This is a genomic window from Enterobacter sp. HK-058-C-ECC (assembly GCF_047531125.1).
Lineage (GTDB): Bacteria > Pseudomonadota > Gammaproteobacteria > Enterobacterales > Enterobacteriaceae > Enterobacter > Enterobacter quasiroggenkampii.
Map to the genome: position 1 here is coordinate 501,105 of NZ_JBLKCH010000001.1, position 114,169 is coordinate 615,273.

The 114,169-nt window shown below is 56.9% G+C and carries 108 protein-coding genes and 1 pseudogene (2 of these 109 only partly in view); 40 read left to right on the plus strand and 69 right to left on the minus strand.

All coding sequences use genetic code 11. The features are described from left to right. Positions 1–653, minus strand: the 5' portion of a protein-coding gene (gene punC, locus ACMWJS_RS02470) for a purine nucleoside transporter PunC (RefSeq protein WP_045910322.1). The gene continues 547 nt to the left of window position 1, outside the view; 653 of the gene's 1,200 nt are visible here — the first part of the coding sequence; it begins with the start codon at positions 651–653; its stop codon lies off the left edge, out of view. A gap of 114 nt (positions 654–767) precedes the next feature. Here punC and punR point away from each other — a divergent pair, with 114 nt between their 5' ends. Beyond that, on the plus strand, positions 768–1,679 hold the full coding sequence (gene punR, locus ACMWJS_RS02475; protein WP_045910323.1) for a DNA-binding transcriptional activator PunR: 912 nt from the start codon (positions 768–770) through the stop codon (positions 1,677–1,679). 17 nt (positions 1,680–1,696) lie between these two features. On the opposite strand, the gene purR is transcribed toward punR, so the two are convergent. Then, positions 1,697–2,722, minus strand: a complete 1,026-nt coding sequence (gene purR, locus ACMWJS_RS02480; protein ID WP_008500597.1) for an HTH-type transcriptional repressor PurR — start codon at positions 2,720–2,722, stop codon at positions 1,697–1,699. A gap of 297 nt (positions 2,723–3,019) precedes the next feature. Here purR and ACMWJS_RS02485 point away from each other — a divergent pair, with 297 nt between their 5' ends. Both ACMWJS_RS02485 and ACMWJS_RS02490 read left to right on the plus strand, forming a co-directional pair. After that, positions 3,020–3,109, plus strand: a complete 90-nt coding sequence (locus ACMWJS_RS02485) for a YnhF family membrane protein (RefSeq protein ID WP_008500596.1) — start codon at positions 3,020–3,022, stop codon at positions 3,107–3,109. 163 nt (positions 3,110–3,272) lie between these two features. Next, the gene (locus tag ACMWJS_RS02490) at positions 3,273–4,439 is read left to right on the plus strand and encodes an MFS transporter (RefSeq protein WP_048030744.1); all 1,167 of its coding nucleotides are present in this window, start codon (positions 3,273–3,275) and stop codon (positions 4,437–4,439) included. Between the two features lie 38 nt (positions 4,440–4,477). Here the strand turns inward: ACMWJS_RS02490 and sodB are convergent, their stop codons facing one another. Then, positions 4,478–5,059: a superoxide dismutase [Fe] gene (sodB, locus tag ACMWJS_RS02495; RefSeq protein WP_334754763.1), complete on the minus strand. Its 582-nt coding sequence runs from the start codon at positions 5,057–5,059 to the stop codon at positions 4,478–4,480. Between the two features lie 122 nt (positions 5,060–5,181). Then, positions 5,182–5,955, minus strand: coding sequence for a C40 family peptidase (locus tag ACMWJS_RS02500; RefSeq protein ID WP_023327204.1), 774 nt, complete (start codon positions 5,953–5,955; stop codon positions 5,182–5,184). 338 nt (positions 5,956–6,293) lie between these two features. Here ACMWJS_RS02500 and grxD point away from each other — a divergent pair, with 338 nt between their 5' ends. Beyond that, positions 6,294–6,641 carry a monothiol glutaredoxin 4 gene (grxD, locus tag ACMWJS_RS02505; RefSeq protein WP_003832760.1) on the plus strand — a complete coding sequence of 116 codons (348 nt, stop codon included), beginning with the start codon at positions 6,294–6,296 and terminating at the stop codon, positions 6,639–6,641. A 77-nt stretch (positions 6,642–6,718) separates the two neighbouring features. Here grxD and rnt read toward each other — a convergent pair whose 3' ends face one another. The 5 genes from rnt to eptA all read right to left on the minus strand — a co-directional run bounded on the left by rnt (position 6,719) and on the right by eptA (position 11,400). Beyond that, entirely contained in the window at positions 6,719–7,378 is a 660-nt protein-coding gene (gene rnt, locus ACMWJS_RS02510) for a ribonuclease T (protein WP_048030742.1), read from the minus strand. A 95-nt stretch (positions 7,379–7,473) separates the two neighbouring features. Further along, entirely contained in the window at positions 7,474–7,881 is a 408-nt protein-coding gene (gloA, locus tag ACMWJS_RS02515; RefSeq protein ID WP_008500591.1) for a lactoylglutathione lyase, read from the minus strand. A 100-nt stretch (positions 7,882–7,981) separates the two neighbouring features. Further along, the gene (locus ACMWJS_RS02520) at positions 7,982–9,079 is read right to left on the minus strand and encodes an alkene reductase (protein ID WP_039023853.1); all 1,098 of its coding nucleotides are present in this window, start codon (positions 9,077–9,079) and stop codon (positions 7,982–7,984) included. A 54-nt stretch (positions 9,080–9,133) separates the two neighbouring features. Then, a complete protein-coding gene (locus tag ACMWJS_RS02525; protein WP_334754764.1) occupies positions 9,134–9,733 on the minus strand; it encodes a TetR/AcrR family transcriptional regulator in 600 nt (199 codons plus the stop codon). Between the two features lie 41 nt (positions 9,734–9,774). Continuing rightward, a complete protein-coding gene (eptA, locus tag ACMWJS_RS02530) occupies positions 9,775–11,400 on the minus strand; it encodes a phosphoethanolamine transferase EptA (RefSeq protein ID WP_334754765.1) in 1,626 nt (541 codons plus the stop codon). A 149-nt stretch (positions 11,401–11,549) separates the two neighbouring features. Here eptA and ACMWJS_RS02535 point away from each other — a divergent pair, with 149 nt between their 5' ends. From ACMWJS_RS02535 to sodC, 3 genes are all read left to right on the plus strand, one after another. Further along, a complete protein-coding gene (locus ACMWJS_RS02535) occupies positions 11,550–11,789 on the plus strand; it encodes a DUF1289 domain-containing protein (RefSeq protein WP_008500587.1) in 240 nt (79 codons plus the stop codon). Positions 11,790–11,837: 48 nt separating this feature from the next. After that, positions 11,838–12,734, plus strand: coding sequence for an aldo/keto reductase (locus ACMWJS_RS02540; protein WP_167212917.1), 897 nt, complete (start codon positions 11,838–11,840; stop codon positions 12,732–12,734). Positions 12,735–12,814: 80 nt separating this feature from the next. Continuing rightward, positions 12,815–13,333, plus strand: coding sequence for a superoxide dismutase [Cu-Zn] SodC (gene sodC / locus ACMWJS_RS02545; RefSeq protein ID WP_262821964.1), 519 nt, complete (start codon positions 12,815–12,817; stop codon positions 13,331–13,333). Here the strand turns inward: sodC and ACMWJS_RS02550 are convergent. Genes ACMWJS_RS02550 through ACMWJS_RS02560 form a run of 3 tightly spaced genes read right to left on the minus strand, consistent with a single transcriptional unit; the run spans position 13,312 to position 16,444 of the window. Beyond that, positions 13,312–15,345 carry an FUSC family protein gene (locus ACMWJS_RS02550; protein WP_334754766.1) on the minus strand — a complete coding sequence of 678 codons (2,034 nt, stop codon included), beginning with the start codon at positions 15,343–15,345 and terminating at the stop codon, positions 13,312–13,314. The genes sodC and ACMWJS_RS02550 overlap by 22 nt on opposite strands. Further along, on the minus strand, positions 15,345–16,205 hold the full coding sequence (locus ACMWJS_RS02555; protein WP_334754767.1) for an HlyD family secretion protein: 861 nt from the start codon (positions 16,203–16,205) through the stop codon (positions 15,345–15,347). Before ACMWJS_RS02555 ends, ACMWJS_RS02550 begins: the two co-directional genes overlap by 1 nt. A 2-nt stretch (positions 16,206–16,207) precedes the next feature. Continuing rightward, positions 16,208–16,444 (minus strand): DUF1656 domain-containing protein, encoded by a 237-nt coding sequence (locus tag ACMWJS_RS02560; RefSeq protein WP_024909360.1) that lies wholly within the window; start codon positions 16,442–16,444, stop codon positions 16,208–16,210. A 186-nt stretch (positions 16,445–16,630) separates the two neighbouring features. Here ACMWJS_RS02560 and slyA point away from each other — a divergent pair, with 186 nt between their 5' ends. Next, positions 16,631–17,071, plus strand: a complete 441-nt coding sequence (gene slyA / locus ACMWJS_RS02565) for a transcriptional regulator SlyA (RefSeq protein WP_021241135.1) — start codon at positions 16,631–16,633, stop codon at positions 17,069–17,071. A gap of 35 nt (positions 17,072–17,106) precedes the next feature. Here slyA and ACMWJS_RS02570 read toward each other — a convergent pair whose 3' ends face one another. Together ACMWJS_RS02570 and slyB are read right to left on the minus strand one after the other, a co-directional pair. Continuing rightward, on the minus strand, positions 17,107–18,468 hold the full coding sequence (locus ACMWJS_RS02570) for an MASE4 domain-containing protein (RefSeq protein WP_414746536.1): 1,362 nt from the start codon (positions 18,466–18,468) through the stop codon (positions 17,107–17,109). A 194-nt stretch (positions 18,469–18,662) separates the two neighbouring features. Continuing rightward, on the minus strand, positions 18,663–19,130 hold the full coding sequence (gene slyB, locus ACMWJS_RS02575) for an outer membrane lipoprotein SlyB (protein ID WP_008500578.1): 468 nt from the start codon (positions 19,128–19,130) through the stop codon (positions 18,663–18,665). Positions 19,131–19,385: 255 nt separating this feature from the next. Between slyB and anmK the strand changes: the two genes are divergently transcribed. The 5 genes from anmK (at position 19,386) to pdxY (ending at position 23,968) form a co-directional block, all read left to right on the plus strand. Then, complete coding sequence (anmK, locus tag ACMWJS_RS02580; RefSeq protein WP_045910332.1) at positions 19,386–20,510, plus strand: anhydro-N-acetylmuramic acid kinase; 1,125 nt, start codon at positions 19,386–19,388, stop codon at positions 20,508–20,510. Positions 20,511–20,603: 93 nt separating this feature from the next. Further along, on the plus strand, positions 20,604–20,927 hold the full coding sequence (gene mliC / locus ACMWJS_RS02585; RefSeq protein WP_025758348.1) for a C-type lysozyme inhibitor: 324 nt from the start codon (positions 20,604–20,606) through the stop codon (positions 20,925–20,927). 57 nt (positions 20,928–20,984) lie between these two features. Continuing rightward, positions 20,985–21,641 (plus strand): pyridoxamine 5'-phosphate oxidase, encoded by a 657-nt coding sequence (gene pdxH / locus ACMWJS_RS02590; RefSeq protein WP_024909355.1) that lies wholly within the window; start codon positions 20,985–20,987, stop codon positions 21,639–21,641. A 125-nt stretch (positions 21,642–21,766) separates the two neighbouring features. Next, positions 21,767–23,041, plus strand: a complete 1,275-nt coding sequence (tyrS, locus tag ACMWJS_RS02595) for a tyrosine--tRNA ligase (protein WP_008500574.1) — start codon at positions 21,767–21,769, stop codon at positions 23,039–23,041. A 66-nt stretch (positions 23,042–23,107) separates the two neighbouring features. Beyond that, positions 23,108–23,968, plus strand: a complete 861-nt coding sequence (gene pdxY, locus ACMWJS_RS02600; RefSeq protein ID WP_414746537.1) for a pyridoxal kinase PdxY — start codon at positions 23,108–23,110, stop codon at positions 23,966–23,968. A 77-nt stretch (positions 23,969–24,045) separates the two neighbouring features. Here pdxY and gstA read toward each other — a convergent pair whose 3' ends face one another. The 12 genes from gstA to blr form a co-directional block, all read right to left on the minus strand. Beyond that, positions 24,046–24,651, minus strand: a complete 606-nt coding sequence (gstA, locus tag ACMWJS_RS02605) for a glutathione transferase GstA (protein ID WP_252073464.1) — start codon at positions 24,649–24,651, stop codon at positions 24,046–24,048. Positions 24,652–24,756: 105 nt separating this feature from the next. Beyond that, positions 24,757–26,265: a dipeptide/tripeptide permease DtpA gene (gene dtpA, locus ACMWJS_RS02610; protein ID WP_045910333.1), complete on the minus strand. Its 1,509-nt coding sequence runs from the start codon at positions 26,263–26,265 to the stop codon at positions 24,757–24,759. A gap of 590 nt (positions 26,266–26,855) precedes the next feature. After that, on the minus strand, positions 26,856–27,491 hold the full coding sequence (nth, locus tag ACMWJS_RS02615; protein WP_008500570.1) for an endonuclease III: 636 nt from the start codon (positions 27,489–27,491) through the stop codon (positions 26,856–26,858). Beyond that, complete coding sequence (locus ACMWJS_RS02620; protein ID WP_008500569.1) at positions 27,488–28,174, minus strand: electron transport complex subunit E; 687 nt, start codon at positions 28,172–28,174, stop codon at positions 27,488–27,490. The genes nth and ACMWJS_RS02620 overlap by 4 nt, the downstream gene beginning before the upstream one ends. Positions 28,175–28,176: 2 nt before the next feature. Next, entirely contained in the window at positions 28,177–28,797 is a 621-nt protein-coding gene (gene rsxG, locus ACMWJS_RS02625) for an electron transport complex subunit RsxG (protein ID WP_414746538.1), read from the minus strand. 10 nt (positions 28,798–28,807) lie between these two features. Then, positions 28,808–29,860, minus strand: a complete 1,053-nt coding sequence (rsxD, locus tag ACMWJS_RS02630) for an electron transport complex subunit RsxD (RefSeq protein ID WP_024909350.1) — start codon at positions 29,858–29,860, stop codon at positions 28,808–28,810. After that, complete coding sequence (gene rsxC / locus ACMWJS_RS02635; RefSeq protein ID WP_414746539.1) at positions 29,861–31,882, minus strand: electron transport complex subunit RsxC; 2,022 nt, start codon at positions 31,880–31,882, stop codon at positions 29,861–29,863. After that, positions 31,875–32,453: an electron transport complex subunit RsxB gene (rsxB, locus tag ACMWJS_RS02640; RefSeq protein ID WP_032651615.1), complete on the minus strand. Its 579-nt coding sequence runs from the start codon at positions 32,451–32,453 to the stop codon at positions 31,875–31,877. The genes rsxC and rsxB overlap by 8 nt, the downstream gene beginning before the upstream one ends. Beyond that, a complete protein-coding gene (rsxA, locus tag ACMWJS_RS02645; RefSeq protein ID WP_008500564.1) occupies positions 32,453–33,034 on the minus strand; it encodes an electron transport complex subunit RsxA in 582 nt (193 codons plus the stop codon). The genes rsxB and rsxA overlap by 1 nt, the downstream gene beginning before the upstream one ends. A 76-nt stretch (positions 33,035–33,110) precedes the next feature. Then, positions 33,111–33,551 (minus strand): DUF2569 domain-containing protein, encoded by a 441-nt coding sequence (locus ACMWJS_RS02650; RefSeq protein WP_045910336.1) that lies wholly within the window; start codon positions 33,549–33,551, stop codon positions 33,111–33,113. A gap of 86 nt (positions 33,552–33,637) precedes the next feature. Beyond that, positions 33,638–33,853 carry a transcription modulator YdgT gene (gene ydgT / locus ACMWJS_RS02655; protein WP_013096896.1) on the minus strand — a complete coding sequence of 72 codons (216 nt, stop codon included), beginning with the start codon at positions 33,851–33,853 and terminating at the stop codon, positions 33,638–33,640. A 231-nt stretch (positions 33,854–34,084) separates the two neighbouring features. Continuing rightward, complete coding sequence (gene blr / locus ACMWJS_RS02660) at positions 34,085–34,210, minus strand: division septum protein Blr (protein ID WP_168112406.1); 126 nt, start codon at positions 34,208–34,210, stop codon at positions 34,085–34,087. Positions 34,211–34,453: 243 nt separating this feature from the next. On the opposite strand from blr, the gene ACMWJS_RS02665 reads away from it, so the two are divergent. After that, positions 34,454–35,494 carry an oxidoreductase gene (locus ACMWJS_RS02665; RefSeq protein WP_414746540.1) on the plus strand — a complete coding sequence of 347 codons (1,041 nt, stop codon included), beginning with the start codon at positions 34,454–34,456 and terminating at the stop codon, positions 35,492–35,494. Between the two features lie 55 nt (positions 35,495–35,549). Here ACMWJS_RS02665 and add read toward each other — a convergent pair whose 3' ends face one another. From add to malX, 3 genes are all read right to left on the minus strand, one after another. Next, a complete protein-coding gene (gene add, locus ACMWJS_RS02670; protein ID WP_414746541.1) occupies positions 35,550–36,551 on the minus strand; it encodes an adenosine deaminase in 1,002 nt (333 codons plus the stop codon). A gap of 96 nt (positions 36,552–36,647) precedes the next feature. Then, a complete protein-coding gene (locus tag ACMWJS_RS02675) occupies positions 36,648–37,820 on the minus strand; it encodes a MalY/PatB family protein (RefSeq protein ID WP_414746542.1) in 1,173 nt (390 codons plus the stop codon). Positions 37,821–37,868: 48 nt separating this feature from the next. Next, positions 37,869–39,461 (minus strand): maltose/glucose-specific PTS transporter subunit IIBC, encoded by a 1,593-nt coding sequence (gene malX / locus ACMWJS_RS02680; RefSeq protein WP_063621468.1) that lies wholly within the window; start codon positions 39,459–39,461, stop codon positions 37,869–37,871. Between the two features lie 179 nt (positions 39,462–39,640). Here malX and ACMWJS_RS02685 point away from each other — a divergent pair, with 179 nt between their 5' ends. Then, the gene (locus ACMWJS_RS02685) at positions 39,641–40,669 is read left to right on the plus strand and encodes a Mal regulon transcriptional regulator MalI (RefSeq protein ID WP_252073457.1); all 1,029 of its coding nucleotides are present in this window, start codon (positions 39,641–39,643) and stop codon (positions 40,667–40,669) included. 114 nt (positions 40,670–40,783) lie between these two features. On the opposite strand, the gene ACMWJS_RS02690 is transcribed toward ACMWJS_RS02685, so the two are convergent. Beyond that, positions 40,784–42,316, minus strand: coding sequence for a YdgA family protein (locus tag ACMWJS_RS02690; RefSeq protein WP_414746543.1), 1,533 nt, complete (start codon positions 42,314–42,316; stop codon positions 40,784–40,786). A gap of 214 nt (positions 42,317–42,530) precedes the next feature. Beyond that, complete coding sequence (gene manA, locus ACMWJS_RS02695; RefSeq protein WP_063621470.1) at positions 42,531–43,715, minus strand: mannose-6-phosphate isomerase; 1,185 nt, start codon at positions 43,713–43,715, stop codon at positions 42,531–42,533. Between the two features lie 199 nt (positions 43,716–43,914). Here manA and fumA point away from each other — a divergent pair, with 199 nt between their 5' ends. Both fumA and fumC read left to right on the plus strand, forming a co-directional pair. Continuing rightward, entirely contained in the window at positions 43,915–45,561 is a 1,647-nt protein-coding gene (fumA, locus tag ACMWJS_RS02700; protein WP_028012930.1) for a class I fumarate hydratase FumA, read from the plus strand. Between the two features lie 189 nt (positions 45,562–45,750). Beyond that, positions 45,751–47,145, plus strand: a complete 1,395-nt coding sequence (fumC, locus tag ACMWJS_RS02705; RefSeq protein ID WP_025911542.1) for a class II fumarate hydratase — start codon at positions 45,751–45,753, stop codon at positions 47,143–47,145. Here the strand turns inward: fumC and tus are convergent, their stop codons facing one another. The 4 genes from tus to rstA form a co-directional block, all read right to left on the minus strand. Then, on the minus strand, positions 47,146–48,075 hold the full coding sequence (gene tus / locus ACMWJS_RS02710; RefSeq protein WP_414746544.1) for a DNA replication terminus site-binding protein: 930 nt from the start codon (positions 48,073–48,075) through the stop codon (positions 47,146–47,148). It abuts the gene before it with no gap. 73 nt (positions 48,076–48,148) lie between these two features. Next, positions 48,149–49,447 (minus strand): two-component system sensor histidine kinase RstB, encoded by a 1,299-nt coding sequence (gene rstB, locus ACMWJS_RS02715; RefSeq protein ID WP_045910344.1) that lies wholly within the window; start codon positions 49,445–49,447, stop codon positions 48,149–48,151. Positions 49,448–49,522: 75 nt separating this feature from the next. Beyond that, entirely contained in the window at positions 49,523–49,783 is a 261-nt protein-coding gene (locus tag ACMWJS_RS02720; protein ID WP_414746545.1) for a hypothetical protein, read from the minus strand. A 244-nt stretch (positions 49,784–50,027) separates the two neighbouring features. Then, entirely contained in the window at positions 50,028–50,744 is a 717-nt protein-coding gene (gene rstA / locus ACMWJS_RS02725) for a two-component system response regulator RstA (protein ID WP_021241154.1), read from the minus strand. 128 nt (positions 50,745–50,872) lie between these two features. On the opposite strand from rstA, the gene ACMWJS_RS02730 reads away from it, so the two are divergent. Next, the gene (locus ACMWJS_RS02730) at positions 50,873–51,208 is read left to right on the plus strand and encodes a GlpM family protein (RefSeq protein WP_045910346.1); all 336 of its coding nucleotides are present in this window, start codon (positions 50,873–50,875) and stop codon (positions 51,206–51,208) included. Here ACMWJS_RS02730 and folM read toward each other — a convergent pair. The 3 genes from folM to ydgH form a co-directional block, all read right to left on the minus strand. Next, entirely contained in the window at positions 51,205–51,927 is a 723-nt protein-coding gene (folM, locus tag ACMWJS_RS02735) for a dihydromonapterin reductase (protein ID WP_045910347.1), read from the minus strand. The genes ACMWJS_RS02730 and folM overlap by 4 nt on opposite strands. Positions 51,928–51,966: 39 nt before the next feature. Further along, positions 51,967–53,349, minus strand: a complete 1,383-nt coding sequence (locus ACMWJS_RS02740; protein WP_045910348.1) for an amino acid permease — start codon at positions 53,347–53,349, stop codon at positions 51,967–51,969. Between the two features lie 184 nt (positions 53,350–53,533). Then, positions 53,534–54,478: a DUF1471 family protein YdgH gene (gene ydgH, locus ACMWJS_RS02745; protein WP_045910349.1), complete on the minus strand. Its 945-nt coding sequence runs from the start codon at positions 54,476–54,478 to the stop codon at positions 53,534–53,536. A gap of 535 nt (positions 54,479–55,013) precedes the next feature. Between ydgH and pntA the strand changes: the two genes are divergently transcribed. Continuing rightward, positions 55,014–56,543, plus strand: a complete 1,530-nt coding sequence (gene pntA / locus ACMWJS_RS02750; RefSeq protein ID WP_229225750.1) for a Re/Si-specific NAD(P)(+) transhydrogenase subunit alpha — start codon at positions 55,014–55,016, stop codon at positions 56,541–56,543. 10 nt (positions 56,544–56,553) lie between these two features. Further along, positions 56,554–57,942 carry a Re/Si-specific NAD(P)(+) transhydrogenase subunit beta gene (gene pntB, locus ACMWJS_RS02755; RefSeq protein ID WP_021241158.1) on the plus strand — a complete coding sequence of 463 codons (1,389 nt, stop codon included), beginning with the start codon at positions 56,554–56,556 and terminating at the stop codon, positions 57,940–57,942. A 119-nt stretch (positions 57,943–58,061) separates the two neighbouring features. Here the strand turns inward: pntB and uspE are convergent, their stop codons facing one another. From uspE to ACMWJS_RS02790, 7 genes are all read right to left on the minus strand, one after another. Next, positions 58,062–59,012 (minus strand): universal stress protein UspE, encoded by a 951-nt coding sequence (gene uspE / locus ACMWJS_RS02760; RefSeq protein ID WP_032640084.1) that lies wholly within the window; start codon positions 59,010–59,012, stop codon positions 58,062–58,064. 109 nt (positions 59,013–59,121) lie between these two features. Continuing rightward, complete coding sequence (locus tag ACMWJS_RS02765) at positions 59,122–59,316, minus strand: hypothetical protein (protein WP_044596726.1); 195 nt, start codon at positions 59,314–59,316, stop codon at positions 59,122–59,124. A gap of 135 nt (positions 59,317–59,451) precedes the next feature. Then, positions 59,452–60,204, minus strand: a complete 753-nt coding sequence (fnr, locus tag ACMWJS_RS02770; RefSeq protein ID WP_006174991.1) for a fumarate/nitrate reduction transcriptional regulator Fnr — start codon at positions 60,202–60,204, stop codon at positions 59,452–59,454. A 183-nt stretch (positions 60,205–60,387) separates the two neighbouring features. After that, positions 60,388–60,903 carry a methylated-DNA--[protein]-cysteine S-methyltransferase gene (gene ogt / locus ACMWJS_RS02775; RefSeq protein WP_048222832.1) on the minus strand — a complete coding sequence of 172 codons (516 nt, stop codon included), beginning with the start codon at positions 60,901–60,903 and terminating at the stop codon, positions 60,388–60,390. A gap of 10 nt (positions 60,904–60,913) precedes the next feature. Continuing rightward, positions 60,914–62,440, minus strand: coding sequence for a p-aminobenzoyl-glutamate transporter (gene abgT, locus ACMWJS_RS02780; RefSeq protein WP_414746546.1), 1,527 nt, complete (start codon positions 62,438–62,440; stop codon positions 60,914–60,916). Between the two features lie 41 nt (positions 62,441–62,481). Then, the gene (locus ACMWJS_RS02785; protein ID WP_414746547.1) at positions 62,482–63,927 is read right to left on the minus strand and encodes a M20 family metallopeptidase; all 1,446 of its coding nucleotides are present in this window, start codon (positions 63,925–63,927) and stop codon (positions 62,482–62,484) included. Beyond that, positions 63,927–65,237, minus strand: a complete 1,311-nt coding sequence (locus ACMWJS_RS02790) for a M20 family metallo-hydrolase (protein ID WP_229225753.1) — start codon at positions 65,235–65,237, stop codon at positions 63,927–63,929. Before ACMWJS_RS02790 ends, ACMWJS_RS02785 begins: the two co-directional genes overlap by 1 nt. A 175-nt stretch (positions 65,238–65,412) precedes the next feature. On the opposite strand from ACMWJS_RS02790, the gene ACMWJS_RS02795 reads away from it, so the two are divergent. Both ACMWJS_RS02795 and smrA read left to right on the plus strand, forming a co-directional pair. Next, positions 65,413–66,324 carry a LysR family transcriptional regulator gene (locus ACMWJS_RS02795; protein ID WP_023292606.1) on the plus strand — a complete coding sequence of 304 codons (912 nt, stop codon included), beginning with the start codon at positions 65,413–65,415 and terminating at the stop codon, positions 66,322–66,324. Between the two features lie 357 nt (positions 66,325–66,681). Next, positions 66,682–67,245 (plus strand): DNA endonuclease SmrA, encoded by a 564-nt coding sequence (smrA, locus tag ACMWJS_RS02800; RefSeq protein ID WP_414746548.1) that lies wholly within the window; start codon positions 66,682–66,684, stop codon positions 67,243–67,245. A gap of 27 nt (positions 67,246–67,272) precedes the next feature. Here smrA and tcp read toward each other — a convergent pair. Continuing rightward, positions 67,273–68,934, minus strand: a pseudogene (gene tcp / locus ACMWJS_RS02805) (methyl-accepting chemotaxis citrate transducer). 143 nt (positions 68,935–69,077) lie between these two features. On the opposite strand from tcp, the gene ACMWJS_RS02810 reads away from it, so the two are divergent. From ACMWJS_RS02810 to umuC, 3 genes are all read left to right on the plus strand, one after another. Next, positions 69,078–69,944, plus strand: coding sequence for an aldo/keto reductase family oxidoreductase (locus ACMWJS_RS02810; RefSeq protein ID WP_196346210.1), 867 nt, complete (start codon positions 69,078–69,080; stop codon positions 69,942–69,944). A gap of 159 nt (positions 69,945–70,103) precedes the next feature. After that, the gene (umuD, locus tag ACMWJS_RS02815; protein WP_196346211.1) at positions 70,104–70,538 is read left to right on the plus strand and encodes a translesion error-prone DNA polymerase V autoproteolytic subunit; all 435 of its coding nucleotides are present in this window, start codon (positions 70,104–70,106) and stop codon (positions 70,536–70,538) included. Continuing rightward, positions 70,522–71,784, plus strand: coding sequence for a translesion error-prone DNA polymerase V subunit UmuC (gene umuC / locus ACMWJS_RS02820; protein WP_414746549.1), 1,263 nt, complete (start codon positions 70,522–70,524; stop codon positions 71,782–71,784). The genes umuD and umuC overlap by 17 nt, the downstream gene beginning before the upstream one ends. A gap of 7 nt (positions 71,785–71,791) precedes the next feature. On the opposite strand, the gene ACMWJS_RS02825 is transcribed toward umuC, so the two are convergent. After that, positions 71,792–72,688, minus strand: a complete 897-nt coding sequence (locus tag ACMWJS_RS02825) for a LysR family transcriptional regulator (protein ID WP_045910359.1) — start codon at positions 72,686–72,688, stop codon at positions 71,792–71,794. A gap of 97 nt (positions 72,689–72,785) precedes the next feature. On the opposite strand from ACMWJS_RS02825, the gene ACMWJS_RS02830 reads away from it, so the two are divergent. Further along, positions 72,786–73,841 (plus strand): SDR family oxidoreductase, encoded by a 1,056-nt coding sequence (locus ACMWJS_RS02830; RefSeq protein WP_232928812.1) that lies wholly within the window; start codon positions 72,786–72,788, stop codon positions 73,839–73,841. A gap of 75 nt (positions 73,842–73,916) precedes the next feature. Beyond that, complete coding sequence (locus ACMWJS_RS02835; RefSeq protein ID WP_414746550.1) at positions 73,917–74,363, plus strand: hypothetical protein; 447 nt, start codon at positions 73,917–73,919, stop codon at positions 74,361–74,363. A 66-nt stretch (positions 74,364–74,429) separates the two neighbouring features. On the opposite strand, the gene ACMWJS_RS02840 is transcribed toward ACMWJS_RS02835, so the two are convergent. Further along, a complete protein-coding gene (locus ACMWJS_RS02840; RefSeq protein WP_248221253.1) occupies positions 74,430–75,410 on the minus strand; it encodes an NAD(P)H-dependent flavin oxidoreductase in 981 nt (326 codons plus the stop codon). A gap of 134 nt (positions 75,411–75,544) precedes the next feature. Between ACMWJS_RS02840 and ACMWJS_RS02845 the strand changes: the two genes are divergently transcribed. Next, the gene (locus ACMWJS_RS02845) at positions 75,545–76,429 is read left to right on the plus strand and encodes a LysR family transcriptional regulator (protein WP_252077261.1); all 885 of its coding nucleotides are present in this window, start codon (positions 75,545–75,547) and stop codon (positions 76,427–76,429) included. On the opposite strand, the gene ACMWJS_RS02850 is transcribed toward ACMWJS_RS02845, so the two are convergent. Then, positions 76,401–77,855 carry a PLP-dependent aminotransferase family protein gene (locus ACMWJS_RS02850; RefSeq protein WP_414746551.1) on the minus strand — a complete coding sequence of 485 codons (1,455 nt, stop codon included), beginning with the start codon at positions 77,853–77,855 and terminating at the stop codon, positions 76,401–76,403. The genes ACMWJS_RS02845 and ACMWJS_RS02850 overlap by 29 nt on opposite strands. A gap of 96 nt (positions 77,856–77,951) precedes the next feature. Here ACMWJS_RS02850 and ACMWJS_RS02855 point away from each other — a divergent pair, with 96 nt between their 5' ends. Then, entirely contained in the window at positions 77,952–78,719 is a 768-nt protein-coding gene (locus tag ACMWJS_RS02855) for an arylamine N-acetyltransferase family protein (protein WP_196352371.1), read from the plus strand. A gap of 18 nt (positions 78,720–78,737) precedes the next feature. Here the strand turns inward: ACMWJS_RS02855 and ACMWJS_RS02860 are convergent, their stop codons facing one another. The 4 genes from ACMWJS_RS02860 to ACMWJS_RS02875 form a co-directional block, all read right to left on the minus strand. After that, positions 78,738–81,815, minus strand: a complete 3,078-nt coding sequence (locus tag ACMWJS_RS02860) for an efflux RND transporter permease subunit (protein WP_414746552.1) — start codon at positions 81,813–81,815, stop codon at positions 78,738–78,740. Further along, a complete protein-coding gene (locus tag ACMWJS_RS02865; RefSeq protein WP_414746553.1) occupies positions 81,812–82,960 on the minus strand; it encodes an efflux RND transporter periplasmic adaptor subunit in 1,149 nt (382 codons plus the stop codon). The genes ACMWJS_RS02860 and ACMWJS_RS02865 overlap by 4 nt, the downstream gene beginning before the upstream one ends. Before the next feature lie 78 nt (positions 82,961–83,038). Continuing rightward, entirely contained in the window at positions 83,039–84,235 is a 1,197-nt protein-coding gene (locus ACMWJS_RS02870; RefSeq protein WP_045910367.1) for a sensor histidine kinase, read from the minus strand. Continuing rightward, complete coding sequence (locus ACMWJS_RS02875) at positions 84,232–84,927, minus strand: response regulator (RefSeq protein WP_045910368.1); 696 nt, start codon at positions 84,925–84,927, stop codon at positions 84,232–84,234. Before ACMWJS_RS02875 ends, ACMWJS_RS02870 begins: the two co-directional genes overlap by 4 nt. A 124-nt stretch (positions 84,928–85,051) precedes the next feature. Here ACMWJS_RS02875 and ACMWJS_RS02880 point away from each other — a divergent pair, with 124 nt between their 5' ends. After that, on the plus strand, positions 85,052–85,837 hold the full coding sequence (locus tag ACMWJS_RS02880) for a MipA/OmpV family protein (protein WP_414746554.1): 786 nt from the start codon (positions 85,052–85,054) through the stop codon (positions 85,835–85,837). A gap of 37 nt (positions 85,838–85,874) precedes the next feature. Here ACMWJS_RS02880 and yajD read toward each other — a convergent pair whose 3' ends face one another. Beyond that, positions 85,875–86,222 (minus strand): HNH nuclease YajD, encoded by a 348-nt coding sequence (gene yajD / locus ACMWJS_RS02885; RefSeq protein WP_003857471.1) that lies wholly within the window; start codon positions 86,220–86,222, stop codon positions 85,875–85,877. Between the two features lie 77 nt (positions 86,223–86,299). Next, positions 86,300–87,193 carry a PhzF family phenazine biosynthesis protein gene (locus ACMWJS_RS02890; RefSeq protein WP_167213002.1) on the minus strand — a complete coding sequence of 298 codons (894 nt, stop codon included), beginning with the start codon at positions 87,191–87,193 and terminating at the stop codon, positions 86,300–86,302. A gap of 196 nt (positions 87,194–87,389) precedes the next feature. Here ACMWJS_RS02890 and ACMWJS_RS02895 point away from each other — a divergent pair, with 196 nt between their 5' ends. Together ACMWJS_RS02895 and ACMWJS_RS02900 are read left to right on the plus strand one after the other, a co-directional pair. Beyond that, positions 87,390–88,415 carry an LLM class flavin-dependent oxidoreductase gene (locus ACMWJS_RS02895; protein WP_032651088.1) on the plus strand — a complete coding sequence of 342 codons (1,026 nt, stop codon included), beginning with the start codon at positions 87,390–87,392 and terminating at the stop codon, positions 88,413–88,415. A 25-nt stretch (positions 88,416–88,440) separates the two neighbouring features. Next, positions 88,441–89,388, plus strand: coding sequence for a zinc-dependent alcohol dehydrogenase family protein (locus ACMWJS_RS02900; RefSeq protein ID WP_414746555.1), 948 nt, complete (start codon positions 88,441–88,443; stop codon positions 89,386–89,388). Positions 89,389–89,391: 3 nt separating this feature from the next. On the opposite strand, the gene ACMWJS_RS02905 is transcribed toward ACMWJS_RS02900, so the two are convergent. Then, complete coding sequence (locus ACMWJS_RS02905) at positions 89,392–90,426, minus strand: AI-2E family transporter (RefSeq protein ID WP_032651092.1); 1,035 nt, start codon at positions 90,424–90,426, stop codon at positions 89,392–89,394. Positions 90,427–90,847: 421 nt separating this feature from the next. On the opposite strand from ACMWJS_RS02905, the gene mdtJ reads away from it, so the two are divergent. The 3 genes from mdtJ to ACMWJS_RS02920 all read left to right on the plus strand — a co-directional run bounded on the left by mdtJ (position 90,848) and on the right by ACMWJS_RS02920 (position 93,773). Beyond that, complete coding sequence (gene mdtJ / locus ACMWJS_RS02910; protein WP_008502463.1) at positions 90,848–91,210, plus strand: multidrug/spermidine efflux SMR transporter subunit MdtJ; 363 nt, start codon at positions 90,848–90,850, stop codon at positions 91,208–91,210. Beyond that, on the plus strand, positions 91,197–91,526 hold the full coding sequence (gene mdtI, locus ACMWJS_RS02915; RefSeq protein ID WP_045910373.1) for a multidrug/spermidine efflux SMR transporter subunit MdtI: 330 nt from the start codon (positions 91,197–91,199) through the stop codon (positions 91,524–91,526). The genes mdtJ and mdtI overlap by 14 nt, the downstream gene beginning before the upstream one ends. An 84-nt stretch (positions 91,527–91,610) precedes the next feature. Further along, positions 91,611–93,773, plus strand: coding sequence for a bifunctional diguanylate cyclase/phosphodiesterase (locus ACMWJS_RS02920; RefSeq protein ID WP_167213008.1), 2,163 nt, complete (start codon positions 91,611–91,613; stop codon positions 93,771–93,773). Between the two features lies 1 nt (position 93,774). Here ACMWJS_RS02920 and ACMWJS_RS02925 read toward each other — a convergent pair whose 3' ends face one another. From ACMWJS_RS02925 to puuD, 8 genes are all read right to left on the minus strand, one after another. Further along, the gene (locus tag ACMWJS_RS02925) at positions 93,775–94,596 is read right to left on the minus strand and encodes a trypsin-like serine peptidase (RefSeq protein ID WP_045910375.1); all 822 of its coding nucleotides are present in this window, start codon (positions 94,594–94,596) and stop codon (positions 93,775–93,777) included. A gap of 279 nt (positions 94,597–94,875) precedes the next feature. Then, positions 94,876–95,346 carry an acid resistance repetitive basic protein Asr gene (asr, locus tag ACMWJS_RS02930; protein WP_348959294.1) on the minus strand — a complete coding sequence of 157 codons (471 nt, stop codon included), beginning with the start codon at positions 95,344–95,346 and terminating at the stop codon, positions 94,876–94,878. A 229-nt stretch (positions 95,347–95,575) separates the two neighbouring features. After that, positions 95,576–97,063, minus strand: a complete 1,488-nt coding sequence (locus ACMWJS_RS02935; protein WP_414746556.1) for a carboxypeptidase M32 — start codon at positions 97,061–97,063, stop codon at positions 95,576–95,578. Between the two features lie 150 nt (positions 97,064–97,213). Then, positions 97,214–98,485, minus strand: a complete 1,272-nt coding sequence (gene puuE, locus ACMWJS_RS02940; protein ID WP_196346224.1) for a 4-aminobutyrate transaminase — start codon at positions 98,483–98,485, stop codon at positions 97,214–97,216. Positions 98,486–98,511: 26 nt separating this feature from the next. Next, positions 98,512–99,792, minus strand: coding sequence for an NAD(P)/FAD-dependent oxidoreductase (locus ACMWJS_RS02945; protein WP_414746557.1), 1,281 nt, complete (start codon positions 99,790–99,792; stop codon positions 98,512–98,514). Further along, positions 99,789–101,282: an aldehyde dehydrogenase PuuC gene (puuC, locus tag ACMWJS_RS02950; protein WP_414746558.1), complete on the minus strand. Its 1,494-nt coding sequence runs from the start codon at positions 101,280–101,282 to the stop codon at positions 99,789–99,791. Before puuC ends, ACMWJS_RS02945 begins: the two co-directional genes overlap by 4 nt. A gap of 157 nt (positions 101,283–101,439) precedes the next feature. Further along, complete coding sequence (puuR, locus tag ACMWJS_RS02955; RefSeq protein ID WP_008502454.1) at positions 101,440–101,997, minus strand: HTH-type transcriptional regulator PuuR; 558 nt, start codon at positions 101,995–101,997, stop codon at positions 101,440–101,442. A 25-nt stretch (positions 101,998–102,022) separates the two neighbouring features. After that, the gene (gene puuD, locus ACMWJS_RS02960; RefSeq protein WP_196364669.1) at positions 102,023–102,787 is read right to left on the minus strand and encodes a gamma-glutamyl-gamma-aminobutyrate hydrolase; all 765 of its coding nucleotides are present in this window, start codon (positions 102,785–102,787) and stop codon (positions 102,023–102,025) included. A 213-nt stretch (positions 102,788–103,000) separates the two neighbouring features. Between puuD and ACMWJS_RS02965 the strand changes: the two genes are divergently transcribed. Then, positions 103,001–104,419: a glutamine synthetase family protein gene (locus ACMWJS_RS02965; RefSeq protein ID WP_008502452.1), complete on the plus strand. Its 1,419-nt coding sequence runs from the start codon at positions 103,001–103,003 to the stop codon at positions 104,417–104,419. 356 nt (positions 104,420–104,775) lie between these two features. Beyond that, positions 104,776–106,167, plus strand: coding sequence for an APC family permease (locus tag ACMWJS_RS02970; protein WP_414746559.1), 1,392 nt, complete (start codon positions 104,776–104,778; stop codon positions 106,165–106,167). Positions 106,168–106,231: 64 nt separating this feature from the next. On the opposite strand, the gene ACMWJS_RS02975 is transcribed toward ACMWJS_RS02970, so the two are convergent. Then, positions 106,232–107,485: an MFS transporter gene (locus tag ACMWJS_RS02975; RefSeq protein ID WP_414746560.1), complete on the minus strand. Its 1,254-nt coding sequence runs from the start codon at positions 107,483–107,485 to the stop codon at positions 106,232–106,234. Between the two features lie 121 nt (positions 107,486–107,606). Between ACMWJS_RS02975 and ACMWJS_RS02980 the strand changes: the two genes are divergently transcribed. From ACMWJS_RS02980 to bioD, 3 genes are all read left to right on the plus strand, one after another. Next, on the plus strand, positions 107,607–108,539 hold the full coding sequence (locus tag ACMWJS_RS02980; RefSeq protein ID WP_045910383.1) for a LysR family transcriptional regulator: 933 nt from the start codon (positions 107,607–107,609) through the stop codon (positions 108,537–108,539). A gap of 94 nt (positions 108,540–108,633) precedes the next feature. After that, the gene (gene mlc / locus ACMWJS_RS02985; RefSeq protein WP_069719339.1) at positions 108,634–109,854 is read left to right on the plus strand and encodes a sugar metabolism global transcriptional regulator Mlc; all 1,221 of its coding nucleotides are present in this window, start codon (positions 108,634–108,636) and stop codon (positions 109,852–109,854) included. A gap of 130 nt (positions 109,855–109,984) precedes the next feature. Next, complete coding sequence (gene bioD / locus ACMWJS_RS02990; protein WP_045910385.1) at positions 109,985–110,680, plus strand: dethiobiotin synthase; 696 nt, start codon at positions 109,985–109,987, stop codon at positions 110,678–110,680. Here bioD and clcB read toward each other — a convergent pair. The 4 genes from clcB to osmX form a co-directional block, all read right to left on the minus strand. Next, positions 110,615–111,925 (minus strand): voltage-gated ClC-type chloride channel ClcB, encoded by a 1,311-nt coding sequence (clcB, locus tag ACMWJS_RS02995; RefSeq protein WP_414746561.1) that lies wholly within the window; start codon positions 111,923–111,925, stop codon positions 110,615–110,617. The two genes, bioD and clcB, sit on opposite strands and share 66 nt — an antisense overlap. Positions 111,926–112,027: 102 nt before the next feature. Continuing rightward, positions 112,028–113,176 carry an osmoprotectant ABC transporter ATP-binding protein OsmV gene (osmV, locus tag ACMWJS_RS03000; protein ID WP_045353850.1) on the minus strand — a complete coding sequence of 383 codons (1,149 nt, stop codon included), beginning with the start codon at positions 113,174–113,176 and terminating at the stop codon, positions 112,028–112,030. Continuing rightward, the gene (osmW, locus tag ACMWJS_RS03005) at positions 113,176–113,823 is read right to left on the minus strand and encodes an osmoprotectant ABC transporter permease OsmW (protein WP_414746562.1); all 648 of its coding nucleotides are present in this window, start codon (positions 113,821–113,823) and stop codon (positions 113,176–113,178) included. The genes osmV and osmW overlap by 1 nt, the downstream gene beginning before the upstream one ends. Before the next feature lie 8 nt (positions 113,824–113,831). Further along, on the minus strand, positions 113,832–114,169 hold the 3' portion of the coding sequence (gene osmX / locus ACMWJS_RS03010) for an osmoprotectant ABC transporter substrate-binding protein OsmX (protein ID WP_414746563.1). It continues 562 nt past the right edge of the window; the window shows 338 of its 900 coding nt (coding positions 563–900); its start codon lies beyond the right edge, outside the window; its stop codon occupies positions 113,832–113,834.

The window sequence follows — 114,169 nt, forward strand, 5'->3', positions numbered from 1 at the left end:
GCCGAACAGGCGGCATAAATCAGGACATTCCCGCGATACGCCTTGGCGCTCAGCAGGGAGGTGAAGGTAATCGGCTTCGCGTCGGCATGCGCCTCTTTTTTATGCGCGGGTTTAAGGGCAAACGCCGGCAGCATCAGCACCAGCGTGATGGCAAACAGCGTGGCAAAAATGGCCTGCCAGTCAAAGTGCGCGAGGATCCAGCTGCCCAGCAGCGGAGCCAGGGCAGGGGAAAGACCCACCAGCGGCATAATGGTGGCGAAAATACGGTTTGTGCGGTTAGCCGGATAGTAGTCGGTGACCAGCGCCTGCCAGGTCACCGCCGCAGCACAGACGCCCACGGCCTGAATAAAGCGCAGCACCAGCAGCCAGGTAGCATCGCGCACCCACAGCATCCCCAGACAGCCCACGGCAAAAATGGCCAGACCCAGCAGCAGTACCGGTTTACGGCCAAAGCGATCCGAGAGCGGTCCCCACAGGAGCTGCGCGAAAGCAAAACCGGCAAGGAACAGGCTCAGGCTGGCGCTGATGGCCGCCGCAGGGGTTTGCAGGTCTTCCTGCATCGCGGCAAACGCGGGCAGGTACATGTCGGTGGCCAAAAAGCCCAGCACGCTTAAGCCGCCGAGCCAGACTAAAAATCCTTTCCTGGGTTGCATTCTCTTATTCTCCTGAGGAGGCAGGTGTACGTTGGCGCAGAGTGTAGGGAGTGCAAAGCGGCTTGTGAAACGCTAATATTTGGCGGGTGCATTCAAATTTTTTGCAGGCAGAAAATGTGGTCAGATTATTCTCTTGAAGTGGTCGATGCTGTTGCGCGTAACGGCAGCTTTAGCGGTGCAGCGCAGGAGTTGCACCGCGTCCCTTCGGCCATCAGCTACACGGTGCGTCAGCTTGAGGAGTGGCTGGCGGTTCCGCTGTTTGAACGGCGGCATCGCGACGTGGAATTAACGCCCGCAGGCGCGTGGTTTTTGAAGGAAGGGCGTTCTGTTATCAAAAAAATGCAGATCACCCGCGAACAGTGTCAGCAGATCGCCAACGGCTGGCGGGGACATCTCTCCATCGCGGTGGATAACATCGTGAAGCCGGAACGCACCCGGCAGATGATCGTGGATTTCTATCGTCATTTCTCTGACGTTGAGCTGCGGGTCTCGCAGGAGGTGTTCAACGGGGTGTGGGATGCGTTGGCGGACGGCAGGGCGGAGATGGCGATTGGCGCGACGCAGGCGATCCCGGTTGGGGGACGTTACGCCTTTCGCGACATGGGGATGCTGAGCTGGAAATGCGTGGTGGCACGCGATCATCCTCTGGCGGCGATGGACGGGCCGCTGAGCGACGATACGCTGCGTAACTGGCCCTCGCTGGTGCTGGAGGATACGTCCCGCTCATTGCCCAAGCGTATCACCTGGCTTCTGGACAATCAGCGGCGGGTGGTGGCCCCTGACTGGGAATCGTCGGCAACGTGCCTCAGCGCCGGGCTGTGCGTCGCGATGGTGCCCGTTCATTTTGCGCGTCCGCGCATCGATACCGGAGAATGGGTTGAACTGACGCTGGAGAATCCATTCCCGGACGCGGCCTGCTGCCTGACCTGGCAACAAAATGATGTCTCGCCCGCCATGGCCTGGCTGCTGGATTATCTGGGAGACAGCGAAACGCTAAACCGGGAATGGTTACGGGAGCCAGCGTAGCTGGCCCCGTCAAGGGATTAACGACGGTAGTCGCGGAACGGACCATCCGCAACGGAACGGCGTTCAATCAGGCGCGGGTGAACTTCAATGGACTGCGACTCTTCGCGTTTGTTGACGATTCTGTCCAACAGCATATTGAAGGCCGTTTCGCCCAGCGAATCTTTTGGCTGGTGAATGGTTGTCAGCGCCGGGGTGAAGAAGCGCGCGTTACGCACGTTGTCATACCCGATCACGGAAATATCCTGCGGTACGCGCAGACCCAGCTCATCGGCGGCGCAGAGCGCACCCATGGCCATGATGTCACCCCCGCAGAAAACGGCGGTCGGGCGGTGCGGCTGGGAAACGATCTGCTGCATTGCGCGATAGCCTGATTCCGGCTCAAAGTCGCCCTGCACGATCCAGTTTTCCGGCACGGTGATCAGCGCTTCTTCCATCGCTTTCATAAAACCGGCCAGACGGCCCGCGCCGGTGTTACGCTCCAGCGGACCCGGGATCACGCCAATTTCGCGGTGACCGCGTTCGATCAGGTAACGACCCGCCATGTAACCGCCTTCAAAGGCGTTGTCGATAACGGAGTCGGTGAAGTCCGCGCGCGCTTCACCCCAGTCCATGACCACCATGGGGATATGGCGATACTCTTCGAGCATCGACAGCACGGATTCCGGGTACTCGGAACACATCACCAGCAGGCCATCCACGCGCTTCTGCGCCATCATCGACAGGTAGGCACGCTGTTTTTCTATGCTGTTCCATGCGTTGCCCAGAATCAGGGTATAGCCTTTCTGGAAGCAGTTCTTCTCTACCGCTTCAATGATCTCGGCAAAATAGGCCGCTTCACTGCTGGTGGCCAGCAATCCAATGGATTTGGTGTGATTAACCTTGAGGCTGCGCGCAACCGCACTTGGCGAATAGTGCAGCTCTTTGATCGCTGCCCAGACGGCGTTGCGCGTCTCTTCCGCCACGAAGCGGGTTTTGTTAATTACATGTGATACGGTTGTAGTGGAAACGTTTGCGCGTTTTGCTACGTCTTTAATTGTTGCCATTAAATGTCACTCCAGACCATATCCTAAACTCCTGAAAAACTTGAAGGTAAACGTTTGCCTTCTCTCACCCTTATCACGCAATCTTGAATTGCGGCACGCCGGGAAAACGACACGGGACGTCAGGAGGGGGTCAATGGCCGGTACGCTAATAAATTTAGCGTGGAATTTTGTCCTATCTTGATGAAAAGGGGAAGAGGTAAAGTGTTTATCAGCCTAAATCCAGGAAGATTTTTGACGTAAATTATGCAAAAATGAGCAGGCTCACTTTTCGTGGGGGGATTAAAAGGAGAAAAATTGATGAGTTCCGATCTGAAGTTTTCGCTGTTCACCACCGTTGTTGTGCTGGCTCTGATTGTCGCGGCGGGTCTGACGGCCGCGCTGCACTGATTTACGCGGAGGGAGAGCCTTCTCCCTCCCGCTCACCCCGATTGTTACTCCTAAGGCAAAAATCTTTTGCCATTTTGTTAACTTCTCATTTTTTGTGATTGATGTCATGCTTTCCGCTTCTTTGTTCTGTGTCACCACATGACACGGCATCCGGAGTTGACGCATGAAAATCAATTTTCCCCTGCTGGCCCTGGCGATTGGCGCTTTTGGGATTGGCACCACTGAATTCTCCCCGATGGGGTTACTGCCCGTCATCGCCCGCGGCGTGGACGTCTCGATCCCTGCGGCAGGCATGTTAATCAGCGCCTATGCTATCGGCGTGATGGTGGGGGCGCCGCTGATGACGCTTCTCCTTTCGCACCGCGCGCGCCGCAATGCGCTCATTTTCCTGATGGCGATTTTCACCCTCGGTAACGTGCTTTCGGCCATTTCGCCGGACTACACCACGCTGATGCTGTCGCGTATTCTGACCAGCCTCAACCACGGCGCGTTCTTTGGGCTGGGGTCGGTTGTGGCGGCAAGCGTGGTGCCAAAACATAAGCAGGCCAGCGCAGTGGCCACCATGTTTATGGGCCTGACCATTGCTAACATCGGCGGCGTTCCTGCGGCAACCTGGCTGGGCGAGGTCATTGGCTGGCGGATGTCCTTCCTGGCGACGGCCGGACTGGGCGTAGTCGCGATGGTGGCGTTGTTCTTCTCCCTGCCAAAAGGCAGCGCGGGTGAACGCCCTGACGTACGCAGAGAGCTGTCGGTGCTGGTGCGCCCGCAGGTGCTCTCTGCGCTGCTTACCACCGTGCTGGGGGCAGGGGCGATGTTTACCCTCTACACCTATATTTCACCTGTGCTGCATGACATCACCCACGCAACGCCTCTCTTTGTGACCGCGATGCTGGTGCTAATTGGCGTGGGCTTCTCGATTGGCAACTATCTCGGCGGGAAATTTGCCGACCGTTCGGTGAGCGGAACGCTGAAGGGCTTCTTAACCCTGCTGATTGTTATCATGATCGCCATTCCGTGGCTGGCGCGTAACGAGTTTGGCGCCGCGGTGGCGATGGTCGTCTGGGGGGCTGCAACGTTCGCTGTGGTGCCACCACTGCAGATGCGCGTGATGCGCGTCGCGCATGAAGCGCCGGGCCTCTCATCCTCGGTCAATATTGGTGCCTTCAACCTGGGCAATGCGCTCGGTGCGGCGGCCGGTGGGGCCGTGATTTCAGGGGGGCTGGGGTACAGTTTTGTGCCGGTGATGGGGGCGATTATTGCCGCGCTCGGCCTGCTGCTGGTGATGATGTCGGGTCGTAAACAGCCAGAAGCAGCCTGCGCTGCGGAATAAACCAAAAACGCAGAAGGGCGAACCCTTCTGCGTGTCTCTTACGCGGCGAAGTTCTTCGCCACAAAGTCCCAGTTAACCAGTGCCCAGAAGTGCTCCAGGTAGTTAGGGCGCGCGTTACGGTAATCGATGTAGTAAGCGTGTTCCCATACGTCCACGGTCATCAGCGGCTTAGCGCTGGTGGTCAGCGGGGTGCCCGCGTTAGAGGTGGACACGATAGCCAGTTTGCCATCCGCCTCTTTGACCAGCCACGTCCAGCCCGAACCGAAGTTCTTGATGGCGGCATCGGTGAACTTCGCATTGAAATCCGCGAAGCTGCCAAAGGCGGCATTGATGGCGGTAGCCAGTTCACCGGCAGGTTCGCCACCGGCGTTTGGCGCCAGGCAGTGCCAGTAGAAGGTGTGGTTCCACACCTGAGCGGCGTTGTTGAATACGCCACCCTCAGAACTGCGCACGATCTCTTCCAGCGTTTTGCCTTCAAAATCGGTGCCCTTGATCAGGTTGTTCAGGTTGGTGACGTACGTCTGGTGATGCTTGCCGTAGTGATATTCCAGGGTTTCCGCAGAAATGTGCGGGGCCAGGGCGTCTTTTGCATACGGTAGTGCAGGTAATTCGAACGACATTGCTTCTCTCCTTATTGTATTTTGTGTTGTCAATAACCACACAGACAACAAGGACAGGATAGCAAATTGAAAGGGTATGCAAAAGAGGAACTTACCCTGCCACGGGTGTGGCAGGGCAGGGGTTAGCGAATGGTTTTCGGCGTCATCACGCGGCGTGCGCCGACGTAATGGCGTACCCAGTAGTCTTCACTGAGAGAGGTGATCTGAATATCCTGGCCGCTACGCGGTGACTGGATGAATTTTCCGTTGCCGACATAGACGCCAACGTGGTCAGCTGTCCCGCGGCCTTGCGTGCGGAAGAAGACCAGATCGCCGTTCTCCAGCTCTCCACGGTTGACCGGGGACGCGTCGCGCAGGTGGTACATTTCGTTGGCGGTGCGCGGAATGCGGAACTTGACCAGATCTTTATAGGCGTAATAGACGAGGCCGCTGCAGTCAAAACCGGTACGCGGCGAAGTCCCGCCCCAGTGATAAGGTTTGCCAATCTGCCCCATCAGCTTGTTCATTGCGGTTTTTTGCGCTTTCTGGACGCGTACTTTATGCACTTCCGCTATTTTGGTGACCTTGGTGCATTTCGCCTTATGGCCTTTACGCGCGATGCATTTTTCAGTCACGAGGTTAGCGGCGGTTTGCGAAGCTTTACTTTTGGCGGTGTGGGCAGTGCGGGAAGAAGTGGTTTTCGTCTTGCTGGAAGCGGTTTTTTTAGTCTGTGTGTTTGTCTTTTTCTTGTCGTTCTTAGCGGTGGTTTTTTTCTTACGTTCTGTGGCTTTCACCAGATGGTTTTTTTGTACAGCAGAATGCCGCGCCTGCTGAGAGGCGTTTGCCACTGGCGTGAAAGTGAGTGAAGTAAACAGTAAAGCACAGAGCGTGATCGAGATTTTATTTATCCGCGCCACTGGGCAGTCCCCTGATAAATGCAGGTCATCAATAATACCCGCGTGTGATTTACAAAGCCCGTCGATTCTAATCCATAAAAAGCCAGAAAGTTAATACCATTTTTCAATCTCTAATCCTGTTTCGTTAGCAAGTGCAAAAAAATTCATCGTTCTGTCGTACATTTGCCCATTCCCTAAGCAAAACCCTGGCCGCTGCAGGGGTAAACACCATTTGCAATGCAACTTTTCGTGACTCGGAGTAGAATGTCTATACGTGACAAAAATGTTATTTTCCGATGCCAGTCTGAACCGCTACAATGTCAGACGAATGCCGTAACAGAAGTTAAAGGAAGCAAGACATGAGCACCACTATTGAAAAAATCCAGCGCCAGATCGCTGAAAACCCGATTCTGCTGTATATGAAAGGTTCTCCAAAGCTGCCAAGCTGCGGCTTCTCCGCGCAAGCGGTTCAGGCGCTGTCTGCCTGTGGTGAGCGTTTTGCTTACGTTGATATCCTGCAGAACCCGGACATCCGCGCTGAGCTGCCGAAGTACGCGAACTGGCCGACGTTCCCACAGCTGTGGGTAGACGGTGAACTGGTTGGCGGTTGCGATATCCTGATTGAAATGTATCAGCGCGGTGAACTGCAGCAGCTGATCAAAGAAACCGCGGCGAAGTACAAAACGGAAGAGCCTGACGCAGAGTAATTTTCTGCGGAAATAAAAAAGCGACCTGCTATGTGGTCGCGGTTTTTTTTTGCCGGGTGGCGCTGCGCTTACCCGATCTACGATTGGCGATCGGCCTCATCACCCATCGGCAGCGGCCAGCCGCCCAGACGCTTCCAGCGGTTGACGATCTCACAGAACAGCTCTGCGGTACGCTCCGTGTCATACAGCGCGGAGTGCGCCTGCGTGCCGTCGAACGGAATGCCAGCCGTAATACAGGCCTTTGACAACACCGTTTGTCCCAGCGCCAGGCCGCTCAGCGCGGCGGTGTCGAAGGTGACAAAAGGGTGGAAGGGGTTGCGTTTGAGCGACGCGCGCTCCGCGGCAGCCATGGTAAAGCTGTGATCGAAGGTGGCGTTATGGGCCACCATAATGGCGCGGCTGCAGTTGCTCTCTTTCATGCCTTTACGCACCATTTTAAAAATGGCGTGCAGCGCGTCATATTCACTGACGGCACCGCGCAGCGGGTTATGCGGATCGATACCGTTAAACGCCAGCGCTTCCGGCTGTAAGTTTGCCCCTTCGAAAGGTTCAACGTGGAAATGCAGCGTGGTGTCCGGTGTAAGCCAGCCCTGTTCATCCATCTTCAGCGTGATGGCGGCAATTTCAAGCAGCGCATCGGTTTTAGCGTTAAATCCGGCTGTTTCTACATCAATGACAACGGGATAAAAACCACGAAAACGGTCGCACAGACCGCTAAATTGAGCGTTATCGGACATCAGGGTCTCTTACATGGGGAAAAAGCAGAGCGCATTATGGCAAATTTTGCGGGGTGATGCAGTAAAACTACGGGCGCACGTTGCGCCCTGAGGGATCAGTTGCCCAGACCGCGACCGGCGTCTTTGGCTTCAATCAGCTCGATTTTGTAACCGTCCGGATCTTCCACAAACGCAATCACGGTGGTGCCGCCTTTTACCGGGCCCGCTTCGCGCGTGACGTTACCGCCATTTTTGCGAATGCGTTCGCACGCGTCGGCCGCGTTATCCACTTCCAGCGCGATATGGCCGTAGGCCGTGCCCAGCTCATAGCTGTCAACGCCCCAGTTGTAGGTCAGCTCGATCACCGCTTCATCCGTTTCCGGGCCGTAACCCACGAATGCCAGTGAGTATTTATATTCCGGGTTTTCGCTGGTGCGCAGCAGCTTCATGCCCAGGACGTTAGTGTAGAAATCGATAGAACGTTGCAGGTCGCCAACGCGCAGCATGGTGTGAAGTAGGCGCATAATTTCCTCATTAACCAATGGAATAAAAAAGCTTTTTGATCAGAAACGATGTTTTAGTATAGCGGCGAACTGTCGCCGCTATCAATGAACAATGGCGAGATTACAGTGAAGGGTAGTCGGTGTAGCCTTCCGCGCCGCCGCCGTAGAAGCTTTCCGGACGCTGCGGGTTGAGCGCCGCTTTTTTCTGCAGGCGAGCAACCAGATCCGGGTTGGCGATGTAGTCGCGGCCAAACGCGACGGCATCGATCAGCCCTTTATTAATCAGATCTTCGGCTTTCTCAGGCGTATAAGCACCTGCACCGATGATCACCCCGTGGAAGCGCTCGCGCACTTTCTGGCGGAAGGCTTCAGTGTAAGGCTTACCGCCAGCCCAGTCAGGCTCGGACATGTGCAGATAGGCAATACCGCGTTTGGCCAGCTCTTCAATCAGATAAAGCGCATCCGCTTCCTCGTTCGGGCCGTTGTCGACGTTCTGGAAAGACCCGATTGGGGAGACGCGGATCCCGATACGGTCCGGGCTCCACTCCTTGCATACCGCATCCACCACTTCAAGCACCAGACGGGCGCGGTTTTCGACGCTGCCGCCGTACTGGTCGGTGCGGTGGTTAGACGACGGTGACAGGAACTGGTGCAGCAGATAGCCATGCGCGGAGTGCAGCTCAATCAGGTCAAAACCGGCTTCACGGGCGTTGGCCACGGCCTGACGGAAATCGTTAACAATCCCCGGAATTTCGTCCAGCTCCAGCGCGCGAGGCATAGAGGTATCCACGCGGATCGCGTTGCCGTTTTCATCGCGCAGGGAAGTGCGGGTATTGGCGCTCAGGGCCGACGCAGAGACCGGTGCCTGACCGCCAGGCTGGATGCTGCTGTGTGAGATACGACCGGTATGCCACAGCTGGACCGCAATACGACCCTCTTCAGCGTGAACGCCCGCGGTGATTTTCTGCCATGCCGCGATCTGTTCCGGGCTGTGAAGGCCCGGCGCACCGGCGTAACCCTTCGCCTGAGCAGAGATCTGCGTGGCTTCGGTGATGATCAGGCCAGAGCTTGCGCGTTGACGATAGTATTCGCCCATCAGCGGGGTGGGGATGTCACCCGGCTCAATGCTGCGCAGACGGGTCAGCGGAGCCATGAACACGCGGTTTGGCGCCGTGACGGCACCCACTTTCAATGGGGTAAACAGTTTTTCAGCTGACATAAAGACTCCTGAGTAGACCAGTCGACTAGTGATAAGGTAAATAAAAAGCGCCCGTTATACGCCAGGCGCAGTAATGCTGTTTTTCACATGTGCCAGCGCGCTTTCCAGCGGCACGGCACTGCGCGAAATTTTTGCCTGCAGGTTGGCCCCTAACCAGAGGGAGTAGAGCACCTGAGACTGCATTAAGGGGTCGCCGGTAAAGGCCAGCGTTTTTTCGTCGCGGCCTTTTTCCAGCGCCTGGGCCAGCAGGGCGATCACGCCGCGGGCACCCTTATCCATCGCCGAGCGCATATCTTCGGAAAGATCGCACACCTCGGCAGACAGCTTGACCGTCAGGCATCCGCTGATAATGCCCTGCTGACAGAACTGGTTCAGCGTTTCCTGATAGTAGTTCAGAACACGATCCCGATAGTTTCCTCCACCCGACGCAAAGTGGGTCGCCAGACGCTGGTGGTAGCCCGCGTAATGACGCTCCAGCATTGCCACGCCAAAGGCCTCTTTGGACCGGAAGTAGTGATAAAACGACCCCTTTGGTACCTCAGCGGTTTTTAATAACTCGCTCAACCCCATACCGGTAAACCCGCGATGCATGCAAAGACGCTCGCCGGTTGCCAGTAGATGTTCGCGGGTATCGTGTTCAGTATTTCTGCTCATGGCCGCACTCTAATAGACCGTTCGGTCTAATGCAAGCGAGTTTATTGCCGACATGCGTTCAGAATATCCAGCTGCTGTTGATAAACCGTTGATTTGACGTCCATCATACCCAATACGGTTGAGAATAAATTGTCCTGGGAGACCGCATTTTTTGCTGCATGGTCGCGTAAACACTGTTCATTAATGCCATAGTTTTTCGCGTAGTCCGGTGACAGCCAGAACATAAACGGAATGTGCGTTTGCTGCTCCGGCGCCAGCATGTACGGCGTCCCGTGCAGATAAATGCCGCTTTCACCCAGTGACTCACCGTGATCCGAGAGATAAATCAGCGCGGTATTCATGCTTGCCTGACGAGCTTTCAGCGCATCAATGGTTTTGCTGACCATGCTGTCGGTATACAGGATGGTGTTGTCATAGGTATTCATCAGCGCCTGATGATCGCAATCCTGAATCTCGTTGGTGTCGCAGGTTGGGGTGAATTTCCGGAAAGTGTCCGGGTAACGGCGATAGTACGCCGGACCGTGGCTCCCCATCAGGTGGATAACCAGCACCGTGTCCTGCTTCAGACCATCCAGCACGTTGTCCAGACGGTAGAAATTCACATCATCAATACAGGATTTGTCTTTGCAGAACTGATCCAGATTCCATTGCGTCATATCGGTATGCGGTACGCGATCGCAGGCGCCTTTACAGCCGCCGTCGTTGTCGCGCCACAGCAAGTTGATACCCGCATGCTTGAGCACATCGAGCAGACCTTCCTGATGGTGCGCCAGGTCGGCATCGTATTTGCTACGCGTCATGCCCGAGAACATGCACGGAACGGAAACGGCGGTTTCAGTGCCGCATGAGGAGGCCTGCGGGAAGTTAATCACATCCTGCTTTTTCAGCTCCGGGTTCGTTTCACGATCGTAACCATTCAGGGAGTAGTTCGCCGCGCGAGAGGCTTCACCAACGACCAGTACCAGAACGGTTTTCTTTTGTTGACCTGAAATCAACGGTCCTTTATGGGCATCTTCGCCAATCCGTACCAGCGTTTGATCGCCGGCAAACCAGCGCATTTTGCTGTACTTCACCACGGCGCTGACATAGTTGGCCGGGGTCACCATTTTGACGATGCTTTTGTTGTTGCGAAACAGCGAGGCGTAATCTTTATAAAACACGGCGGCAATCAGGATAATCACCAGCAGAGCGCCAAGCATCGCGGCAACGCGCGTCAGCAGGGCATACCACCATTTCCCGGTACGAATGCGGGTCAGCGCCAGCACCACGGAAGGCACGAGGCCAGCAATAACAATCCACAGAATCATCTGCGGCGTCACCAGGGCTGTCGCTTCCTGAGAGTTGGTTTCGAACACGTTCACAATCATGTTCTGATCGATCACCGCGCCGTAGGTGTACATAAAGTAGGTTGCCGCGGCGCATCCGATCGTCAATACAATCAGCAGCGGCTTGCGGATATAGGGGATATTCAGCAGGCTAAAGACAATCACCCAGCCGCAAAACAGCACCAGCGGTACGGACGCGGCAAAGAGGATGTCGTGCAGGTGCGCAGGGGCAATAATGGCCCAGCTGCGCTGGATAAACAGCCCGTTGATTAGCGTAAAGAAGAGTGCACAGCCCAGAGTAAATTTAATGTCGTTACATTGTAACTTTTTGATTAACCACATCGATCGGTAAACCTGTCATTGTCATGATGGGCCGAGTATAAAGAGGGAAGATTAGTGAAACCTTAATGCCACAAATCTGTGGTATAGGCCTTGCACGTGGCGCGTTTAGCGTCTTCACTGTAGGTGAGAGTGGTTATCCGGAGGTGAGTGTGGCAGAGCAGCTGGAGTTTTTCCCCATCCAGAGCCCGTGCCGGGGGATTTGTCAGGTGGATGAACGCGGATATTGCCGCGGGTGCATGCGTACCCGTGACGAGCGTTTTAACTGGCAAAACTTTAGCGACACGCAAAAGCAGGAGGTGCTACGCCTCTGCCGACAGCGTCTTCTGCGCAAAATACGCGCAAACAAAGCCGGTGAGACCGAAGAACCCCAGCAACCTTCACTTTTTTAACACGGTAATTGCGTATACTCATGACATCACGTCCTTGAGGAAAATGTTATGGTTCAGCGAATTACCCTTGCCCCCCAGGGGCCAGAATTCTCCCGTTTTGTGATGGGCTACTGGCGCCTGATGGACTGGAATATGTCCCCCCTCCAGCTGGCGAGCTTTATTGAAGAGCATATCGATCTGGGCGTTACCACGGTCGACCATGCGGACATTTACGGTGGTTATCAGTGTGAAGCCGCATTCGGCGAGGCGCTCAAGCTGGTTCCGGCACTCCGCGACCGCATGGAGATCGTCACGAAGTGCGGGATTGCCACCACGGCAAAACCGGAACACGCCCTTGGGCATTACATCACCGACAGCGCGCATATCATCAAGAGCGCTGAGCAGTCGCTGGTCAATCTGGCGACCGACCATATCGACCTGCTGTTAATCCACCGTCCGGATCCGCTCATGGATGCCGATGAGGTGGCAGAAGCCTTCCTGAACCTGCATCAGAGCGGCAAAGTGCGTCACTTTGGCGTTTCCAACTTCACCCCGGCGCAGTTTGCACTGCTTCAGTCTCGCCTGCCGTTTACCCTGGCCACCAATCAGGTGGAGATCTCCCCGGTACACCAGCCGCTGCTGCTGGACGGTACCCTCGACCAGCTGCAACAGCTGCGTATTCGCCCGATGGCCTGGTCGTGCCTGGGAGGCGGACGCCTGTTTAATGATGATGAATTCCAGCCGCTGCGCAACGAACTGGACACTATCGCCCGCGAGCTGAACGCGGAGAGCATCGAACAGGTGGTTTATGCCTGGATCCTGCGTCTGCCTTCAAAACCGCTGCCCATTATTGGTTCTGGCAAAATAGAACGCGTGCGTTCTGCACTGGCCGCTGAAGAGCTGCAGATGACCCGCCAGCAGTGGTTCCGCATCCGCAAAGCCGCGCTGGGTTACGACGTGCCATAAACCGCCAGAAGGTGACTTTCCGGTGAAATCTTTGCCCCTGGTATACACTTAAGGGGCAAAAAATAACCAGCGGAGGTCATATGAAGCGTTTTGCTCTGGCAATGGTCGCGCTGGTTGTTTGCGCAGGGGCGCAGGCAGCCAGCGACGAAGTGGAAATGAATCTCGTCACCTCTCAGGGTGTGGGTCAGTCCATCGGTACGGTGAAAATCACGGAAACCGACAAAGGGCTGGAGTTCGCTCCCAACCTCAAAGCACTCCCTCCCGGTGAACATGGTTTCCATGTTCACGCCAAAGGCAGCTGTCAGCCCGCATTAAAAGAGGGTAAAGCGTCAGCGGCGGAAGCGGCAGGGGGGCACCTGGATCCCCAGCATACCGGCAAGCATGAGGGCCCGGATGGAATGGGACACCTGGGCGATCTGCCCGTGCTGGTGGTCAATAACGACGGTAAAGCCACCGATCCCGTTGTCGCGCCGCGTCTGAAAAAGCTGGAGGAGGTAAAAGGTAAAGCGCTAATGATTCATGTCGGCGGCGACAATATGTCTGATCAGCCTAAACCGCTTGGCGGCGGCGGGGCGCGTTATGCCTGCGGCGTGATCTGATCCCCAATGGTACCCGGCGGTGGTGCCTGCTCCAGCTGCGACAGCGAGCAGTGCAGCCGCCAGATTATCGAGGCCAAATCACGGGCGGCGGGGAGATGATGTCGTGCAAGCGTATCGCAGATCCGCTGCAGTTCATTCAGCGTGGTTGCCAGCGGTCGCTGCTGGACACCGCGTTCGCTCATCACATCGCGCAGCAGAGAGATGCATACATCGCGAACCTGCGACAGCGGGTCGGAACGTGTTTCCCACCCGCGAAGCTGCCAGACCACGTGCGAACAGTTCAACAGCACCACGCCCCAGCGCAGCAGCCAGCGCCGGGAAAGCGCGTCCTGGCTGTTATTGAGCTGGCTCACGTGGTGATACACCAGCGATTCATACTCGTTTTCACGAAGATGCGGTTTACGGCTGAGCTGGTCCACAAACCCCCGGCGTAACTCCCGGATATGCCTGCGGCTTTTGCGGGCATCGGAGCCGGGGCGCAACACCGCGAAAGCCAGCCACGCCAGCCCCACGCCAAGGATTTTCGCCAGGTTGTCATTAAGAAAATCGGCGTAATCATAAACCGGCGGATTGGTCACGGAGATAAACGAGCCCATAAAGACAATCAGCTGCCCCCAGAGGCCCGCCTGTTTTGGCATTTGCAGCTTGAGTAGCTGCATGGTGGTCAACAGCGGAAACAGAAACAGCAGGAACTGCCACAGATCGCTTATCTGCACCATCAGGCCAAACTTCACCACAAAACTGAACAACGACAGCAGTACCAGGGTGCGTAGCAGGAGCGTCAGCGAGTTGAACGGCGAGGCCGCGACGGAGTAAAGCACGCAGCTGATGGCAGCAAGCGTCAGGGCCGCCGTACCGGACTCCCACTGCGTGGTGATGCTCCACGCCCCCACCAGCATCAGCGCGCAGAAGGTGCGAAAACCGCTCCACAGTGCTTCCAGGTAGTCGGTATGGCGGGCGAGAGCCGGGCTGCCGGGAACGTTGAACTCCGTGACCGGCGTGGCATTCTCAACCGCGATAATCCAGCGGCTGCTGCGCAGATAGAGTCGGCAAAAGTAATTCAGACGTTGCCAGAAGGCGCGATGGCGATAGTCGTACTCATCAACCGGGGCGAGCGGGGCGATGATCTTCGCAACGGTGTAGATGTCCGCATCCGGGCGAGCAAGAGCCGCGAGCAGCGTTTCGATTACGGCACGGGTGTTTTCCGGCGGTGTCGGCCAGTTGAGCAGCATTCTGCGCAGGCTGGAAATGGCGCTGGTCATACGCAGCTGCTGGTGCAGTAAATAATTTAGCAGGGTGTTCTGACGACGAAAGCGGTAGTGGCTCCAGAACGCCTGAATTCGCAACAGATTCATCGTCAGGATCTGTCCGATCACCTTTTCATGCGCGAGGCGGATCTCATCGCTGGTATCCGGTTGCCAGAGCAGGCTCGCGTGCTCAAGCAGCCGGGTGTGCATGGTCTTGAGGGCGGTGATAAGCGCGGTGCCGTCGGAGGTGCTGGGGAGGATCATCATCATGAAGCCACCGCTGAGGATCCCGACAATGACTTCACAGACGCGCGCCTGCGCGATATCCCACAGTTCGGTGGTGTCGAGCACGTTCACCACCGGGAAGGCGATAATGGCGGCGGTATAGCCCGCCAGCTGGAAAGCATAGGCGACGTTATTGGTAAAATGGGCGCAGGCCCAGGTACAGCACCCCAGCCACGCCGCCATGCTCAGCAGGAACATCCACGGATCGTTCAGCGTATGGCCGGCGATAATTAACGCCGCCGTGGCACCCAGCAGGCTGCCGGCGATGCGCCCAAGGCTCTTACTGATCACCCCACCGACCGTAGGAAAACTCACCACCGCGGCAGACGTCATCGCCCAGTAGGGTTCATCCAGGTTCAGATAATAGGCGACGGTCAGCGCCAGACACATGGCAATGCCGTTACGCAGCGCGTAGCGCCACTGAGGGCGCGTCGCTTTGATCCACGGCGTGTTTTGCCAGGAGAGTGCCGGCAGCTTCATCACCGGTTTCCGATGGAGACAGTACAGGTGGTGCCGGAGACCAGCGTGATGTCCTGCGGTAAATGGTCAAACTCCACGCGAACCGGCACGCGCTGAGCGAGACGCACCCAGGGCACGTTCGGCTTGATGTCCGGCACCAGGCCAGAATCCGTTTCGACGCTTTGATCGTAAATGGCGCGGCCAATGCTGGATACGTGACCCTGTAACTTCTGCGAGCCACTGTAAAGCGTAATGGCGGCGGGCGATCCCTCGCGAATATGGCGAAGCTTGGTCTCTTCAAAATAGCCCACCACGTAGAAGGAGTGGCTGTCGACGAGGGCAAAAACGGGTTGTCCCGTGGTGGCATAATTCCCCACGCGAGCGGAAAGGTTGGTTACCCACCCGTCAACCGGCGCGGTAATCACCGTTTGGGTCAGCTCCCACTGGGCCTGCTTCAGCGTGGCTTCGGCCACGTTGACGCTCGCCTGCATGGCCTTCACGTTGATGTTGGCGGTGTCTAAATCTTCCGCTGAGATGTAATTTTGCGATAAATGCCGGCGGCGGTTGGCCTCGTTATTCGCTTTCGCTAAGTCTGACTGGGCTTTTGCCAGCTGCGCCTCGGCGTTCAGAATCGCGATGTGGTACGGGGTATCGTCGATCCGGAAGAGTACCTCACCCTTTTTGACGTACTGGTTATCCTTAATGAGCAGCGTCGTGATGCTTCCCGACACCTGCGGGGTGATGCTGACCTGTTCAGCACGAATTTTGCCGTCACGGGTCCAGGGGGACTGCATATAAAAATTCCACATCCACCAGCCTGCAACCAGCGCGAGGGCGAGAACAAAGAGGGTGGAAAAGTACTTCAGCGTTTTCAGAGGCATAGTCACCACACCATCAAGACAGCAAGGCCCAGACATACGGAGAGGGCAAACAGGGAAAGATCCATCAGCATGGGATGCCAGATTTCGCCGGAGTACATCCAGTCGCGAAGCAGACGATGCGCGATGAGCCAGAGAATAAAGCCCACCAGCACGGCCTTAAACAGGGGAGGAAAGTAGACTGACGCACCGAAGATCAGATCCTGAAGGGGTAACCCCTCTGAGCGATGAAAAAACGTCACGGGCAGAAATCCTTTGCAGTGAACAGAATGCCGCGTTGGCTTGTCTTAGTATGATGAAGCATCACAATTCAGTGTAAGTCATACTTTTAAGTTCGATGAATGCAGTATTGCATTTGTTTTGGCAATACAAATGCTGCACACTATTCTAAAATCAGTATAATAACTTAGCAAGCTAATTATAAGGAGATGAAATTGGAATCGCCATTAGGTTCTGATCTGGCAAGGTTGGTACGCGTCTGGCGTGCTCTGATTGACCATCGCCTGAAACCTCTGGAATTAACACAGACGCATTGGGTCACGCTGCACAACATTCATCAGCTTCCGCCCGATCAGTCACAAATTCAGCTGGCAAAAGCGATAGGCATTGAGCAACCGTCGCTGGTGCGCACGCTTGATCAGCTGGAAGAGAAGGGGTTGATCTCCCGACAAACCTGCGCCAGCGATCGTCGTGCTAAGCGGATTAAACTCACTGAGAAAGCGGCGCCTATCATCACCGAAATGGAAGCCGTCATCACCAAAACGCGCGGTGAAATCCTTTCAGGCGTTTCACCGGCGGAGCTGGAAATGCTCATCAGCCTCATTGCTCGCCTTGAGCAAAATATCCATGAGCTGCAGTCTCGCGACTGATAAACACGAAGGCCTTGCACCAGCAAGGCCTTTTTTTACTTAAAGACGACCACACGATTACGACCCGTCTCCTTCGCTTCATACATCGCCTTGTCGGCACTTTCCACGCACGCTTCTGCGGTTATCGTTGATGACGTTGCCGTAAACACCCCCATACTGATGGTGATGGGCTCCGGCAACTGACCGCCGCTGCTGGTTTTATCAAAGCTGCTTAGCTTCAGACGTATGCGCTCGGCCACCTGGTACGCGGAGTCTGACGACGTGTTGGCCAGCATCAGTACAAACTCCTCGCCGCCGATACGGGCCGCGATGTCCTGCGGGCGCACGGAATCCATCAGCAGGTTGGCGACAAACTGCAGGACTTTATCGCCCTGAAGATGCCCGTAGGTGTCGTTAATGCGCTTGAAGCGATCGAGATCGCTGACAATGACGGAAACGGGGCGGTTGGGTCTGGCAATATCCAGCGCCTGGTTTAACGATTCATAAAAATAGCTGCGGTTATAAAGGCGCGTGAGCGGATCGCGGATCGAGTTCTGATAGGACTGCTGATATTTTACGTGCGAGTCGCGATACAGTCTGAAGACATCGTAAAGCAGAACAAAAATAATCAGCAGCGTGGCGACAGTTTCAAATAACCGGGCGCGGTACCAGGAGATATCTTCGGCATGTCCAGCCGCTAACAGCATTGAAAGCGTGACGATATAGCAAACGCACAGAAAATTTCCGCCTACCCAGAATAAATTGCGCACGCGCGTGACAAACATCAGCGCTACTAATGTTATCACCCAGAAAACTATTAAAGAGATATTAATGCAATGGCTCCAGAGGACCATAAACTGCCGGGTTTCATTATCAACCAGGTCAATCGATAACAAGGGCGAGTGGCTGGAATATATCCAGGCCAGTCCCACTGCACAGGCGGTAAAAAGAGACGCCCCGCTTACAATTGAGATATGCGCCAGTCGTGAAAGAGGGTATTTGCGCATGGGATAGAGTATTGCCGCCACGATGAACAGCACCGCCATTAAAAAGTGGCGGAACATATAGTAGATCATCGCATCGTTGTAGTTCACGACGTTGAACTGATAGAGATCCAGCCAGGCGGGGAAGCTGGTCAGCGTTCCGACCATCAGCAATGCGGACCCGGCAAAGGCAAAGGCGATTGCGACCAGATACAACCGTCTTTTGTCACACCAGTATTTCATCGCCATAAAACAGGCAATAAACAGGTGAAACACCAGAAGAAAAATGGTGAGCGTAGGGAATAAAAGCGGTGAAAAGGACGGAACCCATTCAACGAGTTTTAAAAACAGCGCGTGTAATATCCCGATAACAACAAGGCAACCGAGACAGAACGCGATATAACGGCTCGGTAGAGCACGACGATTCGCAAGCATAGAATTTTTACAAATTATAATAAATAAAAAAGGTGGTTGCGAAGAGTCTAATCAATTAGTGCAATAAATACTTTGCGCAGAAACAATATAAGGAGTGATTTATAATGGATGGGGCGAATGTATTTTGTAATTATATTTGTGAGAGTGATATATATTGTAAATGGATGTGGCCCGAGGACCACATCCACTTTTAATTAACGTGGAGAAACGGTCACCTGGCTTCCGTTGCTCGCCAGTACAACGCGCTGGCCAGCAGAGAAGCGGGTGCTGCCCTGTTTCTGAACAACCATGATTGTGCTGCCGTCGTCTTTACGAATTTCCAGCTCTACGCCCTGCGTTTTGTTCATCGCACCCTGAACGCCCTGGCCGGCTACGCCACCCGCAACGGCACCTGCGGCTGTCGCCAGAGAGCGTCCCGTACCACCGCCGACGGTATTACCCAGGAAACCACCTAGAACGGCACCGCCGATTGCGCCCATCACGTTGTTTTCATCACCACCCTGAATCTGTACAGGGCGTGCGTTAACAACGGTACCGTAAGTCACGTTCTGAACCTGTTTCGCTTCAGAAGCGCTGTAAACGTCGCCAGAAAGTGAACTGTCATTCACACAGCCAGCCAGAGTTAAACCAATCAGCGAAACGCCCAGTACACGTAAAATCATTTGAATCTCCTGTTCACCAAAAACGCCCGATTGGGGGCATCCGTTATGGCTAAATTATATGGCATAAGGAGCCATAGTTCATATCTTTGCACTAACAATAGGAAAATTGTACTTGAATTTGACTTAACGAGACATAAACAGGATCCGCCCGCGCTACCCGTCTGACATTGTTAAAAAATATTATTGCCGGATGGCAAAGCGACGCCGTTTATGGTTGAGTGGATATCCTTAGCCCACGCAACGTAAGGAAAGCGCATGAAATCGGGTCGCTACATTGGTGTGATGTCAGGCACCAGTCTGGATGGGGTAGATGTCGTTCTGGCCGCCATTGATGAAAACATGGTGGCACAACAGGCGAGCCTGACCTGGCCAATCCCCATTTCACTGAAAGAGGATATTCTCAGTATCTGTCAGGGGCAGCAGTTGACCCTCTCCCAGCTTGGACAGCTGGATGTCCGCCTCGGTGCGCTGTTTGCGGATGCGGTGCAGGCTTTGATGCAAAAAGAACATCTTCGCCCGCAGGATGTGGTCGCCATCGGGTGTCACGGACAAACGGTCTGGCATGAGCCCATTGGAGAGGCCCCGCATACTCTGCAAATCGGCGATAACAACCAGATTGTGGCGAAGACGGGCGTCACGGTGGTCGGCGATTTCCGTCGTCGCGATATTGCCCTTGGCGGACAGGGCGCACCGCTGGTGCCCGCGTTTCATCAGGCGCTGCTGGCGCACCCTTCAGAACGGCGTATGGTGCTCAACATTGGTGGGATCGCCAATCTGTCGATGCTTATCCCCGGGCAGCCGGTCCGCGGCTACGATACCGGCCCAGGCAATATGTTAATGGATGCCTGGATCTGGCGTCAGTGCGGTCAACCGTACGATAAAAACGCGGAGTGGGCGAGCGAGGGTAAGGTGATTATCCCGCTGTTGCAGTCCATGCTGAGCGATCCTTATTTTGCCTTACCGGCACCGAAAAGCACGGGGCGTGAATACTTCAACTTTGGCTGGCTTGAGCGCCAGCTGGCGTCATTCCCGGCGCTCGCGCCGCAGGATGTTCAGGCGACGCTTGCCGAGCTCACGGCCGTGTCGATTTCTGAACAGGTGCTCCTCAGCGGCGGATGTGAACGCCTGCTGGTGTGCGGCGGGGGAAGCCGTAACCCGCTGGTGATGGCGCGTCTTGCCGGGCTGCTGCCGGGCACCGAAGTGTCGACGACCGATGAGGCCGGCATCAGCGGTGATGATATGGAGGCGCTGGCCTTCGCCTGGCTTGCCTGGCGCACCATTGCCGGGCTGCCGGGCAATTTACCGTCGGTAACCGGCGCGCGCGAGGCGAGCGTCCTTGGGGCGATTTTCCCGGCAAATCCGCGTCATAATCAGAGTTAACTGAAATTCAGCGCGGCGCGTCGTCGTTAAAATGGAACGAAACAGGGGGGCAGCCATGCCCTCCAGGACCAGGAAAGTCTTCGGAATACGCCCATGAAAAAACTTCTTCTTATTGCCGCCCCTTTGTTGCTGTCAGGATGCAGCGTCTACAACCAGCTCCTTGAGCGCATGCAGACCGATACGCTTGAGTATCGCTGCGACGAAAAACCGCTGACCGTGAAGCTGAACAATCCACGCCAGGAAGCCAGTTTTGTTTATGACAATAAACTACTGACGCTGAAGCAGGGCATTTCAGCCTCGGGCGCGCGTTACACCGACGGTATCTATGTCTTCTGGTCGAAAGGCGACAGCGCCACGGTCTACAAACGTGACCGTATTGTGCTGAACAATTGCCAGCTCGAAAATCCGAAGCGTTGAGATTTTTACAGGGGCGGCGCACAATAGCGCCACCCACTCTCAATGTCAGCTAACGCCATGTCAGATAACGACGAACTGCAGCAAATTGCGCATCTGCGCCGTGAATACACCAAAGGCGGCCTGCGTCGCCAGGATCTTCCCGCTGAACCCCTCGTGCTTTTTGAACGCTGGCTGAAACAGGCCTGCGAAGCGAAACTGGCCGACCCCACGGCCATGGTCGTCGCGACGGTGGATGAAAACGGTCAACCGTATCAGCGCATCGTATTGCTCAAGCATTATGACGAGAAAGGACTGGTGTTCTACACCAACCTTGGCAGCCGCAAAGCGCACCATCTGGAAAACAATCCGCGTATCAGCCTGCTGTTCCCCTGGCACATGCTGGAACGTCAGGTCATGGTGACCGGCAAAGCGGAACGTCTCTCGACGCTGGAAGTGGTGAAGTATTTCCACAGCCGCCCGCGTGACAGCCAGATTGGTGCCTGGGTATCAAAACAGTCCAGCCGCATTTCCGCCCGCGGGGTGCTGGAAAGTAAATTCCTGGAGCTGAAGCAGAAGTTCCAGCAGGGTGAAATCCCGTTGCCGAGCTTCTGGGGTGGTTTCCGCATCCCGATTGAGCAAATGGAGTTCTGGCAGGGGGGCGAACATCGCCTGCACGACCGCTTTTTATACCAGCGCGAGAATGGCGGCTGGAAAATCGACAGACTGGCGCCGTAATCCCCGAAATTTGTTGATTTAAGCGCTAGCGCACACCGCGCTTGCGCTTTATTCTATGGTCCTTTCGCATCAGGCGAAAAGTCGTGTACCGGCAAAGGTGCAGTCGTTTATACATGGAGAATTTGATGGCAAGCAGTAACTTGATTAAACAATTGCAAGAGCGGGGCCTCGTGGCCCAGGTGACGGACGAGGAAGCGTTAGCAGAGCGACTGGCGCAAGGCCCGATCGCGCTCTATTGCGGCTTCGATCCCACCGCTGACAGCTTGCATTTGGGGCATCTTGTTCCATTGTTATGCCTGAAACGCTTCCAGATGGCGGGCCATAAGCCTGTTGCCCTGGTGGGCGGCGCGACCGGTCTGATTGGTGACCCAAGCTTCAAAGCCGCTGAGCGTAAACTGAACACCGAAGATACCGTGCAGGAGTGGGTCGATAAGATCCGCAAACAGGTTGCACCGTTCCTCGACTTCAACTGTGGCGATAACGCCGCGATTGCCGCGAACAACTACGACTGGTTTGGGAGCATGAACGTGCTGACCTTCCTGCGTGACATCGGCAAGCACTTCTCTGTTAACCAGATGATTAACAAAGAGGCCGTGAAGCAGCGTCTGAACCGTGACGACCAGGGTATCTCCTTTACCGAGTTCTCCTACAACCTGCTGCAGGGCTATGACTTTGCCTGCCTGAACAAACTGCACGGTGTTTCCCTGCAGATTGGCGGTTCTGACCAGTGGGGTAACATCACCTCCGGTATCGACCTGACCCGTCGCCTGCACCAGAATCAGGTCTTTGGTCTGACCGTTCCGCTGATTACCAAAGCCGACGGTACCAAATTTGGTAAAACCGAAGGCGGCGCGGTATGGCTCGATCCGAAGAAAACCAGCCCGTACAAATTCTACCAGTTCTGGATCAACACGGCGGATGCCGATGTTTATCGCTTCCTGAAGTTCTTCACCTTTATGGATATTGAAGACATCAATGCGCTGGAAGAAGAAGACAAGAACAGCGGTAAAGCGCCACGCGCGCAGTACGTGCTGGCGGATGAAGTGACCAAACTGGTTCACGGTGAAGAAGGTCTGGCCGCGGCAAAACGCATTACCGCTAGCCTGTTCAACGGTACCCTGAGCGATCTGAGCGAAGCGGACTTCGAACAGCTGGCGCAGGACGGCGTGCCAATGGTTGAGATGGAGAAAGGGGCTGACCTGATGCAGGCGCTGGTGGACTCTGAACTCCAGCCTTCCCGCGGTCAGGCGCGTAAAACCATCGCGTCCAATGCCATCACCATCAACGGTGAAAAGCAGGCCGACCCGGAATACACCTTTGTTGACGGCGACCGTCTGTATGGCCGCTACACCCTGCTGCGTCGCGGTAAGAAAAACTACTGCCTTGTCTGCTGGAAATAAGTCACAGTCTCCAGGGGCGTGGTAAACCACGCCCCTTTTGTTTTTTCAGGGTTGGGTAAGCATAAAATGAAGAACATCCTCGCCATTCAGTCCCATGTTGTTTTTGGACATGCTGGCAACAGCGCAGCGGAATTCCCGATGCGCCGCCTCGGCGTCAACGTCTGGCCCCTCAATACCGTTCAGTTTTCCAACCACACGCAGTACGGCAAATGGACCGGCTGCGTAATGCCGCCTTCACACCTCACCGAGGTGGTGCAGGGCATTGCCGATATCGGCCAGCTCAAGCGCTGTGACGCCGTACTGAGCGGTTATCTTGGTTCCGCAGAGCAGGGGGAGCATATTCTCGGCATCGTACGCCAGGTGAAGGCCGCTAACCCGTCGGCAAAATATTTTTGCGACCCCGTCATGGGCCATCCGGAGAAAGGCTGCATTGTGGCGCCGGGTGTAGCGGAGTTCCACGTCCGCCACGCGCTGCCCGCCAGCGATATCATTGCGCCAAACCTGGTTGAACTGGAAATTCTCTGCGAGCATCCGGTTAACAGCGTAGAAGAGGCCGTAAGCGCGTCTCGCGAGCTGATCGCGCAGGGGCCTGAGGTAGTGCTGGTAAAACACCTCGCGCGCGCAGGGCTAAGTCAGGATCGCTTTGAGATGCTGCTGGTGACGAAAGAGGATGCCTGGCACATCAGCCGTCCGCTGGTGGATTTTGGCCTGCGCCAGCCGGTGGGTGTGGGGGATGTGACCAGCGGCCTGCTGCTGGTCAAATTGCTGCAAGGGGCAACGCTGCGCGATGCGCTGGAGCATGTTACTGCGGCAGTGTACGAAATTATGACGGCGACGAAAGAGATGCAGGAATATGAGCTGCAGGTGGTCGCAGCACAGGATCGAATCGCGAAGCCGGAGCACTATTTCAGCGCAACCCAGCTTTAAACGATGCCGGGTGGCGCTGCGCTTACCCGGCCTACAAAACCCGTAGGCCCGTGCAAGCGAAGCGCCGCCGGGCGATATTAGCTAAGCCCTTCCGCTTTCAGCGCCGCAGCCACCGCAGGACGCTCTGCCACACGCTTCATATACGATGCAATGTGGTCTAACCCTTCCAGATTCAGCTTAACCGCGCGCGCCCAGCGCAGCACGGTGAACAGGTACGCATCGGCAATCGTGAAGCGCGACCCGCCAATCCACTGCTCGTCTTTCAGCGATTCGTTAATGTACTGCAGCTTTTTCTCCAGCAGGGCGCGCAGGGTAGGTTTAAACTCTTCTGGCGTATCCGGGCGGAACAGGGGGGTAAAGCCTTTGTGCAGCTCGGTGGCAATATAGTTCAGCCACTCCAGCGTTTTATAGCGAGAAATGGTACTGACCGGGGCCAGTAGCTGGCGATCGGGCACGCTATCGGCCAGGAACTGCATAATCGCCACGCCTTCGGTCAGCAGAGTACCGTCATCCAGCAGGAGCGCCGGAACTTGTCCTTTCGGGTTAATGGCAAGAAAATCATCGCCGTTTTCCAGACGTTTTTTCATCAGATCAACGCCATCCAGCGTGAAATCTTTGCCGCTCTCGCGCAGGGTGATATGGGAAGCAAGAGAGCACGCGCCCGGTTTGTAGAACAGTTTCATCGGTAACTCCTTTTCGCTGAGGTTTCAGCTATGTTAGTGCGCAAACGGATAAAAAAAAAGCCGCTAATAGATTAGCGGCTTCTGGTCAGTCGTTTCTCACGGATATCACGCGGTAGCGGTTTTGGTCGCCTTAGCGGTCTTGTCGTCGTCCTGAGTCATGCGATTCAGTTTCGGTGCAGTCAGCAGCATCAGAGCGGCAATAACGGCAGTCGCGATACCAATCTGCATGAACACGGTACCGTAGACGTTCAGAGAAACCAGTGGGTCAGTGACGTTTTCCGGTACGGCCATCAGGTTCGCAATCTTGCCTGCGATAATGGCTGCACCCGCAGTCGTCAGGAACCAGCTACCCATAATGAAGCCCATCAGACGCTGTGGCACCAGCTGTGCAACCATCGCCAGACCCAGACCGGAGATCATCAGTTCGCCGATAGACTGCAGCGCGTAGCTCAGGATCAGCCAGTTAACGGATACGATACCGGCGTCGGTAGCAAATTTGGTACCCAGCGGCAGCACCAGGAACGCGCCGGAGCACAGCACCATACCGATAGCGAACTTGTGCGGCATTGGCAGACGGTCGCCCATTTTGTTGTAGATCGCGGCCAGAATCGGGCTACCAATCATGATCCAGAACGGGTTCAGCGCCTGATACTGCTCCGGTTCGAACGCAATACCCAGGATGGAGTGCTCAACGTTACGAATGGCGAAGAAGTTCAGAGAGGTTGGCATCTGGCTGTACAGTACGAAGAAGATAATCGCTTCCAGCATCAGAATGAACGCCACGATCATCTTACGACGGGCAGCGCCCTGCATGGCGAATGCTTCTTTCGCAAAGATGACCACGATACCCAGCGCGACCACGCCCAGAACGGCACGTGCGATGCCCTGGTTGTGCAGCAGCCAGGTGGCGATCGCCGCCAGGGCAACAACGCCCACAATGGTCGCCAGCAGTTTGCCCATATGCACAGGCTCGAAGTCCGGTTTTGAACCGTAGTTTTTAACCCAGCTGCGGCAGAACAGGAAGTTCACCACGGTGATCAGCATACCGACGAAGCTCAGCGCAAACGCCACGCTCCAGCCGAATTTTGCTGCAAGCCATGGGGTGGCCAGCATTGAGAAGAACGAACCGATGTTGATGGACATGTAGTACATGGTAAATGCACCGTCCAGACGCGGATCGTCTTTGCTGTAGCAGGTAGAGAGCAGGGAGGACGGGTTCGCTTTGAACAGACCGTTACCGACGGCAATCGTCGCCATACCCATATACACGACAGCGGCATCGTGCCCTGACCATGCAACCAGACCATAGCCAATTGCCAGGACAATGGCGCCCAGCATGATGACACGTTTAGTGCCGAGGACTTTATCGCCCAGCCAGCCGCCAATCGCGACCAGACCGTACACCAGAGCACTGAAGGAGGAGAACAGCGTGATGGAATCGGCTTCGGACATACCCAGCTGTTTCACCAGGTAAACTGCCATGATCCCTTGCAGGCCGTAATAACCAAAACGCTCCCATAACTCGATAGAGAAGATGAGATAGAACGCTTTTGGTTGTTTAAAAGCGTTAAGACTCACGCTTTCATCTGTTGGTTTATTGTTTGCAGTAGACACATATACCTCTTTTTTTACATCCCATATTAACGGGGGTGTTCATAGCGTGATGGCCGTAGTCCATACGCCTTATAGTTATATTGGGAGGAGAAACGGCGGGTAATGTTCACTATCCTGCCCCATCTGGCAATACGTTTGTAATAATCTGTTACATATATCTGGGGTGGTATAATCGTCGGTTCATACAAATGTTATTCAGCGTTAAATTTTATACGATGTGTAAAGGTAGTTTTTTCGACTGGCAGAGACCCGTCAGGACCGGTGTTTGGCGATATGTTCTGCTATTTGCCGTCTCTGGCAGTGATATAGCCCAAATTATGAAAAATAGCTGGTCTTATCGTCGGTAAAAAAAGAAGAGTGTCTTGTCAGACAAAGGCTTTAGCTCGATTTTGACAACAAAAAAACAACATGAAGTTATCAGGGTGATCGCGATCACAGATGTATAGAAATTTTCGGCTATGAAAAAAGTATTAACCTGTTTGAGCGTTAAAGCACCGAACAAGTGACAGCCTGGGAGAGACGAAAGGCGAACAAATAACGGCCAAAAGAAGCGTGCACCATCACCCTTCTTTTGGTGTGGGGTTTGTGGTTCAGGGATATACTTTTTCTTTGTATTCGCAGAGATCTTCAATAATGCAGGAGCCGCAGCGAGGCTTACGGGCAATACACGTGTAACGACCGTGCAGAATCAGCCAGTGATGGCAGTCAACCTTAAATTCAGCCGGAACCACTTTGAGCAGCTTCTCTTCGACCTGCTCGACATTTTTCCCCGGCGCAAAGTTGGTCCGGTTAGACACGCGAAATATATGCGTATCGACGGCGATAGTAGGCCAGCCAAACGCGGTATTGAGCACCACGTTCGCGGTTTTACGACCTACGCCCGGTAAAGCTTCCAGCGCAGCACGGTCTTCCGGCACTTCGCCTCCGTGCTGTTCCAGCAGGATCCGGCAGGTCTTAATGACGTTCTCGGCTTTGCTGTTAAAGAGGCCGATGGTTTTGATATACGACTTCACGCCTTCCACGCCCAGCTCCAGCATGGCCTTCGGCGTATTGGCGACCGGATAGAGCAGGGCGGTGGCTTTATTGACGCTCACGTCGGTCGCCTGTGCAGAGAGCAACACCGCGATCAGCAGCTCAAACGGGGAGGTAAAATTCAGCTCCGTCGTCGGGTGCGGGTTCTCGTCCCGCAGACGGGTCAGGATCGCAATGCGCTTTTCTTTATTCATGAGGCCTTCTCGGGTGTCCCTTCCAGAACGCTGCGCTCAGCCGCGCGGCGCTTACGTTTCTCATCAATCAGGTATTTTATCGCCAGCATCATGCCAAGGCCAATAAACGCACCGGGCGGCAGCATCGCCAGCAGGAATGGCGTATCGGTGTGGAACACTTCAATGCGCAACGCTTTGGCCCAGCCGCCCAGCAACGCATCTGCGCCGTCAAACAGCGTACCGTTGCCGAGGATTTCGCGCAGGGATCCCAGCACGAACATGGCGCACGTGGCGCCCATGCCAATGGAAAAACCATCCAGCGCCGACATGGCCGGACTGTTTTTCACCGCGAAGGCTTCCGCACGCCCGACCACGATACAGTTGGTGACGATAAGGGGAATGAAGATCCCGAGCGACTGGTACAGACCGAACGCGTAGGCGTTAATCAGCATCTGAACAATACTGACCACCGACGCAATGATCATGACGTAAATCGGAATACGAATTTCCGACGGCGTCCAGCGGCGCAGGGCAGAGATGGAGAGGTTGGTCAGGGTCAATACCAGCGTGGTTGCCAGACCCAGACCGAGCGCGTTGGTGGCGGTGGATGTCACCGCCAGCAGTGGGCACATGCCCAGAAGCTGAACCAGCGCGGAGTTGTTTTTCCACAACCCCTGGACAATAACCTCTTTAACCTGGCTCATGATTACTCCTCACAGGCCGGAAGATTGTTGATTTGCGCGGGCAGCGTTTCAGCATACAGCCCGGCTCGTTTTACGGCATTCACCACCGCACGTGGGGTGATAGTCGCACCGGTGAACTGGTCAAACTCGCCGCCATCTTTCTTCACCGCAAACGCGGTGTCATCTTCACCATGGATCACTTTACCGGCAAAGTGCAAAATCCAGTCGCTCAGACGGGTTTCAATTTTATCGCCAAGACCCGGCGTTTCATGGTGTTCCGTCACGCGGGTGCCCAGTATGGTGCCGGAGAAATCGCTGCCCACAAGCAGCTGAATGGCACCGGAATAGCCGTCAGGCGCCGTCGCTTCCATCACTGCGCCGACCGGTTTATCCCCTTTGCGGGCAATAAAGAGGCGGTGCGGGCCTTTCCCAAGCTGCGGCGCGTCTACCACAAAGCAGCTTTTTTGCAGGTTATTATCGTAGAAGTCGGACGGGATCACCTGATCGAACAGCGCCTTTTGCTGCTTCGAGGCCTGCTCTTCGATGGTCGTTTTGGTCAGCGCATTAACCAGCGCCGTCAGCCCTGTCAGCACCGCGGCGAAGATAGCCAGCGTGACGCCGTGTTTTTGCATCGTTTTAAACATGGCGAAACCCTTAGCGATGACCGTACACGCGTGGACGCGTGTAATAGTCGATGAGCGGAACGGTAATGTTGGCGAGCAGGACGGCAAAAGCCACGCCGTCCGGGTAGCCACCAAAGCTGCGAATGAGCCAGACCAGCAGGCCTGCCAGCGCGCCGAAGATCAGGCGTCCGCGGTTAGTCGTTGAGGCCGTCACCGGATCCGTCAGGATAAAGAAGGCACCCAACATGGTCGCGCCGGAGAGCAGGTGCATCTGCGGGCTGGCCAGTGATTCAGGAGAGAATACCCAGCCCAGCGTGGCGCAGACCGCCAGCGTCACCAGGAAGCTGACCGGAATATGCCAGCGGATGGCTTTCTGCTGCAGCAGGAACAGGCCGCCCAGCAGATACGCCAGGTTGACCCACTGCCAGCCGGCACCCGCCAGCACGCCGCTGTAGATCGCCGATTTCATGATCTGCTCAACGCTGTGCCCGGCATGCAGGGACGTTTTAAAGGTATCAAGCGGCGTCGCCTGGCTGATACCGTCCACGCCCATACGCAGCGCGTTCATATCGGCACCGAGTGCCGTATGGCCGGTAAAGATCACGTGCAGAGCATCCATGAAGCCCGGAACCGTGGCCGCAATCTCGTGCGGTGGCAGCCAACTGGTCATCTGTACCGGGAAGGAGATCAGCAGCACCACGTAGCCAATCATCGCCGGGTTAAACGGGTTATGGCCCAGTCCACCATACAGCTGTTTGGCAATGATCACCGCAAACACGGTGCCGAGGATCACCATCCACCACGGGGCAAACGGCGGGATACTGATAGCCAGCAGCAGGCCGGTCAGCAACGCGGAGTTGTCGGCAAGAATGCGTGAGACCGCTGCCTTGCGCAGCTTAAGGACAAGCGCTTCCGCCGCTAAGGCGCTGGCACAGCCCAGGATTATCTGGAACAGGGTTCCCCAGCCGAAAAACCAGCACTGAACGGCAATGCCCGGCAGCGCCGCCAGGCAGACCAGCATCATAATGCGCGATGTCTGGCGCTGATTGTGGGTGTAAGGGGAGCTTGCGATTCTGAAAACCATTTAATCCTCGTTAACTGCTTGCTGTGCGGCTTTCTTTGCCTGAACGCGCGCAATGGCGGCGGCGACGGCGGCTTTGCGCGGGTCATCATTGGCGGCCTGCGGTTGTTCATCCTGCTGCGCCGCTTTGCGCGCTTTAGCGCGGGCAATCGCCGCTTCGACGGCGGCTTTACGCGGGTCGACCGGCGCTTCGGGTTCTGCGGTTTGCGTCTGCTGTGCCGCCTTGCGCGCTTTGGCACGGGCAATCGCCGCCTCAACGGCCGCTTTGCGAGGGTCGACCGCTTCCTGCTCAACCACCACGTTCTGCTCGCCGGCTTTGCGTGCTTTGGCGCGCGCTATTGCTGCTTCAACGGCGGCTTTGCGTGGGTCAACCTCAGCATCCGTCTGGGTCGTTTGCGCTTTTTCTGCCTGACGGGCGCGGGCCTGAGCTTTACGCGCTTCACGCGCAGCAATCGCTTCGCTGTTGTCCGGCTTCTCGCCGGCCGGGATCACCACAGGCTGCGCCGCAGTGGTTTTTTTCTCGCGAACGCGCGCCAGTGCGGCGTTAATTGCATCCTGATCTTTCTCGCCTGGCTGAACGGCGGCCTGCTTATGGCGCTCCTGACGGGCAATTTTTTCGCGTTCCAGTCGCGCCTGACGTGCTTCAAAGCGCGCTTTGGCTTCTGCTGCGCGTTTTTCTTCCATGGAGATGGCATAAATTTCCGCCTTCTCCTGGCGGAAATACTGCACCAGAGGAATGTTGCTAGGGCAGACCCAGGCGCAGGCGCCGCATTCGATACAGTCGGCCAGGTTATGGGCTTTCGCCTTGTCGTGCAGTTGGCCTTTGCTGTACCAGTACAGCTGCTGCGGAAGCAGATCCGCCGGGCAGGCGTCGGCACAGGCGCTGCAGCGAATACAGCCTTTTTCTTCCTGCTCTTCACCCATCTCGGTCGGGGAAGGGGCGAGCAGGCAGTTGGTGATTTTGACTACCGGCACATCGAGCCACGGCAGGGTAAAGCCCATCAGCGGACCGCCCATTATCACCATCTGGTCGCTTGACGGGCAAAACTCAGCCTGCTCCAGCAGGTGACGCACCGGCGTACCCAGACGCGCCCAGACGTTGCCCGGACGAGAGACCGCTTCCCCGGTCAGCGTTACCACGCGCTCGGTCAGCGGCTCGCCGTCGATTACCGCGCGCTTAACGGCGTACGCGGTGCCGACGTTCTGCATCAGCACGCCGATATCTGAAGAGCGTCCGCCGTGCGGAACCTGCTTACCGGTGAGAATTTGCGTCAGCTGTTTAGCACCGCCAGAGGGGTACTTGGTCGGGATAACGCGCAGGCTAATATCGTGACTGCCCGCCAGCACGGCGCGCAGCATTGAGATAGCCTGCGGTTTATTGTCTTCGATACCGATCAGCACTTCCCGCGGCTGCAGAATGTGCGCGAGGATGCGGATGCCTTCCACCACCTGGGCGGCGCAGTCCTGCATCAGACGATCGTCGGCGGTGATGTACGGTTCGCATTCGGCGGCGTTGATAATCAGCGTCTGAATATTATCGCCACCGCCGCGCAGTTTGACGCCGGTCGGGAAGCCTGCGCCGCCGAGGCCGGCAACGCCGAACTGATGAATGCGCTCGATGAGCGCTTCGCGGCTATGGGAGCGGTAGTCGCTCCAGCCGTCACGGTCGATCCAGCGGTCTTCGCCGTCGGCTTCAATCATCACGCTCAGCTCTGAGAGCGCTGACGGATGCGCCACCGTATGCGGCGCGATGGCGACCACCTTACCGGAGGTGGGGGCGTGCACCGGCAGCATACGTCCGCGACCAAAGGTCAGCGGCTGACCGCGAAGGACGGTATCGCCTTCTTTCACGCACAGCTCACCCTCCGCGCCGATGTGCTGCTTGAGCGGCATAACGAAACGGGTCGCCAGCGGAATTTGACGCAGCGGCGTGCCGTTAGACTGGGTTTTCATCTCCGGTGGGTGAATACCCCCGTCAAAGTTCCAAATCTTCTCTTTTCTGAAAGCAGAAAATAACTTAAGCATGTTGTTCCACAGGAATATTGCGAACCGGAATGGTTTGAAGATCCCATTTCCAGCTTTCGGTAGTCGTTTCAACCGGGCGCAGCTCGATACATTGCGTCGGGCAGGGTGCTACGCAGAGGTTACAGCCGGTGCACAGGTCCGCCACCACGGTGTGCATGGCGCGCGTTGCGCCAACAATGGCGTCGACCGGGCAGGCCTGAATACATTTGGTGCAGCCGATGCAGTTCGCTTCGTCGATCACGGCCAGCGCGCGGACTGGCTCCTGCACATCCGCATCGCCGTCAACTGGCTGCGGGTCAACGTTTAGCAGGGCCGCAATTTTCAACATCACCGCTTCGCCACCGGGCGCACAGCGGTTAATTTTCTCACCCTGAACCCCTACCGCTTCGGCATAGGGGCGGCAGCCCGGGTAGCCACACTGCCCGCACTGGCTTTGTGGCAGAAGCTCATCAATTTTCTCTACAACGGGATCGTCCTCTACCGCGAAACGGCGGGAGGCGTAACCCAGGATAAGGCCAAACACCAACCCCAGGACGCTGATAGAGGCGATGGCAATCCAGATAGCATTCATTACAACTTCACCAGACCACTAAAGCCCATAAAGGCCAGAGACATTAAACCGGCGGTCACCAGCGCAATCGCGTTACCGCGGAAGGGTGCAGGAATATCCGCTGCCGCCAGGCGCTCGCGAATAGAAGCAAACAGCACCATGACCAGCGAGAAACCGACGGCCGCAGAAAAGCCATACAGCGCCGACTGCATAAAATTATGGCCAAGGTTGATGTTCAGCAGCGCCACGCCGAGAACGGCGCAGTTGGTGGTGATCAGCGGCAGGAAGATACCCAGCAGGCGATAGAGCGCCGGGCTGGTTTTGCGCACCACCATTTCGGTAAATTGCACCACCACCGCGATAACCAGAATAAAGGCCAGCGTACGGAGATAGGTTAACCCCAGCGGAATGAGGATCCAGGTATCAATCCACCACGCGCAGATGGACGCCAGCGTCATGACGAAGGTCGTCGCCAGCCCCATGCCCATTGCCGTTTCCAGTTTTTTGGAAACGCCCATAAACGGACACAGGCCAAGGAACTTCACCAGAACGAAGTTGTTAACCAGCACGGTGCCGACAAAGAGCAGTAAGTAATCGGTCATTATTTAGCCTGAAATAAAAAAGCCGCCTATTATCGGACAAACACACGCAGGCGACAACAGGTTATCTGTAGGGTTATTACGGGTTCACGAAAGTGTTTTTCACCCGTGTCGAACGCTTGAAGTAGGGCACCAGCAGTGCCGCGGCCAGCAACGGGAAAAGCAGCTGACGAACGGCCAGCGCGTCTGAAACGGGCGAAAAAGCAAATGCCTTCACCGCCAGCAGGACCGAAACCAGCAGCCAGATAATGTAGTGCTTAGGCACATTCTTACGGCGCTTAAAGAAGGCAATGGTCAGCCACAGCGTGTAGTACCACATCCCGATCGCGAAAACGAACGACACAAACCACAACGCAATATTAAGTACGCTTTGCGACATCAGGGTCTGGATGGCGTGGGGGGTAATCAGTGCGGTGGTATAAAGCAGCAGCGCAAGTGATGCGCTTAATAAGGCAACCAGCAGCCATGCCAGTGGGGCGATTAACCAGCCTCCAATGCGTTCTCCAGGCGTTGCGGTCATGAACTCTCCCATAATCTGCGCGAAATGTTGTACAGCCAGTTGGCAGGGCGGAGAGTATATAACATTTCGCGCGGATGGCTACTTTCTTATAAAACGTAACGCCATACGGACTTAGGCACTTCGCCGACGTTGAACAAACGACCACCGGAGACCAGCTCCGCACGGCGATGGTCAGCGGCGCGATACATATTAATGATGTCCTGATTATCCGACAGGGTGTAGTTCAGATGGTCAAACAGTTTTTCCAGGCTCTCAAGCGAATTGATCTTGCGAAATTTTAATAAATAGTCCTGAACTGTCATATTAATAAGTTTCCATATAAAAGTGAGTAATACCAGTTAAGGTAATTCGTTCGAATAATAAACGGATTAATAAAGACGTAAACAGCCCACTCAGGTAACGCGACGAAATTAGGAGTTTTCTTTGCTGAAATTCAGGCATCAGACGATGCCTGGAAGAGAAGGTTAACCGTGTTCACCAGGGCTGGCAATAAGTAACTGACATATTATGTCACTCTTTATTGCAGTAACCGGTTACTTAGGTTGAGCGACGGTGACAGGCTCCGGCGGCTGGTAGTTATCGATATGGCTGGCAACGCCCAGCAAAATGACCGAAACCCCAAGGACAATCCATCCCGCTAATTCAATGATTCGATTAATAATTGACGTCATGATACGTAATTGTACTTTATCCATAAAGACAGGGCGCAAATGTTACAGCGACGTTTCCCTGACGGCAAGGGCTTTGGGAACGGTTCCCTTAAACAAAATCAGTAGGTTAATACTATGTAACAAAAACAATCCGTATAACCTGCTATTTTACGTCATAGGGCACATTATTAATCCGTGGTAATGCCAGGCTAGCCAGTGTGAAATAAGAACGTCATAACAGAGGATGGCACTATGAGTGATAATATCCGCGTTGGGCTTATCGGTTACGGGTACGCGAGCAAAACGTTTCATGCGCCTCTGATAGCCGGGACGCCGGGCATGGCGCTGGCGGCGGTATCCAGCAGCGACGCTACAAAAGTCCATGCCGACTGGCCTTCCGTGCCGGTTGTCTCAGAGCCGAAACATCTTTTCAACGATCCCAATATTGATTTAATCGTTATCCCCACGCCGAACGATACCCACTTTCCGCTGGCAAAGGCCGCGCTGGAAGCCGGGAAACATGTGGTTGTCGATAAACCCTTCACCGTGACGCTGTCACAGGCGCGCGAGCTGGATGCCCTGGGAAAGAGTCTGGGCAGGCTGCTGTCGGTGTTTCATAACCGCCGCTGGGACAGCGATTTTCTGACGGTAAAACGGCTTCTCAGTGAAGGCACGTTAGGGGAGATCCTCTTTTTTGAATCCCACTTTGACCGTTTTCGTCCGCAGGTACGAAACCGCTGGCGCGAGCAGGCCGGCCCTGGCAGCGGCATCTGGTATGATTTAGCCCCGCATCTGCTGGATCAGGCCGTCAATCTTTTTGGCCTTCCGGTGAGCATGACGGTCGATCTGGCCCAGCTCAGACCCGGGGCGCAGACAACCGATTACTTCCACGCGGTGCTCAGTTACCCGCAGCGGCGGATTGTGCTGCACGGTACGATGGTCGCGGCTGCAGAATCTGCCCGCTATATTATTCACGGCACGCGCGGGAGCTACGTGAAGTTTGGTCTCGACCCGCAGGAAGACAGGCTGAAAAACGGTGAGCGTCTGCCGCAGGAAGACTGGGGCTATGATATGCGCGACGGCGTCATCACGCGGGTGGAAGGCGAGGAGCTGGTCGAAGAGACCTTGCTGACGATACCGGGTAACTATCCGGCGTATTATGCCGCTATTCGCGATGCGCTAAACGGCACGGGGGAGAACCCGGTTCCGGCCAGCCAGGCGATACAAATTATGGAGCTGATTGAGCTGGGCATCGAATCTGCCAAACATCGCGCCACGCTCTGTCTGGCATAAGTTTTTGACGTTGTTGTAGGCCGGGTAAGGCGTAGCCGCCACCCGGCAAAAGGGTTTACGCGGTTGCCACCTTATCCCGCAGAGCCTGCTTCTCTGCAGGCGTCAGGAAGGCAATTTCCAGCCCGTTGATCTGCGCCTGACGGATCTGCTCGCGGCTCAACCCCGCCTGCGGAGCTGCGATGTTGTACTCGTGGATGATATCAACGCCCTGAACCGCCGGATCGTCCGTATTCAGAGAGGCCAGCACGCCGTGTTCAAGGAACGTTTTCAGCGGGTGCTGCGACAGCGATGCTACGGTGCTGGTCTGAATGTTAGACGTCAGGCACGACTCAATACCGATACGCTGCTCCGCAAGGAAATCCATCAGCGCGCGATCTTCGACCGCCTTCACGCCGTGACCAATACGCTCTGCGCCCAGCTCGCGGATGGCCTGCCAGATGCTTTCCGGGCCAGCCGCTTCACCCGCATGTACGGTAATGTGCCAGCCGGCATCGCGCGCGCGGTTGAAGTGGGAGAGGAACAGGCTACCCGGGAAGCCCAGCTCGTCACCGGCGAGGTCGACGGCGGTGATGGCATCACGATGGGCCAGCAGCGCTTCCAGCTCCTGCAGGCAGGCGGTTTCGCCGAACGTACGGCTCATGATGCCGATCAGACGGGCCTGAACGTCGAAGGTTTTACACCCTTCGCGGACGCCTTCAATAACGGCTTCCACCACGCCTGCAATGGGCAGGTTGTGGGTCATCGCCATATAGCCCGGCGAGAAGCGCAGCTCGACGTAGTGCAGGCCGTTGCGGGCGGCATCTTCGATGTTCTCAAACGCCACGCGGCGGCAGGCATCCAGCGACGCCAGCATCTTCACGCCCCAGTCGAGTTTGCTCAGGAAGCTCACCAGGTCCGGTTCATTAGAGGTCACCTGTACGTGAGGGATCAAGGACTCAAGGGTCTGAGCAGGAAGCGTTAAATTGAACTGGCGGCCAAGATCGAGGATGGTTTGGGCACGAATGTTACCGTCAAGGTGACGATGAATATCAGTTAAAGGCAGGCGTGTATCAATCATGGTCGCACTCTTTTCTGGTTAAAGTGCGCCATATTATAAAAACAAAACGGGGTAAAAAGCTATTTGCGCAAGGGAATATTCCGTTGCGCAAGTTAATTACAGGAGCGTGTTAATCCCGGCGATGAGGCGTTGAACCCCTTGCTCCAGCTTGCTGCGGGGGCAGCCCGCATTTAAGCGCACAAAGCCATTTCCCTCTTTCCCGTAGGTATATCCCGGCATGATGGCGACTTTTTGCTGCTCGATCAGCACTGTTTGCAGCGCCCGATCGTCAATGTTCAGTGGGCGCAGATCGATCCAGGCCAGATAGGTCGCTTCCGGTGGCTGCCAGTTCAGTTTCGGAAAAGCGCGGTTTACTTCCTGCGCAATATACGACAAATTCCCTTCGAGATAACCCCGCAGGGCATCCAGCCACGGCTCTCCCTGCTGGTAGGCGGCGATATGCGCCGTCAGCGCCAGCACGGAAGGGGAAGAGAGCCCATCCCGTCCTTTTAGCGCGCTGAGATAGCCGTTACGGCTCTCTTCATCGCCGATCAGGCCGTAAGCCCCCGTCAGCGCCGGAATGTTAAAGCTTTTCGAGCCGGAGGTCAGAAGCGCCCATTTGCCCCGCGCCACGGCGTTCCACGGCGTGTGACGATGTTCTCCCCACACCATGTCCATATGGATTTCATCGCTGATAACCGCCACGTCATAGCGTGCGCACAGTTCCGCCATGTGCGTCAGCTCATCCCGCGTCCAGACCTTGCCGGTCGGGTTCTGCGGGCTGCACAACAGTAAAATTTTGTTTTCCGGTTTCGCCAGCGCCGCTTCGAGGGCCGCCATATTGCCCTGCCAGCCTGCAGCCTGCTTTTCCATCTCAACCGCCACAACACGACGCGCGTTACCCTCAATGGCTTTATAAAACGCATCGTAAGCCGGGGTGTGCACCACCACGCCGTCGCCAGGGGTTGACCAGAGGCGTATCAGTTCAGAGACCATGTAGATGACTGACGGACCATAAACCACGCTTTCAGTATCAATCCGGCTGTTAAAACGCTGCTGGAACCAGTGCGCGACGGCGGCGAGAAACTCGTCGTTTTTCCAGCGGCTATAGCCAAACACGCCGTGATGAATGCGCTGATGCAGCGCGTCGATTATGCAGGGGGCGGTGGCGAAATCCATATCCGAGATGGTGAAGGGCAGCAGATCGTCCGCGCCAAAACGGTCGGCGACGTAGTCCCACTGCGTACACCAGGTGCCGTGTCGATCCACGACGGTGGAGAAATCAAACATGCTTTAATCCTTAACGTAAAACCCCCTCATGGTGAGGGGGCGGAGGCATCAGGCTTCTACTGTTCGCATCAGGGTTGCCAGCTCATCTTTCACTGACTGTACCTGCGGGCCGATAACCACCTGCAAATTGTGCTGATTTAACTGTACCACGCCGATAGCCCGGTTGGCTTTCAGGGCGTTGGTATCCACTTTTGACATATCCGCCACCGACAAACGCAGGCGGGTAATGCAGTTATCCAGCGAGGTGATGTTATCCGCACCGCCCAGCGCCGCCAGAATGGCAGGGGTGTTGTAGCCGGATTTACCCACGGTACCGGCAACCGCCTGTTCCACGCTGGTGGCCGTATCGGTATCGCGGCCTGGCGTTTTCAGGTTAAAGCGGGTGATGGCGAAGCGGAAGATCCCGTAGTACACCACGAACCAGATTGCCGCCACGACCGGGACCAGATACCACTTGGTGGAGAGGCCGTGCAGGATCCCGAAGACCACGAAGTCAATCACGTTGCCGTCGGTGTTACCGATGGTGACGCCCAGCACCGCCATCACGGTAAAGCCCAGACCGGTCAGCACAGCGTGAATCAGATACAGCACCGGCGCAACGAACAGGAACAGGAACTCGATAGGCTCGGTGGTCCCGCCCACGACGCAGGCGATCACGCCGGAAATCAGCAGGCCTTTAATTTTATGACGGTTTTCCGGACGTGCGCAGTGGTACATCGCCAGCGCGGCACCCGGCAGGCCGCCGAGGAAGGCAGGCATTTTACCCTGAGACAGGAAGCGGGTGGCGCTTTCAGAGAAACCGTGGGTAGTCGGGCAGCTCAGCTGCGCCTGGAAGATGGTCAGCGCACCGCTCACGTCGTGACCGCACACCTCCATCGTCCCGCCCGCTTCGGTGAAGCGAATCAGGGCCACCAGGATGTGCTGCAGGCCAAACGGCAGGAGCAGACGCTCGCCGGTACCGAAGATCATCGGACCGAAATCTCCCGCGCCGTTGATGATGCGGCCAATGCCGTTGATGCCCATCGCGAAGACCGGCCAGATCAGCGGAATGATCAGACCAAACAGGCCCATCACCACCAGGGTGATAATCGGTACAAAGCGGGTACCGCCGAAGAAGGCCAGGGCATCCGGCAGACGGATATTGTGGAAGCGCTCGTGCAGCATCCAGATAATCACCCCGGCGATCACCGCCCCGAGGATCCCGGTATCAATAGACTGGATACCAATCACGCTCTGAATGTTGTTAGCTTTCAGTACGGCAGCGTCGGTGGTCGGCAGAATGCCTTTCGCGGTCAGCCAGAAGTTAACCGCGAGGTTCATCACCGCGTAGCCCACAAAACCGGCAAACGCCGCGACGCCTTTGTTCTCGCGGGCCAGGCCCAGCGGGATAGCAATACAGAACATCACGGGCAGGAAACTAAACGCGAAGGAGCCGACTTTACTCATCCAGATAAAGATCGCCTGCAGCACGGGGGTGCCGAGGAACGGGATCAGCGTGATGACGTCTTTACTGCTGAGGGAGCTGCCGATACCCAGCATGATCCCGCAGAACGAGAGGAGTGCCACGGGCAGCATAAAGGTTTTACCCAGTTGCTGGAAAAATTCCCACAGCGATATTTTTTGTGCTGCTTTCGCCGTCATAAAACGACTCCTTTATTGTTAAAATCAGTTTGTCTGCTTCAATGCTGCGAGAAGATAAAACGTTTTATCAAAGTTTAGTGCGCGCTAAATCACATTCTCAGGCTTTGACTGGTAGTATAAAGATAACGTATTGATAAAACGTTTTACCGATCTCATTTTTCAGGGAGTCACTCCAGGACATGGCTGTAGCGAAGAAAGTCACCATCAACGATGTCGCGCTGGCGGCGGGGGTTTCCGTCAGCACCGTTTCTCTGGTACTGAGCGGAAAAGGGCGCATCTCTCCCGCGACCGGTCAGCGGGTGAACGAGGCGGTTGAACAGCTGGGCTTTGTGCGTAACCGCCAGGCGTCGGCGTTGCGCGGTGGGCAAAGCGGGGTGATTGGACTGATTGTTCGTGACCTGACGTCACCGTTCTATGCGGAGTTAACCGCCGGGTTAACCGAAGCGCTTGAAGCGCAGGGGCGGATGGTCTTTCTGCTGCACGGCGGGCGCGAGGCCGATCAGTTGCTTTCCCGGCTCGATATGTTGCTGAACCAGGGGGTGGACGGGGTGATCGTCGCCGGAGCATCGGGCGTGGGCAGTGAACTGTGCGAGCGCGCCGCCGAAAAAGGCGTGCCGCTGGTGTTTGCCTCGCGCGCCAGCTACCTCGACGAAGCCGATACGTTGCGCCCGGATAACATGCAGGCCGCGCAAATGCTGACCGAGCATCTTATTCGTCGTGGGCATCAGCGCATTGCCTGGCTGGGGGGTAAAAGCTCGTCCCTGACCCGCGCCGAGCGGGTCGGCGGCTATTGTGCGACGCTGATTAAATACGGCCTGCCGTTCCACAGCGAGTGGGTTGTTGAGTGTGAGTCCAGCCAGAAGATGGCGGCGGAAGCGATAGGCGCGCTGCTGCGAAGCAGTCCGACCATCAGCGCCGTTATTTGCTATAACGATGTGATCGCCATGGGCGCCTGGTTTGGCCTGATCCGCGCCGGGCGCCAGAGCGGCGAGGGCGGGGTGGAAACCTTCTTCGGCCACCAGGTGGCGCTGGGGGCGTTCGCCGACGTTGGGGAAAACGCCCTCGACGACCTGCCGATCGTCTGGGCCACCACCCCTGCGCGGGAGATGGGTTACACCCTGGCGGACAGAATCATGCAGCGTATCGACAATGCGGATGTGCAGGCCGGGCACCAGATTGTGGCGGCGCGGTTAGTGACGGTGAAATAATATCGCCCGGCGGCGCTGCGCTTACACGGGCCTGTAACGGCCCGGAATCGTAGGCCGGGTAAGCGTCAGCGCCACCCGGCAATAAAAAACCCCTCATGCGAGGGGTTTTGACGTTTACTGTTGCGGTGCCGCCGGTTCGGCTGGCGCTGCCGGTTCAGCTGGTTCCGGCATCCCCAGAGCAGGCATACCAAACATGCCGACGAAGTCTTCCAGCGGCATTTTGTCGCCGTTGAGCGTGACCTGGCCGTTGGCGTACTGCAGGCTGGTGGAAATCATGTTGTTGTCCACCTTCGTGATGCGGAACATCTGGCCCATTGCCGCCAGACCTTTCACCTGCTGGTTCGCCAGCTTGCCGGCATCTTCATCGCCGTAGCCTTCCAGTTTCGCAATCTGGGTCATAAACTCGGTCGCCATATCCATCGGGATGGTCAGCTTGCTGTCGAGCGACTTCACGCTGCGATCCACTTCCTGCGCCAGCGTCTGCGGTTCACCCGTTGCAGTGGCCGGATCTTTCAGGAACAGAGACAGGTTGAAGCTGGTTTCGCCTTTGCTGTTTTTCCAGCTCAGCGGCGCAACGGTGATCACCGGCTCGCCTTTCAGCAGGATCGGCAGGTTGTTGAACAGTACCGCCATCGCCTGCTGCTGGTACACTTCCGGATTCTGCTGCAGTGCGGTATCGGTAAGCAGCGCCTGGCTCTCTTTGCTGTATTTCTGGCTGAATTCGTGCCACGCCTGGCCGTCGATATTGCCGATCTTCAGCGACAGTTTGCCGGTGCCCAGATCCTGATTCTGTACTTTCAGGCTCTTCAGCGTGTAATCCAGCTGGGTATTGATGCTCTTGCCGTCTTTGGACACGTCGGATTTTCCGTTTACGTCCATGCCTTCCAGCACGGCCATCTCTTTCCCTTCAACCGCAATGGCAACTTTATCGAGAGACAGTTTCTGATCGCCGATACGCTCTTTGAAATCGGTCATGCGGCTGTTGCCGTCGGCTTTCAGGTTGTTGAAGGTGAGCTGAACTTTTTGATTGTATTCGTTCACGGCATTGACCAGGCCGCTTTCCGCTTCACCCGTCAGGGAGAACACGTTTCCGTCGCGGTCCGCGTCAAGTTTGAAGTGACCGCCGCTAAAAGCAACTTTCTCATTCTCTTTCTCGTAGTTCAGCGCTTTCAGGGCAATATCAGAACTCGTGTCACCGGCATAGCTGATGCGGGTGTCGATCTCGAAAGGTGAGGTATTTTTGGCCAGATCGAACAGCGGTTTGGTGACGTCGTTATTCACCAGGACCGTGTGAACGGACGCCATCGACGGGATCAGATTAAAGGACTTCAGCTGCGCCAGCGGGAAGGGACCGTGGCTTACCACTTCATCCAGCACCACGCTCTGGCCCGGTTTCAGCCAGCCGTTTTCCGTACCGGCAACCGGCTTCACCACAACCTGCATATGGCTGGTAAACACACCGCGCTCATAGTTCTGGTAGCTCAGCTCAAGGCCCGCTTCCGGCGCGCTACGCTTAATCTCTCCGTTAGCCTGCGCCACCATCTCAGCCAGACGGCCTTCCAGCTGTTTCCCGGTAAACCAGGAGGCACCCGTCCAGACCACGCCTAACGCTACAATCACTCCTACCGCTACGACCGATTTTTTCATTGCGACTATCCCTAAAATGAAACCAGGCGGTAAAAACCGCCTGGAGATATTAAGCCTGCAACTAGCTTAGCAAGAGTTGTTAAAAAAATCAGTAAGTCCCTAATACCCGTCATACTTCAAGTTGCCTGTGCGTTGGCTTTCCTCGCTCACCCCAGTCACGTACTTATGTACGCTCCTGGGGATTCGCTGCGTCGCCGCCTTCATGCAACTCGAATTATTTAGGGTATAGCTTATTGAAAACGCGCGCCAGACGACCGGTGCCGCTTACGCTGACCGGAGACTCATTGGCTGCAACGAAGGCTGATTCACCGGGCTTAAGCACCAGACGCTGTTCGCCTTTGCGCAGCGTCGCTTCGCCTTCCACGCAGAACAGGATCGCCGCGCTCTCCTGAGCCACAGACGTTTCGGCGCTGCTCAGGTCGTGCAGGGAGAAGGCAAAATCGTCCACCGGAATCGGGAAATCCAGCTCTGCGCCGTTTTTCACCGGCTGAGTCAGCAGCTCTGCGGCAGGTTTCGCCACAAACTTCACGTTGGCAACCAGCTCGGGGATGTCGATGTATTTTGGCGTCAGGCCCGCGCGCAGCACGTTATCGGAGTTGGCCATCACCTCCAGCGCCACGCCCTGAAGGTAGGCGTGCGGGGTTTCAGCGAACAGGAACATTGCTTCACCCGGATTCAGCTTCACCACGTTCAGCAGCAGAGGGGAGAACAGGCCGCTGTCGTCCGGATAGAATTCGGAAATCAGACGGATGGTCTCCCACGGTTCACCCTGCTGGCTGTCCAGGGCGGCTTTCAGTACCGCCAGCGCGTGGGACTTCTCTTCACCCTGCATATTCAGCAGGCTGGCAAACAGCTGGCTAAGCGCGTCGGCGTTCGGGTTTTCAAGGAAATGCGCGATAGCGTTATGGGCACCCGCGACCGGCTGCAGCAGGGAGATAATTTCTGAAAACTCGCGGAATGCGTTCATCGCCAGGAACGGTGTCAGCGCGAACACCAGTTCCGGCTTGTGGTTAGGATCTTTGTAGTTACGCTCGGCGGCGTCTAACGGAATACCTGCCGCGTTCTCTTTCGCAAAGCCGATTTCAGACGCTTGCTTGTTCGGGTGAACCTGGATGGAGAGCGGCTGGTCTGCGCACAGCACTTTAAACAGGAACGGCAGTTCGCCAAAGCGCTGAGCCACTTTGTCGCCCAGCAGCGCGGCTTTATCGGCCTCTATTACGTCACGCAGGCTGCGCACCTGGCCGCTGGCGTCTTCAATTTTTGAGCTGCTCTTCGGGTGCGCCCCCATCCACAGTTCTGCCATCGGCAGGTTGTTCGGGTTGGCGATACCGTAGAGATCCGTTAACGCAGTTTTACTTCCCCAGGCGTAGTTCTGCACTGAGTTAATGAGTTTTTGCATTATCAAGCCCTGATTCAATGATGGAATTAACTCCGGGTATTAAAGCAATAAACCACATGGAAGTAACCTGTGGATGTAAAAAGTCGTACTAGTCTCAGTTTTTGTTAAAAAATTGTGTAGGATAAGCTGACTCGCTTTTAAGCCGGGCAGCGGAACATCTGCCCTGAATAAACAGACCGAAGCAGTAAGTGAGAGAACAATGTCGAATAAACCCTTCCATTATCAGGATCCTTTTCCCCTCAGTAAGGATCAGACCGAGTATTACCTGTTAACCCGCGATCACGTCTCCGTCTCTGAGTTTGAAGGACAAGAGATCCTCAAGGTGGATCCACAGGCGCTGACGTTGCTGGCGCAGCACGCTTTCCACGACGCCTCGTTTATGCTCCGTCCTGCCCATCAGCAGCAGGTGGCCGATATTCTGAGTGACCCGGAAGCCAGCGAAAACGATAAGTACGTTGCCCTGCAGTTCCTGCGTAACTCCGATATCGCGGCGAAAGGCATTCTGCCAACCTGTCAGGATACCGGTACGGCGATCATCGTCGGTAAAAAAGGCCAGCGCGTCTGGACCGGCGGCGGTGATGAAGCAGCGCTGGCACACGGTGTTTATAACACCTACACCGAAGACAACCTGCGCTATTCGCAAAACGCCGCGCTGGACATGTACAAAGAGGTCAACACCGGCACCAACCTGCCAGCACAGATTGACCTCTACAGCGTCGACGGTGATGAGTACAAATTCCTCTGTATCGCCAAAGGCGGCGGTTCGGCCAACAAAACCTATCTCTATCAGGAAACCAAAGCGCTGCTTACCCCGGGCAAGCTGAAGAACTACCTGGTTGAGAAGATGCGCACCCTCGGCACCGCGGCGTGCCCGCCGTACCATATCGCGTTTGTGATTGGCGGTACCTCGGCGGAAAGCACGCTGAAAACCGTGAAGCTGGCCTCAACCAAATACTACGACGGCCTGCCTACCGAAGGTAACGAACATGGTCAGGCGTTCCGCGACGTGCAGCTTGAGCAGGAGCTGCTGGAAGAAGCGCGTAACCTGGGCCTCGGCGCGCAGTTTGGCGGCAAATACTTCGCTCACGACGTGCGCGTGATCCGTCTTCCGCGTCACGGCGCTTCCTGCCCGGTCGGGATGGGCGTCTCCTGCTCTGCGGATCGCAACATCAAAGCGAAGATCAACCGCGAAGGCGTGTGGATCGAAAAACTGGAAAACAACCCGGGTAAATACATTCCGGAAGCGCTGCGTAAAGCGGGCGAGGGGGAAGCGGTTCGCGTTGACCTGAACCGTCCGATGAAAGAGATTCTGGCGCAGCTGTCTCAGTATCCGGTTTCGACCCGTCTCTCCCTCAACGGCACCATTATCGTGGGCCGCGACATCGCGCACGCGAAGCTGAAAGAGCGCCTGGACAACGGCGAAGGGCTGCCGCAGTACATTAAAGATCACCCGATCTACTACGCGGGCCCGGCGAAAACGCCTGAAGGCTACGCCTCTGGCTCGTTAGGCCCGACTACGGCAGGCCGTATGGACTCGTACGTCGACCAGCTGCAGGCTAACGGCGGCAGCATGATCATGCTCGCGAAAGGCAACCGTAGCCAGCAGGTGACGGACGCCTGCCACAAGCACGGCGGCTTCTACCTCGGCAGCATCGGCGGCCCGGCTGCGGTTCTGGCGCAGGGCAGCATCAAGAGCCTGGAGTGCGTGGAATACCCGGAACTGGGTATGGAAGCGATCTGGAAAATTGAAGTGGAAGATTTCCCGGCGTTTATCCTCGTGGATGACAAAGGCAACGACTTCTTCAAGCAGATCCAGTCGTCCCAGTGTTCGGCGTGTGTGAAGTAATTCTGTAAATTGCCGGGTGGCGCTGACGCTTACCCGGCCTGGATTCTCGTAGGTCGGGTAAGGCGCAGCCGCCACCCGACACCCGACACCAAAAAGAGCGCACAAAGCGCCATAACGTTTCTCAGAAGTCATCAATACTTATCCCTTAAGCATGTGAGCAATCCCGACAGTGTTATCAAGGAGAAAGTAATGACAACGGTACGCCATGAGAAAGACTCGATGGGCGCCATCGACGTCCCGGCTGACAAGCTATGGGGCGCGCAAACCCAGCGTTCGCTGGAGCATTTCCGTATCTCGACTGAAAAAATGCCCGTCTCGCTGATTCAGGCGCTGGCCCTCACCAAACGCGCGGCCGCAAAAGTGAACCAGGATTTAGGCCTGCTGGCGGCAGACAAGGCCACCGCCATCATAAATGCCGCCGACGAAGTGCTGGCGGGCAAGCATCCTGACGAATTCCCTCTCGCCATCTGGCAGACCGGTTCCGGCACCCAAAGCAACATGAACATGAACGAAGTGCTGGCGAACCGGGCAAGCGAACTGCTGGGCGGTGTGCGCGGCATGGAGCGTAAGGTTCATCCGAACGATGACGTCAACAAGAGCCAGAGTTCTAACGACGTCTTCCCCACGGCCATGCACGTGGCGGCGGTGATTGCTATTCGCGAACAGCTTATCCCACAGCTTAACGTCCTGAAATCTACGCTCAACGAGAAGGCACAGGCCTTCCGCGACATTGTCAAAATTGGCCGTACGCACCTGCAGGACGCCACGCCGCTGACGCTCGGCCAGGAGATTTCCGGCTGGGTGGCGATGCTGGAACACAACCTGAAGCACATTGAGAACAGCCTGCCGCACCTGGCGGAGCTGGCGCTCGGCGGCACGGCGGTGGGCACCGGGTTAAACACCCATCCGGAGTATGCGGTGCGTGTGGCGGAGGAGCTTGCGGCCATTACCGGGCAGCCGTTCGTCACGGCGCCCAACAAGTTCGAAGCGCTGGCGACCTGCGATGCGCTGGTCCACACTCACGGCGCGCTGAAAGGGCTGGCGGCCTCGCTGATGAAAATCGCCAACGACGTGCGCTGGCTGGCCTCGGGCCCGCGCTGCGGCATCGGTGAAATCAGCATTCCGGAAAACGAGCCGGGCAGCTCCATCATGCCGGGTAAAGTCAACCCGACCCAGTGCGAAGCCATGACCATGCTCTGCTGTCAGGTACTGGGCAACGACGTGGCCGTTAACCTGGGCGGTGCATCCGGCAACTTCGAACTCAACGTCTATCGCCCGATGGTGATCCACAACGTTCTGCAATCGATTCGTCTGCTGGCAGACGGCATGGAGAGCTTTAACGAACACTGCGCGGTGGGGATCGAGCCAAACCGCGAGCGCATCAGCCAGCTGTTAAATGAGTCGCTGATGCTGGTGACCGCGCTCAATACCCACATTGGCTACGACAAAGCCGCCGAGATCGCCAAAAAAGCGCATAAGGAGGGGCTGACGCTGAAAGCCTCCGCCCTGGCGCTGGGCTATCTGACGGAGGCGGAGTTCGATGCCTGGGTGCGCCCTGAAGCGATGGTCGGCAGCCTGAAATAATCAACTCGCCACGTACAGGTGCAGCCGCGGAATAATCAGCTGCAGCGGCTGCGCCTGGGGTCGGTAACGGTGCTGGACATTTTCAGCATCGTAATTCAGCAACTCACCAATATCCGGCACGATAGCCCCCTGATCGGCATCATAGAACGCAATCAGCGGCGTTGGACAGGCATACTGCACCTGTTTTTGCTGGCCGGAATACCAGACGCGGGCGATAGGCTGAACCTTCACCGGGCGCTTAATTTTGAGGCGCGTATCCGCCGGTAGCGAGGCGATGCTGTGGTACTCCTGCTCCAGACGCTCAATCCACTGCTCACGCGACCACGGCGCGACGGTGCGCGGCGTCTTCAGGCTCTTTTCCAGCTGCGCCAGAATTTCATCCCGGGTGAAGTTTTTAATGATGTGTTTATTCGCCCAGCCGAAGCGCAGCGTGGCGGGATGGCGCAGAACCGTTAGCGTGCGATAGGCATTTAGGGTAATTAACCCCGGAAGCTGACGGTGCACCCACTCAAACCGGGCGGCGGGGGCCAGGCCCGACTCTTCGGTAACGATCTTCTCAAATGCCGCTTTCAGGCTGTTGATATGGGTAATCTGGCTTTCCAGCGCCTCGCGCGCGGCGGCATCGGTTTGCAGACAGATCACGCCCGGCATCCGCACGGCCGCCTTGCTGCTGCGCTGTTCAGACTGCTGCTGGATAAAAAGATGGCGATAGTGTTTCATCGCCAGCTCCAGCGCGGTCTTGCCGATGTGCTGCTTCACGTCGATGGTGTCCAGCGGATCGTGCTCGGCCCCTTTGACCACCTCGGGCAGGGTAAAAACGCGCGCGGCCAGCAGGCGGCAGGTCTGCAAACGTTCTGTCAGGGTCAGCAGCTCGTGTTCTATTTCCCGAAACGTGCTGTTAAGCCGTTCGATAAGATCGTAGGTCGCCATAAGCACCCTCATTAGTTACAACATACTTATCATATAGCACAGCACGCCGGGTCAGGCCAGCGTGCGGTTAAGGTCAGGCAGGAACGGGAAGGGCGATGTTATGGTATACCGGCCAGCTAAAGCAGAAGCGCGCGCCGCCGAGCTCGCTCTCCTCGCAATGTACCGTGCCGCCCATGGCCTGCGCGATAGAGTAGACAATGGCCAGCCCCAGACCACAGCCTCCGGTGGCGCGATCGCGGCTGGGATCGAGGCGGACAAAGGGTTCAAACACGGTTTCGCGTGCCTCCGGCGCAATCCCCGGCCCGTCATCCTCTACCGTCAGGCTGGCCTGATTACCCTGCAAATCCAGCCCAATCTGTAGCGTACTTTCGCTGTAGCGCATGGCGTTGTTCATCAGATTGTCCAGCACGCGTTCCATCAGGCGCATATCGAGTGCGCCGTAGTCACCCGGCGTAACGCGCGTCAACAGCGTACGCTGCGGGTTCACGCTCTGAACGTCGTCAATGTGGGTTTGCAGCCACGCGGGCAGATCCGGCGTGCTGAGGTTCAGTTCGTTTTGCGGGCGATCGAGGCGCGCGTAGGTCAGCAGCTCCTCAATCAGCGCCTCAAGCTGGCCAATGTCGCGGTTAAGCGCCTGAGACTCTGCTTCCGTCAGATTCTCACTCATCTCCAGACGATAGCGCAGGCGCACCAGCGGCGTGCGCAGCTCGTGCGCAATCCCGTCGATGAGCTGTTTCTTACTGGCGATAAGGGCATTGATGTTATCGGCCATCTGGTTAAAGGCCACGCCCAGACGTTCAAAGCTGGAACCGCTGTCGAAGTGGATGCGCTCGGTAAAGTGTCCCTCACCAAAACGCTGCGCGGCGGATTCCAGCTTCAGCATGTCCTGCCAGTGCGGGCGCATCCAGATAAAAACCGGAAACGCCAGCGAAATGGCGATAAAGGCCATCAGCGCCATGTCCAGCAGGCGCATCTGATGCAGATAATAGAGATAGGGCACCGGCCCGACGGCCAGCACGTAATGGCTGCGCGGAATACGCTGAATAAAGGTGTATTTCTCATCCAGCGCGACGATATCCCCGTCGCGCAGACGCTGCATGGCGGGCGGGTCCAGATCGAAATCTTTCAACGGCTCGATGCGTAAATCGAATGACAGGTTGAGATCCAGCTCTTTCAGGGTTTTCGCCCAGTCGTGTGGCGGGATCTCTCTCAGCTCGCTGCGCATCAAATACAGCGAGCTTTTCATCAGGTCGTCCAGAGACTGCCTGCCCGCACGTTCGGCGGTAAATTTATAGACCAGCCCGACCAGCATGGTCATCACCAGGAAGCAGACAAACAGTAAAAGATAAAACTGCACAAACAGCTTTTTCATTGGATCTCACCGAAAAAACGCTATATGCAGAATATACATGAAAACCCTTCGAGTTTTTCACGTCTGTCGAGCGTGTTACATGGCTTTCGCGCTTTTTTTTACCTTGGCGATGAATTTTTCCGTCACGGCCAGGCCTTCCGCAATGTGCGTATCAATCACATCCGTTCCGTATTCGCTGATGAGGTCCAGCAGTATTTCGTAAGACTGGATGAGTTCCAGCAGGTCAAAGAGCGCTTTTTGATCGGTGCGTGAGGGGGAGGCGTGGTTCAGGGTTGCCTGATTAACAATCCACTCAAGATTGGTTTTTATCGCTTCTACCTGACCGTAGCTATACATAATTCATGAGCTTAAATCCTCATTTCAAGATTTATTGGAGAGATGTCGTGAAAGCTTCACGGCGAAAATGAGTAAAACAATCGCAAGAGTGGGGCGAGCTGAAGAAAGGAGAGTCGAGAAGGTAATTATGGAATAGTTCGCGTGCTTAGCAAGTTAATTGTTGCGCAAACGTAAAAATAAACGCCCGAAGAGAAGGCATCGTCGCGCAATGCCTTCATTTCGCACAGGTTATCTTATCCGGCGATCAGGTTTCCCACGCATGTGGGGCAAACAGATAGCCCTTGTTACGCACGGTTTTAATGCGGTAGGGCTCGGTGGCGTTATCCTGCAGTTTTTTGCGCAGACGCGAAATCGCCACGTCAACGCTGCGGTCCATTCCGTCGTAGCTTACGCCACGCAGGTTTTTCAGTAGCGCGTCACGGTCCATGATCTGCCCGGCATGCGTTGCCAGCTCCCACAGCAGGTCAAAATCTGCGGTGGAAAGGGCGATAAGCTCGCCAGAGAGCAGCACCTGACGGTTAATCGGATCAATAGACAGCGTACCGAAGCGCATCGCTTTGTGCGGCGTCAGAGACGGCGCCGGTGCTTCGCGTTCGATGCTGGCGTGCTGGCGTAAATGGAGGCGCAGGCGAGCGAGCAGGACGGCAGGCGGTGTGGTTTTCAGAATGTAATCATTGGCACCCATCTCCAGCGACAAAATATGGTTCATATCGCTGTCCAGAGAGGTGAGCAGGACGATAGGGCCCTCCCAACGGGCGCGCAGGTCACGGCAGAGCGTCATGCCGTCTTTGCCTGGCAACATAATATCCAGCAATACCAGATCCGGGTTTTCACGGACGACCACCTCTTCGGCACGATCGCCGCGAGGTTCAACAATGACGTCCATATCATGTTTACCCAGATAGGCGGCGATCAGCTGCCCGACTTCGGGTTCGTCTTCAACATAAACAATCTTATTCATACAGCGTCTGTTTTCGTGAAAAAAGCCAACATACACCGCGAAACCTTAACCTTCCATTAATCTTTCAAAATTAACGCCGGTTCCGTTATTCTGGCTGATATTGTGAGTTGATTATTATAGGGAAAACGATGGGGCTGGTGATCAAAGCCGGGCTGGGCGCGCTGGTGGTGTTGCTGATTGGCATGCTGGCGAAAACGAAAAACTACTATATTGCCGGGCTGATCCCTCTCTTCCCGACCTTTGCACTCATTGCCCACTATATCGTGGCATCTGAACGCGGTACGGAAGCGTTACGCACGACCATCGTGTTTGGCATGTGGTCAATCATCCCGTATTTTCTCTACCTGCTTTCGCTGTGGTATTTCACCGGTTTTCTGCGTCTCCCACTGGCGCTGAGCGGGGCGGTGGTCTGCTGGGGGCTCAGCGCCTGGCTGTTAATTTTCTTCTGGAGCCGCTTTCACTAACGCAGCGGTCGGCCGCCGTCCACGGCAAAGGTTCTGCCGGTGACGTAGCAACTGGTGAGCAGGTAATCCACGAGGTCGATGACCTCTTTCTCGCCCGGGGCAATTTTCATGAGCGACTTATTCAGCGCCTGCTGGCGATACTCCGCATCATCGTTTTCGTTGAATAAAATCATCGCCGGGGCAATGGCGTTCACCTTCACCTCGGGGGCGAGCTTGCGGGCAAACGAGCGGGTCATGTTATCCAGCGCGGCTTTACTGGCCGCATAGGCGATGTGCTTGTCGCTGCCGCGCTCCACCACATAATCAGTGAAGTGAATGATGTCGCCCGCAGCATGCCCGTGGCCGCGAAGCAGATCCTGCAGAGCATGGTTCAGCAGATAAGGGGTATTAACATGGATCTGCAACATGGCGGCAAGCGTTTCGCTGAGCGAGGTACCGGATTTCTCGGCCTGCCATGCGCTGGCGTTATGTATCACGGCGCGCAGCCCCGCAGTGGTGGATTTCACCTTTTCCGCAAAGGCCAGAATGCCTTCATCGGTTGAAAAATCAGCCTGAATGCAGACCGCCCCGGCTTTGCGTAACCCTTCAATCGACGGGTATTCCGTACGGTAGCTCACAATGACCGGATGGCGAAGGTTGAGAAAGTGATGGGCGAGAGCGAGGCCGATACGGCGGCCTCCACCGGTGATCAGTATGGGGCGAAGCGGTGCATTTCCCATCGTATTCTCCTTTACAGTTCAACAATGGGAAAGGCGATGCTATCCCACTAACATCCAGGTTGCCGGCACGGCAGCAACCAGTAAGAGTCCAATTAATGCCATTTCGCGGCGTTTCAGCGCGTTCTCCAGCTGATGCGTGCGGCGGGCGTAGATAAACACCAGCAGGCCCGGTGCGTACAGCACCACCGACAGCAGCAGATGCATAGGTCCGGAAGCATACAACAACCACAGGCCGTAAATACAGGCTCCGACACCCACGACATAATGCGCGGGACGAGTGGCAATTTTTAACAAATACGCACCCACTAAGAAATAGGGTACCAGAATCATCTCCGAGGCGATGGTCAGCAGCGTGTTATAGTCTGAACCTGTGAGCCAGATCAGCACCAGGCAGATCTGAACGCTGATGTTGGTCAGCCAGAGTGAGGCAGACGGCGCGCTGTTTTTGTTTTGACGCGCAAACAGCCGTGGGAACGCTTTGTGCGTAGAGGCCAGGAAGGGCACTTCAGCCGCCATGATGGTCCAGCTCAGGTAGGCTCCGCAGACGGAGATAATAAGACCCGCCGCAATCACCACGTCGCCCCAGGGGCCGAGCATTTTCACCATCAGGCCTGCCATTGAGGGGTTACGCATTTCAGCCAGTTCAGGACGCGCCACCACGCCCAGCGACAGCAGCGTGACCAGCAGATAGACCCCGAGCGCAGCCAGTACGGCCAGCAGCGTGGCGCGGCCTACATCGCGTTTATTTCGGGCCCGGGCAGAAACCACAACCGCACCCTCAACGCCGATGAATACCCACAGGGTAATCAGCATCGTGTTTTTCACCTGCTCCCAGACGGGGACGCCCAGCGCAACGCCGCTGAAATCGAGCTTAAACACGTCGAGACGGAACGCAATAAAGGCCAGAACGATAAACAGGCCGAGCGGAACCAGCTTCGCGAGCGTCGCCACCAGGTTAATGCTGGCGGCCGTTTGTACGCCACGCAGCACCAGCCAGTGGACGAACCACAGTAATACCGAAGCGCCCACAATAGACTGCCAGGTATTCCCGTCGCCAAAGAGGCGCAATTCAGGCGTATCGGTAAAGAAACTGAGCGCCGAGAAGACAATCACCAGATAGGAGACGTTGGCGATAACCGCACACAGCCAGTATCCCCATGCGGAACAGAAGCCAATCAGCTCGCCGAAGCCTTCACGGGCATAGGTGAAAATGCCGCCGTCCAGGTCCGGGCGAATGCGGGTCAGCAGCAGCATGGCGAAGGCCAGCAGCAATATTCCGACTCCCGTAATGCCCCAGCCAATGATGAGCGCAGACGGGCTGGCGACGGCAGCCATATTTTGCGGCAAACTGAATACGCCCGCACCCAGCATTGAGCTTAAAACGAGTGCAGTCAGAGCACTCAGGCCAAGTTTCTTTTCCATTGGCTTCCTGTTATGAAAGGTCAAAATCCAGAATAATTATTTCGCTCAGGCGCATAAAAATGGTGGATCACACTAAGGCGCGGGATTTTACGGAGTGTAACGAAAGCATGCAATGACGTGTGGCAGAAATTCAAAAAAAGTAACAAAAAAGGCGGCATTGCGCCGCCTTTCTTAAACGATTTTGTTACTTGTACAGATCGGCGCTGATGGTCACGTTGTTACCACGTTCCTGCCACTGGCGGGTGATGTGGTAGAACTTCGCCCCTTTCTTCGCCGCACGCTTCGCGACCTGGTAAGAGACTTCCGTCATGTTGCCATAGTTGCCGGTAAATTTGATGCTGTCGAACGGCACCATCTGCGCGGCAGTGGCGTTGTTCAGCTCTTCAATTTTGGTACCGTCTGGCAGCGTAACCGAATAACGGCCACCTTTCGTGGACTGCGTTTCAAAGAAACGGCCCACTTCAGCGCTTGGCGCAGCCGTCGTTGCGACGCCTGGGATTTCCACTTTCTTCGCTTCTTCGCCGCCTTTCGCTATCGCCGCGCGACCGGCTTCTGAGTTCGCCGGAATCGCATCCGGGCTCTGCAGAACACGTTTTTTCGCATCTTCTTTATAGATGAACGCGGTAATACGCTGGTTGCCGCCCTGGTTAGCATCGACCTGACGCACGATGTAGAACGAGTAGGCCCCTTTCTCTTTCGCGGCTTTGGTGATGGCATCGTTCACTTCAGGCTGGCTGCGGTAGAAGCCCTGAACGGTGACGGTGTCGTACGGTTCCAGCGCAATTGCCTGATCTTTCGGCAGTTCAACAACACCGTTGATCACGCGGTTTTTCGGTGCGTCAGCTTTTGGCGCGTTGTCTTTATACAGCGCAATAGTCACGCGCTGGTTACCGCTGTTGCCGTTATCAGACTGGTCAACAACATAAAACGATGCCGCCCCGTTTTTATCAGCGGCCTTTGATGCAGCGGCGACGGCGTCGCCAATAGAATTATAACGACCCACAATGACCTTATGGTCAAAAGGTTTTAACGCTGCCGCTTGCTCCGGCGTTAACTCTGTTGCGGCATTCGCAGACAGGGCGGTCGCGGAGAGAAGTGCGGACGCCAGGAGTGTGTTCTTAAGCTTCATAAAAATGATCCTTCGCCTTGCGCAAACCATGTACTGGTATTGTTGTTAATTTGAGACGGTCCCGATTATGGCATTTAAAACCCGTCGCTGTCTGCGCCATTTTTCACAGCCAGTGCTCACTGAATCACCTTATTCGATAACATTTAGTGATATGTTGAAAAAACACGCGTTTGACAAGTAAAACTGATAAAGCTTATGACTTTTACAAGTTAATTTAATGTTAATAAGTTGTTCTCTTATGGCGCTATATCATGTTTTTACCGCTTCGCTTGCGCGAATTATCGGTTCTGGCGATGAATTTAAGGTAAATATCACTGTCAGTGACGCCGATCGCTTATTTTTCACAGATAAAGTAAGAAATAGTGTTTTCTGGCGGTAGATCACGGCCGGTATTTTCAGTAGGTTATAGACAGTTTGTTACTGTTTTATTTTCCGGGGTGAATTGTGTCTCATTGCTTGTGTGATGGCGAAAAATGATACAAACCGCGGGCATTTATCGATAAACCATCATCAAAAACCGATGGAAGGGAAAACTATGCGTATTGGGGTACCAAAAGAACGGTTAGCCAATGAAACCCGCGTAGCGGCAACACCGAAAACGGTGGAGCAACTGCTTAAGCTGGGTTTTACCGTCGCGGTTGAAAGCGGCGCAGGCAAACTGGCGAGTTTCGATGACGAGGCCTTTATCCAGGCTGGCGCGGAAGTGGTGGACGGTGCCGACGTATGGCAGTCGCCGGTGATTCTGAAGGTCAATGCACCGGAAGAGAGTGAGATTGCGCTGCTGAATCCGGGCACCACGCTGGTGAGCTTTATCTGGCCTGCGCAAAATCCTGAGCTGATGGAAAAACTGGCCGCGCGCGGCGTTACCGTCATGGCGATGGACTCCGTGCCGCGTATTTCGCGCGCCCAGTCGCTGGACGCCTTAAGTTCGATGGCAAACATTGCGGGCTACCGCGCCATCGTTGAAGCGGCTCACGAATTTGGACGCTTCTTTACTGGTCAGATCACCGCGGCGGGTAAAGTCCCTCCGGCGAAGGTGATGGTGATTGGCGCGGGCGTGGCGGGACTTGCCGCCATCGGTGCGGCAAACAGCCTGGGCGCTATCGTGCGCGCTTTCGATACCCGTCCTGAAGTGAAGGAACAGGTCCAGAGTATGGGTGCCGAATTCCTTGAGCTGGACTTCAAGGAAGAAGCGGGCAGCGGTGATGGTTACGCGAAGGTGATGTCCGAAGCCTTTATCAAAGCCGAAATGGAACTTTTCGCCGCCCAGGCGAAAGATGTCGACATCATTGTCACCACCGCGCTTATCCCGGGCAAACCAGCGCCGAAGCTGATTACCCGTGAGATGGTTGACTCCATGAAGTCGGGCAGCGTGATTGTCGACCTGGCTGCGCAAAACGGCGGCAACTGTGAATATACCGTAGCGAATCAGGTGACCACGACCGCGAACGGCGTGAAGGTGATCGGCTATACCGATCTGCCGGGTCGCCTGCCGACGCAATCGTCTCAGCTGTACGGCACTAACCTCGTCAACCTGCTGAAGCTGCTTTGCAAAGAGAAAGACGGCAACATCACCGTCGATTTTGACGATGTGGTGGTCCGCGGTGTGACCGTGGTGCGTGAAGGTGAAATTACCTGGCCTGCGCCGCCGATTCAGGTTTCGGCCCAGCCTCAGGCAGCGCCTAAAGCGGCGCCTGAGCCAAAAGAACCTGCCAAACCGGCTTCCCCGTGGCGCAAATACGCGATCATGGCGCTGGTGATTATTCTCTTCGGCTGGCTGGCTGACGTCGCGCCGAAAGAGTTCCTCGGCCACTTTACCGTCTTCGCGCTCTCCTGCGTTGTGGGCTACTACGTGGTGTGGAACGTCTCCCATGCGCTGCATACGCCGCTGATGTCGGTAACCAACGCCATCTCCGGGATCATCGTGGTGGGGGCGTTACTGCAGATTGGCCACGGCGGCTGGATCAGCTTCCTGAGCTTTATCGCGGTGCTGATCGCCAGTATCAATATTTTCGGTGGTTTCACCGTGACTCAGCGCATGCTGAAAATGTTTCGTAAAGGCTAAGGGGTAGCATATGTCTGGAGGATTAGTGACAGCCGCATACATTGTTGCTGCAATCCTGTTTATTTTCAGTCTGGCGGGGCTTTCCAAACACGAAACGTCTCAGCAGGGGAATAACTTTGGTATCGCCGGGATGGCGATTGCGCTGATTGCCACCATCTTCGGGCCGGATACTGGCAACGTAGCGTGGATCCTGGTGGCGATGATCATCGGCGGTGCGATTGGTATTCGCCTGGCGAAACGCGTTGAAATGACCGAGATGCCGGAGCTGGTGGCGATTCTGCACAGCTTTGTGGGTCTGGCCGCGGTGCTGGTGGGCTTCAACAGCTACCTGTACCACACGCCGGGTCTGGAACCGATTCTGGTGAATATTCACCTGACGGAAGTGTTCCTCGGTATCTTCATCGGTGCGGTCACCTTCACCGGCTCGATTGTCGCGTTCGGCAAGCTGCGCGGGAAGATTTCCTCTAAGCCGCTGATGCTGCCAAACCGCCATAAGCTAAACCTGGCTGCGCTGGTGGTGTCGTTTGTGCTGCTGGTGGTCTTCGTGCGTACCGAAAGCGTCGGTCTGCAGGTGCTGGCGTTGCTGGTGATGACCATCATCGCGCTGGCCTTCGGCTGGCATCTGGTGGCGTCCATCGGTGGTGCGGATATGCCAGTGGTGGTCTCCATGCTGAACTCCTACTCCGGTTGGGCGGCGGCGGCGGCGGGCTTTATGCTGAGCAACGACCTGCTGATCGTTACCGGTGCGCTGGTGGGTTCTTCGGGTGCGATCCTGTCTTACATCATGTGTAAGGCGATGAACCGCTCGTTCATCAGCGTCATCGCCGGTGGCTTTGGTTCTGACGGCTCGTCTACCGGTTCCGATGAGGAAGTGGGTGAGCACCGTGAGATCAGCGCGGAAGATACCGCCGAGATGCTCAAAAACTCGCACTCGGTCATTATCACCCCGGGCTACGGCATGGCGGTGGCACAGGCGCAGTATCCGGTGGCGGAAATCACTGAGAAGCTGCGCGCGCGCGGCATCAAGGTTCGCTTTGGTATTCACCCGGTGGCGGGGCGTCTGCCAGGCCACATGAACGTGCTGCTGGCGGAGGCGAAAGTGCCTTACGACATCGTGCTGGAGATGGATGAGATCAACGATGATTTCGCCGACACCGACACCGTGCTGGTCATTGGCGCTAACGACACCGTTAACCCGGCGGCGCAGGACGATCCACGTAGCCCAATCGCCGGGATGCCGGTTCTGGAAGTGTGGAAGGCGCAGAACGTGATCGTGTTTAAACGTTCAATGAATACCGGCTATGCCGGGGTGCAGAACCCGCTGTTCTTTAAAGAGAACACTCACATGCTGTTTGGCGATGCCAAAGCCAGCGTGGATGCGATTCTGAAAGCGCTGTAAGTTGCGTTGAAACGAAAAAACCGCCGAATCCGGCGGCTTTTTTTTGCCGGGTGGCGCTAACGCTTACCCGGCCTACGGTTTTGTAGGCCCTGCAAGCGTGCGCCGCCGGGCGTTAGGGGTCAATCGTCTTCCGGATCGTCGAGCTCAACCGGCGTCTGGTACTCATCCGGCTTGATAACCAGCAGGTCGCAGCGCAGATGGTCGATCACCTGCTCGGCGGTATTGCCGAGGAAGGCGGCAGAAATACCGGTACGGCCAATGGTACCCAGCACCACAATCCCCGCCTGCAAGTGTTCAGCCAGGTCCGGGATCACCTCTTCAGGCAGCCCTTTTTCCACGTGGGTCATTTTCTCATCGATGCTGAATTTCTGGCGCAGCGCTTTCATGGCCAGCAGATGCTGACCGCGGATCGCGTCGTTGTACACGCTCGGGTCAAATTCCGGCAGTTCAATGGCGATGTTAATCGGGGTGACCGGATAGGCGCCAACCAGATGCACTTCGGTATGATTGACCTGATCGGCAAGCTGGATAGTCTCCTTCACCAGCTTCTCGTTCAGTGAATTGTGGTAATCCTCTTCGCTGGCGAGGTTTACCGCCACAACGGCTTTCCCGCCTTCAGGCCACGGCTGGTCTTTCACCATCCAGACCGGGCAAGGGCATTTACGCAGCAAATGCCAGTCGGTCGGGGTGAAGATCACGGATTCCAGCTTGTCGTGCTGGTGCGCCATCTTCAGCAGCAGATCGTGCCCACCGGCAACGACTTCCTGAATGATGGCTTCAAAAGGTCGGTTGTGCCAGACCACTTTAATATCAATGGGCACACCCGCTTCCAGGTAATACTTCGCCTGTTCGCGGATCCACGCGGTACGCTGGCTGATGACGCCCTGACGCATAGCGGTGCGCTCGTCAGGCGACAGAAGGGTGGTCATCTCATACGAGAAGTCATAGATCGGCAAAAACGCTTTGATTTTGCCACCAATCCGTTGATGTAAATACACAGCACGTCGTAATGCCGGCTGATCGTCCTGATTCGGATCGATTGCTACCAGCATGTTTTGATACTTGGCCATACAGGTCTCCTTACTACTGTCACCACAGTCTGTAATTAAAAGAGTAACCTATATATCCTGAATGAAACAGAGGGGAGGTTTTGCCAGATCAATAATTCATGAAAATTTATCAGAGGAAAAGCACCGTGGTCGTTACCGCAACAAACGCAATAAACAGCAGCACCATCACCGCTATCGCAAAGGTCGTGGAATCCTGAACGTAGGTTTTTTCCTCCCCCTTCATTGGGCCGACAAGCATGATCCAGATGAAGATAAAGGTCACGGAGGCAATCACGACTGAAACGAAAAACAAACTTTCTCTCAATTCATAACCTCAACGAGAACCTTTTGGGTGCTGTGTGGGGACGTGCTACGGTGAAAAGGTCAGATAAAGGACGGGGTGACAGGCCAGACCGCTAAATCAGGAAAATTTATCGGTCTGGCTGTATACGTATGGCGTTTACGCCACGTTGCGGGCGTGCCCGGCAAGAACGGCCAGCGCTTCACCGTTTTCGATAGTGATGTATTTACCCTTAACGGCCAGCATCCCGCTTTTCTGGAAACGACCCAGCAGACGGCTGATGGTTTCCACGGTCAGACCCAGGTAGTTACCGATATCGCCACGCGTCATGGTCAGACGGAATTCACGCGGCGAGAAGCCACGCTCGGCGAAGCGGCGGGAGAGGTTGTAGATAAACGCGGCCAGGCGCTCTTCTGCATTCTTTTTAGAAAGAAGCAGAATCATGTCCTGATCGCCTTTGATCTCACCGCTCATCAGACGCATCATCTGCTGACGCAGGTTAGGCATCTTGCCGGACAGATCGTCCAGGGTTTCAAACGGAATTTCGCAAACCATCGAGGTTTCGAGTGCCTGAGCAAAGCTCGGGTGATGGCCCGTACCGATGGCATCAAAGCCTACCAGGTCACCTGCCAGATGGAAGCCGGTGATCTGCTCATCGCCCTGTTCAGTGATGGTGTAGCTCTTGATGGTGCCAGAACGGATAGCATAGAGCGATTTCAGTTCGTCTCCCGCTTTAAACAGCGTCTGCCCTTTCTGAATAGGCTTTTTACGCTCGATGATATTATCAAGCTGATCGAGTTCATGCTCATTCAGGGTAAACGGGATACAGAGCTGGCTGATGCTGCAATCCTGGCAATGGATAGCACAACCGCCAGACTGAATGCGTCGTATAATTCGCTTTTCCGGGATCATAGGTTTGCTCAAGCCTTAATTGATATTGGTCAATTTTAACATCTTTTTGGTAAGTACGTAAGCCTGACAAACCCTCAATAAGAACAAGAGACGACAATGCGTCGCCATCTTCTTGAAATTCCACAGCTTGATTATGGATTTTTAGCCTAACCGGTAGAAAATTAAGCACAAAAAGCCTGGGAACTAGAGCAAAAGATACCCTTCGTGACGCAGTAACCACTCTTTTCGCTGCACGCCACCGGCATAGCCGGTCAGGGTACCGTTGCGGCCAATAACGCGATGGCAGGGCACCACGATGCTGACCGGATTAGAGCCGTTCGCGGCGCCTACGGCGCGTGCGGCCCCTGCGCGACCTAACTGCTCCGCGAGCTGGCCGTAATGCATCACCTGTCCGCAGGGAATGGCCCGCAGCGCCTGCCACACTTCGCGCTGAAAAGGGGTGCCTGCCGTGGCGGTGGGCAGCGTGTCGATGATGCTGAGATCGCCTTCGAAGTACGCCGCAAGCTTGTCGCTCAGTCCACCCGGATTGGTGGCGCGGATACGTTCATACCCCTGTGAGCGGTAGTGAATCGCAAGCAGTTCTTCCATGCGGTCGCTGTGCTCTTCCCACTCAACGGCGCGCAGACAAAACTGCTCGTCCGCGATCACCCACAGCGGGCCAAGCGGCGTCGCAATCTTGTCTTCGAGTAATCTCAGCATCCTCATTCCTTTAGTTCAGCCTCGGGTAAATCCCCGGTCCAATCGGCAGGCCGACAAGATACCATGCCACCAGCATCACCAGCCATACCCCTAAAAAGATAAGCGGGTAGGGTAAAACCAGCGAATAGTAGGTACCCAGTTTGGCATCGGGTTTATAGCGCTGGAGGAAGCCTAAAAACAGCGGAACAAACGGCGAAACCGGCGCCAGCGGAATGACCGAAGAGTCCGCGATGCGGAACAGGATCTGCGCGAAAGCCGGGTGGAACCCCAGCATCATAAACATCGGCACGAAGATCGGGGCCAGAATCGACCAGATGGCGGAACCGCTGGCGATAAACATGCACAGCAGGGAGGAGAGCAGCGCCAGGCCGACAAACGCCGGTACGCCGCTTAACCCGGCCGCCTCCAGCGCGTCGGTCAGGCCCACGGCCATAAACTTGCCCATGTTGCTCCAGTTAAACATCGCCACAAACTGGGCCAGCGGGAACACCATCACGATAAAGCCCGCCATCTCCTTCATCGGCTCGATCATCAGCTGCGGCAGATCGCCCTGGCGACGGATTTTACCAGTGGCGATACCGTAGGCGAGCGAGACGACAAAGAAAAAGAGGATAATCAGCGGCACGATGCCCTGGATAAACGGCGAAGGCAGGACGGTATGTTTAACCGGATCGCGCAATATGCCGTTTTCCGGTACCACCATCAGCGCCACCGCGGCAATAAACGCCAGCGAGACAATCCCCGCCACGCGCAGGCCGAAGCGCTGCTCTTTGCTCAGCGTTTCCAGCTTTTCATCACTGCGGCCTTCCCATTTACCCAGTCGCGGCTCGACGATCTTATCGGTAATCAGCCCGCCGACAATCGTCAGGACAATCACCGAGCTTGCCATAAAGTACCAGTTGTCGATCACGCTGACGTGCATGGCCGCATCAATGGTTTTCGCCGCCTCCGTGCTGATGCCCGAGAGCAACACGTCGGTGGTCACGATCAGCAGATTGGCGGTAAAGCCGCAGCCCACGCCTGCAATCGCGGACAGCAGACCCGCCACGGGATGGCGCCCGACGGCGAGGAAGATCAGCGCCCCCATCGGCGGCATGATCACCAGCGCGGCGTCGGAGGAGATATGGCTGAAGAAGGCGATAAACAGCACCATGTAGCTGGCATAGCGCGCGCTGACGTGAGAAGCCATCTTCACCATCAATGCAGGCAACAGGCCGACGCGTTCAGCCAGACCGGCGCCCAGCACCAGCGCCAGAATGGCGCCGAGCGGGGCGAATCCACTGAAGTTTTTAATCACGTTGGGTAAAAACCAGTGCAGCCCTTCAATGCTCAGCAGGTTTTTCACTGCCACCAGGCTGCCGTCGGCCGGGCTGCGCACGCTGACGTCAAAGGCGGAGAGCACGGCGGTGGCGACCATCAAAATCACAATCAAATAGATAAAAAGCAGGAAAGGGTGCGGCACTTTATTGCCGATCCTTTCAACCCAGCCATAGAGCTTACCGGATGGGGAATGCGAAGGTATGGATGACATACTCATGGGCGTTCCTCGGGACTGTTGTGTTGTTGTGTTGTGTTTTTTTATTTTAAAGGTGACGGTGTCACGCCTTGTGGGATCGGACACACGTACGGTTTTTCTTCTATTTGTTGTTCGAACTCTTCACGGCATTTTTTCAGCAGCGCGGCGTCCTGCAGCAGATTGAGCGCGGTCGCGCCCATCACTTTCCCGGCCAGCAGCATGCCTTTATGGGCAATAGAGGTTCGCCCCTGAGATACCAGTTGCCAGGTATGCAGCGGCGTGCCGACGGTAAAACAGGGGCTGAAGCACTGGGAGACCGGCATTTTCCAACTGACGTCACCCACGTCGGTTGAACCCGCCAGTACGTTGTCGGTGACGGCATAAGGCGCGACTTCATCCACCAGCAGCGTCGCCTGATGACGACGGGCAAAGGCTTTACCCGCTTCGCCACCCGTGGCGGCAATATTTTTCAGGCTGTTTTGCAAATCGTTGGGCGTCAGCGTGGCGCGGATCTCGCGGGCAAACTCTCGCTCTTCGTCGGTCCACTCCGGCGTGCCGTAGTGCTGCAGGGCGCGATACATCGCCGCCTCAAGCGTGCGGTTCGGCAGGTAGCTGGAGCAGGCTTTATCAAAGCGGCATTCGACGGTGGTTTCGGTCATCATTGCCGCGCCCTGGGCAATTTTCTCGATGCGCTCGTAGATCTGCTGCGCATCCGCCATCTCCGGGGCGCGGATCAGGTACAGCACCTCGGCCTGCGCCTGCACCACGTTGGGCGAAATCCCGCCGGTATCGGTAATGGCGTAATGGACGCGCGCTTTCTCGATGATGTGTTCGTTAAGGAAGTTGGTGCCGGTGGTCATCAGCGTCACGGCGTCCAGCGCGCTGCGTCCTAGGTGAGGGGAGTTGGCCGCGTGCGCCGCCACGCCGTGAAAACGCCACGCGGCCTGAATATTCGCCAGCGTGCTGACGTTAAACATCCCGGCAAAGGCTTCCGGGTGCCAGGTGACGGCGGCATCGACATCATCAAACAGCCCTTCGCGCACCATAAAGGTTTTCCCGGAGCCGCCTTCTTCACCGGGACAGCCGTAAAAACGCACCGTTCCGCTGCCGCCGTGCTGCTCCAGCCAGCTTTTCACCGCCACCGCACCCGCAAGCGCCGCGGTGCCTAAGAGGTTATGTCCGCAGCCGTGGCCGTTAGCCCCCGGCGTGGCGGTTTGCGCGGTCGCGCAGTGTGCCTGCTGGCTTAACCCGGCCAGCGCGTCGTACTCGCCCAGCAGGGCGATAACCGGTTTTCCGCTGCCGAAGCTGGCGATAAAGGCATTTGGAATACCGCCTGCCTCGCGGGTCAGCGTGAAGCCTTCGGCTTCCAGCTCGCTGGCCAGCCGTTCGGCGGACCAGAACTCTTCAAAGCGGGTTTCGGGGCGATCCCAGATCGCGTCGGCAATATCGGTTAACGTCCGACATCGCGTATCGATCGCATCGGCAATAAAAGCGTAGTTCTCCTGCATTACACACCTCGCGTCCACGGGAAATTCAGCGCAGTTCGCGCCAGCGTTTCGATGGCGACAGGCATCACCTGCTCATCGAAGTCGAATTTTTCGTTGTGATGTCCGGCGCTCAAATCCGTGCCAAACACCATATAGGACGCCATGCCGCCGTTCTGCTGCACGCGGGCCATCATCAGCGTGGCGTCTTCGGATCCGGCCGGGGCTTTCACCTTATCGATGGCGTGAACAACCCCGGAAACCTGGCTCGCCTGTTCGCGCAGATAATCAACCCAGGCCGGCGTCGGCGCGCTGGAGGTGGCTGCCCCCATCAGGCGCATCTCCGCGCTCACGCCGTAGAGCGCCGCCGCGCCGGTAATCACCGCCTGCGCGCGTTCAAAGACATACTGATTAATCGCTTCGCTTTCACCGCGGGTTTCAACCTTCATCAGCGCATTCGCGGGGACCACGTTGCGTCCGCTGCCCGCCTGCATCACGCCGACGTTTACCCGGGATGCGCCGTCGCTGTGCGGGGCGATGCTGTGCAGGGCGAGGGCGGCCTGCGCGGCGGCGAGCAGGGCGTTACGACCGTCCTCCGGTTTACCGCCCGCGTGTGCGGCCACGCCGGTGAAGCTCACGTCGAACTTGGTGGTGGCCATAAAGTTATCGCTGCCGCAGATTACCGTCCCGGCAGGTACGCCGGTGCCAATATGAATGGCCGTGAAATAGTCCACGTCATCCAGCGCCCCGGCGGCAACCATGGCGCGCGCGCCGCGCGTTCCTTCTTCGGCAGGCTGGAAGATCAGCTTGATGGTGCCGTTCAGCCGGGCTTCATTCTGCTTAAGCACCTGTGCCAGCCCCAGACCAATGGTGGTGTGGCCGTCGTGTGCGCAGGCGTGCATCATTCCCGGATTGCAGGAGGCAAACCCGTCGCGGAACGGGCGATGGCTGTCGTTGAGCGCTTCGCTTAAATCAAGGGCGTCCATGTCCACGCGAAACGCCAGGGTTGGGCCAGGGCGGCCGGTATTCAAGGTGGCAACAATGCCGGTAAAGCCGCCTTCAAACGGCGCCAGCCATTTCTCAGGCGCGCCTTGCGCGCGCGCGCGGGCAAATTCTCGCGCCAGGGTCGCGTCATCGGGCAGCCCCATCCGGCTTTCGGCATCGACGACGTCGCGCCCCATCGCCAGCGCGTAACCCAGCGAGTCCAGGGTCTCCGCGACTTTCGCGGCGGTACGAAACTCTACCCAGCCGGATTCCGCATAATGGTGAAAATCGCGACGCCACGCGCTCAGCTGCGGGGTTAACGTCTGGATGTACTGCGCCAGTGTGTCCATATCTGTTCCTGTCATCATTAAAATATGTGAACTGCTTCACGCTGTGATAGTTTTTACTTATCACTAACCGATATTTCACAGTTTTAACCGTTCAGGAATTACCCTCGCACATCCCTTTCCAGTAAAGTAGATGACAGTTTCTTTACTCTGATAAACAACGGTTATCGGTCGGGCTATGTCATTTCAGGTTAAATTCCATCATCTCCGGGCGTTTGTTGAAGTTGCTCGCCAGGGCAGCATTCGCGGTGCCAGCAGGACGCTGAATCTTTCCCAGCCGGCATTGACCAAATCCATCAAAGAGCTGGAGGAGGGCATGGCGGCGCAGCTTTTCGTGCGCAGGAGTAAGGGCGTCGCGTTGACCGAATGCGGCGAGGGCTTTTACCAGCGCGCCCGGCTAATTCTGGAAGAGCTGCGCGCGGCGCAGGATGATATTCGTCAGCGGCAGGGGGAACAGGCCGGGCAGATCAACATCGGGATGGGGGCCAGCGTTTCGCGCAGCCTGATGCCCGCCGTCATCACCCGCTTTCATGCCCAACATCCGCAGGTCAAAGTGCGGATAATGGAAGGACAGCTGGTGTCGATGATTAACGAATTACGGCAGGGCGAACTGGACTTCACCATCAACACCTATTATCAGGGACCTTACGACCAGGAATTTACGTTTGAAAAACTCTTCGAGAAGCCGTTTGCGGTATTTTGTCGCGAAGGGCATCCGGCAACAGGGGCAACGTCAATTAATGAACTTCTGCATTATAACTGGACAATGCCGACGCCGCGGGGAAGTTATTATAAGCAGTTAGAAGAGGTATTTAGCCATCGCTCGCAAATACCGCGAATTGGTGTGGTCTGTGAAACCTTTTCCTCCTGTATTAGCCTGGTCGCGCAAAGTGATTTTCTAAGCATATTGCCGCAGGAGTTAGGCTGTGACCCGCTGCTGGCGCACCGTCTGGTCATGCTGCCGGTTGTCGAATCGCTTCCAAAAGCAGCATATTATTTAATTCAGCGCCGTGATTCACGTCAGACGCCCCTGGCTGAGTCATTAATTACGCAATTCAGGCGGGAAGCGAGGAAAATAATCGTGGCGTGAACGTGAGATAATAAAAAAAACAGGATCTGCCCGACATCAGACAGATCCTCCAGTACACACAGCAGTGCGTCCTTTCGCCAATCCTGAGTATTATATCCATGAAGCAGGTATATTTAGGTATAACACCTTTCCCGCAAAATGAAAGGATATTGAGTGTTTGATTTTACGAAAATTTAACACAAATCACTTATTTCATCTTTGCTGAAATTTTAGTTAAGTCATATTTAACTTTATTTTATAAATACTATATATATTCATCAGGTTAATATTTGTTGCGCACGACGGCCTGTAACGGTGATTGAGGCCTGTCTCGGGCGCAGGTATAGTACCGTCCTCAGTTGTAGCCGGAGGATATCCATGAACCCTGACGACAAATCCTTTTTTCTTGACGCCATGGAAGATGTCCAGCCGCTGAAGCGTGGCCCGGATATTCACTGGCAGCCCAGCCGCAATACGCGGACGCGCCAGGAGGTGGATAGTGAACAGCTGGATAACTTCCTGACGCTGGATTTTCTAGACCTTCTTCCCCTGGAAGAACCGCTGGTGTTCCAGCGCGAAGGGGTGCAGCAGGGCGTTATCGATAAGCTGCGCTCGGGTAAATATGCCCGCCAGGCCAGTTTAAACCTCCTGCGCCAGCCTGCCGAACGCTGCCGTCAGATGCTCTATTCTTTTATCTGCCAGGCCAGACGTGACGGGTTACGTAACCTGATTATCATTCACGGGAAAGGGCGGGAGCAGAACTCACATCCTAATGTGGTGCGCAGCTATCTGGCGCGCTGGTTAACCGAGTTCGAGGATGTACAGGCCTTCTGCGTGGCGCTGCCGCATCACGGGGGCAGCGGGGCCTGCTACGTTTCACTGCGTAAATCCGATGAAGCAAAACAGGATAACTGGGAGCGGCACGCCAAGCGCAGCCGCTAGCGGGCGATATTCTCGCCCGCCTGAAACTCAGAAGGTTTCCCAGTTGCTGTCGGTGGCGGCGTTTGCGGTTGCCGGGCGCAACAGCTGGGGCGTCTTCACGCTGGCCGGGCGCGGGGTGACCGCTTTTTCTTTTCCGTTCAGACGGAACGCGGCTACCGCCTGGCGCAGTTGTTCGGACTGATCTTCCAGCGCCGCTGCCGCCGTGGCGGACTCCTGCACCAGCGCGGCGTTTTGCTGCGTCACGCTGTCCATCTGCGAAACGGCCAGGCTCACCTGCTCAATGCCGCGGCTCTGCTCGTCAGAGGCAGAGGAAATCTCGCCCATGATATCGGTCACGCGGGTAACGGCGGCGACGATTTCCTTCATGGTGGTGCCGGCCTCGCTAACCTGCTCAGAACCGGTATTCACCCGGCTGACGGAGTTCTCGATAAGCCCTTTGATCTCTTTCGCCGCCTGCGCGCTGCGGCTCGCCAGCGTACGGACCTCGCCTGCGACAACCGCAAAGCCACGCCCCTGTTCCCCGGCGCGTGCCGCTTCCACCGCGGCGTTAAGCGCCAGAATGTTCGTCTGGAACGCAATGCTGTCGATCACGCTGGTAATATGCGCAATTTGTTGCGAACTGTCGGCGATTTCGTTCATGGTGCGAACCACGTTATCCACGACGTGGCCGCCGCGCGCGGCCGTTTCAGAGGCGTTTTTCGCCAGCAGCGTGGCCTGACGGGCGTTATCGGAGTTCTGTTTAACCGTCGCGGTCAGCTCTTCCATGCTGGCGGCGGTCTCTTCGAGCGAGGCGGCCTGCTGCTCGGTGCGGGCGGAAAGATCGTTACTTCCTGCGGCAATTTCGCCTGCGCCGGTGTAGATGGAATCGGTGCTTCCGCGCACGGCGCTGACGGTGGTTACCAGCGACTGCTGCATTTCATGCAGGCCTGCGGCCAGTTGACCCATCTCATTGCGGCCCGAGATAGCGATATCCTGCGTCAGGTCGCCCCCTGCAATGGCGCGAATATGGTTCATAATGGAGTGGAGTGGTTTTAACAGCAGGTGCTGTAAACCCTGCCAGATGACCACCAGAACCGCGATAACGGCCAGCAGAATTGCCGCCAGCGTCCACTGCATCTGCGTAAAGCTGCTCTGGTTCTCTTCGGTTGCGGCCTTCAGCTGGGTGTTGTTTTCGGCGCGCCAGCGGTTATAGACCGCTTCCATATCGTCCTGCGCCTGCTGCGCGTCCAGATCGCCATAGGCCTGATAGTTATCGGCGCGCAGATACTCAATCGATAAACGCATGACTTAGTGCATCTGGTTCCAGGATTTCTGCATCTCGTCGGTCAATGCCGCCTCCTGGCCCTTAACCTGCGGCAGTTTCTGCCACTCTTTGTTATAGACTTCGGCTTTTGCCAGCGAGTCGCTTGCGGTGCCCAGCAGTTTATTGATCGCCGCAAGGGAAGCCGGGTCACGCTGGTTTTTCAGGTAGCGGATCGCCACGCGGGTGACGGTGACGCGCGTTTTCACCAGCGTGTTCACGCTGTCGCTCAGGCTTTCCTGCTGGGCGTTGAGCACGCCGGAGTTCTGGAAGTTATGGCGATCGTTGCTGACGGCAGAGTAGAACAACCCTCCCGTGACAACTTGCAGCAGACAGAATATGGTGAGGGCAAAGATAATACCGGTAATCACGTGCAGATTTTTCAGCATAGCGGTCGTCCGTTAGAGAAGATGCAGGGTTACTTCATTACTATCGTCGTAGAGAATGTAAACTTTAATTAACTCGCGCTTAACTAAAGGCTCCCAGAGGGAACCTGTTGTAAATCCGGATCATTTTTATGAGGAAGGTCAACATGAGCAGCATTGATAAAAGCGGGACATACGCGCTTGGGACGCGGACGGTGAAACGGTTGGGCTACGGCGCGATGCAGCTGGCCGGGCCGGGCGTCTTTGGGCCGCCGAAGGATAAGCAGGCCGCGCTGGAGGTGTTACGCGAGGCCGTGGCGGCGGGGGTAAACCACATTGATACCAGTGATTTTTATGGCCCTCATGTCACCAACCAGCTGATCCGCGAGGCGCTTCATCCTTATCGGGACGATCTGACGATCGTCACCAAGATTGGTGCCCGTCGCAACGACAAAGGCGCCTGGCTGCCGGCCTTTTCCGCGCAGGAGCTGACGCAGGCGGTGCATGACAACCTGCGTAATCTGCAGCTGGACGTGCTGGACGTGGTGAACCTGCGGATCATGTTTAGCGCGCACGGGCCAGCGGAAGGGTCGATTGCTGAACCGCTCTCCACCCTGGCAGAATTACAGCAGCAGGGACTGGTGCGGCATATTGGCCTGAGCAACGTCACGGCCACCCAGGTCGCGGAAGCGCAGAAGATGGTGCCGGTGGTGTGCGTGCAGAACATGTACAACATTGTGAACCGGGGTGATGATGCGCTGGTGGATCTGCTCGCGCAGCAGGGGATCGCGTATGTGCCGTTCTTCCCACTGGGCGGCTTTACGCCGCTGCAATCGTCCGGGCTGAAGGCTGTGGCGGATTCACTGGGCGTCACGGCAATGCAGGTTGCGCTGGCATGGCTGCTGCAGCGTTCTCCGAATATCCTGCTGATCCCGGGCACCTCTTCCGTGGCGCATCTGCGGCAAAACCTCGCGGCGGGGGAACTGCAGTTGCCGCCTGACGCACTGGAAACATTGAATACGCTGATGGACTGATCGTCACAGGCACAAAGCCCGACATGCGCTTCCGGGCTTTGCGCGTTTTAAATCTTCTGACACTTCAACGCGTTTGGGTTCGCTTCCGGAAATGACCTTGATCCCTGGCCATAATCCGTAATACTGTATTTATATACAGTATCTGGCGAGAAAGGCATTATGGACACTCTCTTTTCTTATCATCCAAATCAATCTATTGAATTACCGTTGTTTGCAGAGCGTGTAGCCTGTGGTTTCCCCAGTCCGGCTCAGGATTATGTGGAGGATCGTCTCGATCTTAACCGGCTGGCAGTAAGACATCCCAGTGCGACCTATTTTATCAAGGTGAGTGGAGACTCCATGATTGGCGCGGGGATTGGCGACGGCGATCTGCTGGTAGTTGATCGCTCGTTAAATGCCGAACATGGGGATATCGTCGTGGCGTCGGTCGCCGGTGAGTTTACGGTGAAGGAGCTACAGACGCGCCCGGCTCTGAGACTTCTGCCGCATAATGCCCGCTATCAGCCGATTACCTTTCATTCCGAAGAGGAACTGCAGATCTTCGGCGTCGTCACCCACACGCTCAAAACGCATAAACATGTTCGCGCTGGTTGATGTGAACAGCTTCTATGCCTCCTGCGAGAAGGTATTCCGCCCCGATCTGGAGGGGAAGCCCATCGTGGTGGTGTCCAACAACGACGGCTGCATTATTTCACTGTCGCGGGAGGCAAAGCAGTTCGGCATAAAAATGGGTGAGCCCTATTTTAAATTCAAAGAAAAACGGTTTCCGGAACGGGTTTACGTCTTCAGTTCAAACTATGCGTTGTATGCCGACCTCAGCAGTCGGGTGATGCAGACGCTGACCGATCTCGCTCCGGCCATAGAAATTTACTCGATCGACGAGGCGTTCGTGAACGTTTCAGGGATCGGTAACTGCCTTGCACTGGAAGTGTTCGGACACCAGATGCGCACGCAGGTCTTTAAAAATACGGGCTTAACCGTTGGCGTCGGCATTGCCCCGACAAAAACGCTGGCGAAGCTGGCCAACTATGCGGCGAAACGCTGGGCCAGTACCGGCGGCGTGGTCGATCTGTCGGGCCGCGAGCGGCAGCGTAAACTGCTGGCAAAGGTTCCGGTAGAGGAGGTATGGGGCGTAGGGCGGCGCATCACGAAAAAACTGAATGCGATGGGGATTACCACGGCGCTGGAGCTGGCGGAGGCCTCCTCGTGGGTCATTCGCAAACATTTTAACGTGGTGCTGGAGCGTACGGCGCGCGAGCTTCGCGGCGAGCCCTGTCTTGACCTGGAAGAGTACACCCCCACGAAGCAGCAAATCATCTGTAGCCGTTCGTTTGGTCATCGCATTACGCAATATGAAGAGATGCACCAGGCGATTTGCGCCTACGCGGAACGCGCCGCAGAGAAACTGCGCGGCGAGCATCAATACTGTCGTTTTATCAGCGTGTTTGTGCGCACCAGCCCGCATGCGGACAACGAAATTTATTACGGTAATCAGGCTTCGGTCACCCTGATGACGCCCACCAATGACTCGCGGGATATCATCCGTGCCGCCACGGAGGCGCTGGGGCGGATATGGCTCGACGGGTATCGCTATATGAAGGCCGGGGTCATGCTGGCGGACTTTTTCAGCAGCGGTGTCGCTCAGCTTAATCTGTTTGACGACAATCGCCTGCGCGCCAACAGCGCGGCGCTGATGGAGATGATCGACAGCGTCAATCACTCCGGCAAAGGGAAGATATGGTTCGCCGGGCAGGGGATTGAGAAACCGTGGGCGATGAAGCGAGAGATGTTGTCACCGGCCTATACGACGCGGTACGCGGATTTACCGGTGGCGAGGTAAAAGGCGGTTATTTTGTGGCGTTGTGGGTCGCGATCTCAGGCAGTAATTGCTCAATCACGTTGACAACCTTTCTGACGCGCTGCGGAATAAAGCGGGCATCAGGATAAACGGCATAGAGGAAGCGATCGGGTAACCGCCAGTCGGGCAGCACCGGTACCAGCGTGCCCGCCTGCAGAGCCCTGGCCACGAGCGGTCGCTGCATGCCGCCGATACCGATGCCGGATTCCAGCGCCTGCAGCAGCGCCTCACTGGTGTTGGCACGGAAAACGGTATTCACGTTGACCTCGACCGTTTCCTCGTCAGACATCAGGCGCAGGGGAGCATCCGGCGGAATGCCGCTGAACCGTACGTGTGGCAGCGTCGCCAGTTCGCTGACCGCGTGTACCGCCTGAAAACCGGGAGCGGCAAACAGTGCAGCTTCAATCCGTCCCAGCACGCGAGCCGCGTGCGCCTGCGGAGGCTCGCTGCTCAGCCGTATCGCGACATCCACGCCCTCCGCCACCAGATCGGCAAGGCGGTCATCCAGGGAAAGCATCAGCTGCAGCTCGGGATGCAGGCGCTGTAACGCCAGCAGATGCGGCAAAATGATCTGCCCCAGGCCGCTCGGCAACTGGACATGGACGCGTCCCTGAACGCTATGATCGACAGGATGTAAACGCCTCTCCGCTTCCCCCATGGCGTCCAGCACGAGCTGCATATCGCGCCGGTAGCGTTCCCCTTGTTCGGTCAGCTTCATCGTACGCGTCGTACGGTGCAGCAGTACCACACCCAGCGATTCCTCAAGCGCCGCGATCTGTTGACTGACGGCGGACTGCTTAATACCGGTCTGACGGGCAGCCGCTGAAAACGAGCCCGCTTCAGCGACGCGCAGAAAAGTAGAAATGGCATTGAGCTTATTATTCATTTAATGATTTTGCTTATAAGTGCCATCGGTTTCATGGGATATCTCCAGAAAAAATAATATATCACACTGCGTCTGTCACCCTTTCCGGAGAAATACCATGAATAATAGGCAGCAACACAACGTCGCCCTGGTCGCGGGCGCCAGCGGCATTGTCGGCAGACAGATGATCAACACGCTCCTGCACCATCAGTGGCAGGTGATCGGCCTTAGCCGCCATGCCGGGTCGCATCCTGACGGCATTCCGATGGTCAAGATCGATTTACTGGATGAAAAGGACAGCGCCCGGGCGCTGCGCTCCCTGGACGGTACCACCCATCTCTTTTACAGCGCCTGGGCGAACGCGGCGAACTGGGAAGACATGGTTGAGCCGAACGTCACCATGCTGCGTAATCTGGTCAGCATCCTCGAAAAAACGGCACCTTTGCAGACGGTAAGCCTGATGCAGGGGTACAAGGTCTACGGCGCGCATCTGGGGCCGTTTAAAACCCCGGCGCGCGAAAGCGATCCCGGCGTACCGGGTGCCGAATTTAACGCCGCGCAGCTTGCGTGGCTCAGCCAGTTTCAGCGGGGAAAGCGCTGGCACTGGAATGCCATCAGGCCGGGCGTGGTAGGGAGTGCGGTACCGGGCAATGCCATGAACCTTGCGCTGAGCATTGCCCTGTACGCCTCCCTGTGTAAGGCGCTGGGTTTACCGTTGCGTTTTCCCGGTTCGGAACAGACCTGGCACAGTATCGTTGACCATACCGACGCCGGGCTGCTGGCCGACGCCACTCTGTGGGCCGCCGCGTCACCTGCGGCACAGAATCAGGCGTTCAACGTGAATAATGGCGATATCTGGCGCTGGAGCGAGCTCTGGCCGCGCATCGCACGCTGGTTTGACCTGGACTCTGCACCGCCGGTGAGGTTGTCATTTCATCAGCTGTTTACGGACTATCGCGGCGTATGGCGCGAGCTTGCCGGAGAGCGGCTGGTGGAAGCGGATATTCTGCAGCTGAGCGACGGGCGGTTTGCCGATTTTGTCTTTAGCTGGAACTACGACATGTTTGGTGACGGGAGCAAGCTGCGCAGGGCGGGCTTTACGCAAATGCAGGCGACGGATGAGATGTTTTTCCACCTGTTCGCGCAGTTGAGAGCCGCGCGGATTATTCCCTGACCGTAAGGGTTGTTGTCATCAACGATCGGCGCGTTATACTCACGCGTTAAAATGAATGTATTGTGGGGCAGGGATATGCACGAAAGTCTAAAAATGATATCAGTTGCTCTGCCCCTCATTGCGCTTCTCATTCTGTTAAGCTTTTTGGTCAGACGCATTCGCCAGGCAAAACGTATCATTTCAGACCGTAACGGGATGAAAAAAATATCTGCCAATCCCTCAATATTTGGCGGGAATGGAGGTACAACCTGGTTTTATGATGACCAGTTTTTATATGAAGTTAAAAACAACGCCACCCGTAAAATTGCACTGGCTAACATCATTAAAATCAGACCGGGGAATACCGAGATAAATAGCAGACGGGTCTGGATTGTTATTTACCGCGACGGTGTTAATGAAAAGCAGGTGCAGTTTTATAACAATCTCACCCTCTGGAATCATAACTTCACGGCTTTTCTGATAGCGGTAAAACGTGCCAATCCTGACGCTGTGGTTAAAGAACGCGCAATCCTCAATGTGTGAAAAAGAACCGCAGACGCTTTGCGGACGCCGCACGCGGGCAGCGCCCATAGCATCAGGGTTAAGGGCTTACTCAACCGTTAACGCATCGACAACCTCGGCCACGCTTTTCACGCTGTGGATATTCCCGATCCCCGTGCCGAGCGCGATATAGCCTTCATCGGTATTATTTTCCAGCATGCCCAGGCGCAGGCCCCGTAATCCGCCCATCGCCTTGCCCAGCGCTTCGTTGCTTGCGCCCGCTTTATCCATCGCCGCCAGTTTTTCCGCCAGCTTGCCGGGAAGAGAACGATAGTAGTGGGGGACGGTACGGAAAAGCAGCAGGTCCAGGCCGTTGGCGGCAACAATTTTCTCTTTGACCCCCTGCGGCACGCGGCTTTCTTCGGTACTGATAAACACCGAACCGGCAAACACGCCTTCCGCCCCCAATGCATGCGCCGCTCTGGCGGTGCGATTATCGGTAATACCGCCCGCGGCCATCACCGGGACGTGCTTCACGGCGTCGGCAATCAGCGGCACGATGGAAAAGGTACCCAGCGCCGTCGCGGGTAGCGTCCCACCCTCGTCAAAACCGGTGGCGACGATGATGTCTGCCCCCATCTCTTCAGCCAGAAGGGTGTTTTCCGGCGTGGGATTGATGTCGCGGTAGATAATGGCAATACCCGCCTCTTTTAACTCACTAAACAGCGCGGGAATAATGCTGCCTTCCCCATAGCCCGTATACACCACGGCCCTGACGCCTTCCTCTTTTACCACCTTAAGAATTGGCCCGGTCCAGACGTCATTAACGGCGGTGGGGATCAGGTTGACGCCGAAGGGTTTTTCGGTCAGCCGTTTGGTTTTCCGAATTTCTTCCCGCATTTTTTCGGCGGTTGCTTCCGGCGTGGAGACCGCGGTATCGGCGGTTAACCCTGCGTTGGGACCCAGCACACCGAGTCCTCCGGCATTGCTGACCGCGGCCACTAAACGGGCATCAGTAAGCCAGGATAACGGTCCCTGAATAACGGGCTTTTCGATACCCAGGATCTGACAGATACGGTTATTTTTCATAGCAGACTCTCCCTTACGTTTGAATGAGGGAGAGTGTAGAGAGTAAGATTGTTAGGAAAAATAGCCAGAAATATTCATCACTGTTATAAAATCAATAACAATCATTTTCTCCCGCTCGCGGCAAGACATCCCTTATGCAAATAAACCTCTTTGAATCTATTCGGATTTTTATTGAAATTGTCGACTCGGGAAGCCTTACCCAGGCGGCAGAGAATCTGCAGGTCCATCGACCGGCAGTGACCAAAGCGCTGCAGCTTCTGGAACAACACAGTGGCACGCGGCTCCTGCAGCGTACAACGCGTCGAATTAGCCTGACGCCGGATGGGGAAGCCTTTTATCGCCGCAGTAAACCCCTGCTGGCGCAGGCGGATGAATTACTGGAGTCGTTTGGTTCGGACCGTGCAATACACGGCCAGCTGCGAGTCGATATGCCTGTCTCTTTTGCAACGCTGCGGGTGATACCCAATCTGCCTGATTTTTATCGTCAGCATCCCGAGATCGAGATCATTCTGAGCAGCTCTGACCGCCGTCGGGATATGCTGCGGGACGGCCTGGACTGCGTGCTGCGGGTGGGCGAGCTGGACGATGGCGATTATATCGCGCGTAAAGTCGGGAACATTAAAATCACGACCTGTGCCAGCCCGGCCTGGCTGGCAAAACACGGTACGCCAGAAACGCTGGAGGATTTACGCAAGCATCAGGCCATCAACTGGATTAACAACAGCAGCAGGCACATTCAGCCGTGGACGTTTACCACGCCAGAGGGCGTCGCGGAGATCGCGCTACCCGGTAAGCTCGTGGTGGATAACTCCGAGGCCTACATCGCGGCAGGCCTGGCTGGGCTTGGGGTAATGCAGGGGATGAATCTCTTTCTTCAGCCTTACATTGACCGCGGCCTGCTGGTTGAGGTCTTGCCAGCCTATCGCTCGCCGGACCGCAAACTGTCACTGCTCTACCCACACCGTCATCTCTCCCGCAAGGTGCGGGTATTTACCGAGTGGCTGGAGAGTCTGGTGTGAAAGCGGCCAGCTCATGGCATAGCGCACCAATCTGCTCCACGGCATTGAGCAGGCGGGGCGTCGGTTCGTTTGCACAGTTTAGCCGCAGAAAGTGCGAAAGTTCTGCGCCAGGAGAAAACAGGGGACCGGGGCTGACGCCAATACCCCGCGCCAGCGCGCGACGATGCACCTCCAGCGCGTTGACCTGCAGAGGAAGTTCGACCCACAACAGAAAGCCAGCTGCGGGGACGTTTACGCGGGTACCGGGGGGAAAACTGGCCACGACCTGCGCCACGACGGCGTCTATTCCCTCTGCGATCCGCCGCTTTAGCCGCCGCAGGTGACGGTCGTAGTCGCCGCTTGCCAGCATCTCGCTCGTCGCGGCTTCCAGCAGCGGCGCACCGGCCCACTCTCCGGCCATGCGGGCCTGCAAGACCTGCGTGTAATAGCGTCCGGCGGCAATCCAGCCGATTCGCCACCCCGGCGCAAGCGTTTTTGACAGGGAGCTGCAGTAAATCACATTCCCGTTCTGGTCGAAGGCTTTGCAGGCCGGAGGACGTTGCCCGTCACCGACGAGGTCACCGTAGACGTCGTCCTCAATCAGAGGAATACCGGCCTCTTCAAGCAGAGCAACCAGTTCCTGCTTGCGCGCGACGGGCATGCTGGCACCCAATGGGTTTTGCACGGTGGGCGAGGCCAGAACGGCCGCAGGACGGTGGCAGCGGATGGCGTCAGCCAGCGGTTCCAGTAACAAGCCTTCAGCAGGATCGGTGGGGATTTCTAAGGCCTTCAGGCCTAAATCCTCCAGCAGCAGGAGCGTGCCGAAGTAGGCGGGCTGCTCAATCGCCACCACATCACCTGGCTGACACACGGCCCGCAGGGCCAGGCGCAGCGCCTGCGTCGCGCCCGCGGTGATAATAAGATCGTCCGCGCCGAAACGGGCTCCCCACTGCGCAGCGCGCGCGGCAATCTTACTTCGCAAGTCTGCTCTTCCCGGAGGCAGGCTGTAGCTCTGCCCATGCGCGTCCAGACGACGGCCCGCGGAGTGCAACGCCCGCTGCAGCGCCTCCCCGGGCAGCCACGCGGGATCGGGCAGGGCGGCGCCCAGCGGGACCAGACGGGCTTCTGCACTGCTGAACAGCGACCGGGCCACGGCGGACAGGGTGACGGGGACCGGGCCTGCCGGGGAACGCGCGGGCTCCGCACGCTGAGGCTGGCTGATCTGGCGAATGTAGTAACCCGAACGCGGACGCGCAACGATCAGCCCCTCGGCCTCAAGGCAGCGAAGGGCCTCCAGCGCCGTCGGAAGGCTAACGTGCTCGCGCTCGGCCAGTTTTCGCGCGGAGATCATCCGGTCACCGGCTCGCAATGCGCCTGAAGAGAGCGTGAGGCGTAGACTCTCAGCAATCCGGCGATAGTGTGGTGAGGAGGTGGACGGGGCAGACATGGGTATCTGTTCAGGCTAATTTTCGATAAAACTGACTATACAGCCAATGATGCGCGCCATCTATAGTGTCCGGCATGTTCAGGACAAGGAGGCAATATGCACAGCGATAATTTCGACATTTCCTCGTATTTCAAACGCATAAACTACACCGGACCGGCGGCGGCCGATACGACCACCCTGCATGCGCTGATGCGTCATCAGCTCTTTTCCGTTCCCTTTGAAAATCTGGACGTGCAGGCGGGAAAAATTGTCTCGCTGGCGCCAGACGACATTGCTGATAAGGTGTTAAAGAAAGGGCGCGGCGGCTACTGCTATGAGGTGAACGGGCTTTTTGCCATGGCGCTGGAGGCACTTGGTATTCCTTACCGTTTCGTGGCGGCGCGTCCGATGTTCTACCCTGCACGGCGGCCAAAAACCCATATGGCGTTAATCGCTGAAGTGGAGAGCAGGCAGTGGCTTTGCGATCTCGGGTTCGGCAGCTACGGCATCCGCGCGCCAATGGCGCTGGACACGCTTGACGTGGATATCCCCCAGGATTTCGACACGTTTCGCCTGAGCCGCAGCGCAGAGGGTGAGTATCTGCTCGAGGCGAAGGTGGAAGGCGAATGGGCCCGACAATACGGCTTCGATCTCACGCCTCAGGAGTGGATTGATTTCGTCCCGGCCAACTACCTGAACTCCACGCACCCGGATGCGATCTTTGTGCAGAAGCGGGTGGTGGTGCAGCACAGCCCGGAAGGACGCCAGATTTTACTGGGCGATATGCTGAAAACCATCACGGCGAACGGCACTGAAACGCGGCGGCTGGCGGAGGATGAAATCCGCCATGTCCTGACAGACCGTTTTGCGCTCACCGCCGCGTAATCGGAGAAAAATGGAGACTCAGCCCGGCCCGTCGGCTGCGGCTTTACGCTGAGCCCCCCACTGTAACAGCAGGCTAAACGACGCGGGTAACACGGTCAGCGTCACCAGCGTCGCAGCCAGCAGCCCGCCGATGATGGCATAGGCCATTGGGCCCCAGAAGACCTGGTGAGAGATGGGGATCATCCCCAGAATGGCGGCACAGGCGGTCAGACAGATGGGTCTGGCCCTGTGCTCCGCGGCCGCCATAATCGCGGCATCATTTGCCATACCCTGGGCAAGATTGCTGTCAACCTCGCTAATCAATATTACCGCGTTACGCACGATCATCCCCGCCAGGGCGATAACGCCCAGCAGCGCGACAAACCCCATCGGCGTTCCGCCAGGCAGCATAGCCAGCACGATCCCCGGTAAACCAAACGGGGCCATCAGGAGCGCCAGCAGCATCCGGGAATATCGCCGCAGCTGAAGCATCAGCAGCAACAGCATGATGACCAGCGTTACCGGAAGAACGGTAAAGACGGAGCTGTTCCCCTTATCCGATTCGGCAACCGCGCCGCCTTCTTCAATGCTGTAACCTGCGGGCAGGCTCGCGCGCAGTTTATCCACCGTCGGACGCAGCGCGGCGGATACCGCTTCAGCCCTCAGCCCCGGGGCGAGGTCGGTTTGCACCGTGATAAAGGGCACACGCTGCCGACGCCAGATGACCGGATCGTCCACGCCCCAAACCGGCGTTGCGACGGCGCTGAGCGGAATTTTTTTACCGTCATTTCCCTGAATCGTGAGTGAGGAGAGGGTGGCGGTGCTCTGGCGCGCGCTGTCCTCGGCCCTGAGCACCACGTCGACAAGACGGTCATTATCTCTGATGGACGTGACAACGCTGCCGGACCAGACGGTATTCAGCGTGCGGGCGAGGCTTTCTGACGATATTCCCGCCGCTCTGGCCGCCGTCTGATTTACCTCAAGGGTAATGACTCTCTCCGGCTCTCCGGCCGTCTGGTTAACGTCGCGTGAGAACGGGGAGCGGCCAATCGCGTCCGTGAGACGGTTCGCAAACGCCCGAACCTGCAGATAATCCGGCCCGCTCACCCGGTATTTGATGGGCCAGCCGACGGGAGGCCCCAGCTCAAGAGGCGACACGCGCGTGATGATGTCGCTAAATTGCGTCGCCAGGATCGTGTTGAGCTGTGCGTGCAGACGATCCCGCGCCGCAAGATCCTTCGCGACCACAACCATCTGGGCGATATTTTCATTTTCCAGCAGCACGTCCATCGGCAGGTAAAAACGGATGGCGCCTGAGCCAACGTACGTCGAAAAGCGATCGATATTGCTGTTGCCGGCCAGCGCTTTTTCCAGCTTTTCCACCTCTCTGAGCGTTTCCGGCTGCGACGCGTTGGCCGGAAGCGTCAGGCTGACCAGCAACTCGGGCCGGTCCGAGGCGGGGAAAAATTCGCCCTGCATAAACGTCGTGCCGTACGCTGACAGCCCCAGCGCGGCAAGCGCAATCAGTACGGTAGCGAGCCGGTGGCGGAGCGCCATGCGTAAAAGCCGTCCATACCCGCGCGCGATCCTTCCCGGTCCTGCCGCGTGATGTCTGACTTTTTCCGGCAGTAGCCACGTGCCCGTTAGCGGCGAAAACAGGATCGCGACGGCCCAGGAGCAGAGCAGGGCGATGAGCACCACCGCAAACAGGGAGAAGCAGTATTCACCGGCGCTGGAGGCCGCAAAACCAACGGGAATAAAACCGGCAATCATGACCAGAGTACCGGTGAGCATCGGGAAGGCCGTCGTTTTGAATGCATAGGCGGCCGCGTGTCGACGGGAATCCCCCGCTTCCAGTCGGGAGACCATCGTTTCGACGGCGATCATGGCGTCATCCACCAGCAGGCCCAGGGCAATGATCAGCGCCCCGAGCGAGATACGCTGAAGGCCAATACCGGCGAGCATCATGCCGACAAACGTCATGGCAAGCACCAGCGGAATGGCCGTCGCCACCACCAGTCCGGCCCGCAAACCCAGCGAGACAAATGAAACCGCCAGCACGATAACAACGGCTTCGATAAGTACCCGGATAAACCCGCTTACCGCGTCACTGACCACCGCTGACTGATCGGCGACTTTCACCATCTCGATACCGTGCGGCAGCCCGGCGCTGAGGGTCGCCATTTTTGCGTTCAGCGCAGCACCGAAACGTAGCATGTTGCCTGTCGGCGCCATCGACACCGCCAGACCGATAGCCGGTTTGCCGTTCACCCGGTAGGCCGGGGCCGGTGGCTCGGCGATTTCCCGGGTGACGGTGGCAATGTCGGTCAGCGGAATATAGCGATTGTTAACGTGCAGCGTGACGGCGCGTAAACTCTCTTCGGTGGTGAGCGCTCCGCTGACCTTTATCGCCATGTTCTCCTGCCCGGTACGCATCGTTCCTGCCGGGACAACGGCGTTTTGCGCCCGGAGGGCGTCGGCAACGTCCTGAATATCCAGCCCCATACCGGCCAGGCGCGCCGGAGAAAAGGCGAGAACCCACTGCTCCTGCTGTTCGCCCAGCAGGGTGGTTTTACCCATATCCGGCAGAGACATGAGCTCGCGCCGTATTGTCTCTGCGCGATCCCGCACCTCCCGCAGCGTGAAACCTTCGGGAATAAAGGCGTAAATTGTGCCGAACGTGTCGTCAAACTCGTCATCCACGGCAGGACCCTGCACCCCTTCGGGCAGGGACGGCGCGATGTCCTGCATTTTTTTGCGAACCTGATACCAGATATCGGGCACGTTTTGCGGGGGCGTATCATCACGGAGGTTGACGTGGATAACGGTGCGTCCGGCACGGGTTTCACTTTCGAGATAGTCCAGCCAGGGCGTTTCCTGCAGCTTTTTTTCAAGCGTATCGGTCAGCAGGCGGGTGGTATCCGTCACGGAGGCTCCTGGCCACTGCGCGGAGACGACGGCCGTTTTAATGGTGAATGCCGGATCTTCGTTACGCGGCAGCTTTTCATAACAGTACACGCCCATCGCAATTACCAGCAGCATGAAAAAGCTGACCATCTGCTGGTTCTTCAGCGCCCAGGCGGAGAGGTTAAATTTGGTTTCCGATCCTGTGTTCATGGCTGAACCTCTCCGGCCATCACCGGCTCGCCGGATCGTAATGTGCTCACGCCCGCCGTAATCACCCTGTCGCCGGGCTCAAGGCCGGAGGCAATCATGACGGAGGAGGCCGTATAGCCGACGGGCACCACCACGCACAGCTGCGCCTGCGACCGCGGGGTAATGACGAAAACGGCCGGTTTGTTGCCGACGCGGGTCAGCGCCGACGCGGGAAGCGCGTACCCGTGCGGGGCGGCGGAGGGCAACGTCACGGTGACGCTGGCGCCCAGCGCCATGGCCGCCGGCGGGTTTTGCAGGGTAGCTCTGACGCGCCACGTGCGGGTCTGAGGATCGGCCTGCGGGGTGATATCCCGCAGTACGGCAGACGCCTGCACCGATGGGTCGCTGAGGAGGGAAACCTGCAAAACCGCTTTATCCAGAGACGGGAACGCATCGGGCGCGGTAATGTCAAACGCCACGTCGCGGGCTTCCCCGGTCGCCAGCGTCAGCACGGACTGGCCGTCGCTGACAACCTGTCCCGCAGAGGCGCTCACGGCTGTGATGACGCCCGCTTGTGGCGCGATCAGGCGCGTCCAGCCGAGATTTTCGCGGGCATTTCGCCATGCGGCCTCGCTGCTTTTTAAGCGCGCGCGGGCGACAAGCCAGTCAGCCCGGGCGCTGTCGAGCTGCGTGCGGGCTATCGCGCCTGTTGGCATAAGCTTTTGCATGCGACTGACGTTAAGCGCGGCGACCTGGGCAGAGGCTTTCGCGCCTTCATAGTCGGCCGCGGCGCTGTCGAGCTGGTTTTGCCCGGTCGTATTATCAAGCGTGGCCAGCAGCTGTCCGGCAGTGACCCGGTCGCCAATATCAACGCTACGCGTCAGTATCCGGCCTCCGGTGCGAAAGCTCAGGGTCGTTTCATCGTGGGCATGGATCTCACCGGTTCTTTCCAGCGCGGGAAGGGAGTGGGCGGTGCCAACGACGACGTAGCGTACCTTACGCACTGGGTCAGGTTTGTTTTCGTGTTTATCACCGCAGCCGGTCAGCGGAAAAATCGCCAGCGCAAGCAGGGCCAGGGGAAGAAAATGCAGCCAGGAAAGGGTGCGCGCCACGCCGTACAAATGATGCAGGCAGTGGCGGAGGGAGAGAAAAAATTCGTCTGACATAACGCCGCTCCATAAAGGGAATGGCGTTATTAAATGCGCGCTACGTCGAGAAAGATTCGATGTTCTGTCAAGGCTTTATCAAGAGTGGAGATTTTCATTATCGGACGGATGCCAGGGCAACAAAATGCACACCGCAAGGCCGCCGGTTTCCGGTAATGACGCGCTAATCTCACCCCCATGCGCCTGGCAAATCGCCCGGGCGATAGACAAACCAAGGCCGCTGCCGCCGGAATGCCGCGCGCGGGACTGCTCCTCGCGGCTAAAGCGTTTAAACATTTCCGGTAGGAACTGGGGCGACACGCCCGGCCCGTCATCGGTGAATTCGAGGATGTAATGCCCGCTGGCGTAATGCAGTGCCACCTCAAGGTGGCCGCCTTCGCGTCCGTAACGTAGCGCATTTTCCATGAGGATGGTAACGACCTGCCCCATACGGAACGCATCGCCCCGGAAGGGGCTGGTGTGCGGGTTACGCAGCGTTATCCTGAAATGATGCGCATCCGCCTGGGGCATGATCCAGGCAGCCCGCTCCTGAATCAGCTCATCCAGACAGAACGGCTGGTCCTCCAGCACAAGGTTACCCGCGTCTGCCAGAGAGAGAAGGTGGAGCTCATCGGTGAGGCGGTTGAGGTGCTGGAGCTGTTTCATCACCATGCCCAGCTGCGCCGGGCTGGCATCAAACACGCCGTCTAGCATGCCCTGCAGACGCCCGATGGCGGCCGTCAGGGGCGAGCGCAGCTCATGCGCCATCGCGACGTGCGAGGCGCGGAGCTCTTTCTCATAGCGGGCGAGTTGTCCCGTCATAGAGTTAAAGTCGGTCGCAAAGCTGACCATTTCTGCCGGTGCATCTTTGATCAGCTCAGCCTGACGGCCAAACTGACCTTCGGCGACATCCTTTGCCGCATCGCGAAGTCGGCTGAACTGCAGTGCCAGCGGGCGGGCGTGTTTGAGCCCCATCACCACAATAAACGGGATCATCACCAGCACCAGCAGGGCCACCGTGACCCAGTCCGCTGAGGCGATGGACGGCGTGGAATAGCTCAGGCCCCACCAGGTGTCCACAATCGAGTGGAAGCGGGCCGGGTTGGCCTGCGGGTTCTGGCTGAGCGTCAGAAACTCCTGCCGGACCGCTGGCGGCATCCTGCCCATGATCCAGTAGTTCTGGACCGCATAGCGCAGCCACATGCAGGTGGCAATGACGATCACGCTGCCGATGGCCAGCGCTAAAATGCGTGCGCAAATCCAGCGCCACAGAGAGGCGTGCCGATTTTTTATCATGGCTGTCTGAACCTGTAACCCACGCCGCGCACGTTGATCAGCACGCCGGAAATACCCACCGCTTCGAGTTTTTTACGCAAGTTATAAATATGGGTGTCCACCACGCGCTCCAGCGCCTCGCTTTCCGGCAAACAGTGTTCCAGTAAATACTGGCGGGAGAACGGGTGCGCAGGCGAGCGCAGCAGCGTTGCCAGAAGCGAGAATTCCGTTGGCGTAAGATCGAGCATCACAGGCGTGTCGTCGCCGTTGTCCACGCACGCCACAATGGCGGCGACATCCACCGCCAGCGTTTGCCAGCGAAGGATCTTTTCCTCTGTCTCTTTTTTACTGCTGCGCCGCAGCACCGCCTGCACCCGCGCCACCACTTCGCCCGGATGATAAGGCTTCACAACGTAATCATCGGCACCGTAACGCAGGGCGCCAATGCGATCGGGAGTATCCCCCATGGCCGTGACCATGATTACCGGCACATCGCTTTTACGACGCAGGCCCGCCAGCACCTCGGTGCCATTAAGTCCCGGCAGCATCACGTCCAGCAGGATGAGGTCGGGCTTCCACCGCTGCGCCATATCCAGCCCGGAAAGACCGTCTCCGGTAATGGTCACGTCGTAATTTTCACGCCGTAAATAGGCTTCGAGCACGCCAGCCGCGTCGGCGTCATCTTCAATAATCAGCACTCTTCTGGATAACATCCGTTCACCTTGACCATTTCTTAACACTATCCCGACGATTCATTGATTCAGCCAAATCATACTGCGCCAACATTGTATGGCTGTCCCTGTCTCAGGAGACGCCAGCGTCTGTAAGGAGAGCAGTATGATAGCGATAAAAAAAGTCCTGTATATGTCCGTCCCGCTTCTGATGGTCTTGGCATCCGCCGCGCAGGCGGATGATGGCACCGCGTCCGATTCCTTAACCGTCGGGCTGGGAGGGCAATATGCCCCGCGTTACTCAGGCTCAGACAAGCAGGTGTGGCAGGTGGTTCCTGTGCTGCAGGGACGCAAAGGCGCTTTCTTTGTTGATGCACAAAAAGGGGTGGGATATGACCTGCAAAACGACAGCGGTTGGTATTTCGAACACACGCTGGGCTACGACCCCGGAAGGGCTGATAAAAATTCTGGCTGGCGTGAGGGTGCAAACAACCTGAAAGGGATGGGGGACATTAATGCCACCCTGAATACCGGCCTTGCCGTGGGCTGGCAGGCCGCGCCATGGCTGAGCATGGAAGGCAAAGCGACGCTGCCGTTAACGGACAGTCAGGGGGCAAGCTATCAGGCCTCCATTACGCTGATCCCGGTACAAAATAACCAGGACACGATTGCCTTTCAGTCTGCGGCCCAGTTTGGCGACAGCCGTTATATGAATACCTGGTATGGCGTCAGTGAGCAGCAGAGCCGCCGCACCGGCTATCGCCGCTATTCAGCGCCGGGTGGATTTTATGGCGTCGACACCAGCCTGACCTGGAGCCATCAGTTCGATGCTCACTGGGGAACTGTCCTCAGCGCGGACTATACCTGGCTTGGCGACCATGCCAATGAAAGCCCGATCGTGATGCGGCGCAATGAGGGGTCTGCAACCGCCGCTATCACCTGGACATTTTAAATTCGCAGAGCACGATGTGAGCGAGGGGGCGAGAGGATTACTTCTTCTTATCCATCATCGCTTTTAAATCGGCAAACGGGTTAAACGTGGCGACGCCCACGTCTTTTTGCGCGTCTTCCCCGGCCACCACGGTGGTGCCGTACTGATCTGCTTCGGTGTATTTCGAATGCTCGTGATCGTGGCAAAACAGGCACAACAGCTCCCAGTTGCTGCCATCTTCCGGGTTGTTGGTATGGTCGTGATCGATATGGTGAACCGTGAGTTCACGCAGATTGGAATAGACAAACTCGCGCGAGCAGCGTCCACACACCCATGGATAGATTTTTAATGCTTTTTCGCGATAGCCGCTTTCCAGCCGCGCGTAGTTTTTGGGGATCAAAGCCATTGCCGGTTTTACCTGTCATAAAAATAGTGAGCCAATATATCTCATCAGGCACTGTAAATGTATATACGCTTCCTCCGTTACAGTGAGAATGTGCCTTCAAGCGTAATGACGCATTTTCCGCCGACTCGAACCACCGCCTTTCCTGAGGTGGCATCGTATCCCGTGAACAGTACGCTTGCTCGTCCCATATCGACCCCCTGACTGACTGTCAGGTCAAGCGTCGTTTTATCGCGGTGTAATGCCAGTAGCGCCGTAACAGCGGCGGTCGCGCTGCCTGTTGCAGGATCTTCCGTCATTCGGGGCGTAAACATGCGTGCTTGCACATCGCAGGGCGCATCGGAATCTGAATCCAGGGTATAGGCATAGAGTGAAACTGCACCGTCCAGCGGTAACGTCGCACGAAAACCCTGTAAATTGGGCACACATCGACGGAGCGCCTCGCGAGAGGCCAGCTCGGCTATCAGGAAGGGCAGACCCACCGACGCGACGACGGGCATATGTACCTCGGTACGGATATCTTCTGCGTTCAGGGACAAGCAGGCAGCCACGTTTTCCGGGCTAACTTCAGAGCGGCAGGAGAGTGCCTCTGGTACCAGGAGTTCTGCACCCGTCACCGTATCGTTGTCACGCAGCAGGCGCACGGGCACCAGGCCAGCGATTTCCTCGAAGCGCAGTGTATCAGGCAGGTGCTGATCATTCATCGCAGTGTGATGAGCGAGCACGTAGGCGGTTCCCACATTTGGGTGCCCGGCGAAGGGGATCTCGCGCGAGGGCGTAAAAATTCGGACGCGTGCTGTATTGGATGGATTGTCTGGCGGCAGCACAAACGTCGTTTCGCTGTAACCAAACTCAACGGCGACCTGCTGCATTTGTGCTTTACTCATGCCCTCCGCATCGAGTACGACGGCAACAGGATTACCCAGAAACGGCGTGTCAGTAAAAACATCCGCCACAACATAGCGTCTTTTCATTTTTTATCCAGTGTGAAAGGTCCCGACCTATAGTAGTAACGTTAATTCAAACGGATAACCAACGGGTTTTTACCTGAGGGACATGAAACTATTTCAATCAATTTATTTGAATCATTCCGTTAAATAAACGGCATTTATTCTTACCGGGTAATGCGTAAAGTGGACAGAACGCAATGCATTATCAGGACACAGGGTTATGAAAAAGATCGGGTTTTTATCGTTTGGTCACTGGACGCCTTCGCCGCAGTCCGGCACGCGCTCGGCGGCTGACACGCTGCTGCAGTCCATCGATTTAGCCGTGGCGGCTGAAGAGCTGGGGGCAGACGGCGCCTATTTCCGCGTGCATCACTTCGCGCGACAGCTTAGCTCGCCGTTCCCTCTGCTGGCCGCCATTGGCGCAAAAACGAAGACCATCGAAATCGGCACCGGCGTGATTGATATGCGCTATGAAAATCCGATGTACATGGCTGAAGATGCGGGCGCGGCGGACCTGATTTCCGGTGGTCGCCTGCAGTTGGGCATCAGCCGTGGCTCCCCGGAGCAGGTTATTGATGGCTGGCGTCATTTCGGCTATGTCCCGCAGGAAGGGGAAAACGAGTCGGATATGGCGCGTCGTCATACCGAGGTGCTGCTTGAGGTGCTGCGTGGGGAAGGGTTTGCCAAACCGAACCCGCAGCCCATGTTCCCGAATCCGCCGGGGCTGCTGCGCCTGGAGCCTTATTCAGAAGGGCTGCGCGAGCGTATCTGGTGGGGGGCGGGTTCCAATGCGACGGCCGTATGGGCCGCAAAACTGGGCATGAACCTGCAAAGCTCAACGCTGAAGGACGATGAAACCGGTGAGCCGTTCCATATTCAGCAGGCAAAACAGATCCGCGCGTACCGTCAGGCCTGGAAAGAGGCGGGGCATACGCGTGAGCCGCGGGTGTCGGTCAGCCGCAGTATTTTTGCGCTGATGGACGACCGTGACCGGATGTATTTCGGGGCCAGCCGCAACGACAGCGATAGCGTGGGTTATCTTGATGAGAAAACGCGGGCCATCTTCGGGCGCAGCTATGCCGCGGAGCCGGACAAGCTGGTTGAACAGCTGAAAAAGGACGAGGCGATTGCCGAGGCGGACACGCTCTTACTGACCGTGCCGAACCAGCTGGGTGTGGATTATAATGCGCACGTGATTGAGTCTATTCTCAAACATGTCGCACCGGCAATGGGCTGGCGCGAGTAGTTCCGCTATCAGCCTTGAGATCGTAATGGAAAATCTGGCCCTCTGGTATCGCCGGTTTGGCGAGCCAGAATCTGTTCTGCAACCTGAAACCGCGCCGCCGGGCGCGCTTGCGCCGGGACAGCTCCGCGTGCGGATGCTGTTTTCTCCGGTCAACGCGTCCGATCTTATCCCCATCACCGGTGCCTATCGCCACAGAACCCCGTTACCGGCGGTCGCGGGGTATGAAGGTGTCGGTGTTGTCACCGAGGCGCCCGCCTCGTTTAAGCATCTGGTGGGGCTGCGCGTCCTGCCGCTGCGCGGTCAGGGCACCTGGCAGCGCTATGTGGATTGCCCGGCAGAGTATGCGATACCCGTTCCGGACACTGTCGACGCACATCTGGCCGCGCGGGCCTATATTAACCCGCTGGCGGCGCAGATGATGCTGACCCGCTACCCGCCGCGTGGAAAGCGAGTCTTGCTCACGGCTGCCGGATCGGATTGCGCCATTCTGCTGGGGCAGTGGGCGCGTCAGGCGGGGGCGGAAGCGGTGTATGGCATTCACCGTTCTGCCGTGCATGCTGAACGGCTGGAGGCGATGGGCATCACGCCTGTCGCACAGCATGACGCAAACAGAATCGGCACCGTCGCAGCCCGTAGCGATATCGTCTACGATGCCACCGGCGGGCCGCTTGCGGAAACGATCCTCAGCGTGATGCCCGAGCAGGGCATGTTTGTCTGCTACGGGCTGCTCTCCGGGCAAACCTTCACACAGCGGCGGCCTGCGCCGCGCGTGGCGTGGTTCCATATCCGAAACGGTCTGGATGCGCTCAGCGTTGAGGCGTGGCGCGCGGAGTTCGATCGCATCTGGCTGAGGTTGCCCGACAGTGAGTACAGCGACGTTATGGTGTACCCGCTGGCAGAGTGGCGAAGGGCGCTCAGCGCTTATCGTGAAGGTGGAAGGACCCGCAAGCCCCTCCTGTCGATGGCGGAATGACGGCTAGTGATGGCTCATATCGCTCAGCAGCACGGCGATACTTTGCCCGCCCGCCGTCTGCTCCAGACCAATCTTGACGATGATGGTGAGCGGAACGGAGAGCAGCATCCCAACGGGCCCGAGCAGCCAGCCCCAGAATATCAGGGACAAAAAGACCACCAGCGTGGACAGCCCCAGGCCCCGGCCCATCATGCGGGGTTCCAGTATGTTACCGAACACCAGATTGATGACCAGGTATCCGGCCAGCAGGATCAGCGCGTCATAAAGCCCGCTGAAAACCAGCACCTGAAGAATAGGGGGGATCGCCGCCAGCACGGAGCCGATGTTGGGAATGTAGTTAAGCGCAAACGCCAGTAACCCCCAGACGAACGCAAAGCGGACGTCCAGCGCCAGAAGCATCACCCAGACGACAACGCCTGTCACCAGGCTAATGGCCGTTTTCAGCACCAGATAGCGGGAGACGCTGTCCAGCGCGCGTTGAATCGCCCCCATTCCTTCGACCGGACGGACCATTATCTGCTGCAGCTTTGCAGGAAGCTGCGGCACCTCCAGCAGCATAAACACCACCGTTAAAAACAGCAGGAAAATGGAGGTCATGGCATTGGAAAGCTGAGCCAGCAGGCTGGTGACGATCGTCATCGCCGCATTGGGGTCGATATATTTCAGCAGTTCTTCAACCGAGACTTCGATACCCGCGCGTTGCAGCCAGGGCTCCAGCTGCAGCAGCGGTATTGCCAGCGAAGAGCGGTATTTCGGCAGCGTTCGCGCCAGTTCATTGAGCGAGGTCCCCAGATAAGCCACCAGCAGTACCATCGCCACAATAATGATGCTGATAAGCAGCGTGATGGCCAGCACGCGCGGGATGCGTAGCCGCGTCATGCGCTGAACCAGCGGGTTGAGGATCACCGCAATAAACAGGGCCAGAATAAAGGGCACAATAATGTCGGCGGCAAAGCGCACGCCTGTCAATATGATCACCAGCATGCCCAGCATGATGACAATTTTTAACCCGTTCAGGGTAATGATGGGTTTAGCCATGGTGACTCCGAAATTTTCTTTATATTTATAATAAAGGTGAAAGGCATTGCAATAAACTAACCAAAATCAAACGGAGTGGGTAAAGAATTGCAAAGACTTTGAGTAAAATCCTGGCTTATGGTACAAATTCGGTGTGTTTAACTACCGAGGACAATTTTCATCCGCAAAGACGAGAAGCAACAACGCGGATAATTGTAATTTTATGGACAATATGTTCAGGACGTACTCTTCAAACAATACTGCTGTATACTCCACCTCTTTCTGCCTGCTTTCTGGTGAGCAACACTGGCGCACCGCACTATAGTCATTTCTTCTGCCTGAGCTGGCGCTAAGCGCTTAGCTGACTGATTTCAATTCGTATTTTTGGGTTTGCTGCACGCAGCGGGCCACGATGGATTATATTCTCAAGCAGGAGAAAAACATGTTTTACTGGATTTTATTAGCCCTGGCTATTATCGCTGAAATTACCGGCACGCTGTCGATGAAGTGGGCTAGCGTCAGCGATGGCAACACCGGTTTTATTTTGATGCTGGTGATGATTTCGCTTTCGTATATTTTCCTCTCGTTTGCGGTGAAAAAAATTGCGCTGGGCGTCGCGTATGCCCTGTGGGAAGGGATCGGTATTTTGTTGATTACGCTGTTCAGCGTGCTGATATTTGACGAAACATTAACAACAATGAAGGTCGCCGGGTTAACGACGCTGGTCGCGGGTATTGTGCTGATTAAATCAGGTACCCGTAAGCCGTCTAAAGTGCAGAAGGAGCAGAACCATGCAACAGTTTGAGTGGGTTCATGCGGCCTGGCTGGGGTTCGCCATTGTGCTGGAAATTCTGGCGAACGTCCTGCTGAAATTCTCCGATGGTTTTCGCCGTAAATTCTACGGCCTGATGTCGATTGCCGCGGTTCTGGGGGCGTTCAGCGCGCTGTCCCAGGCGGTAAAGGGGATCGATCTTTCGGTCGCCTATGCGTTGTGGGGCGGTTTTGGTATCGCCGCGACGCTGGCTGCAGGCTGGGTGCTTTTCGGTCAGCGTTTAAATAACAAGGGCTGGATGGGACTCATCTTGCTGCTTGCAGGTATGATTATGATAAAACTTGCCTGACGTTCATAAAGCCATCCTTTACAGGCAGCGAAATTCGCTGCCTGTATTACGCTTAGAAAAGCAAAACCTTAAAGAGGATGGCTGATGTATCGCACATTAAGCTGGCGCAATATTCCCACCGCGAGAACGTTGTTTGCCATGGTCTTTATGGCGGGCATCGGCTTAATCATCTCCGTCGTCGCACTCCTCTATCTTTCCCTGCATCTTATCAGCACCAAAACCAATGAAATTGATGAACACCGCACGGCGCTTTCCGTGCAGGGGGCCATTCAGACATCGGTTAACCGCGTCTCCTCGTTAGTGCTGGATAACGCCGTCTGGGACGATGCGGTGCGGGAGGTCTACCGTCCCACGCTCGATACCGATTGGCTGTATAACACCTGGGGCGCCGGCTTTAAAATCAACAACCTCTATGATGGCACCTTCGTGCTTGATGAGCATTTCAATGTCATCTGGGGATCGTTTCAAAGTCAGCCTTTTCAGGAGACGAATCTCGATTTTTTCGGTAAGGGGCTGAAAGCCCTGATTGCTCAGCACGCGCGCGCCTTATCAAGCGACAAAAATATCTATGCCGGGATCAGCAAAACGCGAAGCGGCGTCGCCTTTGTGGGCATTGGGCTGATTCGCCCGATGGTCGGAAGATTACAGGTGACCGACGAAACGCGCCGCTATCTGGTGATCACCCGTCATCTGAACGCCAGAATCTTAGCCGACCTGGGGGCGACCTTTCAGATCGATAACCTGCACTTTACGCCGGAAAAAATTAACGAAATGAGTATGCCGCTGCGCAGTTCGGCAGGGGAGCTACTGGGCTATCTTAACTGGCAGGCACGGCTTCCGGGGGCGCAGGCCGCCCGGGCGGCATCCTCTGATATCACGCAGATTGTTGTGCTGGCATCGGCCCTGATCCTGCTCTTTATTCTGGTGAGCAGCGTGGGGCTGTACAAGCTTGCGCGAGGAGAAAGCCAGGCGCGTCTGGTGGCGAGAACGGACTGGCTAAGCCATCTGCCGAACCGACGAGCGCTCATCGAAGCGCTGGATCGGGTGAGTCTACGCGGAGATATCGACGTCAAAAGCGTGGTGTTTATCGATCTGGATGGTTTTAAAGACGTGAATGACATCTACGGCCACAGCGTGGGAGACGATCTCATCGTGGCGATTGCGAAAACGCTGAGTGAACGCGTGCCGCCAGGGGGAATGCTGGCGCGTATGGGCGGGGATGAGTTTGCCATGACCATCGGCGGTGATGAGGCAGAAACACAGGCCACCGCCTTTGCCGTTTCGGTGCTGGATTTTCTCACCACCCCGATTCAGCTGGGGGAACGCACGATCCATATCGGGGCCAGTATCGGTATCGCCAGCGGAACCCTGATTGAATGCACCAGCTCCGAGCTGTTTCGCCGCGCCGATATTGCCATGTACCATGCCAAAATGAGCGGGAAAGGGCGTATCACCCACTACGACGCCGAGCTGAACAGCGCCCGGGAGCGCAAGCTGGCGATTGAAAATCAGATCCGTAACGGTCTGGAGCGCGATGAGTTTGAGGTCTGGTATCAGCCGATTATTGACGCCCGCAGCCAGAAAATGAGCAGTGTCGAAGCGCTGGTCCGCTGGCCACGTCGCCCGGACGGGCCGCTGGGCCCGGATACCTTCATCGCCATTGCGGAGACCAGCGGTCTGATTTACAAGCTGGGCCAGTTTGTGTTGCAGCGCGCCTGTCAGGACCTCCAGCCGTACGGTGACTTAACGCTTTCCGTTAACATTTCTCCCGCGCAATTCCGCGATCCCGCCTTCGAAGACAAAGTGGCCAGCGTGCTGGAGACCACTCATTTCCCTGCTAACCGACTGCAGCTGGAGGTCACGGAGTCCTATGTGCTGGAAAACCCGGAGCGCGCCCGCATGGCGATAGCCAATCTTAAAGCGCTGGGCACCGCGGTGGCGCTGGATGACTTTGGCACCGGCTATTCCAGCATTGGCTATTTGCGGCGTTTTAACTTCGACACGATCAAGATTGATAAATCGCTGGCCGGGCTGGTGGACAACGATGAACAGGCGGCCGCGCTGGTAAGCGGCACGGTGCGGATCGCCAACGCGCTGGGGATGGCGGTGGTCGCCGAAGGGGTCGAGACCGAAAGACAAATGAAACTGCTGCGGCTGGCTGGCTGCGATCAACTGCAGGGTTTTTGGTTCAGCCAGCCGATGCCGATTGAGTCAATCAGGGCATTACATCAGGTCAGACGATGCTGATTTACTGCTGCGCCAGCGCTTCCAGCTTGTCGCGAAAACCGGTCACGGACAAGGCCCGGTTATCTGCGCGCCAGCGATCTTTCGCCGCTGGTGCAGAGCTCTGCACACCGATCAACTGCCAGCCGTTATCTGTTTTCAGCATCAGCGGTGAGCCACTGTCACCCGGCAACGTATCGCACTGGTGAGAGAGTACGCTGGTTTGCGCCCAGCCCGTCACAATACAGTCGGAGTGCGTGTAAAGCGTATCCAGATGGTCGACAGGATAGCCGGACTGCGTCACTTTCCGGTCGGCGGCTTTCAGCGCGGCGGTGAGTGCGTCTTTGTCGCCGTCAAATAACGGCAGCGGCGTAATGCCGGAAGGGGGATAGCGTAAAACGATGAGGCCAAAGTCCCAAGAGGCGGCCGCCGGTGGCACGATCCAGCCGTCACCATCCGGTTTCAGTCGTTTGCCGAGAGACGGATCGACCCGGCCTTCAATGCCGTGAATTTCATAGCGCCAGGTGCCTTTTTGCGACACAAACCGCAAGGCCACCGCTTTATCCGGCTTGCCGTTTGGCGGCGTTAACAGACAGTGGCCTGCCGTCAGGGCAAGCTGTGGGGTAATCAGCGTCGCAGTACATAAGTTACCGCTGGCGGTTTCCAGTTGACCTATAGCATCCCAGGGCGCCTGGGTGGGATCGGCGACGCGCGTGCGATCGTCATGACCGAAAAAAAGCGTCTTTAGCTCTTTCGCGCTAATGGTGTCATCACCGCCATCATCCGCATGTGAGAATCCAGAAAAAAGACCAAACGTTCCCAGTAACAACACAACAGATTTACGCATATCACACTCTGGTGGGGGTAATTATGATTATTAAAAGTGAACCCTATGAAAATACTATAGACGGGACAGCGCTAAAGTGGGAGTAAAATCAGCGTGCTACAATCAGGAAAGATAAAAGTGGCTGGCGATGAGCGCGCATAAAATAAGCAGGATCAGAATCAGCTCAAACCGATAGCGTCGCAGCATACGCCCTCCGGATAAAAAAAACGGCGCGGAACCTGTTCCGGTTCGGCGCCGGTTTACCAACGTGCCCCGAAGGACACGGTTTAGCTTGTACTCTTACGCAGCTGGCTGTGCAGCTGGTTTAGCAGCTTCGTGTTTTACTGCTTTTTTGTGATGCTTTTTAGCAGCCTGAGCTTTCTGTTCTACAGCCGGTTTAGCGGCTTTTTTGTGGTGGTGCTTTTTAGCAGCCTGCGCTTTCTGCTCTACAGCGGGTTTAGCGGCTTTTTTGTGGTGGTGCTTTTTAGCGGCCTGCGCTTTCTGCTCTACAGCCGGTTTAGCGGCTTTTTTGTGGTGCTTTTTGGCAGCCTGCGCTTTCTGCTCGGTTGATGCTGCGGTTGCAGGTGTAGCGGCTTCTTTTTTCGCTGCAGCTTTGTGGTGTTTCTTATGATGAACCGCTTTTGCTGGGGCAGCGGTGGTGGTTGCAGCAGGTGCGGCAGCCGGTGCAGCAGTTGCGGTAGTGTCAGCAGCAAATGCAGCAGAAGACAGACCCATAGCAGCGGCAACAACCAGAGCTAATACTTTATTCATTCTCATACCCTCGAATTTGGTTTTTCATTTAACCCCACTGCGGGGCCGTTGAAATAACTATATCCCTGTAAACTCGGGGTTTCCGTGAGTGATTGGTATCGGCGTGTAACCATATGTACATTGCCGGGGGGCTAGCACAGACGGCCCACTCTCCATTGAGGGAGAGGGCTGGGGTGAGGGGGAACATACGGCTCTTTTACCTGAGATCCCTCACCCCCGGCCAAACAGATTACAAATAGCGGGAGGTCAGATGTTCGCGGAAGTAACGGATGTTCAGATCCTCGCCCGTCGCCTGGGTGATTAACTGCGACGTGCTGAAGCGACTGCCGTGCTGCCAGATGTTCTGACGCAGCCAGTCAAAGAGTGCGGAAAAATCGCCCTCAGCGATGGAGGCCTGCAGGCCCGGAAGCGCCGTTTTAGCTGCATGGAACAGCTGCGCGGCATACATGGCCCCCAGCGTATAGGATGGGAAGTAGCCAAAACCGCCGTCGGTCCAGTGAATATCCTGCATACAGCCGTTGCGGTAGTTGTCTTTGGTGGATAACCCGAGCCAGGCCTGCATTTTCTCGTCCCACAGGGCAGGGATATCGTCCACTTCGATCTCGCCGTTGATCAGCGACCGCTCAATCTCATAGCGCAGCACCACGTGCGCCGGGTAGCTCACTTCGTCCGCATCGACGCGGATATAGCCCGGCTTCACGCGCTGGTTCCAGGCGATAAAGTTCTCTTCGCTGAACGCCGCCTGGCTGCCAAAGCGGGCATGCACCGCAGGGAGAAGATGCTTGAGGAAGGCTTCACTGCGTCCCAGCTGCATCTCAAAGAACAGGCTCTGGGATTCGTGGATCGCGGTTGAGCGGGCCAGCGCAATCGGCTGTCCTGCCCACGCGCGCGGCAGGTTTTGTTCGTAGCGCGCGTGTCCGGTTTCGTGGATCACGCCAAACAGCGCGCTGAGCAGTTCATCCTCGTCATAGCGCGTGGTGATGCGCACGTCCTCCGGTACGCCGCCGCAGAACGGGTGCGCGCTTACGTCGAGGCGACCGCTGTTAAAATCGAAGCCGAGCATCTTCATGGCTTCCAGGCCCAGTTCACGCTGTGTTGCCGTCGGGAAAGGCCCCTGAGGAGGAACAAACGATCGCTGAGCCTGTTTTTCCACGACGTTTGCCAGCAGGTCCGGCAGCCAGGACTTCATGTCGCCGAACAGCACGTCCAGACGGGCGCTGGTCATGTCGGGTTCAAAAATATCCAGCAGCGCGTCGTACGGCGTACAGCCTTTGGCTTCCGCCCGCAGGCGCGCCTCTTCACGGCTGAGTTTGACCACCTCTTTCAGGTTGGCGGAAAAGCCCTGCCAGTCGTTAGCGGGGCGCTGGGTGCGCCAGGCGTGCTCGCACCTGCTGCCCGCCAGGGATTTGGCCTCCACCAGCGATTCCGGCAGCAGCGAGGCCTGCTGATAGTGGCGCGTCATTTCCCGCAGGTTGGCCTGTTCGACGTCATTCAGATCTTCCCCTGCCGCCGCCGCTAACAGGTCGCCGACTTTTTTATCGGTCAGGAGCTGGTGTTGCAGGACGCTCATCTCTGCCAGCGCCTCGCCGCGCGCGGCGCTGCCGCCGGGCGGCATCATGGTGAACATGTCCCAGCTGGCGATGGAGGAGAGGTGCGAGAAGCGGGAGAGGCGCTGGAAGGTTTTCACAAGTGACTGATAGGCTGATCTTTTTTCCAATTCTTATTTCCTCATGCCGGGGATGTGTTTCAGGGAGCATACAATGAAACAGACCAAATTCCCCAACATTTCCCACGCGGAGGAAATCTGTGCAGATCTCCTCCGTTGAAACCGTCCCCGGCATTCCGGGAGACGGTTTTCGGTGGGCACTCAGGACTTATCGCGCATAACCTGTTGCAGGATCGCCAGCGCCTGGTTGAACTGGGCATCCGGAATGGTCAGCGGATAAAGGAAGCGGATCACGTTGCCGTACTGGCCGCAGATCAATAACAGCAGGCCCTGAGCGAGCGCCTTTTGCTGGATCGCCTGCGCGATGGCGGCTGAAGGTTCACGGCTCTCGGGATCAAAAAACTCCGCCGCAATCATCGATCCTCTTCCCCTTATCGCCACGAGCGCAGGGAAGGTGCCCTGAATCTCCTCCAGCGTGGCTTTCAGCCGATCGCCCAGCTGACGGGCGCGCGCGCACAGCGACTCGTTGTCGATAATCTTCAGCACCGCGTGCGCGGCGGCCACCGCAAGCGGGTTGCCGGCATAGGTTCCCCCCAGGCCGCCGGGAGCCGGAGCGTCCATGATGTCGGCGCGACCCACCACGCCGGACAGCGGCATTCCGCCTGCCAGGCTTTTAGCCATCGTCATCAGGTCGGGTTTGTCCGCGTAGTGTTCCATGGCAAACAGCTTACCCGTACGGGCGAAGCCGCTCTGCACTTCGTCGGCGATCATCACGATCCCGTGCTCATCACAGATGCGGCGGATGGCGGCCACCAGCTCTGGCGGGGCGACGTTGAATCCGCCTTCACCCTGAATGGGTTCAAAAATAATCGCCGCCACCTGTTTCGCCTCAATATCTGCTTTGAACAGGCGTTCTATCGCCGTGATGGCATCCTGCGTCGTGATGCCGTGCAGCTCGGAGGGATACGGCACGTGATAAACCGACCCCGGGAAGGGACCAAATCCGAGCTTGTAAGGCGCGACCTTGCCGGTTAACGCCATGGTCATATAGGTTCGGCCGTGAAAACCTCCCCCGAAGGCAATCACACCCGGTCTGCCGGTGTGGGCCCGGGCGATTTTAATGGCATTTTCCACCGCCTCCGCGCCCGTTGTGAAGAACGCCGTTTTGGCCGGACTCTGCACCGGGGCCAGTTCGTTAAGTTTTTCGGCCAATGAAACGTAGCTTTCATACGGCACAATCTGGTAGGCCGTGTGGGTGAACTGGTGAAGCTGTTTTTCCACCGCGGCCACCAGTTCAGGATGACGATGGCCGGTATTCAGTACCGCGATCCCGGCGGCGAAATCAATATAGTCGTTGCCTTCCACGTCGGTAAGCGTGGCATTCTCCGCCGAGCGGGCAAAGAAATTACACATTACGCCAACGCCGCGCGGGGTGGCAGAAAGTCTGCGCTGATGAAATTCCTGGTTACTCATGTCAGATACCCTTTTGTCGAAAACGATCATACGCCAAGACGATCGCGCAGGCTGTAATACGCCGCACCCATCGCCGTGAATGGAATCCGCAGGCTGCGACCGCCCGGGAAGGGGTAGTGCGGGAGGTTGGCAAACGCATCAAAGCGCTCAGCGTCACCGCGCAACAGTTCCGAGATCAGCCGTCCGGCCAGGTGGGTGCAGGTCACACCGTGGCCGCTGTAGCCCTGCATGTAATAGATGTTTTTATCCAGACGACCAAACTGCGGCATACGCGACAGGGTCAGCAGGAAGTTGCCCGTCCAGCGGTAGTCGATTTTGACGTCTGCCAGCTGAGGGAAGGTTTTGAGCAGCTTTGGCATCACCAGGCGCTCGACATCGTCCGGATCGCGCGCGCCATAGACAACGCCACCACCGTACAGCAGGCGGTTGTCGGCGGTGAGACGGTAGTAATCCAGCAGGTAGTTACAATCTTCCACGCAGTAGTTATTGGGGATCAGCGTGCGGGCGACCTCTTCCGGCAGCGGGGCGGTGGTCACCACCTGGGTGCCGCAGGGCATGCTGCGTTTTGCCAGTTCCGGTTCGATCTTATCGCCCAGATAGGCATTCCCGGCGACGATCACGTAGCGGGCCGTCACCTGGCCATGCTGCGTGCTCACCACGGCCGGGCTGGTGTGCTGAATGGCGGTCACCGGGGACTGCTCATATACCCGCCCGCCGTTCAGGCGAATGGCGTCCGCTTCGCCGATCGCCAGGTTCAGCGGATGGATATGCCCCCCGCTGCGGTCCAGCAGCGCGCCGGTATAGCGTTCGCTGTCGACCTCCCGGCGGATGGCGCTGGCGTCCAGCAACTCGAGTTGCGTGTTGCCGTAGCGTTCCCAGTTGGCTTTTTGCTCCTCCAGCGTCTCCAGTTGCTTATGGTTTAGCGCCACAAACAGCCCGCCGGGACGATAGTCGCACTGGATCTGATAGCGCTGGATGCGCTCCCGAATGATTTCCCCGCCTTCAAACATCATGCTCCCGAGCATTCTGGCGGCATCGGGCCCGTAGTTTTTCTCGATCACGTCGATATCGCGGCTGTAGGAGTTAACCAGCTGGCCGCCGTTGCGTCCGCTGGCGCCGAAGCCGATGCGCGCCCCTTCAAGGAGCACCACGTCATAGCCCATTTCGGCGAGATGCAGCGCGGAGGAGAGGCCGGTATAGCCGCCGCCCACCACGCACACGTCACAGCTGATCGACTCGTTAAGCGTCGGGAAAGGTTCATAAGCGTTCGCGCTGGCCGCGTAGTAGCTGGTGGTATGTTCGGTCATGATTGAGGCTCCAGGGCAATCCAGATGGTTTTCAGTTCAGTAAATTTTTCCAGCGCGTGCAGGGACTTATCGCGACCGTTGCCGCTCTGCTTATAGCCGCCAAAGGGAACGGTCATATCACCGTCGTTATAGTTATTGACGAAGACTGAGCCTGCCTTCAGGCGGCGGCTCATGCGGTGCGCCCGGGAGAGATTGCGGGTCCATACCGCCGCGCCAAGCCCGTATTCACTGTCGTTGGCCAGCGTTAAGGCGTCCTCTTCGGTTTTAAATCGAGTGACGACCAGCACCGGGCCGAAAATCTCTTCCCGGCACAGCGGGGAGTCCGGCTCGAGGTCGACAAAAATGGTTGGACCGACTGCGGAAGGCCATGATTGTTCCCGCCCGTCCAGCAGCAGCGAGCCTTTCAGGGTTCCCTCGCGAATAAACGTGTGGACGGTATCGGCGTGCGCAGCGTCGATGAGCATGCCCATCGTGCTGTCGGGGTCGAGCGGATCGCCCGGCTGCCAGTGACGGGCCTGCGCTTTCAGCTTGGTCAGGAATTCATCAGCGATGCTCTCTTCGAGCAGCAGGCGGGTACCGGCGATACAGACTTGCCCCTGGTTGTAAAAAATCCCGGCGGCGGTCGCGCTCACGGCCTTGTCCAGGTCCGGACAGTCGGCAAAGATAATGTTGGCGCTCTTGCCGCCTGCCTCCAGCCAGACGCGCTTCATGTTGCTTTCTCCCGCGTCCTTCAGCAGTTGCTTGCCGGTACGGGTAGAGCCGGTAAACGTCAGCACCTCGACCTCCGGATGACGTGCCAGCGCCTGGCCCGCTTCGTGGCCGTAACCGCTTATCACATTCAGCACGCCGTCCGGCAGGCCCGCCTCTTTCGCCAGCCCGGCCAGGCGCAGGGCGGTGAGCGGTGATTTCTCCGACGGTTTCAATACCACGCTATTGCCCGCGATCAGCGCCGGGCCCAGCTTCCAGCAGGCCAGCAGCAGCGGGAAGTTCCAGGGGACGATGGCCGCAACAACCCCGATGGGCTCGCGCACGATCATCGCCAGCTCGCCCGGACCCGTAGGCGCCACTTCGCCGTAGACTTTATCCGCCGCTTCGGCGTACCAGCGAATGGCGCGCGCCGCGCCGGGAATATCGTCGCGCAGGCTGTGGCGGATGGGTTTACCGGTGTCCAGCGTTTCCAGTAAGGCCAGCTCTTCGCTATGGCGTTCCATTAAATCGGCGAGCGTATTTAGCACGGCCTTGCGCTGCGCCGGAGACGCCTGCGACCATTCCCCGCGCTCAAATACCTCACGCGCGGCCTGAACCGCGCGGTCCACGTCCGCCTGTTTGCCCCGGGCGACGTTCGCCAGCGTCTGCTGGGTCGCGGGATTGACGGTTTCAAACGTGGTGTTATCGGCGGCGTCACAATAGACGCCGTTAATAAATAACCGAGTCTCAATGGCGCTGTTTTTTGCTTTATCCTGCCAGTAAGTCAGGTGCTGAAAATGCATATTCACTCCTTTCTTTCGCAATCAGATAAATAAAGGCATGGCCGTTTCAGGCAATACGAAGCCGTGGGGCATCCCGGGAATTAACCCGTTAAATGCCGACATTGATCGTTTTTATGTGTCCCGGCGGAAGCGCGCTGACGCCGGGACTGAGTGGTAATTAGAACGTGGTGGGGGTGTGGGCACTGATAATGCGGCAGATGCCTGCCGAGGTGTTGCTGAAGCTGTGCGGTATGCCGGTATTGATGGCATAGCTCTGCCCCGCAACCAGGTGATATTGCTGGCCATTAATGGTTAACAATATTTCACCTTCCAGTATCGTACCGATCTCCTCACCCTGGTGTTTGATCCTCTCTCCGGTCGTGGTTCCAGGCTGGTAAGTTTCAAAAATCATCGCCAGCGTACGGTTCGGATTTCCGTTATGAACCAGCTTCATCGAAACCCCCTGACTGCCTATTTCGATAAGGTCTTCCTGATTAATAACCACCTGCGGTTCATCAGGTTTTTCCGGTTCCGAAAAGAATTCCGAGAGCGACAGCCCATAGACTTTCAGCAGCTTCTGTAGCGTACTGATGGCAGGACTGACTTTATCCTGCTCAATGGTGCTGATGGCACTGTGTGTTAACCCAGACAGTTCGGCGGCACGCCGCTGCGAGAGACCCAGCTGTTGGCGGATCTCAGACAGACGTTTCCCTGGCGCCAGTCCGTCATCGCTCATAGTTGCATTTCCTTTACGGTAGTGGTCAAAGCCGCTGCTTCTCAGCAATGTAGCTTTGACAGGCGGTGATAAAACCTTCAAACAACATACGTGACAGGGCGTACTCGCTGCTGTTCCATTCGGGGTGCCATTGCACACCGAGGGCAAAAGGGTGGTCATGAACGCTGACCGCTTCGACCAGCCCGTCCGTCGAGCGGGCCTCCACGCGAAGCCGTGGTCCTAACGTCCGTGCACCTTGCCCGTGTAACGAGTTTACCCAAAATGTGTTACAGCCTGGTATTAATTGAGACAGCAGTCCTCCCTCCTGAACCTGAACTTCATGAGACGGGGCGTATTGTAGCTCAACCGGCAGTTCAGGATCTTCCCGGTGCTCAAGCAGGTCGTTCTGCTCGAACAGGCGGCGATACAGCGTCCCTCCCGTTGCAACAACCAGTTCCTGCAGCCCCCGGCAGATGGCGAAAATGGGGATGCGCCTTTCGAGCGCGGCGGCAATCAGCGCCATACTCAGAAGATCTCGCCCGGGATCGGCGTTAGGCTCATCGCCGTTTTCACCATAAAGGTGCGGCTGCACATTACTTGGGCTGCCCGGCAGGTAAATCCCGTCCAGGGTGGGCAGCAGAGCGGTAAGGAGCTCTGGCTCTGCCAGCGCATGCGGTAAGGCAATCGGTAAGCCTCCCGCGTTAATAATGGCATTCAGGTACTTTTCTTGCAGGGTCTGGGTCTCATGACCCTTAAGCCTGTTTCTACACATCACCACGCCAATAACTGGCTTGTTCATTATATTTTCCATGATCGCCCTCACAAAGTGGACTAAATTTAGGCCATTATCGCCTGCAAAACGGCCTTTTCGTTCAATATTTTCTCAATCTAGCAACGAGATCTGCCTTTTGCAAACTTAATTTAACATTTGACAAACAATTTATTTGCATACAGATTCGATAGGGTGGACATTATATTTGACAGTCCAGAGCAGCGAACGCAAATCCAAAAACGGTGGTAAATCATGGAAACCAATATCGTAGAAGTTGAGAACTTTGTGCAGCACACGGATGAGAGGCGGGGCAGCGCCTTTACGCAGGAAGTGAAGCGCTATTTAGAAAAGTATCCTGACACCCAGTTTATTGATGTCCTCCTGACCGACCTGAACGGCTGTTTTCGCGGCAAACGCATCCCGGTTGCCGGACTGAGCAAGCTTGAAAAAGGCTGCTATTTCCCGGCATCGGTTTTCGCCATGGACATTTTGGGTAACGTCGTGGAAGAGGCGGGCCTGGGGCAGGAGCTCGGCGAGCCGGACTGCATCTGCGTGCCGGTACCTGGCACCCTGACACCGTCCGCCGCCGACCCGGAATACATTGGTCAGGTGCAGCTCACCATGGTCGATGAAGATGGCGCTCCCTTTGACGTTGAGCCGCGGAACGTACTCAACCGACTCTGGCAGCAGCTGCGCCAGCGCGGTCTGTTCCCCGTGGTAGCGGTAGAGCTGGAGTTCTATTTACTTGACCGTAAACGCGATGCCGACGGCTATCTGCAGCCACCCTGCGCGCCGGGCACCGACGTGCGTAATACGCAGAGCCAGGTCTACTCGGTTGATAATCTTAACCATTTTGCTGACGTGCTGAACGACATTGACGAACTGGCGCAGTTGCAGCTGATCCCCGCCGACGGGGCAGTGGCTGAGGCCTCCCCGGGCCAGTTTGAGATAAACCTGCACCATACGGAAAACGTGCTCGATGCCTGCGACGATGCGCTGGCGCTAAAACGTCTTGTCAGGCAGATGGCGGAAAAACATAAGATGCACGCCACGTTTATGGCAAAGCCGTATGAAGAGCATGCGGGCAGCGGGATGCATATCCACATCAGCATGCAAAACAACCGAGGCGAAAACGTGCTCGCAGACGCCAACGGCGAGGATTCCGCACTGCTGAAACGCGCGCTGGCCGGGATGATCGATCTGATGCCTGCATCCATGGCGCTGCTGGCACCGAACGTCAACTCCTACCGTCGCTTCCAGCCGGGAATGTACGTGCCGACGCAGGCCTCATGGGGACACAATAATCGCACCGTTGCTCTGCGTATCCCCTGCGGCGATCGCCATAACCATCGGGTCGAGTACCGGGTGGCGGGAGCAGACGCGAATCCGTATCTGGTGATGGCGGCGATTTTTGCCGGTATTTTACATGGGCTGGATAACGATTTGCCCCTGCAGGAAGAAGTGGAAGGCAATGGTCTGGAGCAGGACGGACTGCCATTCCCGATTCGTCAGAGCGATGCGCTGTGGGAATTTATGCAAAACGATAGCCTTCGCGAGCGGCTGGGCGAACGTTTCTGCCACGTCTATCACGCCTGCAAAAACGATGAATTACTGCAGTTTGAACGCCTGATTACCGAAACTGAAATTGAGTGGATGCTCAAAAACGCCTGATGACGTGCCCCGGTAAGGGGCCGCTTTGTTTCATCTCATACGTATCACCAAACGGCCTGCGCGGAGCCTGGCCTAACTGTTTGCTGGCATGCCAGCTATCTCCCGGGAGTCGCGTTATGGAGCGCAGGCGGCACAGGGATTTTCTTAACGACACTGTGTGACGAGGTAGGAAATGATGCAGATGTTCAACTATCCGCAGGGCGAAGGGGGCCAGTCAGGCGCCTGCTGTGAGTGCGAGCCAGAGACGGTGCGCTGGTACGATCGCGTGTGTTCTTTACAACTTCCCCCTTTGCTAAGCAGGTTTGCGTTAAGGACAGCGCGATTGCAAACCACGGTAAGCATGGGGGGGACGGTTTATGGCGACTAACACCTCTCTTGACTCGCCGCGCATGGCCGGAAGAACCCGGCTGCGCAGTTCCCTCAAGCTCTGGCAGGTGGTCATGATGGGGCTGGCTTACCTCACTCCTATGACCGTGTTTGATACCTTCGGCATTGTGTCCGGTATCAGCAACGGCCACGTGCCCGCCTCGTATCTCCTGGCGCTGGCTGGCGTCATGTTTACCGCCATTAGCTACGGCAAACTGGTACGGCAGTTCCCGGAAGCGGGCTCCGCGTATACCTACACGCAGAAATCGATCGGCCCCCACTTAGGCTTTATGGTCGGCTGGTCATCGCTGCTGGACTATCTCTTCCTGCCGATGATTAACGTGCTGCTGGCGAAGATCTACCTTTCCGCGTTGTTCCCTGAAGTTCCGCCGTGGGTCTGGGTAGTGGGGTTTGTGACGATCCTGACGCTGGCGAACCTGAAGAGCGTGAATCTTGTCGCCAACTTCAACACCCTGTTTGTGCTGGTGCAGATCGCCATCATGGTGGTGTTTGTCATCCTCGTGGTGCACGGACTGCATAAGGGGGAGGGCGTCGGCACCGTCTGGTCACTCCAGCCGTTTATCAGCGAGAACGCTCACCTGATCCCGATTATTACCGGCGCGACTATCGTCTGCTTCTCTTTCCTCGGCTTTGACGCGGTCACCACGCTGTCGGAAGAGACGCCAAATGCGGCGCGGGTGATCCCCAAAGCCATTTTCCTCACCGCTTTGTATGGCGGGCTGATATTCATTGTTGCCTCGTTTTTCATGCAGCTCTTTTTCCCGACGATCGCCCGCTTCAAGAACCCGGACGCCGCGCTGCCGGAAATCGCGCTGTACGTGGGCGGCAAGCTCTTCCAGTCGGTGTTTCTGTGTACCACGTTTGTGAATACGCTCGCTTCAGGCCTGGCCTCGCACGCCAGCGTCTCGCGCTTACTGTATGTGATGGGGCGTGACAACGTCTTTCCGGAGCGGGTGTTTGGCTACGTGCATCCGAAATGGAGTACGCCGGCCCTGAACGTCATTATGGTTGGGATAGTGGCGCTGTCGGCCCTGTACTTTGATCTCGTGACCGCGACGGCGCTGATCAACTTTGGTGCGCTGGTGGCGTTTACGTTTGTTAATCTCTCGGTGTACAACCATTTCTGGCGGCGTAAGGGGCTGAACAAAACGTGGAAAGATCGATTCCACTATCTCCTGCTGCCGCTCATTGGTGCCGTCACGGTCGGTGTGCTGTGGATAAACCTCGAAGCGACGTCCCTGACGCTTGGCCTCATTTGGGCGGCACTGGGGATCCTTTACCTGACATGGCTCACGCGCCGTTTCCGAAAACCGCCTCCGCAGTTTGAAGCCGGTAAGATAGAACAGGCCTGGGATTCCTGAACGAAAAACGGCACCAGTACGCTGGTGCCGTTTTTCGGGAAACGGACATCCGCCCGCAAGCATATTATTTCAGACGTTTATGAAGACTTGCGCCCACCAGCAGTGCGGCACAGAGCATCAGCGCGATAAACCCGCCCACGCCGTTCCAGCCGTAGTTATGCCAGAACACGCCGCCGAGCGTCCCGGCGATGCTGGACCCCAGGTAATAGCTAAACAGATAAAGAGACGATGCCTGACCTTTGGCGCGACGCGCGCGCGGGCCAATCCAGCTGCTGGCGACCGAGTGGGCCGCGAAGAACCCCGCAGAAAAGAGCAGCATGCCGGCAAAAATCAGCCACAGGGAGGAGAAGAGCGTCAGCAGCAGGCCGACCAGCATCACCGCCGTGAAGAACAGCATGACCGGGCCGCGTCCATAGCGTGCGGTCATCGCCCCGGCCTTCGGTGAACTCCACGTACCGGTCAAATAAGCCACCGAGAGTAAACCGACAATAGCCTGGTTCAGATGCCACGGTGAGAGCATCAGGCGATAGCCAATATAGTTAAACAGCGTGACGAAGGCGCCCATCAGCAGAAAGCCGGTCAGGAACAGGCGCGGCAGCCCCTTGTCGCGCCAGTGCAGACGGAAGTTGATAAACAGCGTTTTCGGGCGCAGCGATGTCGGGCGGAAATGACGCGATTCCGGCAGAATTTTCCAGAACATCAGGGCAGATGCCAGCGCGAAACAGCCGATGACCGCCAGCGCAATCCGCCAGCTAAAGAAGTCCGTGAATACCCCGCTCAGCAGACGTCCGCTCATCCCGCCAATCGAGTTCCCGCTGATGTATAGCCCCATAGAGAAGGCAACAAAGCTCGGGTGGATCTCCTCGCTGAGATAGGTCATCCCAACCGCCGCCACGCCGCTGAGCGAGAGTCCGATCAGCGCGCGCATCACCAGAATGCCGTGCCAGCTGGTCATCATGGTTGAAAGTAACGTACAGACCGAAGCCAGCATCAGCGCGGTTACCATCACCGGTTTACGCCCAATGGCGTCGGAAAGAGGGCCGGTAAAGAGCAGGCCAATCGCCAGCATGCCGGTAGAAATGGAGAGTGAAACGCTGCTGCTGGCAGGCGATACGCCAAACTCATGAGAGAGCACGGGCAGGATCGGCTGAACGCAATAGAGCAGGGCGAAGGTGGCCAGACCGGCGGAGAAGAGCGCCAGCGTGACGCGCATAAATTGGGGGGTACCACGTTTAATGAACTGAACCGGCTGCGATGTTGCAGGTAAATCATTGATATCGCTTGCCGGATCGATATCAATGGCAGTTATACGACTCACACAGTTTCCTTGCTTAAACATCCCCGTGATTTCTGGTGACGGGTATGACCACCTCTTCAGGGTAGGAAAATGTAAATATTCTGTCTAATATATTAATAATCTCAAATGATACGTTAGAAATATGAATATCGAGCTGCGTCATCTTCGCTACTTTGTCGCCGTCGCCGAAGAGCTGCATTTTGGCCGTGCGGCGGCACGACTGAATATCTCTCAACCCCCGTTAAGCCAGCAGATTCAGATCCTGGAGCAGCAGGTCGGCGCGCGCCTGCTGGCCCGCACCAACCGCAGCGTGAGCCTGACGGCGGCGGGCAAGCAATTTCTCATCGACAGCCGACAAATTCTGAGCATGGTTGAGGACGCCGCCGCTCGGGCAGAACGGCTGTATCTTGGGGAGGCCGGAGAGCTGCGCATCGGGTTTACCTCGTCAGCGCCGTTTATCAGTGCCGTCTCGGAAACGCTGTCGTCATTCCGCCGCCATTTCCCGGATGTTCATATTCAGACGCGCGAGATCAATACCCGCGAGCAGATTGCGCCGCTAAATGAAGGTTCGCTGGATTTGGGCCTGATGCGTAATACCCAACTGCCGGACTCGCTGGCGTGGGAGGTGATCCTGCGCGAGCCGCTGATGGCCATGATCCCACACGATCACCCGCTGGCGTCGCGTCCGACGGTGTCGCTGGCAGAGCTGGCAAAAGAGCCGTTTGTCTTTTTTGATCCGCAGGTCGGAACGGGTCTGTATGACGATATCCTGGGGCTGATGCGCCGCTACGATCTTGCCCCGGTCATTACCCAGGAAGTCGGGGAAGCGATGACCATTATCGGGCTGGTCGCCGCCGGGCTGGGCGTCTCTATTCTTCCGGCCTCCTTTAAACGGGTACAATTGCGCGAAATGCGCTGGGTGACCATCGCCGAAGAGGATGCCGTTTCAGAGATGTGGCTGGTCTGGGCAAAACATCGCGAACAGAGCCATGCCGCACAGCGCTTCAAACAGCAGTTGATGAACGCCTCCGCCGGGGGGCATTTTCAGGGAAAAGTGGGCAAAAATGTGCAGTAAATCACATGGCTAAGTAAATATTTGACGGCAGCCATGCAAGTGCTTCACCATAGCCAACAGTTTATTTCGAAGCTCGAAAATAAGGGAGTACGAGGTGGTCGCTGATAGTCAGCCAGGGCACATTGATCAGATTAAGCAGACCAACGCTGGCGCGGTATATCGCCTGATCGATCAGCTTGGTCCGGTTTCGCGTATCGATCTTTCGCGCCTGGCACAGCTGGCACCCGCCAGTATCACCAAGATTGTCCGCGAGATGCTGGAAGCGCACCTGGTTCAGGAAACGGAAATTCAGGAGCCGGGCAGCCGTGGCCGTCCGGCAGTCGGGCTGGTGGTGGAAACGGAAGCCTGGCACTACCTGTCGCTGCGCATCAGCCGCGGCGAGATCTTCCTTGCGCTGCGCGATCTGAGCAGCAAGCTGGTGGTAGAGGACCGTCTTGAACTGCCGCTCAACGCCGAGGAATCGCTCCTCGAGGCGATTGTCTCGCACATCGATCGCTTCTTTATCCGCCATCAGCAGAAGCTTGAACGCTTAACGGCGATTGCCATCACCATGCCGGGCATTATTGATACCGAAAATGGTATTGTCCACCGCATGCCGTTTTATGACGATGTCAAAGAGATGCCGCTGGGAGAGGTGCTGAAAAACCATACCGGCGTGCCGGTCTACATTCAGCATGACATCAGCGCCTGGACGATGGCGGAGGCGCTGTTCGGCGCGTCCCGCGGCGCGCGGGATGTGATTCAGGTGGTTATCGATCATAACGTCGGCGCGGGGGTGATCACCGACGGACGTCTTCTCCACGCCGGAAGCAGCAGCCTGGTGGAAATTGGCCATACCCAGGTCGACCCGTATGGCAAGCGCTGCTACTGCGGCAACCACGGCTGTCTGGAGACCATTGCCAGCGTGGAAAGCGTGCTGGAGCTGGCGCAGGTCAGGCTCAGCCAGTCCATGAGCTCCTCGCTGCACGGACAACCCTTAACGGTGGATTCTCTCTGCGCCGCCGCGCGTCAGGGCGATCTGCTGGCGAAGGACATTATTACCGGGGTGGGGAATAACGTTGGCCGCATTCTGGCGATAATGGTGAACCTCTTCAACCCGCAAAAAATCCTCATTGGCTCACCGCTCAGCCAGGCGGCGGAGATCCTCTTCCCGGCGATTACGGCCTGTATTCAGCAGCAGTCGCTTCCCGCCTACAGCCGGAACATTGCGGTAGAAAGCACCCAGTTTTCCAATCAGGGCACGATGGCCGGCGCGGCGCTGGTCAAAGATGCCATGTATAACGGCTCGCTGTTGATCCGCCTGTTACAGGGTTAACTCTTTTCCGCAGATGTACGAAAAATTGCGCTATCTCAAGCCGGGTAGCGCACGCATCCCGTAGACTTCCTCCACTGAATTATTTACCTGGTTTATATTTTCGAAGCATACCCAAGAGGTGGAGTGAGTCATGCTTAAGCGTTTCTTTGTTACTGGTACTGATACCTCTGTCGGCAAGACCGTCGTATCCCGCGCATTGCTGCAGGCGCTGGCAGCAAGCGGTAAACGCGTGGCAGGGTACAAACCGGTCGCAAAAGGGAGTAAAGAGACGCCAGAGGGATTGCGTAATAAAGACGCCCTGGTGCTGCAAAGCGTCTCGTCACTGGAGTTGCCTTATCATGCGGTCAATCCCATCGCGTTAAGCGAAGAGGAGAGCAGCGTGGCGCACAGCGGCCTGATTAATTATCCCCTGTTGTCCGACGGCCTGGCGAACCTGAGCGAGAAGGTGGATCACGTGGTGGTCGAAGGGACGGGCGGCTGGCGCAGCCTGATGAACGACCTGCGCCCGCTGTCGGAATGGGTGGTGCAGGAACAGCTTCCGGTAGTGATGGTGGTGGGGATCCAGGAAGGGTGCATCAACCACGCGCTGCTGACGGCGCAGGCGATTGCCAATGACGGCCTGCCGCTGATGGGCTGGGTGGCCAACCGCATCAACCCTGGCCTCGCGCACTATGCGGAGATCATCGACGTGCTGAGCGCTAAACTGCCCGGACCGCTGGTGGGTGAGCTGCCTTATCTGCCTCGCGCCGAGCAGCGCGAGCTAGCGCAGTACATCGATCTCTCTGCCCTCGGTGGCGTGTTGACCGTAGACAGAGTCGTGGCGTAACGTCCGCGACAGCACGGACGCCAGCACGCAGGCGACCAGCAAACCGGGCAGTAAAAAATACTGTCCGGTCATTTCACAGACCATCAGCGCCGACATAATGGGTGCATGCGTGGTCGCGGCGAGTAGCGTTGCCATCCCTGCCAGCCCCAGCAAAATTGCCGTCTCAGAACCCGGCAGCCACAGCGCGAAAAGCTGTGCAAACAGCATGCCTGTCGCCATGCCGACAAACAGCGTCGGCGTGAACACCCCGCCCGGCGCGCCCGACCCGCTGCTCGCCAACACTGCCAGCAATTTACAGATGAACACCCCGGCAATCACCGACAGCAGCGGCGGCGCGAGTAGAAAAGCCTGCACCACGCTGTAGCCGTTCCCCCACACCTTCGGCGTCAGAAGAGACAGCAGCCCGACGATCGCACCGCCGAGCGCCAGCTGCCACGGCGGCGAAAGTTTGAGGCGCAGGAAAAGACCGTGGCTGAACGCCATCAGCCACATCAGCAGCGGCCCGCATAGACCCGCCACCAGCCCCATCGCGACCAGCAGGGCATAATCGGCCGCGGTGAGGATGCCGCTCAAATGGACCGCGTAGAGCGTGCCGGCACCCGGTGCCAGGAGCTGCGTGGTGAGAAGCGCCACCACCGCCGCGATAACCACGGGCCCGAGCGAGGCCAGCATCAGGGTGCCAAACAGAATCTCCGCAATGAAAAGGCTTCCGGCTAACGGAGCGTGGTAGGCGCTGGCCATCCCGGCCGCGGCGCCGCAGGCGATCCATAACTTCCATTCGGATTTGGGCGTAAAGCGCCGGGCAAAAAAGGAGGCGGCGAGGGCAGCAAGCAGGATCATCGCCCCTTCACGCCCGATGGCGCTTCCGCTGGCCACGACCAGCAGCGAGGCAAGGGATTTCACCAGGCTGGCGCCGTAATCAAACTGGCCGTCGCCGGTCTCCAGCGCTTCCATATAATCGGTGGGGGCATGAGGCCGCTGGGCGGTCAGCCGTTGCCATCCCCAGAGCAACAGTCCGGCAGCCAGCCCGCCCAGCGCGGGCGTCAGCGCGCGCCGCCAGGGTGAGAGCGAGGCGGCGGCATTCACCAGGCTGCCGCTGTCGTTGCTGAGAAGCAGCCACTCCAGCAGATACATGCTGTGGCGGAACACCGCAACGGCCAGCGCGGCCAGCACGCCGGTGACGATGGCAATCAGCAGTCGGCGAAACATCGCGCGGATGTCGGGGTACGTATGAAGACGTTGCATGAGTCGCGAGTAAACGGGGACGATACAATATTGTGGCGGCAAATCGCGGGGTTAGCAAAAGGTATGCGTGCGAAAAAGCCGGGCGATGCCCGGCCAGAAAGGTTAGCTGTCGCTATGAATATTCAGCGCCCGACGCGTACGCCCTGAACTGAGATACTCGGCAATATAGTCCTGAGAAATCTCGCCGTTGTAGCGCCCGTCCTCATCCACGATCGGCATCCAGCTGGTGTTGCTCTCATACAGGCGTGACAGGACCACGCGCAGGTTGTCTTCCGCTTTGCCGGTCATGCGGAACGGATGCAGGATGTCGGCGCAGGTTCCGCTGGCGTTACGCGCTTCGCGACGCTTCACAAAGCCCAGCGGTTTGCCGTGTTCGTCAACTACGGTAATCGCGCGAATATCGTTATCATCCATGGTCGCAAAGGCTTCAGGGAGCGGAGTAGAGCCCCGCACCGTAATGGTCGGTTGCTGGTCGGTGACATCGCCCGCCGAGACCAGCAGCAGGCGCTTCAGCGTGCGGTCCTGACCGACAAACGAGCCGACAAACTCGTTCGCCGGTTTCGCCAGCAGTTCATCCGGGCTGGCGCACTGCACGATTTTCCCCTGACGGAACACCGCAATACGGTCACCGAGCTTCAGGGCCTCGTCGATATCGTGGCTCACCAGCATGACGGTTTTTTTCAGCTTGCGCTGCATCTCCAGGAACTGGTTCTGGATCACCTCGCGGTTAATCGGGTCCACCGCGCCGAAGGGTTCATCCATCAGCAGTACCGGAGGATCCGCCGCCAGGGCGCGGATCACGCCGATGCGCTGCTGCTGGCCGCCGGACATCTCACGGGGATAGCGATTCAGGAACTTATGCGGATCCAGCGCCACCATGTCCATCAGCTCTTCGGCGCGGGTTTTACAGCGCGCTTTATCCCAGCCCAGCATGCGCGGTACGACGGTGATGTTCTCTTCGATGGTCATGTTCGGGAACAGGCCAATCTGCTGGATCACGTAGCCGATGTTGCGGCGCAGGGTGACGGTGTCCATACCGCTGGTGTCTTCGCCGTTAATCAGGATCGTCCCGCTGCTTGGGGTAATGAGGCGGTTAATCATCTTCAGGGTGGTGGTCTTCCCGCAGCCGGACGGGCCGAGCAGGACGCACATTTCCCCTTCGGGCACGTTCAGGTTGACGTTGTCGACGGCCTTAAAGGTCTGGCCGTGCTTCTGTGAAAAGTGTTTGGTGAGGTTTTCCAGTTTTATCATTATCGAATCCCCTTTGGAGTCAGAACCACCTGCAGACGGTGCAGCAGCCAGTCGAGCACAATCGCTAAAAGACAAATCATCAGCGCGCCCGCGATCAACATGCGGATATCACTTCCGCCGATGCCGTTGAGCAGCAGCAGGCCCAGACCGCCGGCGCCGATCACCGCGGCAATCGCCATCACGCCGATGTTCATCACCACGGCGGTGCGGATCCCGCCGAAAATTACCGGCAGCGCCATCGGGATTTCGACCCAGCGCAGGCGCTGCCAGAAGGTCATGCCGATACCGCGTCCGGCTTCACGCAGGGCAGGCGGCAGGCTGTCGAGCGCCGTATGGGTGTTACGCACAATCGGCAGCAGCGAGTAGAGAAACACCGCCGTGATCGCGGGCAGGGCACCAATCCCCTGACCGATCAGCGAAAACAGCGGGATCATCAGGCCAAACAGCGCAATGGAGGGAATGGTCAGCACGATGGTGGCAATCCCCAGCACCGGCGTTGCCAGCCACTTGTGGCGAACAATCAGAATGCCGAGCGGGACGCCGATGAGAATGGCTAAGCCCACGGCCAGCGCCACCAGCCACAGATGCTGCAGCGTCAGGGTTAACAGGTAGTCCCAGTTGTCCAGAATGTAGTGAATCGTCTCCATAGCGCCTCCTACAGCAGCTGTTTGCTACGCAGGAAATCACGGGCGACCTGCTGCGGTGACTGATGGTCGATATCCACCTTCTTGTTCAGTTCGGTGATAACGTCGTTGTTGAGCTGGGCAGAGAGGGTGTTGAGCGCCTCTTCCAGACCGGGGTTGGCCTCCAGCGTGTCCTTACGGACCACCGGGGTGACCGCATAGCTCGGGAAGAAGCCTTTATCATCTTCCAGCACCTTGAGGTCGAAGCCTTTCACGCGCCCGTCGGTGGTGTAAATCAGCCCGGCGTCGACGAAGCCGTCGCGCACCGCGTTATAGACCAGGCCCGGGTCCATCTGACGGATCTGCGGGC

Bases quoted from the DNA above. Each gene is read 5' to 3' on its own strand.
- punR (WP_045910323.1), top strand. From the start codon at position 768: ATGTGGTCAGATTATTCTCTTGAAGTGGTCGATGCTGTTGCGCGTAAC.
- purR (WP_008500597.1), bottom strand. From the start codon at position 2,722: ATGGCAACAATTAAAGACGTAGCAAAACGCGCAAACGTTTCCACTACA.
- ACMWJS_RS02485 (WP_008500596.1), top strand. From the start codon at position 3,020: ATGAGTTCCGATCTGAAGTTTTCGCTGTTCACCACCGTTGTTGTGCTG.
- ACMWJS_RS02490 (WP_048030744.1), top strand. From the start codon at position 3,273: ATGAAAATCAATTTTCCCCTGCTGGCCCTGGCGATTGGCGCTTTTGGG.
- sodB (WP_334754763.1), bottom strand. From the start codon at position 5,059: ATGTCGTTCGAATTACCTGCACTACCGTATGCAAAAGACGCCCTGGCC.
- grxD (WP_003832760.1), top strand. From the start codon at position 6,294: ATGAGCACCACTATTGAAAAAATCCAGCGCCAGATCGCTGAAAACCCG.
- rnt (WP_048030742.1), bottom strand. From the start codon at position 7,378: ATGTCCGATAACGCTCAATTTAGCGGTCTGTGCGACCGTTTTCGTGGT.
- gloA (WP_008500591.1), bottom strand. From the start codon at position 7,881: ATGCGCCTACTTCACACCATGCTGCGCGTTGGCGACCTGCAACGTTCT.
- ACMWJS_RS02520 (WP_039023853.1), bottom strand. From the start codon at position 9,079: ATGTCAGCTGAAAAACTGTTTACCCCATTGAAAGTGGGTGCCGTCACG.
- ACMWJS_RS02525 (WP_334754764.1), bottom strand. From the start codon at position 9,733: ATGAGCAGAAATACTGAACACGATACCCGCGAACATCTACTGGCAACC.
- eptA (WP_334754765.1), bottom strand. From the start codon at position 11,400: ATGTGGTTAATCAAAAAGTTACAATGTAACGACATTAAATTTACTCTG.
- ACMWJS_RS02540 (WP_167212917.1), top strand. From the start codon at position 11,838: ATGGTTCAGCGAATTACCCTTGCCCCCCAGGGGCCAGAATTCTCCCGT.
- sodC (WP_262821964.1), top strand. From the start codon at position 12,815: ATGAAGCGTTTTGCTCTGGCAATGGTCGCGCTGGTTGTTTGCGCAGGG.
- ACMWJS_RS02550 (WP_334754766.1), bottom strand. From the start codon at position 15,345: ATGAAGCTGCCGGCACTCTCCTGGCAAAACACGCCGTGGATCAAAGCG.
- ACMWJS_RS02555 (WP_334754767.1), bottom strand. From the start codon at position 16,205: ATGCCTCTGAAAACGCTGAAGTACTTTTCCACCCTCTTTGTTCTCGCC.
- slyA (WP_021241135.1), top strand. From the start codon at position 16,631: ATGAAATTGGAATCGCCATTAGGTTCTGATCTGGCAAGGTTGGTACGC.
- ACMWJS_RS02570 (WP_414746536.1), bottom strand. From the start codon at position 18,468: ATGCTTGCGAATCGTCGTGCTCTACCGAGCCGTTATATCGCGTTCTGT.
- slyB (WP_008500578.1), bottom strand. From the start codon at position 19,130: ATGATTTTACGTGTACTGGGCGTTTCGCTGATTGGTTTAACTCTGGCT.
- anmK (WP_045910332.1), top strand. From the start codon at position 19,386: ATGAAATCGGGTCGCTACATTGGTGTGATGTCAGGCACCAGTCTGGAT.
- mliC (WP_025758348.1), top strand. From the start codon at position 20,604: ATGAAAAAACTTCTTCTTATTGCCGCCCCTTTGTTGCTGTCAGGATGC.
- pdxH (WP_024909355.1), top strand. From the start codon at position 20,985: ATGTCAGATAACGACGAACTGCAGCAAATTGCGCATCTGCGCCGTGAA.
- tyrS (WP_008500574.1), top strand. From the start codon at position 21,767: ATGGCAAGCAGTAACTTGATTAAACAATTGCAAGAGCGGGGCCTCGTG.
- pdxY (WP_414746537.1), top strand. From the start codon at position 23,108: ATGAAGAACATCCTCGCCATTCAGTCCCATGTTGTTTTTGGACATGCT.
- gstA (WP_252073464.1), bottom strand. From the start codon at position 24,651: ATGAAACTGTTCTACAAACCGGGCGCGTGCTCTCTTGCTTCCCATATC.
- nth (WP_008500570.1), bottom strand. From the start codon at position 27,491: ATGAATAAAGAAAAGCGCATTGCGATCCTGACCCGTCTGCGGGACGAG.
- ACMWJS_RS02620 (WP_008500569.1), bottom strand. From the start codon at position 28,174: ATGAGCCAGGTTAAAGAGGTTATTGTCCAGGGGTTGTGGAAAAACAAC.
- rsxG (WP_414746538.1), bottom strand. From the start codon at position 28,797: ATGTTTAAAACGATGCAAAAACACGGCGTCACGCTGGCTATCTTCGCC.
- rsxD (WP_024909350.1), bottom strand. From the start codon at position 29,860: ATGGTTTTCAGAATCGCAAGCTCCCCTTACACCCACAATCAGCGCCAG.
- rsxC (WP_414746539.1), bottom strand. From the start codon at position 31,882: ATGCTTAAGTTATTTTCTGCTTTCAGAAAAGAGAAGATTTGGAACTTT.
- rsxB (WP_032651615.1), bottom strand. From the start codon at position 32,453: ATGAATGCTATCTGGATTGCCATCGCCTCTATCAGCGTCCTGGGGTTG.
- rsxA (WP_008500564.1), bottom strand. From the start codon at position 33,034: ATGACCGATTACTTACTGCTCTTTGTCGGCACCGTGCTGGTTAACAAC.
- ACMWJS_RS02650 (WP_045910336.1), bottom strand. From the start codon at position 33,551: ATGACCGCAACGCCTGGAGAACGCATTGGAGGCTGGTTAATCGCCCCA.
- ydgT (WP_013096896.1), bottom strand. From the start codon at position 33,853: ATGACAGTTCAGGACTATTTATTAAAATTTCGCAAGATCAATTCGCTT.
- ACMWJS_RS02665 (WP_414746540.1), top strand. From the start codon at position 34,454: ATGAGTGATAATATCCGCGTTGGGCTTATCGGTTACGGGTACGCGAGC.
- add (WP_414746541.1), bottom strand. From the start codon at position 36,551: ATGATTGATACACGCCTGCCTTTAACTGATATTCATCGTCACCTTGAC.
- ACMWJS_RS02675 (WP_414746542.1), bottom strand. From the start codon at position 37,820: ATGTTTGATTTCTCCACCGTCGTGGATCGACACGGCACCTGGTGTACG.
- malX (WP_063621468.1), bottom strand. From the start codon at position 39,461: ATGACGGCGAAAGCAGCACAAAAAATATCGCTGTGGGAATTTTTCCAG.
- ACMWJS_RS02685 (WP_252073457.1), top strand. From the start codon at position 39,641: ATGGCTGTAGCGAAGAAAGTCACCATCAACGATGTCGCGCTGGCGGCG.
- ACMWJS_RS02690 (WP_414746543.1), bottom strand. From the start codon at position 42,316: ATGAAAAAATCGGTCGTAGCGGTAGGAGTGATTGTAGCGTTAGGCGTG.
- manA (WP_063621470.1), bottom strand. From the start codon at position 43,715: ATGCAAAAACTCATTAACTCAGTGCAGAACTACGCCTGGGGAAGTAAA.
- fumA (WP_028012930.1), top strand. From the start codon at position 43,915: ATGTCGAATAAACCCTTCCATTATCAGGATCCTTTTCCCCTCAGTAAG.
- fumC (WP_025911542.1), top strand. From the start codon at position 45,751: ATGACAACGGTACGCCATGAGAAAGACTCGATGGGCGCCATCGACGTC.
- tus (WP_414746544.1), bottom strand. From the start codon at position 48,075: ATGGCGACCTACGATCTTATCGAACGGCTTAACAGCACGTTTCGGGAA.
- rstB (WP_045910344.1), bottom strand. From the start codon at position 49,447: ATGAAAAAGCTGTTTGTGCAGTTTTATCTTTTACTGTTTGTCTGCTTC.
- ACMWJS_RS02720 (WP_414746545.1), bottom strand. From the start codon at position 49,783: ATGTATAGCTACGGTCAGGTAGAAGCGATAAAAACCAATCTTGAGTGG.
- rstA (WP_021241154.1), bottom strand. From the start codon at position 50,744: ATGAATAAGATTGTTTATGTTGAAGACGAACCCGAAGTCGGGCAGCTG.
- ACMWJS_RS02730 (WP_045910346.1), top strand. From the start codon at position 50,873: ATGGGGCTGGTGATCAAAGCCGGGCTGGGCGCGCTGGTGGTGTTGCTG.
- folM (WP_045910347.1), bottom strand. From the start codon at position 51,927: ATGGGAAATGCACCGCTTCGCCCCATACTGATCACCGGTGGAGGCCGC.
- ACMWJS_RS02740 (WP_045910348.1), bottom strand. From the start codon at position 53,349: ATGGAAAAGAAACTTGGCCTGAGTGCTCTGACTGCACTCGTTTTAAGC.
- ydgH (WP_045910349.1), bottom strand. From the start codon at position 54,478: ATGAAGCTTAAGAACACACTCCTGGCGTCCGCACTTCTCTCCGCGACC.
- pntA (WP_229225750.1), top strand. From the start codon at position 55,014: ATGCGTATTGGGGTACCAAAAGAACGGTTAGCCAATGAAACCCGCGTA.
- pntB (WP_021241158.1), top strand. From the start codon at position 56,554: ATGTCTGGAGGATTAGTGACAGCCGCATACATTGTTGCTGCAATCCTG.
- uspE (WP_032640084.1), bottom strand. From the start codon at position 59,012: ATGGCCAAGTATCAAAACATGCTGGTAGCAATCGATCCGAATCAGGAC.
- fnr (WP_006174991.1), bottom strand. From the start codon at position 60,204: ATGATCCCGGAAAAGCGAATTATACGACGCATTCAGTCTGGCGGTTGT.
- ogt (WP_048222832.1), bottom strand. From the start codon at position 60,903: ATGCTGAGATTACTCGAAGACAAGATTGCGACGCCGCTTGGCCCGCTG.
- abgT (WP_414746546.1), bottom strand. From the start codon at position 62,440: ATGAGTATGTCATCCATACCTTCGCATTCCCCATCCGGTAAGCTCTAT.
- ACMWJS_RS02785 (WP_414746547.1), bottom strand. From the start codon at position 63,927: ATGCAGGAGAACTACGCTTTTATTGCCGATGCGATCGATACGCGATGT.
- ACMWJS_RS02790 (WP_229225753.1), bottom strand. From the start codon at position 65,237: ATGGACACACTGGCGCAGTACATCCAGACGTTAACCCCGCAGCTGAGC.
- ACMWJS_RS02795 (WP_023292606.1), top strand. From the start codon at position 65,413: ATGTCATTTCAGGTTAAATTCCATCATCTCCGGGCGTTTGTTGAAGTT.
- smrA (WP_414746548.1), top strand. From the start codon at position 66,682: ATGAACCCTGACGACAAATCCTTTTTTCTTGACGCCATGGAAGATGTC.
- ACMWJS_RS02810 (WP_196346210.1), top strand. From the start codon at position 69,078: ATGAGCAGCATTGATAAAAGCGGGACATACGCGCTTGGGACGCGGACG.
- umuD (WP_196346211.1), top strand. From the start codon at position 70,104: ATGGACACTCTCTTTTCTTATCATCCAAATCAATCTATTGAATTACCG.
- umuC (WP_414746549.1), top strand. From the start codon at position 70,522: ATGTTCGCGCTGGTTGATGTGAACAGCTTCTATGCCTCCTGCGAGAAG.
- ACMWJS_RS02825 (WP_045910359.1), bottom strand. From the start codon at position 72,688: ATGAATAATAAGCTCAATGCCATTTCTACTTTTCTGCGCGTCGCTGAA.
- ACMWJS_RS02830 (WP_232928812.1), top strand. From the start codon at position 72,786: ATGAATAATAGGCAGCAACACAACGTCGCCCTGGTCGCGGGCGCCAGC.
- ACMWJS_RS02835 (WP_414746550.1), top strand. From the start codon at position 73,917: ATGCACGAAAGTCTAAAAATGATATCAGTTGCTCTGCCCCTCATTGCG.
- ACMWJS_RS02840 (WP_248221253.1), bottom strand. From the start codon at position 75,410: ATGAAAAATAACCGTATCTGTCAGATCCTGGGTATCGAAAAGCCCGTT.
- ACMWJS_RS02845 (WP_252077261.1), top strand. From the start codon at position 75,545: ATGCAAATAAACCTCTTTGAATCTATTCGGATTTTTATTGAAATTGTC.
- ACMWJS_RS02850 (WP_414746551.1), bottom strand. From the start codon at position 77,855: ATGTCTGCCCCGTCCACCTCCTCACCACACTATCGCCGGATTGCTGAG.
- ACMWJS_RS02855 (WP_196352371.1), top strand. From the start codon at position 77,952: ATGCACAGCGATAATTTCGACATTTCCTCGTATTTCAAACGCATAAAC.
- ACMWJS_RS02860 (WP_414746552.1), bottom strand. From the start codon at position 81,815: ATGAACACAGGATCGGAAACCAAATTTAACCTCTCCGCCTGGGCGCTG.
- ACMWJS_RS02865 (WP_414746553.1), bottom strand. From the start codon at position 82,960: ATGTCAGACGAATTTTTTCTCTCCCTCCGCCACTGCCTGCATCATTTG.
- ACMWJS_RS02870 (WP_045910367.1), bottom strand. From the start codon at position 84,235: ATGATAAAAAATCGGCACGCCTCTCTGTGGCGCTGGATTTGCGCACGC.
- ACMWJS_RS02875 (WP_045910368.1), bottom strand. From the start codon at position 84,927: ATGTTATCCAGAAGAGTGCTGATTATTGAAGATGACGCCGACGCGGCT.
- ACMWJS_RS02880 (WP_414746554.1), top strand. From the start codon at position 85,052: ATGATAGCGATAAAAAAAGTCCTGTATATGTCCGTCCCGCTTCTGATG.
- yajD (WP_003857471.1), bottom strand. From the start codon at position 86,222: ATGGCTTTGATCCCCAAAAACTACGCGCGGCTGGAAAGCGGCTATCGC.
- ACMWJS_RS02890 (WP_167213002.1), bottom strand. From the start codon at position 87,193: ATGAAAAGACGCTATGTTGTGGCGGATGTTTTTACTGACACGCCGTTT.
- ACMWJS_RS02895 (WP_032651088.1), top strand. From the start codon at position 87,390: ATGAAAAAGATCGGGTTTTTATCGTTTGGTCACTGGACGCCTTCGCCG.
- ACMWJS_RS02900 (WP_414746555.1), top strand. From the start codon at position 88,441: ATGGAAAATCTGGCCCTCTGGTATCGCCGGTTTGGCGAGCCAGAATCT.
- ACMWJS_RS02905 (WP_032651092.1), bottom strand. From the start codon at position 90,426: ATGGCTAAACCCATCATTACCCTGAACGGGTTAAAAATTGTCATCATG.
- mdtJ (WP_008502463.1), top strand. From the start codon at position 90,848: ATGTTTTACTGGATTTTATTAGCCCTGGCTATTATCGCTGAAATTACC.
- mdtI (WP_045910373.1), top strand. From the start codon at position 91,197: ATGCAACAGTTTGAGTGGGTTCATGCGGCCTGGCTGGGGTTCGCCATT.
- ACMWJS_RS02920 (WP_167213008.1), top strand. From the start codon at position 91,611: ATGTATCGCACATTAAGCTGGCGCAATATTCCCACCGCGAGAACGTTG.
- ACMWJS_RS02925 (WP_045910375.1), bottom strand. From the start codon at position 94,596: ATGCGTAAATCTGTTGTGTTGTTACTGGGAACGTTTGGTCTTTTTTCT.
- asr (WP_348959294.1), bottom strand. From the start codon at position 95,346: ATGAATAAAGTATTAGCTCTGGTTGTTGCCGCTGCTATGGGTCTGTCT.
- puuE (WP_196346224.1), bottom strand. From the start codon at position 98,485: ATGAGTAACCAGGAATTTCATCAGCGCAGACTTTCTGCCACCCCGCGC.
- ACMWJS_RS02945 (WP_414746557.1), bottom strand. From the start codon at position 99,792: ATGACCGAACATACCACCAGCTACTACGCGGCCAGCGCGAACGCTTAT.
- puuC (WP_414746558.1), bottom strand. From the start codon at position 101,282: ATGCATTTTCAGCACCTGACTTACTGGCAGGATAAAGCAAAAAACAGC.
- puuR (WP_008502454.1), bottom strand. From the start codon at position 101,997: ATGAGCGATGACGGACTGGCGCCAGGGAAACGTCTGTCTGAGATCCGC.
- puuD (WP_196364669.1), bottom strand. From the start codon at position 102,787: ATGGAAAATATAATGAACAAGCCAGTTATTGGCGTGGTGATGTGTAGA.
- ACMWJS_RS02965 (WP_008502452.1), top strand. From the start codon at position 103,001: ATGGAAACCAATATCGTAGAAGTTGAGAACTTTGTGCAGCACACGGAT.
- ACMWJS_RS02970 (WP_414746559.1), top strand. From the start codon at position 104,776: ATGGCGACTAACACCTCTCTTGACTCGCCGCGCATGGCCGGAAGAACC.
- ACMWJS_RS02980 (WP_045910383.1), top strand. From the start codon at position 107,607: ATGAATATCGAGCTGCGTCATCTTCGCTACTTTGTCGCCGTCGCCGAA.
- bioD (WP_045910385.1), top strand. From the start codon at position 109,985: ATGCTTAAGCGTTTCTTTGTTACTGGTACTGATACCTCTGTCGGCAAG.
- clcB (WP_414746561.1), bottom strand. From the start codon at position 111,925: ATGCAACGTCTTCATACGTACCCCGACATCCGCGCGATGTTTCGCCGA.
- osmV (WP_045353850.1), bottom strand. From the start codon at position 113,176: ATGATAAAACTGGAAAACCTCACCAAACACTTTTCACAGAAGCACGGC.
- osmW (WP_414746562.1), bottom strand. From the start codon at position 113,823: ATGGAGACGATTCACTACATTCTGGACAACTGGGACTACCTGTTAACC.